Annotated in this window: 112 protein-coding genes, 1 tRNA gene and 4 pseudogenes (2 of these 117 only partly in view); 59 read left to right on the top strand and 58 right to left on the bottom strand. The window is 62.3% G+C overall.

What is annotated here, in order from left to right; genetic code table 11:
• Positions 1 to 234, bottom strand: a pseudogene (locus tag NKJ09_RS32525) (helix-turn-helix domain-containing protein); it reaches 1102 nt to the left of the window's first position.
• A gap of 175 nt (positions 235 to 409) precedes the next feature.
• Here NKJ09_RS32525 and NKJ09_RS21565 point away from each other — a divergent pair.
• Entirely contained in the window at positions 410 to 1210 is an 801-nt protein-coding gene (locus NKJ09_RS21565; protein ID WP_352483545.1) for an SDR family NAD(P)-dependent oxidoreductase, read from the top strand.
• Positions 1211 to 1352: 142 nt separating this feature from the next.
• Here NKJ09_RS21565 and NKJ09_RS21560 read toward each other — a convergent pair whose 3' ends face one another.
• The 4 genes from NKJ09_RS21560 to NKJ09_RS21545 are packed head-to-tail and all read right to left on the bottom strand — an operon-like array spanning position 1353 to position 3759.
• Positions 1353 to 1778: a DUF1178 family protein gene (locus NKJ09_RS21560; protein WP_352483544.1), complete on the bottom strand. Its 426-nt coding sequence runs from the start codon at positions 1776 to 1778 to the stop codon at positions 1353 to 1355.
• On the bottom strand, positions 1775 to 2641 hold the full coding sequence (locus NKJ09_RS21555) for a carbon-nitrogen hydrolase family protein (protein WP_352483543.1): 867 nt from the start codon (positions 2639 to 2641) through the stop codon (positions 1775 to 1777). Before NKJ09_RS21555 ends, NKJ09_RS21560 begins: the two co-directional genes overlap by 4 nt.
• Before the next feature lie 10 nt (positions 2642 to 2651).
• The gene (grxC, locus tag NKJ09_RS21550) at positions 2652 to 2921 is read right to left on the bottom strand and encodes a glutaredoxin 3 (RefSeq protein ID WP_023721036.1); all 270 of its coding nucleotides are present in this window, start codon (positions 2919 to 2921) and stop codon (positions 2652 to 2654) included.
• Positions 2922 to 2958: 37 nt separating this feature from the next.
• A complete protein-coding gene (locus NKJ09_RS21545; RefSeq protein ID WP_352483542.1) occupies positions 2959 to 3759 on the bottom strand; it encodes a ComF family protein in 801 nt (266 codons plus the stop codon).
• Positions 3760 to 3813: 54 nt separating this feature from the next.
• Here NKJ09_RS21545 and NKJ09_RS21540 point away from each other — a divergent pair, with 54 nt between their 5' ends.
• A complete protein-coding gene (locus NKJ09_RS21540; protein ID WP_023721038.1) occupies positions 3814 to 4686 on the top strand; it encodes a methyltransferase domain-containing protein in 873 nt (290 codons plus the stop codon).
• A 51-nt stretch (positions 4687 to 4737) separates the two neighbouring features.
• Here the strand turns inward: NKJ09_RS21540 and NKJ09_RS21535 are convergent, their stop codons facing one another.
• From NKJ09_RS21535 to argJ, 5 genes are all read right to left on the bottom strand, one after another.
• On the bottom strand, positions 4738 to 4917 hold the full coding sequence (locus NKJ09_RS21535) for a Flp family type IVb pilin (protein ID WP_023721039.1): 180 nt from the start codon (positions 4915 to 4917) through the stop codon (positions 4738 to 4740).
• Positions 4918 to 5123: 206 nt separating this feature from the next.
• Positions 5124 to 5429 (bottom strand): hypothetical protein, encoded by a 306-nt coding sequence (locus NKJ09_RS21530; RefSeq protein WP_023721040.1) that lies wholly within the window; start codon positions 5427 to 5429, stop codon positions 5124 to 5126.
• 127 nt (positions 5430 to 5556) lie between these two features.
• Positions 5557 to 5979, bottom strand: a complete 423-nt coding sequence (locus NKJ09_RS21525; RefSeq protein ID WP_352483541.1) for a (deoxy)nucleoside triphosphate pyrophosphohydrolase — start codon at positions 5977 to 5979, stop codon at positions 5557 to 5559.
• Positions 5976 to 6755, bottom strand: a complete 780-nt coding sequence (locus tag NKJ09_RS21520) for a GNAT family N-acetyltransferase (protein WP_352495599.1) — start codon at positions 6753 to 6755, stop codon at positions 5976 to 5978. The genes NKJ09_RS21525 and NKJ09_RS21520 overlap by 4 nt, the downstream gene beginning before the upstream one ends.
• Positions 6755 to 7996, bottom strand: coding sequence for a bifunctional glutamate N-acetyltransferase/amino-acid acetyltransferase ArgJ (gene argJ, locus NKJ09_RS21515; protein WP_352495600.1), 1242 nt, complete (start codon positions 7994 to 7996; stop codon positions 6755 to 6757). Before argJ ends, NKJ09_RS21520 begins: the two co-directional genes overlap by 1 nt.
• A 180-nt stretch (positions 7997 to 8176) precedes the next feature.
• On the opposite strand from argJ, the gene NKJ09_RS21510 reads away from it, so the two are divergent.
• Positions 8177 to 9403 carry a caspase family protein gene (locus NKJ09_RS21510; RefSeq protein WP_352495601.1) on the top strand — a complete coding sequence of 409 codons (1227 nt, stop codon included), beginning with the start codon at positions 8177 to 8179 and terminating at the stop codon, positions 9401 to 9403.
• Between the two features lie 3 nt (positions 9404 to 9406).
• Here the strand turns inward: NKJ09_RS21510 and NKJ09_RS21505 are convergent, their stop codons facing one another.
• Positions 9407 to 9643 carry a putative antibiotic biosynthesis monooxygenase gene (locus NKJ09_RS21505; RefSeq protein WP_352483537.1) on the bottom strand — a complete coding sequence of 79 codons (237 nt, stop codon included), beginning with the start codon at positions 9641 to 9643 and terminating at the stop codon, positions 9407 to 9409.
• 111 nt (positions 9644 to 9754) lie between these two features.
• On the opposite strand from NKJ09_RS21505, the gene NKJ09_RS21500 reads away from it, so the two are divergent.
• Complete coding sequence (locus NKJ09_RS21500; protein WP_352483567.1) at positions 9755 to 10411, top strand: TetR/AcrR family transcriptional regulator; 657 nt, start codon at positions 9755 to 9757, stop codon at positions 10409 to 10411.
• A gap of 43 nt (positions 10412 to 10454) precedes the next feature.
• Here the strand turns inward: NKJ09_RS21500 and NKJ09_RS21495 are convergent, their stop codons facing one another.
• On the bottom strand, positions 10455 to 11372 hold the full coding sequence (locus tag NKJ09_RS21495; RefSeq protein ID WP_352495602.1) for a peptidylprolyl isomerase: 918 nt from the start codon (positions 11370 to 11372) through the stop codon (positions 10455 to 10457).
• A gap of 253 nt (positions 11373 to 11625) precedes the next feature.
• On the opposite strand from NKJ09_RS21495, the gene secA reads away from it, so the two are divergent.
• Positions 11626 to 14358 (top strand): preprotein translocase subunit SecA, encoded by a 2733-nt coding sequence (gene secA, locus NKJ09_RS21490; protein WP_023721048.1) that lies wholly within the window; start codon positions 11626 to 11628, stop codon positions 14356 to 14358.
• 280 nt (positions 14359 to 14638) lie between these two features.
• Here secA and NKJ09_RS21485 read toward each other — a convergent pair whose 3' ends face one another.
• Together NKJ09_RS21485 and NKJ09_RS21480 are read right to left on the bottom strand one after the other, a co-directional pair.
• Positions 14639 to 15589: a 2-hydroxyacid dehydrogenase gene (locus NKJ09_RS21485; protein ID WP_156948167.1), complete on the bottom strand. Its 951-nt coding sequence runs from the start codon at positions 15587 to 15589 to the stop codon at positions 14639 to 14641.
• Between the two features lie 440 nt (positions 15590 to 16029).
• Positions 16030 to 16227, bottom strand: a complete 198-nt coding sequence (locus NKJ09_RS21480; protein WP_023721050.1) for a hypothetical protein — start codon at positions 16225 to 16227, stop codon at positions 16030 to 16032.
• A gap of 258 nt (positions 16228 to 16485) precedes the next feature.
• Between NKJ09_RS21480 and NKJ09_RS21475 the strand changes: the two genes are divergently transcribed.
• The 3 genes from NKJ09_RS21475 (at position 16486) to NKJ09_RS21465 (ending at position 19989) form a co-directional block, all read left to right on the top strand.
• The gene (locus tag NKJ09_RS21475; protein WP_352483566.1) at positions 16486 to 17886 is read left to right on the top strand and encodes a lipopolysaccharide biosynthesis protein; all 1401 of its coding nucleotides are present in this window, start codon (positions 16486 to 16488) and stop codon (positions 17884 to 17886) included.
• Positions 17886 to 19166 carry a GNAT family N-acetyltransferase gene (locus NKJ09_RS21470; RefSeq protein WP_023721052.1) on the top strand — a complete coding sequence of 427 codons (1281 nt, stop codon included), beginning with the start codon at positions 17886 to 17888 and terminating at the stop codon, positions 19164 to 19166. The genes NKJ09_RS21475 and NKJ09_RS21470 overlap by 1 nt, the downstream gene beginning before the upstream one ends.
• 214 nt (positions 19167 to 19380) lie before the next feature.
• Positions 19381 to 19989: a hypothetical protein gene (locus tag NKJ09_RS21465; RefSeq protein WP_023721053.1), complete on the top strand. Its 609-nt coding sequence runs from the start codon at positions 19381 to 19383 to the stop codon at positions 19987 to 19989.
• 221 nt (positions 19990 to 20210) lie between these two features.
• Here NKJ09_RS21465 and NKJ09_RS21460 read toward each other — a convergent pair whose 3' ends face one another.
• Together NKJ09_RS21460 and NKJ09_RS21455 are read right to left on the bottom strand one after the other, a co-directional pair.
• Positions 20211 to 20948 carry an SDR family NAD(P)-dependent oxidoreductase gene (locus NKJ09_RS21460; RefSeq protein WP_352495603.1) on the bottom strand — a complete coding sequence of 246 codons (738 nt, stop codon included), beginning with the start codon at positions 20946 to 20948 and terminating at the stop codon, positions 20211 to 20213.
• 154 nt (positions 20949 to 21102) lie between these two features.
• Positions 21103 to 21918 carry an antibiotic biosynthesis monooxygenase gene (locus NKJ09_RS21455; protein WP_352495604.1) on the bottom strand — a complete coding sequence of 272 codons (816 nt, stop codon included), beginning with the start codon at positions 21916 to 21918 and terminating at the stop codon, positions 21103 to 21105.
• Between the two features lie 147 nt (positions 21919 to 22065).
• Between NKJ09_RS21455 and NKJ09_RS21450 the strand changes: the two genes are divergently transcribed.
• The 4 genes from NKJ09_RS21450 to NKJ09_RS21435 all read left to right on the top strand — a co-directional run bounded on the left by NKJ09_RS21450 (position 22066) and on the right by NKJ09_RS21435 (position 24368).
• Positions 22066 to 22497 carry a winged helix-turn-helix transcriptional regulator gene (locus NKJ09_RS21450; protein WP_023721056.1) on the top strand — a complete coding sequence of 144 codons (432 nt, stop codon included), beginning with the start codon at positions 22066 to 22068 and terminating at the stop codon, positions 22495 to 22497.
• A gap of 136 nt (positions 22498 to 22633) precedes the next feature.
• A complete protein-coding gene (locus tag NKJ09_RS21445; protein WP_352483534.1) occupies positions 22634 to 23233 on the top strand; it encodes a hypothetical protein in 600 nt (199 codons plus the stop codon).
• A complete protein-coding gene (locus tag NKJ09_RS21440; RefSeq protein WP_023721058.1) occupies positions 23230 to 23823 on the top strand; it encodes a hypothetical protein in 594 nt (197 codons plus the stop codon). Before NKJ09_RS21445 ends, NKJ09_RS21440 begins: the two co-directional genes overlap by 4 nt.
• Positions 23823 to 24368 carry a hypothetical protein gene (locus NKJ09_RS21435; RefSeq protein WP_023721059.1) on the top strand — a complete coding sequence of 182 codons (546 nt, stop codon included), beginning with the start codon at positions 23823 to 23825 and terminating at the stop codon, positions 24366 to 24368. Before NKJ09_RS21440 ends, NKJ09_RS21435 begins: the two co-directional genes overlap by 1 nt.
• Here the strand turns inward: NKJ09_RS21435 and NKJ09_RS21430 are convergent.
• A complete protein-coding gene (locus NKJ09_RS21430) occupies positions 24361 to 25620 on the bottom strand; it encodes a hypothetical protein (RefSeq protein ID WP_352483533.1) in 1260 nt (419 codons plus the stop codon). The two genes, NKJ09_RS21435 and NKJ09_RS21430, sit on opposite strands and share 8 nt — an antisense overlap.
• 529 nt (positions 25621 to 26149) lie before the next feature.
• Here NKJ09_RS21430 and NKJ09_RS21425 point away from each other — a divergent pair.
• Positions 26150 to 27574, top strand: a complete 1425-nt coding sequence (locus tag NKJ09_RS21425) for a tyrosine-type recombinase/integrase (protein WP_352763473.1) — start codon at positions 26150 to 26152, stop codon at positions 27572 to 27574.
• Positions 27575 to 27946: 372 nt separating this feature from the next.
• Here NKJ09_RS21425 and NKJ09_RS21420 read toward each other — a convergent pair whose 3' ends face one another.
• The 3 genes from NKJ09_RS21420 to NKJ09_RS21410 form a co-directional block, all read right to left on the bottom strand.
• Entirely contained in the window at positions 27947 to 28660 is a 714-nt protein-coding gene (locus tag NKJ09_RS21420; RefSeq protein ID WP_352634314.1) for a HoxN/HupN/NixA family nickel/cobalt transporter, read from the bottom strand.
• 21 nt (positions 28661 to 28681) lie between these two features.
• Complete coding sequence (locus tag NKJ09_RS21415; protein WP_352763471.1) at positions 28682 to 29326, bottom strand: DUF1007 family protein; 645 nt, start codon at positions 29324 to 29326, stop codon at positions 28682 to 28684.
• A gap of 112 nt (positions 29327 to 29438) precedes the next feature.
• On the bottom strand, positions 29439 to 30326 hold the full coding sequence (locus NKJ09_RS21410; RefSeq protein ID WP_352763469.1) for a class I SAM-dependent methyltransferase: 888 nt from the start codon (positions 30324 to 30326) through the stop codon (positions 29439 to 29441).
• A gap of 146 nt (positions 30327 to 30472) precedes the next feature.
• Between NKJ09_RS21410 and NKJ09_RS21405 the strand changes: the two genes are divergently transcribed.
• On the top strand, positions 30473 to 31060 hold the full coding sequence (locus NKJ09_RS21405; RefSeq protein WP_352763466.1) for a TetR/AcrR family transcriptional regulator: 588 nt from the start codon (positions 30473 to 30475) through the stop codon (positions 31058 to 31060).
• On the opposite strand, the gene NKJ09_RS21400 is transcribed toward NKJ09_RS21405, so the two are convergent.
• From NKJ09_RS21400 to NKJ09_RS21385, 4 genes and pseudogenes are all read right to left on the bottom strand, one after another.
• The gene (locus tag NKJ09_RS21400) at positions 31061 to 31585 is read right to left on the bottom strand and encodes a hypothetical protein (protein WP_352763464.1); all 525 of its coding nucleotides are present in this window, start codon (positions 31583 to 31585) and stop codon (positions 31061 to 31063) included.
• Between the two features lie 144 nt (positions 31586 to 31729).
• Positions 31730 to 32946: pseudogene (locus NKJ09_RS21395) on the bottom strand (MFS transporter).
• 102 nt (positions 32947 to 33048) lie between these two features.
• Positions 33049 to 34464: a chromate efflux transporter gene (chrA, locus tag NKJ09_RS21390; RefSeq protein ID WP_352763463.1), complete on the bottom strand. Its 1416-nt coding sequence runs from the start codon at positions 34462 to 34464 to the stop codon at positions 33049 to 33051.
• A gap of 15 nt (positions 34465 to 34479) precedes the next feature.
• On the bottom strand, positions 34480 to 35457 hold the full coding sequence (locus NKJ09_RS21385; protein WP_352763461.1) for a chromate resistance protein ChrB domain-containing protein: 978 nt from the start codon (positions 35455 to 35457) through the stop codon (positions 34480 to 34482).
• Between the two features lie 104 nt (positions 35458 to 35561).
• Between NKJ09_RS21385 and NKJ09_RS21380 the strand changes: the two genes are divergently transcribed.
• From NKJ09_RS21380 to NKJ09_RS21365, 4 genes are all read left to right on the top strand, one after another.
• Positions 35562 to 36536, top strand: coding sequence for a Fe-Mn family superoxide dismutase (locus NKJ09_RS21380; RefSeq protein WP_352763459.1), 975 nt, complete (start codon positions 35562 to 35564; stop codon positions 36534 to 36536).
• Positions 36533 to 37003, top strand: coding sequence for a chromate resistance protein ChrB domain-containing protein (locus NKJ09_RS21375; protein ID WP_352763456.1), 471 nt, complete (start codon positions 36533 to 36535; stop codon positions 37001 to 37003). The genes NKJ09_RS21380 and NKJ09_RS21375 overlap by 4 nt, the downstream gene beginning before the upstream one ends.
• 39 nt (positions 37004 to 37042) lie before the next feature.
• Complete coding sequence (locus NKJ09_RS21370; RefSeq protein WP_352763454.1) at positions 37043 to 37930, top strand: DUF1259 domain-containing protein; 888 nt, start codon at positions 37043 to 37045, stop codon at positions 37928 to 37930.
• Between the two features lie 298 nt (positions 37931 to 38228).
• Entirely contained in the window at positions 38229 to 39002 is a 774-nt protein-coding gene (locus NKJ09_RS21365) for a sulfite exporter TauE/SafE family protein (protein WP_352763453.1), read from the top strand.
• Between the two features lie 107 nt (positions 39003 to 39109).
• Here the strand turns inward: NKJ09_RS21365 and NKJ09_RS21360 are convergent, their stop codons facing one another.
• From NKJ09_RS21360 to NKJ09_RS21350, 3 genes are read right to left on the bottom strand one after another with little or no spacing between them, the layout of a single operon-like run.
• On the bottom strand, positions 39110 to 39544 hold the full coding sequence (locus tag NKJ09_RS21360) for a YqaA family protein (protein WP_352763450.1): 435 nt from the start codon (positions 39542 to 39544) through the stop codon (positions 39110 to 39112).
• 24 nt (positions 39545 to 39568) lie between these two features.
• Positions 39569 to 40906: a cation diffusion facilitator family transporter gene (locus NKJ09_RS21355; protein ID WP_352763447.1), complete on the bottom strand. Its 1338-nt coding sequence runs from the start codon at positions 40904 to 40906 to the stop codon at positions 39569 to 39571.
• 8 nt (positions 40907 to 40914) lie between these two features.
• The gene (locus tag NKJ09_RS21350; protein ID WP_352664930.1) at positions 40915 to 41196 is read right to left on the bottom strand and encodes a metal-sensing transcriptional repressor; all 282 of its coding nucleotides are present in this window, start codon (positions 41194 to 41196) and stop codon (positions 40915 to 40917) included.
• Positions 41197 to 41300: 104 nt separating this feature from the next.
• Here NKJ09_RS21350 and NKJ09_RS21345 point away from each other — a divergent pair, with 104 nt between their 5' ends.
• The 3 genes from NKJ09_RS21345 to NKJ09_RS21335 are packed head-to-tail and all read left to right on the top strand — an operon-like array spanning position 41301 to position 43148.
• Positions 41301 to 41684, top strand: a complete 384-nt coding sequence (locus NKJ09_RS21345) for a hypothetical protein (protein WP_352664932.1) — start codon at positions 41301 to 41303, stop codon at positions 41682 to 41684.
• 48 nt (positions 41685 to 41732) lie between these two features.
• Positions 41733 to 42467, top strand: coding sequence for a HupE/UreJ family protein (locus NKJ09_RS21340; protein WP_352763444.1), 735 nt, complete (start codon positions 41733 to 41735; stop codon positions 42465 to 42467).
• A gap of 33 nt (positions 42468 to 42500) precedes the next feature.
• The gene (locus tag NKJ09_RS21335) at positions 42501 to 43148 is read left to right on the top strand and encodes a transmembrane anchor protein (protein ID WP_352763443.1); all 648 of its coding nucleotides are present in this window, start codon (positions 42501 to 42503) and stop codon (positions 43146 to 43148) included.
• A gap of 157 nt (positions 43149 to 43305) precedes the next feature.
• On the opposite strand, the gene NKJ09_RS21330 is transcribed toward NKJ09_RS21335, so the two are convergent.
• The 6 genes from NKJ09_RS21330 to NKJ09_RS21305 form a co-directional block, all read right to left on the bottom strand.
• A complete protein-coding gene (locus NKJ09_RS21330) occupies positions 43306 to 44322 on the bottom strand; it encodes an ABC transporter ATP-binding protein (protein WP_023708300.1) in 1017 nt (338 codons plus the stop codon).
• Positions 44319 to 45314, bottom strand: coding sequence for an ABC transporter ATP-binding protein (locus NKJ09_RS21325; RefSeq protein ID WP_352445366.1), 996 nt, complete (start codon positions 45312 to 45314; stop codon positions 44319 to 44321). Before NKJ09_RS21325 ends, NKJ09_RS21330 begins: the two co-directional genes overlap by 4 nt.
• A complete protein-coding gene (locus NKJ09_RS21320; RefSeq protein ID WP_031196315.1) occupies positions 45307 to 46215 on the bottom strand; it encodes an ABC transporter permease in 909 nt (302 codons plus the stop codon). The genes NKJ09_RS21325 and NKJ09_RS21320 overlap by 8 nt, the downstream gene beginning before the upstream one ends.
• Positions 46206 to 47141, bottom strand: coding sequence for an ABC transporter permease (locus NKJ09_RS21315; RefSeq protein ID WP_352722844.1), 936 nt, complete (start codon positions 47139 to 47141; stop codon positions 46206 to 46208). Before NKJ09_RS21315 ends, NKJ09_RS21320 begins: the two co-directional genes overlap by 10 nt.
• A 12-nt stretch (positions 47142 to 47153) precedes the next feature.
• Positions 47154 to 48731 carry a nickel ABC transporter substrate-binding protein gene (locus NKJ09_RS21310; RefSeq protein WP_352763441.1) on the bottom strand — a complete coding sequence of 526 codons (1578 nt, stop codon included), beginning with the start codon at positions 48729 to 48731 and terminating at the stop codon, positions 47154 to 47156.
• Between the two features lie 153 nt (positions 48732 to 48884).
• Positions 48885 to 50075: an amidohydrolase family protein gene (locus NKJ09_RS21305; RefSeq protein ID WP_352763440.1), complete on the bottom strand. Its 1191-nt coding sequence runs from the start codon at positions 50073 to 50075 to the stop codon at positions 48885 to 48887.
• A gap of 169 nt (positions 50076 to 50244) precedes the next feature.
• On the opposite strand from NKJ09_RS21305, the gene NKJ09_RS21300 reads away from it, so the two are divergent.
• Positions 50245 to 50925: a GntR family transcriptional regulator gene (locus tag NKJ09_RS21300; protein ID WP_352763438.1), complete on the top strand. Its 681-nt coding sequence runs from the start codon at positions 50245 to 50247 to the stop codon at positions 50923 to 50925.
• 39 nt (positions 50926 to 50964) lie between these two features.
• Complete coding sequence (locus tag NKJ09_RS21295) at positions 50965 to 51654, top strand: flavin reductase family protein (protein WP_352763436.1); 690 nt, start codon at positions 50965 to 50967, stop codon at positions 51652 to 51654.
• A gap of 141 nt (positions 51655 to 51795) precedes the next feature.
• Here the strand turns inward: NKJ09_RS21295 and NKJ09_RS21290 are convergent, their stop codons facing one another.
• Both NKJ09_RS21290 and NKJ09_RS21285 read right to left on the bottom strand, forming a co-directional pair.
• A complete protein-coding gene (locus tag NKJ09_RS21290) occupies positions 51796 to 52866 on the bottom strand; it encodes an NAD/NADP octopine/nopaline dehydrogenase family protein (RefSeq protein WP_352763434.1) in 1071 nt (356 codons plus the stop codon).
• A complete protein-coding gene (locus NKJ09_RS21285; RefSeq protein ID WP_352763487.1) occupies positions 52857 to 53255 on the bottom strand; it encodes a hypothetical protein in 399 nt (132 codons plus the stop codon). The genes NKJ09_RS21290 and NKJ09_RS21285 overlap by 10 nt, the downstream gene beginning before the upstream one ends.
• Here NKJ09_RS21285 and NKJ09_RS21280 point away from each other — a divergent pair.
• The 8 genes from NKJ09_RS21280 (at position 53178) to NKJ09_RS21245 (ending at position 59730) form a co-directional block, all read left to right on the top strand.
• Complete coding sequence (locus NKJ09_RS21280) at positions 53178 to 54080, top strand: LysR family transcriptional regulator (RefSeq protein WP_352763485.1); 903 nt, start codon at positions 53178 to 53180, stop codon at positions 54078 to 54080. The two genes, NKJ09_RS21285 and NKJ09_RS21280, sit on opposite strands and share 78 nt — an antisense overlap.
• A complete protein-coding gene (locus NKJ09_RS21275; protein ID WP_352763431.1) occupies positions 54077 to 55546 on the top strand; it encodes an NAD(P)-binding domain-containing protein in 1470 nt (489 codons plus the stop codon). Before NKJ09_RS21280 ends, NKJ09_RS21275 begins: the two co-directional genes overlap by 4 nt.
• Positions 55543 to 56025: a CMD domain-containing protein gene (locus NKJ09_RS21270; protein WP_352763429.1), complete on the top strand. Its 483-nt coding sequence runs from the start codon at positions 55543 to 55545 to the stop codon at positions 56023 to 56025. Before NKJ09_RS21275 ends, NKJ09_RS21270 begins: the two co-directional genes overlap by 4 nt.
• Positions 56022 to 56585 (top strand): peroxidase-related enzyme, encoded by a 564-nt coding sequence (locus tag NKJ09_RS21265; RefSeq protein WP_352763426.1) that lies wholly within the window; start codon positions 56022 to 56024, stop codon positions 56583 to 56585. The genes NKJ09_RS21270 and NKJ09_RS21265 overlap by 4 nt, the downstream gene beginning before the upstream one ends.
• 57 nt (positions 56586 to 56642) lie before the next feature.
• Positions 56643 to 57383: an amino acid ABC transporter ATP-binding protein gene (locus NKJ09_RS21260; protein WP_352763424.1), complete on the top strand. Its 741-nt coding sequence runs from the start codon at positions 56643 to 56645 to the stop codon at positions 57381 to 57383.
• Positions 57384 to 57407: 24 nt separating this feature from the next.
• Positions 57408 to 58235, top strand: coding sequence for a transporter substrate-binding domain-containing protein (locus tag NKJ09_RS21255; RefSeq protein ID WP_352663538.1), 828 nt, complete (start codon positions 57408 to 57410; stop codon positions 58233 to 58235).
• A gap of 67 nt (positions 58236 to 58302) precedes the next feature.
• Positions 58303 to 59019, top strand: coding sequence for an amino acid ABC transporter permease (locus NKJ09_RS21250; RefSeq protein ID WP_352499137.1), 717 nt, complete (start codon positions 58303 to 58305; stop codon positions 59017 to 59019).
• Between the two features lie 18 nt (positions 59020 to 59037).
• Positions 59038 to 59730, top strand: a complete 693-nt coding sequence (locus NKJ09_RS21245) for an amino acid ABC transporter permease (protein WP_352763421.1) — start codon at positions 59038 to 59040, stop codon at positions 59728 to 59730.
• 213 nt (positions 59731 to 59943) lie between these two features.
• On the opposite strand, the gene NKJ09_RS21240 is transcribed toward NKJ09_RS21245, so the two are convergent.
• The 3 genes and pseudogenes from NKJ09_RS21240 to NKJ09_RS21230 all read right to left on the bottom strand — a co-directional run bounded on the left by NKJ09_RS21240 (position 59944) and on the right by NKJ09_RS21230 (position 63121).
• Positions 59944 to 60028, bottom strand: a tRNA-Leu gene (locus NKJ09_RS21240).
• Positions 60029 to 60368: 340 nt separating this feature from the next.
• A complete protein-coding gene (locus NKJ09_RS21235) occupies positions 60369 to 60902 on the bottom strand; it encodes a CPBP family glutamic-type intramembrane protease (protein WP_352495605.1) in 534 nt (177 codons plus the stop codon).
• A 358-nt stretch (positions 60903 to 61260) separates the two neighbouring features.
• Positions 61261 to 63121, bottom strand: a pseudogene (locus NKJ09_RS21230) (ABC transporter ATP-binding protein).
• 370 nt (positions 63122 to 63491) lie between these two features.
• Here NKJ09_RS21230 and NKJ09_RS21225 point away from each other — a divergent pair.
• Complete coding sequence (locus NKJ09_RS21225) at positions 63492 to 64079, top strand: YqaA family protein (protein WP_352483530.1); 588 nt, start codon at positions 63492 to 63494, stop codon at positions 64077 to 64079.
• A gap of 29 nt (positions 64080 to 64108) precedes the next feature.
• Positions 64109 to 64627, top strand: coding sequence for a disulfide bond formation protein B (locus NKJ09_RS21220; RefSeq protein WP_352495606.1), 519 nt, complete (start codon positions 64109 to 64111; stop codon positions 64625 to 64627).
• A gap of 230 nt (positions 64628 to 64857) precedes the next feature.
• On the opposite strand, the gene NKJ09_RS21215 is transcribed toward NKJ09_RS21220, so the two are convergent.
• Positions 64858 to 65415: an HNH endonuclease gene (locus NKJ09_RS21215; protein ID WP_023677956.1), complete on the bottom strand. Its 558-nt coding sequence runs from the start codon at positions 65413 to 65415 to the stop codon at positions 64858 to 64860.
• A 129-nt stretch (positions 65416 to 65544) separates the two neighbouring features.
• The gene (locus tag NKJ09_RS21210) at positions 65545 to 66186 is read right to left on the bottom strand and encodes a DNA-3-methyladenine glycosylase family protein (RefSeq protein ID WP_352495607.1); all 642 of its coding nucleotides are present in this window, start codon (positions 66184 to 66186) and stop codon (positions 65545 to 65547) included.
• 122 nt (positions 66187 to 66308) lie between these two features.
• Here NKJ09_RS21210 and gluQRS point away from each other — a divergent pair, with 122 nt between their 5' ends.
• Complete coding sequence (gluQRS, locus tag NKJ09_RS21205) at positions 66309 to 67184, top strand: tRNA glutamyl-Q(34) synthetase GluQRS (RefSeq protein WP_352495608.1); 876 nt, start codon at positions 66309 to 66311, stop codon at positions 67182 to 67184.
• Between the two features lie 145 nt (positions 67185 to 67329).
• Positions 67330 to 68220: a DMT family transporter gene (locus NKJ09_RS21200; RefSeq protein ID WP_023721067.1), complete on the top strand. Its 891-nt coding sequence runs from the start codon at positions 67330 to 67332 to the stop codon at positions 68218 to 68220.
• On the opposite strand, the gene NKJ09_RS21195 is transcribed toward NKJ09_RS21200, so the two are convergent.
• Positions 68187 to 69041 (bottom strand): YihY/virulence factor BrkB family protein, encoded by an 855-nt coding sequence (locus NKJ09_RS21195; RefSeq protein ID WP_031194564.1) that lies wholly within the window; start codon positions 69039 to 69041, stop codon positions 68187 to 68189. The two genes, NKJ09_RS21200 and NKJ09_RS21195, sit on opposite strands and share 34 nt — an antisense overlap.
• Positions 69042 to 69098: 57 nt before the next feature.
• Here NKJ09_RS21195 and NKJ09_RS21190 point away from each other — a divergent pair, with 57 nt between their 5' ends.
• The 7 genes from NKJ09_RS21190 to NKJ09_RS21160 all read left to right on the top strand — a co-directional run bounded on the left by NKJ09_RS21190 (position 69099) and on the right by NKJ09_RS21160 (position 74521).
• Entirely contained in the window at positions 69099 to 69965 is an 867-nt protein-coding gene (locus NKJ09_RS21190) for an SDR family oxidoreductase (protein WP_352483565.1), read from the top strand.
• Positions 69966 to 69988: 23 nt separating this feature from the next.
• A complete protein-coding gene (locus NKJ09_RS21185; RefSeq protein WP_023677950.1) occupies positions 69989 to 70180 on the top strand; it encodes a twin transmembrane helix small protein in 192 nt (63 codons plus the stop codon).
• Positions 70181 to 70209: 29 nt separating this feature from the next.
• Complete coding sequence (locus NKJ09_RS21180) at positions 70210 to 70791, top strand: cob(I)yrinic acid a,c-diamide adenosyltransferase (RefSeq protein WP_023721070.1); 582 nt, start codon at positions 70210 to 70212, stop codon at positions 70789 to 70791.
• Positions 70792 to 70816: 25 nt separating this feature from the next.
• Positions 70817 to 71620, top strand: a complete 804-nt coding sequence (locus tag NKJ09_RS21175) for a rhomboid family intramembrane serine protease (RefSeq protein WP_023721071.1) — start codon at positions 70817 to 70819, stop codon at positions 71618 to 71620.
• A gap of 207 nt (positions 71621 to 71827) precedes the next feature.
• Positions 71828 to 72577 carry an electron transfer flavoprotein subunit beta/FixA family protein gene (locus NKJ09_RS21170; RefSeq protein ID WP_023677947.1) on the top strand — a complete coding sequence of 250 codons (750 nt, stop codon included), beginning with the start codon at positions 71828 to 71830 and terminating at the stop codon, positions 72575 to 72577.
• A gap of 21 nt (positions 72578 to 72598) precedes the next feature.
• Entirely contained in the window at positions 72599 to 73528 is a 930-nt protein-coding gene (locus NKJ09_RS21165) for an electron transfer flavoprotein subunit alpha/FixB family protein (RefSeq protein ID WP_023721072.1), read from the top strand.
• Positions 73529 to 73642: 114 nt separating this feature from the next.
• A complete protein-coding gene (locus NKJ09_RS21160; RefSeq protein ID WP_023721073.1) occupies positions 73643 to 74521 on the top strand; it encodes a 3-hydroxybutyryl-CoA dehydrogenase in 879 nt (292 codons plus the stop codon).
• Positions 74522 to 74530: 9 nt separating this feature from the next.
• Here the strand turns inward: NKJ09_RS21160 and NKJ09_RS21155 are convergent, their stop codons facing one another.
• Together NKJ09_RS21155 and NKJ09_RS21150 are read right to left on the bottom strand one after the other, a co-directional pair.
• A complete protein-coding gene (locus tag NKJ09_RS21155; RefSeq protein WP_352495609.1) occupies positions 74531 to 75169 on the bottom strand; it encodes an NrsF family protein in 639 nt (212 codons plus the stop codon).
• Between the two features lies 1 nt (position 75170).
• On the bottom strand, positions 75171 to 75713 hold the full coding sequence (locus NKJ09_RS21150; protein WP_352483526.1) for a sigma-70 family RNA polymerase sigma factor: 543 nt from the start codon (positions 75711 to 75713) through the stop codon (positions 75171 to 75173).
• A 202-nt stretch (positions 75714 to 75915) separates the two neighbouring features.
• Between NKJ09_RS21150 and NKJ09_RS21145 the strand changes: the two genes are divergently transcribed.
• The 3 genes from NKJ09_RS21145 to NKJ09_RS21135 all read left to right on the top strand — a co-directional run bounded on the left by NKJ09_RS21145 (position 75916) and on the right by NKJ09_RS21135 (position 79755).
• A complete protein-coding gene (locus NKJ09_RS21145; RefSeq protein ID WP_352483525.1) occupies positions 75916 to 76923 on the top strand; it encodes an iron ABC transporter substrate-binding protein in 1008 nt (335 codons plus the stop codon).
• 169 nt (positions 76924 to 77092) lie between these two features.
• The gene (locus tag NKJ09_RS21140; protein ID WP_352483524.1) at positions 77093 to 78676 is read left to right on the top strand and encodes an ABC transporter permease; all 1584 of its coding nucleotides are present in this window, start codon (positions 77093 to 77095) and stop codon (positions 78674 to 78676) included.
• Positions 78673 to 79755 (top strand): ABC transporter ATP-binding protein, encoded by a 1083-nt coding sequence (locus tag NKJ09_RS21135; protein WP_023721080.1) that lies wholly within the window; start codon positions 78673 to 78675, stop codon positions 79753 to 79755. Before NKJ09_RS21140 ends, NKJ09_RS21135 begins: the two co-directional genes overlap by 4 nt.
• 22 nt (positions 79756 to 79777) lie before the next feature.
• On the opposite strand, the gene ugpC is transcribed toward NKJ09_RS21135, so the two are convergent.
• The 4 genes from ugpC to ugpB all read right to left on the bottom strand — a co-directional run bounded on the left by ugpC (position 79778) and on the right by ugpB (position 84090).
• The gene (ugpC, locus tag NKJ09_RS21130) at positions 79778 to 80845 is read right to left on the bottom strand and encodes a sn-glycerol-3-phosphate ABC transporter ATP-binding protein UgpC (RefSeq protein WP_352483523.1); all 1068 of its coding nucleotides are present in this window, start codon (positions 80843 to 80845) and stop codon (positions 79778 to 79780) included.
• A 7-nt stretch (positions 80846 to 80852) separates the two neighbouring features.
• Positions 80853 to 81701 (bottom strand): sn-glycerol-3-phosphate ABC transporter permease UgpE, encoded by an 849-nt coding sequence (ugpE, locus tag NKJ09_RS21125; RefSeq protein ID WP_352483522.1) that lies wholly within the window; start codon positions 81699 to 81701, stop codon positions 80853 to 80855.
• An 8-nt stretch (positions 81702 to 81709) separates the two neighbouring features.
• Positions 81710 to 82594 (bottom strand): sn-glycerol-3-phosphate ABC transporter permease UgpA, encoded by an 885-nt coding sequence (gene ugpA, locus NKJ09_RS21120; protein ID WP_352483564.1) that lies wholly within the window; start codon positions 82592 to 82594, stop codon positions 81710 to 81712.
• A gap of 185 nt (positions 82595 to 82779) precedes the next feature.
• Positions 82780 to 84090, bottom strand: a complete 1311-nt coding sequence (ugpB, locus tag NKJ09_RS21115) for a sn-glycerol-3-phosphate ABC transporter substrate-binding protein UgpB (protein ID WP_352495610.1) — start codon at positions 84088 to 84090, stop codon at positions 82780 to 82782.
• 293 nt (positions 84091 to 84383) lie between these two features.
• Between ugpB and NKJ09_RS21110 the strand changes: the two genes are divergently transcribed.
• Complete coding sequence (locus NKJ09_RS21110) at positions 84384 to 86816, top strand: bifunctional diguanylate cyclase/phosphodiesterase (RefSeq protein ID WP_352495611.1); 2433 nt, start codon at positions 84384 to 84386, stop codon at positions 86814 to 86816.
• Between the two features lie 2 nt (positions 86817 to 86818).
• Here NKJ09_RS21110 and tlpA read toward each other — a convergent pair.
• A pseudogene (gene tlpA, locus NKJ09_RS21105) lies at positions 86819 to 87465 on the bottom strand (thiol:disulfide interchange protein TlpA).
• Positions 87466 to 87500: 35 nt separating this feature from the next.
• On the opposite strand from tlpA, the gene argH reads away from it, so the two are divergent.
• From argH to lysA, 3 genes are all read left to right on the top strand, one after another.
• On the top strand, positions 87501 to 88901 hold the full coding sequence (gene argH / locus NKJ09_RS21100; RefSeq protein ID WP_352495613.1) for an argininosuccinate lyase: 1401 nt from the start codon (positions 87501 to 87503) through the stop codon (positions 88899 to 88901).
• A 70-nt stretch (positions 88902 to 88971) separates the two neighbouring features.
• Complete coding sequence (locus tag NKJ09_RS21095) at positions 88972 to 89178, top strand: hypothetical protein (RefSeq protein ID WP_352495614.1); 207 nt, start codon at positions 88972 to 88974, stop codon at positions 89176 to 89178.
• Positions 89179 to 89194: 16 nt separating this feature from the next.
• A complete protein-coding gene (gene lysA, locus NKJ09_RS21090) occupies positions 89195 to 90463 on the top strand; it encodes a diaminopimelate decarboxylase (RefSeq protein ID WP_352495615.1) in 1269 nt (422 codons plus the stop codon).
• A 16-nt stretch (positions 90464 to 90479) separates the two neighbouring features.
• Here lysA and NKJ09_RS21085 read toward each other — a convergent pair whose 3' ends face one another.
• The gene (locus NKJ09_RS21085) at positions 90480 to 90782 is read right to left on the bottom strand and encodes an ArsR/SmtB family transcription factor (protein WP_352483516.1); all 303 of its coding nucleotides are present in this window, start codon (positions 90780 to 90782) and stop codon (positions 90480 to 90482) included.
• Positions 90783 to 90844: 62 nt separating this feature from the next.
• Here NKJ09_RS21085 and NKJ09_RS21080 point away from each other — a divergent pair, with 62 nt between their 5' ends.
• Together NKJ09_RS21080 and NKJ09_RS21075 are read left to right on the top strand one after the other, a co-directional pair.
• A complete protein-coding gene (locus NKJ09_RS21080) occupies positions 90845 to 91786 on the top strand; it encodes a threonine/serine dehydratase (protein ID WP_352495616.1) in 942 nt (313 codons plus the stop codon).
• Between the two features lie 212 nt (positions 91787 to 91998).
• A complete protein-coding gene (locus tag NKJ09_RS21075; protein ID WP_352495617.1) occupies positions 91999 to 94611 on the top strand; it encodes a TIGR02302 family protein in 2613 nt (870 codons plus the stop codon).
• 78 nt (positions 94612 to 94689) lie between these two features.
• Here the strand turns inward: NKJ09_RS21075 and NKJ09_RS21070 are convergent, their stop codons facing one another.
• Positions 94690 to 95547 carry a LysR substrate-binding domain-containing protein gene (locus NKJ09_RS21070; RefSeq protein WP_023721091.1) on the bottom strand — a complete coding sequence of 286 codons (858 nt, stop codon included), beginning with the start codon at positions 95545 to 95547 and terminating at the stop codon, positions 94690 to 94692.
• Positions 95548 to 95769: 222 nt separating this feature from the next.
• Between NKJ09_RS21070 and NKJ09_RS21065 the strand changes: the two genes are divergently transcribed.
• Complete coding sequence (locus NKJ09_RS21065) at positions 95770 to 96720, top strand: DMT family transporter (RefSeq protein WP_352483513.1); 951 nt, start codon at positions 95770 to 95772, stop codon at positions 96718 to 96720.
• Positions 96721 to 96738: 18 nt separating this feature from the next.
• Here the strand turns inward: NKJ09_RS21065 and NKJ09_RS21060 are convergent, their stop codons facing one another.
• From NKJ09_RS21060 to NKJ09_RS21050, 3 genes are all read right to left on the bottom strand, one after another.
• Positions 96739 to 97110, bottom strand: a complete 372-nt coding sequence (locus tag NKJ09_RS21060; RefSeq protein WP_023721093.1) for a response regulator — start codon at positions 97108 to 97110, stop codon at positions 96739 to 96741.
• Positions 97111 to 97409: 299 nt separating this feature from the next.
• Positions 97410 to 97952 carry a hypoxanthine phosphoribosyltransferase gene (hpt, locus tag NKJ09_RS21055; RefSeq protein ID WP_023721145.1) on the bottom strand — a complete coding sequence of 181 codons (543 nt, stop codon included), beginning with the start codon at positions 97950 to 97952 and terminating at the stop codon, positions 97410 to 97412.
• Positions 97953 to 98131: 179 nt separating this feature from the next.
• On the bottom strand, positions 98132 to 98464 hold the full coding sequence (locus tag NKJ09_RS21050) for a hypothetical protein (protein ID WP_352515877.1): 333 nt from the start codon (positions 98462 to 98464) through the stop codon (positions 98132 to 98134).
• Between the two features lie 193 nt (positions 98465 to 98657).
• Between NKJ09_RS21050 and ftsE the strand changes: the two genes are divergently transcribed.
• From ftsE to NKJ09_RS21035, 3 genes are all read left to right on the top strand, one after another.
• The gene (gene ftsE, locus NKJ09_RS21045; RefSeq protein WP_023677923.1) at positions 98658 to 99317 is read left to right on the top strand and encodes a cell division ATP-binding protein FtsE; all 660 of its coding nucleotides are present in this window, start codon (positions 98658 to 98660) and stop codon (positions 99315 to 99317) included.
• Positions 99310 to 100293 (top strand): cell division protein FtsX, encoded by a 984-nt coding sequence (locus NKJ09_RS21040; protein ID WP_352495619.1) that lies wholly within the window; start codon positions 99310 to 99312, stop codon positions 100291 to 100293. Before ftsE ends, NKJ09_RS21040 begins: the two co-directional genes overlap by 8 nt.
• A gap of 88 nt (positions 100294 to 100381) precedes the next feature.
• Positions 100382 to 101146, top strand: a complete 765-nt coding sequence (locus NKJ09_RS21035; protein ID WP_352495620.1) for a YdcF family protein — start codon at positions 100382 to 100384, stop codon at positions 101144 to 101146.
• 16 nt (positions 101147 to 101162) lie between these two features.
• Here NKJ09_RS21035 and NKJ09_RS21030 read toward each other — a convergent pair whose 3' ends face one another.
• On the bottom strand, positions 101163 to 101783 hold the full coding sequence (locus NKJ09_RS21030) for a pyridoxamine 5'-phosphate oxidase family protein (RefSeq protein WP_352515876.1): 621 nt from the start codon (positions 101781 to 101783) through the stop codon (positions 101163 to 101165).
• Positions 101784 to 101916: 133 nt separating this feature from the next.
• Here NKJ09_RS21030 and NKJ09_RS21025 point away from each other — a divergent pair, with 133 nt between their 5' ends.
• Complete coding sequence (locus NKJ09_RS21025; protein ID WP_352495621.1) at positions 101917 to 102825, top strand: LysR family transcriptional regulator; 909 nt, start codon at positions 101917 to 101919, stop codon at positions 102823 to 102825.
• A 108-nt stretch (positions 102826 to 102933) separates the two neighbouring features.
• Positions 102934 to 103734, top strand: a complete 801-nt coding sequence (locus NKJ09_RS21020) for a lysophospholipid acyltransferase family protein (protein ID WP_023721099.1) — start codon at positions 102934 to 102936, stop codon at positions 103732 to 103734.
• 27 nt (positions 103735 to 103761) lie between these two features.
• Here NKJ09_RS21020 and NKJ09_RS21015 read toward each other — a convergent pair whose 3' ends face one another.
• Complete coding sequence (locus tag NKJ09_RS21015) at positions 103762 to 104382, bottom strand: LysE family translocator (RefSeq protein ID WP_352495622.1); 621 nt, start codon at positions 104380 to 104382, stop codon at positions 103762 to 103764.
• A gap of 76 nt (positions 104383 to 104458) precedes the next feature.
• Positions 104459 to 105406: an aldo/keto reductase gene (locus tag NKJ09_RS21010; RefSeq protein WP_352495623.1), complete on the bottom strand. Its 948-nt coding sequence runs from the start codon at positions 105404 to 105406 to the stop codon at positions 104459 to 104461.
• Positions 105407 to 105725: 319 nt separating this feature from the next.
• Between NKJ09_RS21010 and NKJ09_RS21005 the strand changes: the two genes are divergently transcribed.
• Positions 105726 to 106706, top strand: coding sequence for a quinone oxidoreductase family protein (locus NKJ09_RS21005; RefSeq protein ID WP_352495624.1), 981 nt, complete (start codon positions 105726 to 105728; stop codon positions 106704 to 106706).
• A gap of 45 nt (positions 106707 to 106751) precedes the next feature.
• Here the strand turns inward: NKJ09_RS21005 and NKJ09_RS21000 are convergent, their stop codons facing one another.
• A complete protein-coding gene (locus tag NKJ09_RS21000; RefSeq protein WP_352483506.1) occupies positions 106752 to 107285 on the bottom strand; it encodes a gamma-glutamylcyclotransferase in 534 nt (177 codons plus the stop codon).
• 114 nt (positions 107286 to 107399) lie between these two features.
• Between NKJ09_RS21000 and NKJ09_RS20995 the strand changes: the two genes are divergently transcribed.
• The gene (locus NKJ09_RS20995) at positions 107400 to 108401 is read left to right on the top strand and encodes a DUF2125 domain-containing protein (protein ID WP_352495625.1); all 1002 of its coding nucleotides are present in this window, start codon (positions 107400 to 107402) and stop codon (positions 108399 to 108401) included.
• Between the two features lie 130 nt (positions 108402 to 108531).
• On the opposite strand, the gene NKJ09_RS20990 is transcribed toward NKJ09_RS20995, so the two are convergent.
• Positions 108532 to 109165, bottom strand: the 3' portion of a protein-coding gene (locus tag NKJ09_RS20990) for a prephenate/arogenate dehydrogenase family protein (RefSeq protein WP_352483504.1). Its footprint extends 302 nt past the window's final position; the window shows 634 of its 936 coding nt (coding positions 303-936); its start codon lies beyond the right edge, outside the window — the gene reads right to left on this strand; its stop codon occupies positions 108532 to 108534.

Genomic DNA, 109165 nt, shown 5'->3' with positions numbered 1-109165 from the left:
GATCTCGGCCTCGGCGACGATACACCTCGCGCGGGCCACGGCCTCCCTCGGGCTGAATGCGTGCGCCGCCCTCTTGAGAAGAACCTTCGCCCTATTCAGGTCGCCAAGCTGCGCCATCGCGATACCGCGCAACGCAAGGGCCGGCGCATCGTCGCGCAGCGCAACCCGTTTCAAGGCGCCGAGCGGATCGCCCGCCGCGAGCGCATGCGCCGCGGCCGTGATCAGCGAGTCCATCGGAATCCCGTCACACTTGTCACTCCCATGGCTTCGACATCCGGCGCTAAGTCCATCTCACCAACCAGTCGTATCGAGAATGGCGACTGTAGCCAACCTGAGTTGCGGCGCGCCTGAGTTGCGGCGCGATTGTGCACTGAGCTCGAACACAACGATAAGCACTAGGAGAGACGCAATGAAGATCGAAGGCACAACTATCCTGGTGACTGGAGCCAATCGGGGCATCGGTCGGGCACTGGTCGAGGAAGCCCTGAGCAGAGGCGTAAAGCGCGTCTATGCCGCAACCCGCCAAGCCATGGCTCACCCGGACCGGCGTGTGACGTCCCTGACCATGGATGTAACGAACGCTGCGCAGATCCGGGAGGCCGTCGAGAAAATCGATGCTCTCGATATCCTCATCAACAATGCCGGCGTATCGCCCTTCGACGACCTCAGCGACCGTCGCGTGCTCGAACAACAGCTCGCCGTAAACCTCTTCGGCGCGTATGACGTGACCCAGGCTCTGCTGCCGTTGCTGGCCCGGTCGCGGGGAGCCATCGTCAACATTCTGTCGCTGGCCTCTATTGCTGCCGTGCCGTTCAGTCCGGCTTACTCGATCTCGAAGGCGGCCTCGTTCTCACTGTCACAGTCGTTGCGCACCCTCTTGGCCGGACGGGGTGTCAGCGTCCACAGGGTCCTTCCCGGCCCCGTGGACACGGACATGACACGGGGCCTGGACATCCCGAAGGCCTCTCCGGAGTCTGTTGCGCGAGCGATCCTGGACGGCGTGGAGAACGGCGAGGAGGAAATCTTCCCCGATCCCATGTCGGAATCCGTGGCGGAGGGTTGGCGCAGCAGTGCGGTCAAGGCGCTTGAACGCCAGTTTGCAGGCTATGCGGAAGCAAGCCCGTCAAGTGAAGCAAGCCCGTCAAGCAGTGGGCACGAAAGAAGCAGCGAAACGACTACCCGAGAAGCCCATCCTTGCTGCTCGGCATGAAACTGCAGACGCCTGTGCAGGGGGCGGCAGCACCGCCGCCCTCGACGCCGGCGGTCGGCTGTCGCTGGCGACGGCGCCGACCTTCACGGTCATGGCGCGGCCTGGCGGAGATGCCTCGTTATGTCCCGGGCAAGTTGACGGATCAGTTGCGGTCGTCCGGGAAGCTGGGAATAGGCAAGAACTCGACGCCGTCGTCGGCGAGGCTCTTGGCCTCCTCCAGCGTCGCCTCGCCATAGATGCCGCGCGGATCGCTCTCGCCGAAATGGATTTTGCGCGCTTCCTCGGCAAACTTGTCGCCGACATAATCGGCGTTCTCGCGCACCTTCTCGGCCATGGCCTTCAATTGCGCCAGCGCCTGCTTCTGGGCCTCGCCCATGGCGAGCGCGATCTTTTCCTGGTTGCGCCCGGTCGAGACCGCGGGCGCCATCAGCGCCTTGTCGACCTTACGCGAGCCGCAGGCCGGGCAATCGACGAAACCGCGCTTCTTCTGTGTGTCGAAATCGTCGTTGCTGCGGAACCATGCCTCGAATTCGTGCTCGTGCTCGCAGGTCAGGGAAAAGCGGATCAAGAGGCGGCACCCCTGAGCGGCAGCGCGTCCACCGGACCGGCGTTGACGGCAAAATCGCGTGCGTTCTTGAGGTTCGGTATCTTCTTGCGCGCTGCGACCGACTGCGCCGGGTCGATTTCGGCGACGATCACCGCCGGCTCGTCATGCGCTGCTTCGGCGATGATGCGGCCCCAGGGATCGACGATCAGCGAATGGCCATAGGTTTCGCGACCGTCTTCGTGCACTCCGCCTTGCGCGGCGGCGACGACATAGGCGCCGTTCTCGATGGCGCGCGCCCTGAGCAGCACATGCCAATGCGCTTCGCCGGTCTGGCGGGTGAAGGCGGCGGGCACCGCAAGCAGATCGGCGCCGGCCAGCGCCTCGGCGCGGAACAGCTGCGGGAAGCGCAGATCGTAGCAGACGGCAAAGCCCAGCTTCGCGCCATCGATTTCGGTGACGACAGCCTCCGTGCCCGGCTCATAAGCGGCGGATTCGCGCCAGCTCTCGCCATTGTCGAGATCGACGTCGAACATGTGGATCTTGTCATAGGTGGCAATCGTGGCGCCGTCAGGCCCGAACAGAAGTGCGCGGTTGGCGAGCTTGCCGTCGGCGCGCAGAATGGCGGTCGAGCCGATATGCAGGAAGATGCCGAGTTCGTTGGCCAGCTTCCGCGACGTCGAGACGATGATGTCTTTGTCTTCGGAGGTGAACGAAGCGGCCCGGGCTTGGCTGTCGCGGATCAGCGCGCCGGTCATTTCCGGGGTCTGGATGTAGCTCGCGCCCAGGCCTGCCGCCTCGCGCACCAGCCGTTCCAGATCGACCGCATTGCGCTCCGGGCTGGTTCCCGAACGCATCTGGATCGCCGCCGCCTTGAAACCAGTCATCGTCATGTCCTTACCTGGCCGAGCCGTTGGCGAGCAATCTGTCCAGCCGTCCTTCCGCCTCCAATTCGTGGAGATCGTCGGAGCCGCCGACATGCGTGTCGCCGATGAATATCTGCGGAAAGGTGGAACGGCCGTGAGCCCGGGAGATCATCTCCTGGCGCAGCTCCGGCGAGAAGGAGGCGTCGTGCTCGGTGTAGGCGACACCCTTCCTGTCGAGCAGCCGCTTGGCCGCAGTGCAATAGCCGCACATCATCCGCGTGTAGATCGTCACATCGACCATCGGTCAGCAACCCTGCCTCGTTCCGCTGTCATATAGGCTATATAGGCGCCGATTCGTCGGCCCGAAAGTCCCCCGGCAGCACGCGCGCGAAGGTCAGTACGTCGACTGCGCCGGCACCGCCCTTTTTTAACGCCCTGGCGACCGCACGGACCGTGGCGCCGGTGGTGTAGACATCGTCGATCAACAGCACCCGGCGGCCGGCGATTTCGATCTCCGCTTCATCAGGCACTGTGAATGCGGCGCGCACATTTTCCTCGCGTTCCCGCCGCTCCAGCCCGACCTGCTGGCGCGTGAGTTTGACGCGCTTGATGGCTGATGGCGCGAAAGGCCGATCGCCGAGCTGCGCCACCGCCCGCGCCAGTTCCGCCGACTGGTTGAACTGCCGCCTGAAGAAGCGCCGCCAGTGCAGCGGCACCGGCACGACCACCTCGGCCTCGGCGATGAGCTCGGCACCGGCGCGAAGCATCCAGCGCGCCATCCACGGCGCCAGATCGGTGCGGTCCTGGTATTTCAGCCCTTGCACCATCTGGCGGGCAACGCCGGAATAGGCAACCGCCGCCCGCGCGCGCTCGAATGGCGGCGGGTCGGCTATCGCCTCCGCCGACAGGAACCCCTCACCCATATTGTGGGTGAACGGCGTGCCCATCACCGGGCACCATGGCCGTTCCAGCAGCCTGAGTTTCGGCCAGCAGGCGCCGCACAACACGCCGGGTTGCGAGACATGGCGGCGGCAGCCGGCGCAGACCGGCGGGAACAACAGGCGCGCCGGCCAGCCCAATGCCTTGCGGGCAATGCTCTTGATCGCAATACGCTTGATCTCCGGCATGGGATCGGCCACGTGGTTGGTCCTCCGCATCACTATATCAGAGAGCGAAGCACAAGGACCTGCCCATTGCAGCTTGTAATCGACACCTCGCTCTGGCTGGCGCACAAGCGTCGGGCACTGGCCCGCCCTATCGCCGGGGCGGATTTCCTCATGCGGCGGGCGGCCGAGGATCTTGCCGACCGGCTCGGCGCCGTCGAACGCAAGTTCGGCAAGGCGGCCTCATTGTTTTGCCAGACGCCGGCAGCAGCAGAGGTGCTCGCAGAAAGCGGCAAGGTAGCGGAAAACGTGCGCGTCGAGGCCGACGCCGCTTTCCTCGACGGCCGGCCAGGAGTGGTGGCGCCGTTGGAAACCGTGCCATTCGAGCCGGAAAGCCTCGATCTTGCTGTCTCGCTGCTGTCGCTGCAGGCGATGAACGACATTCCCGGCATGCTGGTGCAGATCCGCCGGGCGCTAAAGCCGGACGGGCTTTTCCTCGGCGCCTTCGCCGGCATAGGCACGCTCTCCGAACTGCGCGAAAGCCTGCTTGCCGCCGAGACCGAGCTCTACGGCGGCGCCAGCCCGCGTGTGATCCCGTTCACCGATGTCCGCGACGCCGGCGTGCTGCTGCAGCGCGCCGGCTTGGCGCTGCCGGTTGCCGACGTCGAGACGATTACGGTGCGCTACGATTCCCTCTTTGGCCTGGTCGCCGACCTGCGCGCAATGGGCGAGACCAGCGCGCTTGTCGACCGCAGCAGACGGCCGGGCACCCGAGCGCTGTTCGCGCGCGCCGCCGAAATCTATGCGGAGCGGTTTTCGGACGCCGATGGCCGCGTCAGGGCGAGTTTCTCGGTGGTCTGGATGTCAGGCTGGGCGCCCGATGCCTCTCAGCAAAAACCGCTGAAGCCGGGCTCCGCAAAAATATCGCTGAAGACGATCCTGGAAAACCCCGGCGGCCCCTGAGCATATCCCTGCGCAAAAGCTAGGCGTAGCCCTGCGCAACAGCCGAGCGAATCACTGCGCAAATGCGTTGGCAAGCCTGCTGCTGTTGTCGCTGAACAGCCACTCGATCGCACCGGCAGCCTGGCCGATGCCTGTGACAATGGCAAGCGACAGCACGGCCACGATCAAACCATATTCGATAGCCGTCGCACCCCTCTCGTCTTCTAAAAATCGTTGCAGCAAGATTTTCATGGGCGCCCATCCCTCTTGCCGGAACCTAGCGCCGACCCGTTAAGAAAGGTTAACGTGACAGGCTTAACGCGCGGTGAAACAGCTGCATTCCAATGCATGTCGCGCAAAAGTGTGCAGCGGTTTTGCGATAACGACATGCATCGAAACATAAGCGCGTCGCACGAGGCCGGTCGAACGCGACGCGCTTCAGATATCTGTTGAGGACGTCAGCAGTCACCGCTGCTTCTGCCATCGGCCCGAATGACGCAAACCGAACTGGGCAGCGGCTGCAGCACGCTCTTGCGCAGCGTATAGCTGTCGCGCTGGCCGATCGAGCCGGTGCTCATTGTATCAAGCCCATCGCGGGCAAACTGCGATCGGGTCCGGCTGTCGAGGTAGGGTGTCGCGATCAAGGCCAGAGCCACCGCGGCCGAGCCGAACAAAAGGGCGATGCGCAATATTCCCATGCCAGCATTGGCGGCGCCAGGAAGGCGATCGGGCCAAGGCAAGTCCCAGTCCTTGTCGAAGCTCATGCAAATCGCTCCCCAGCGGTGGAATCGGCGTAACCGCTTTGCGTCAATTTTTCACGGCCAGATAAATCTTTCATTAACGCTGCTGATATCGCTTCGCGGAGCTGCCCGGTTTACGGGAGATCGGCCGTTACAGCAGATCGATGAGGAACTGGATCAGCGGGGCATCGGCCGGCGGCATTGGAAAATCGCGCATCTGGCGCGGCCGCACCCATTTCAGCACCTGCCGTTCCTTCGGCTGGGCAATGCCGCGGAAGCGACGGCAGACGAACAGCGGCATCAGCAGGTGAAAATCATCGTAGGAATGGCTGGCAAAGGTGAGTGGTGCCAGGCAAGGGATATCGGTCTCGATGCCGATCTCCTCATACAGTTCGCGGATCAGGCATTGTTCCGGCGTTTCGCCGGGCTCGACCTTGCCGCCCGGAAACTCCCATAGGCCGGCGAGTTGCTTGCCTTCGGGCCGCTGCGCCAAAAGCACGCGCCCGTCGGCATCGACTAGCGCGCAGGCCGCAACCAGGAGCAGGCGCTTGCCGACCGTGTCTGAGCCGCTCATGCGCCTTGTGGCCGGCGATAGTGATAGCGATAGACTTCGTCGAATCCGAGCAAACGGTAAAGCGCCAGCGCCGGCGCGTTGTCCGCCTCGACTTGCAGCCAGGCTTCCCGCGCCCCGCGCAGTCGCGCCCATTTCAGCGCCGATCGGATGAGGTGGCGGCCATGGCCCTGGTTGCGCACCGATCTGTCGGTGGCGATCTCGAACAGCCCGGCAAGGTCGCCGTCATGCACGCAGATCAACGTTGCCAGCGGCTCGCTGCCGTTCTCCAGCGCAAACAGCCCGGCCTCCGGCTGGATGGCGCCAATGATCTCCGACAGGCCGGGCCGCAGCGACACATCCGAGCCGCTCACCTTGAGCGCCGCGCCGATGAAACGGCTGATGTCCTTCAACGGAATCTGGTCCATGGCGTCGTCGAGCATAGCGTCCGCCAGCGGCAGCCGCATGACCAGCGACTCCGCGAATGTGCTCCAGCCCTCGCTGTCGAGGTACTTTGAGAGATCCGGCCCCGACAGCGGCGAGATGCGAAAGGTCAGCGGCCTGCCATAGGCGTCGAAGCGACGGCTGGCGCGGCCGATGCGCTCGGCAATGTGCTGAATGTCGCCCGGATCGAGCGGATTGACCGAATTCAGCCGCTTGGCCGGGTGGCCAGCCGTCAGCCGCACGACCCAGGTGCCATCATAATGGACGGCGGCCGCCGGCCAGGCGCGAAAGCCGGCCGCCTCGTAGCGGCGCACGATCGCCAACACGCTTGCCGGATGTCTGGAGGCCAATGTCATCAGCTCCGATAATCGCCATTGATGGCGACATATTCCTTGGTGAGATCGCAGGTCCACACCGTCGCCTTGCCGCGGCCGATGCCGATATCGGCGCGGATGCGGATCTCGTCGCGCTTCATATACGCCGAAGTCGCCGCTTCGGAATAGGCGGCGTCGCGCTCGCCCTGATATGCCAGGCGGTTGTCGCCGAACCAGATCGACAGAAGGTCGCGGTCGGCCGGTTCGCCGGCCTTGCCGACGGCCATGACGACACGGCCCCAATTGGCGTCCTCGCCGGCGACTGCCGTCTTGACCAGCGGCGAATTGGCGATCGACAGCGCAATGCGCTTGGCCGAGCGGGCCGATTTGGCCCCGGTGACGGTGACCTCGACCTGCTTGCGGGCGCCCTCGCCGTCGCGCACCACCTGCAGCGCCAGCGATTTCAGCACCTTGCCGAGGGCACGGCGGAACGCGCCGAGGCGCGCATCCTTGGGGTCGGAAATTGCCGGCGCGCCACGCCTGGCGGCAGCACCTGTGGCGAACATCAGCAGCGTGTCGCTGGTCGAGGTGTCGCTGTCGACGGTGACCGCGTTGAAGGTCTTGGCCGTGCCGCGCGACAACAGATCCTGCAGCACCGGTGCTGCGATCGGCGCATCGGTGGCGATGAAGGAAAGCATCGTCGCCATGTCGGGCGCGATCATCCCCGCGCCCTTGGCGATGCCGTTGATGGTGACGTCGGCATTGCCGAGCTTGACCGTCGCGGTCGCCAGTTTGGGATAGGTGTCGGTGGTCATGATTGCCTTGGCGGCTTCGGTCCATAATTCCGGCTTGCCGTCCTTGATCAGCCCGGCCAGCAGGTGGCTGAACTTACCAGTATCGAGCGGTTCGCCGATGACGCCGGTCGAGGCCAGGAACACCTCGCCCGCTGTGCAGCCGGCCGCCTTCGCCGCCGTCTCGCCCGTGAGTGCGGTCGAAGCGCGGCCCTTCTGGCCGGTAAAGGCATTGGCATTGCCGGAATTGACGACCAGAACGCGCGCCTTGCCCGCCGTGAGGTTTTGCCGGCAGAAGTCGACCGGCGCCGAGGGGCATTTCGACCTGGTGAACACCCCGGCGACGGTGGTGCCGGCGTCGAACACCATGGCCAGCAGATCGGTACGGTTCTTGTATTTTATGCCGGCCTCGGCGGTGGCGATGCGCACGCCCTCGATGGTCGGCATCTTGGCATATTTCTTCGGCGCGAGCGGCGAAACCTGTGCGGACATGGAAGACCCCGGGCGGGAAAATCGCGAAAGGAACGCCGGTTTGCCCGATAGCGCGCGTCGGCGCAAGCCGTTTTCACAGCCGTTACGGGTGCCGGACGCCTGACACTGCCTCATGCCGCAAGCAGGGCTGTTGCAAATTTGTTGGCATCGCTGCGGCCGATAGCGCTATGATCCTGCCCTATGGGCAGGCTTGTGGTCTTGGCACTGGCGTTTCTGGGCTTTCTGCTGCTGCGCGCGGATGCGCAGACGGCGCGGCGCGTGGCGCTTGTGGTCGGCAACGGCAGCTACGCCGAAGCCGGCACGCTGGCCAATCCCGTCAACGATGCGCTCGACATTGCCGACAAGCTGCGCGCTATCGGTTTCGAGGTGATCGAAGGCAACGATCTCGGCAAGCGCGAGCTCGAACGCAAGATCGGCGAATTCTCCGATGCGCTGCAGGGCGCCGGTGCCGGGCTGTTCTACTATGCCGGCCACGGCCTGCAGGTCGACGGGCGCAACTTCATCGTGCCGGTCGACGCCAGGCTGGACATGCCGGTCAAGCTCCAGCTCGAGGCCGTGCCGATCGACGAGGTCCTCGACATCATGGAGCAGCAGACCAAGGTCAGCCTGGTCTTCCTCGATGCCTGCCGCAACAACCCGTTTGCGCGAAGTCTCAGCCGCAGCGCCACGACGCGCTCGGCGACGGCTCTCGCCGGCCTCGCCCAGTTCCAGTCGACACGCGGTTCATTCATTGCCTTCTCGACGGCGCCCGGCGCTGTGGCAATGGACGGGACGGGGCGCAACTCGCCCTTTGCGGCGGCACTTTTGCGGCATATGGCGGAGCCCGGACAGAGCATCAACGACATGATGATCGCGGTGCGCCGCGATGTCGTTTCCGCAACGCGCGAGGCGCAGCGTCCCTGGGAGCAGGGATCGCTGCTCGAGCGTTTCGAATTTGTGCCGGGCGGAGACAGTGCCCAGCAACCGAAACCGGCCGTCACCCCGGCGCCCGCGTCTGAGGTCGCAGCGCTCGAACGCTCCGTCGGCGACAAGGGCGCCATCGAGCAGTTTCTGCGCCACGACTATCTGGCGCCTGATGCCAAGGCGATGCGCGAGACCGTCAAGCGGCTTTACGGTGCGTCGGCCACCATCTACGGCACGCGCTACGACAGCGAGGCCATCGTCAAGGTCAAGACCGACTGGTTCGCGCAATGGGCGTCGTGGTCGTTCGGTCTCGAGCCCGGCAGCCTTGAGGTGACGCCGCACGGCAAGGACCGCGCCGATGCGGTTTTCGCCATGACCTACGATTATGTGCCGAAGGACCACTCGGCGCAGCGGCTGACCGGCAAGGCACGGGTCATGCTGGAACTCGTGCTGGCCGACGGCGAGTGGCGCGTTGCGTCGGAAACGTCGCAGGCGCTGGAATGAACATCACCGGACCGCTGGGTTAATGAACCCGCGAAACGCCCGCTGCACGCCCGGAATCAGTCCCCAGATCATGATCGAGACCATCAGCGGCGCGATGACCAGTGTACGCTGCCAGATTTGCCACTCCTTGGTCAGCGGAAAAACCATGTACAAAATGGCAGTGATCAGCGGGTAGACGCCGAGCAGCACCAGCAGGGCGAAGCGCAAGCGCGAAAAACGCGTGGCGACAGTCGAGGTCATTGCTGTTCTCCTTATCGTTACGGAACGTTCCGTTACATATGAAACGGATCGTTTCGTTTCGTCAAGGGGCTGTGTATGATGGCTGCTGAGATCATCGGCAAGGAAGACGAGATGGGCGAAACCACCGATCCCGGGCGCAAATCAGCCGGCGCACGGCGCAGCCCCGAAAGCGCCGATGCCATTCTCGATGCCGCCGAAGCGGTACTGGTCGAAGCCGGCTATTCCGGCTTCTCCATCGAGGCGGTGGCGCGGCGGGCGCGCGCCGGAAAACCGACGATCTATCGCTGGTGGCCAAGCAAGGCCGCTCTGCTGCTCGACGTCTACCAGCGGCAAAAGCGTGTCGACAATCCCGACACCGGGAACCTTGAGCAGGACCTCGTCGGCTTCCTGAAGAGCTTGTTTGCGCACTGGCGCGACACATCGTCGGGCAGCGTGTTCAGATCGCTGATTGCCGAGGCGCAGTCGGACGAAAAAGCGGCCGCCGCCCTTGCCGAATACGCGAGAGGCCGTCGTGTCCACACCGGCCAGATGGTCGAACGCGCCAAGGCAAGGGGAGAGGTGGCAGCCGATGTCGATGCCACTGTCGTCGCCGACCTGATCGCCTCGTACGCCTGGACGCATCTTCTGACGAACCGCCTCGACGAGGACGAAGCGACGCTGCACAGGGCGGTCGGCTATGTCTTGAAAGGCATCGTCGCTGGCGATGCCGGCGATGCCACGGCGGTCCGGCGGCGGCGTCGACGCATCATCGTTCGCCCTACCAAATAGAAGCGACAGGGCGGCAGCGCGCCCTGTCGTAGCTCAATCTGGCCTATTTCGCGCTTTCCAGTGCGTCGACCGTCTTCTTCAGGTTGGCATCGGGGATGTCGACCTTGGCGTTGGCGCGCAGCGACTTGACCAGCGCGAAATACTTGTCGCGGATGACCGCCTGGCGGGCCTGGTCCTTGACCTCGTCGAAGGCCGGCGGCTGCTTGGTGCGCTTGTCCTCGACCTTGATGACGTGCCAGCCGAACTGCGACTGTACCGGCTGCTCGGTGTATTTGCCGACCGCCAGCGCAAACGCCGCCTTGTCGAATTCCGGCACCATCTGGCCAGGCCCGAACCAGCCGAGATCGCCGCCGCTGGTCTTGCCGCTCGGATCGCTGGTGTGCTCGTTGGCAAGCTTCTGGAAATCGGCACCGCCGTCGAGCTGCTTGATGATGGCGTCCGCCTCTTCCTTCGTCTTCACGAGGATGTGACGGGCGTGCACCTCGTTGGTGGGCGGCGTGTTGGCGATTTCCTGGTCGTAGCGGGCGCGGACCTCGGCATCGGTAACTTTGTCGACGACGCCCTTCTCGACCATTTCGCCATGCAGCGCGCGCTGCTGCAGGAATGCCATGCGGCGCTGGAAGTCGGGATCCTTGTCGAGGCCGGTGGTCACCGCCTGGGCCGCCATCACGCGGATTTCGATCGCCGCCGACAGCGCCGCGGCGCGGCGCTGCTCGGGCGGAAGCTGCGCGAACTGCTGCGACAGCTCGCCCTCGGCAAGCCCAAGGTCTGCCTCGGTCAGCGTCTGGCCGTTGATGGTGGCGACCACGGCGTTCGGATCGACCGGCTTGGCCGCCGGGGCGGGTGCCGCCGGCTGGGCAGGGGCGGCTTCCTGCGCCATCAACGGCGACAGCGAGAGGGCCGACAGCCCGAATGCCAGACCAAGGCTGGCGAGCGACGCGCGGCGGAACAATACAGACATTACGATTATCTCCAAAGCGGGGTAGCTAGAGCGGAATGGCTTCCAGACCAGCAGGATTGTGGCGGAATTTGGCGCGGTCGACAGGGCGAGCGCGGCGTTGACATCGAATGAGCCCCCTCTTATCTGTCCAACGACTTTGCGTCCAGAACCGTTTTCCGGGCGCTTTTTGCGTTTGTCCGCGTTCACGCGGATTTGATGGGGGCCGGCCGGCGCCCGTCGCAATGACTTGGAATGCTATCGAAAGGGCCATTGGATGGTCAGTCTCGGCGGTCTCGCCCGTAAGGTTTTCGGCTCCTCCAACGATCGTCGGGTCAAATCGACCCGGCCGCGCGTCGAGGCGATCAATGCCATGGAAAACGAGATGCGGGCGCTTTCCGACGCCGAGCTTCAGGCCCGCACCGACAAATTCCGCCAGGACATCGCCAACGGCGCCAGCCTCGACGACCTTCTGGTGCCGGCCTTCGCTACCGTGCGCGAGGCCGCCCGCCGCGTGCTCGGCATGCGGCCGTTCGACGTGCAGCTGATCGGCGGCATGGTGCTGCACAATGGCGGCATCGCCGAGATGCGCACCGGCGAAGGCAAGACGCTGGTGGCGACGCTGCCGGTCTACCTTAACGCGCTCGCCGGCAATGGCGTCCATGTCGTCACCGTCAACGATTACCTGGCCACGCGCGACTCCGAATGGATGGGCCGCGTCTACAAATTCCTCGGCCTCAAGGTCGGCGTCATCGTCCACGGCCTGTCCGACGAGGAGCGCCGCGTCGCCTACGCCGCCGACGTCACCTACGCCACAAACAACGAGCTCGGCTTCGACTATCTGCGCGACAACATGAAATACGAGCGCGCCCAGATGGTGCAGCGCGGTCACAGCTACGCCATCGTCGACGAAGTCGATTCCATCCTGGTCGACGAAGCCCGCACGCCGCTGATCATTTCCGGTCCGCTCGAGGACCGTTCGGAAATGTACAACACCATCGACACCTTCATCATCCAGCTGCAGCCGCAGGACTACGAGATCGACGAGAAGCAGAAGACCTCGATCTTCACCGAAGAAGGCACCGAGAAGCTGGAGAACATGCTGCGCGATGCCGGCCTGCTCAAGGGCGAGTCGCTCTACGACGTCGAGAATGTCGCCATCGTCCATCACGTCAACAACGCGCTGAAGGCGCACCGGCTGTTCCAGAGGGACAAGGACTATATTGTCCGCAACGGCGAGATCGTCATCATCGACGAGTTCACCGGCCGCATGATGCCCGGCCGCCGCTATTCGGAAGGCCTGCACCAGGCGCTCGAGGCCAAGGAGCATGTGGCGATCCAGCCGGAGAACCAGACGCTCGCCTCGGTCACCTTTCAGAACTATTTCCGCCTCTACAAGAAGCTGGCCGGCATGACCGGCACGGCGCTGACCGAGGCCGAGGAATTCGCCAACATCTACAATCTCGACGTCACCGAGATCCCGACCAACCTGCCGGTCATCCGCATTGACGAGGACGACGAGGTCTACCGGACGGTAGAGGAGAAATACAAGGCGATCGTCAAGGAGATCAAGGAAGCCCGCGCCAAGGGCCAGCCGACGCTGGTCGGCACGACTTCCATCGAGAAGTCGGAGCAACTGGCTGAACGCCTGCGCAAGGAAGGTTTCAAGGATTTCGAGGTGCTGAACGCCCGCCACCACGAGCGCGAGGCGGCGATCGTCGCCCAGGCGGGCAAACCGGGCGCCATCACCATCGCCACCAACATGGCCGGCCGCGGCACCGACATCCAGCTCGGCGGCAATGCCGACATGCGCATTGCCGAGGAGCTTGGCGACATGCCGGCCGGCCCCGAGCGCGAGGCCAGGGAAAAGGACATCCGCGACGACATCGCCCGGCTGAAGGAAAAGGCACTCGCCGCCGGCGGTCTTTATGTGCTCGCCACCGAACGCCATGAATCGCGCCGCATCGACAACCAGTTGCGCGGCCGCTCGGGCCGCCAAGGCGATCCCGGCCGCTCGAAATTCTTCCTGTCGCTGCAGGACGACCTGATGCGCATCTTCGGCTCCGAGCGCATGGACGGCATGCTGCAGAAACTCGGCCTCAAGGAAGACGAGGCAATCATCCATCCGTGGATCAACAAGGCGCTGGAAAAGGCGCAGAAGAAGGTCGAGGCGCGCAACTTCGACATCCGCAAGAACCTGTTGAAATATGACGACGTCTCGAACGACCAGCGCAAGGTGGTGTTCGAGCAGCGCATCGAGCTGATGGACGGCGAAGGCTTGTCCGAGACCATCACCGAGATGCGCGAAGGCGTCATCGAGGAGATCGTCGCCAAGAACATTCCCGAAAACGCCTATGCCGAGCAGTGGAACGTCGCCGGGCTCAAGGCCGAGATCGCCGAATTCCTCAATCTCGATCTGCCGGTCGAGGACTGGGTCAAAGAAGAAGGCATTGCCGAGGACGACATCCGCGAGCGCGTCAGCCAGGCTGCCGAAGCCGCCGCCAAGGAGCGCGCCGAGCGCTTCGGCCCCGACGTGATGACCTATGTCGAGCGCTCCGTGGTGCTGCAGACGCTCGACCATCTGTGGCGCGAGCACATCGTCAATCTCGACCATCTGCGCTCGGTCGTCGGCTTCCGCGGCTATGCCCAGCGCGATCCGCTGCAGGAGTACAAGGGCGAGGCGTTCGAGCTGTTCCAGGCGATGCTGGGCAATCTGCGCCAGGCCGTCACCGCGCAATTGATGCGCGTCGAGCTGGTCCGCCAGGCGGCGGACGCGCCGCCGCCCGAGGCCCCTGACATGTTCGGCAGCCATATCGACGGCAGCACCGGCGAAGACGATTTCGACGGCGGCGAGACGGCCGTGCTGGTCCGCCAGGAAAGCAACGCCATCGTCGCCCCCGAAGACCGCGACCCGAAGAACCCGGCAACCTGGGGCAAGGTCGGCCGCAACGAGGCCTGCCCGTGCGGGTCGGGCAAGAAGTACAAGCACTGTCATGGGGCGTTTGCGTAAGGCTGCGCTTTCCTTCTCCCCGTGATGGGGAGAAGGTGCCCTAAGGCGGGGCGGCACGGACGTCTGCGACTAGCCAATCTCCCCACCTGAGGGGGAGATGGCCGGCAGGCCAGAGGGGGGCGGTGTCCCGCCGACACCAAAATACGCATTTCGAATTTTCTGTATCTCGACCGGCGGTGGTGTTTGAGTTTGAAATCTAATAGCCGGGTGACGCACGCGCTGATGTCCGCGCTTCATGAAGATCGGAACCTGCTAAAGTGGGTAAAGACACTACTTTGATTCAATAACCCCGTTCGAGGTCGATCTTGTTGGACAGAGGCTCTCCTCTGGCGACTTGACCGCAGAGATCGGCGGCCTGGTCGATTCCAGAATCCACCCAGAAGCTCGCGACATGAGGTGTGACGGTCACCTTGGGATGAGTCCACAACGGCGATGAAGCCTCCAGCGGTTCACGCTCAAACACGTCAAGACAAGCACCAGAAAGCTGACCTTCGTCGAGAGCGCGGATCAGGTCGGCTTCGTTGACATGCGCGCCCCTGCCGACATTCACAAGGTAGGCACCTCGCTTCATTTTTCCAAAGGCACTCAAGTTCAGTATCCCACGAGTCTCACCAGTCAGGGGAAGTGAACAGATAACGTAGTCCCGACTTGTGAGTGCGCCCGCAAGCTGGGCACGGCCAAAGTAACTGTGTATGCCAGGAAGCGTCTTTTGATGACGAGACCAGACTGCTGTGTCGTAGCCAAAGTCCGCAAACAGCTTTGCGGCCCAGCCACCGATCCGGCCCGCACCAAGCACAACTATTCTTGTCTCGGAGATCTTCCGCGGCGCGATCGGATTCCACAACTTGCGGGCTTGTAGACTCATGTAATCCGCAACATGCCGTTGCTGGCAGAGAACGCGAAGGACGATGTACTGCACCACTTCCGAAGCCTGCTCACGCGTTGCGAGCCTGATGAGCGGAACACTCTTGGGAAAGCTCTGAAGATCAATACCCTCGACACCGGCTCCCAAATAGACGACGGCGCTTAGCCCCGTCATGGCATCAAAAAAGCCAGGACTGGCGCCCTTGTCGATCAGCACAATGTCTATGTCACTTTTGTTCCCGGCGTCTGGCCAAAGCCTGAACTCCAGCTGCGGCACACGGGTTTTCAGCTCAGCAGCCCACACTTGTGCATCAATGTAGTCAGGATACTCATTGACCATCAGAACGGTAATGGGCTCGCCTAACACTTCGCCCCTCCCAGATTCAGGTAATCAGGCATCCACCGGATTACCGTTCTGTTGAGACTGAGGTTTGCGCAAACTGGCACCAGTTGCAAGATCAGACCCCGGCAAAAATGGCGTTGGTGATCCGCCAAAGCCGTGATGTCTGCCCGCTGCCGGCCGAGGATGTCGATTTCGCTTTCTTCAAGGCATAGTTCTCCCCTTGTTTTGCTGAAACGCATGACAACCGGGCCGGTCACGCCGGTGATGGATGGGGCGATGGCCGGAGTTCCGCGATCAGCCGCAGGATGTCGGTGAAGAGTTGCCTCGGGATAGCGACCTCCGCATCTGGAAGGCGACATAACGCCCATGGCTGATAACCTCGGCAACGATCTTGATGAGCTTCTTTGTGAGCTGGTAAGTGGTGCCAGAACATCCTTCCTGGCCTTTAGGTCCGGTTGGCATTCTTAGTTCTCCGCATGGCTAAAGACGACAGCGCCGTTGTCCTTACGAACTTCAACGGACACGATTCCATCGTCACCCTTTCGGGTTTGGAACATGGAGGTTGCATGATCTTTCGCGGTCTTCTCGTCGTCGAAGATCACCTTGTCGACGATGCCCTGCCTTCCATACCAAATGACAGTGTAGACCATTGTTGCTGCCATGCGTTCCGCTAAGCATATAGGCGTTTTCGCATATGGGGCAAACGAGATAGGCGTTTCCGCGTATTTCAAACTGAGACACTAAAGAGCAGGGTGAAGGGTTGCGCGAATGATGAATATGAAGCAGCGCGCCGCCCCTCATCCGCCTGCCGGCACCTTCTCCCCGTGAACGGGGCGAAGGAACACCCACCCAACCGTTTCTTAATGTGTTTTCGCTACACGCATAGCCAGAAAAGAAGCGGAAAACGGAGTGTGATCGGGGTGCGCTTTTCCGCGGCGACGACAGCCGGGCGGTTCCTGCCGCAGCGCTTTGCGCTGCGCATAAGGCCGCTGCTTGGCCTGATCGATGCCGTGCTGTTCAGCGCCGGCGAGCGCGGCGAAGCCGGCCGCATGTCGCTGATCGCCTTTTCGGTCCGCATCGTCAGCGCCGTCATCGCCTTCGTCAGCCAGGTCTTGATGGCGCGCTGGATGGGCTCGTTCGAATACGGCATTTTCGTCCTCGTCTGGGTAACGATGGTCATCGTCGGCAACCTCGCCTGCCTTGGCTTCCACACCTCGGTCATCCGCTTCATTCCCGAATATCGCGAGCGCGGCATGCTGGCCGAATTGCGCGGCATCGTGCAGGCCAGCCGGCTGTTCGTGCTGGTTGCCTCGACGGTGATCGCCGGTCTCGGCGCGCTCGGCGTCTGGCTGCTGTCGTCCTATATCGAAAACTATTACGTCATGCCGTTCATCCTCGGCATCATCTGCCTGCCGATGATCGCCATGTCCGACCTTCTGCAAGGGCTGGCGCGGGCCAATTCCTGGGCGCTGTTTGCGCTGTCGCCGACATTTCTGGTGCGGCCGCTGCTGATTCTGGCGTTCATGGCGCTGATGCTGCTGGCGGGCTACGCGCCCGATGCCAAAACGGCGATCTTTGCCGCAATCGCCGCCACCTACGCCACCACGCTCGGCCAGCTCATCGGCGTCACCTCGCGGATGGACAGACGGATCCCGGCCGGGCCGATGAAGCTGCATTTCGGCCAATGGTTCATCGTCTCGCTGCCGATCTTCCTGGTCGAGAGCTTCTTCTTCCTGCTCACCAATGCCGACGTGCTGATGGTCGGCGCCTATCTCGAACCCAACGACGTCGCCGTCTATTTCGCCACCGTCAAGACGCTGGCGCTGGTGCATTTCGTCTATTTCGCTGTCAAGGCCGGCGTTGCCCAGCGCTATGCGCAGTTCACCCATGGCGAGCCGCACAAGCTCGCCGCCTTCGCCCGCGAAACCGTGTCGTGGACGTTCTGGCCGTCGCTGGCGATGGCGCTGCTGGTGCTGGCCCTGGGCGAGCCGATGCTGACCTTGTTCGGCCCGGAATTTGCCGCCGGCTATCCGCTGCTGTTCCTTTTGGTGTTCGGCGTCGTCGCCCGGGCCGCCGTCGGCCCTTGCGAAAGCCTGCTCACCATGAGCGGCAACCAGAACATCTGCGCCGCCGTCTACGCCATGACGCTGGCCTTCAACATCGCGCTCAGCGTCGTGCTGATCCCGCTCTTCGGTCTGTGGGGCGCAGCGATGGCCACCGTCTTCGCCATGATCTTCGAGGCCGGCGCGCTGTCCTTCACGGTCTGGCGCAAGCTCGGCATCGCCATGGTCATTTTCGTGCCCGCCAAAGGAGCCGCCTGATGGCTGCCGTCCCCTTGCTCGAGGAAACCAGCGGCGGCCCGGCCGGCGCCATGGTGTCCGGCCTTGCCGGGCTTGCGCGCGAAGCCGATCCCGCCCATGTCGAGATCCTCGCCAACAACCGGCCCGAGCGCAAGCTTGCCATCTATCCGGCCTCCGCCGGCTTCGACCTGGTCGAGGAGCTCGACTATCTCTGCACCCGCACGATCGAGCCGAACGTCTTCTTCAATCCGCGCTTCCTGGCTCCGGCCATGCCGAGGCTCGAGGACCGCGAGGTGCGGCTGGCGGTCATCCGCGACGGCGACCAGTATCGCAACCGGCTGCGCCTGCTGGTGCCGTTCTCGGTCGAGCGGCCGATGGTGCCGCTCGGGATTCCCGTCATGCGCACCTGGTCGAGCCCGTTCGGCCCGATCGGCACGCCGCTGGTCGATCGCGACGATCCGATCGGCGTCATCGAGGATTTCTTCTCGATGCTGTCCAGGCCGCATCTCAAGCTGCCGAAGGTCTTCGTGCTGCCCGACATAAGGCTGGATGGTCCGGTGGCGAGCCTGCTCGCCAGCGTCGCCGAGACGCGCGGCCTGACGCTGGTCACCACCGGCAAGGCCGACCGCCCGGTGCTCGAAAGCGAGCTCGACGGCGAGGCGTATCTGAAGGCTTCGCTGCGCGCCCACCATTATCGCGAGTTTCGCCGCCTGAAGCGCCGCCTCGCCGACCTCGGCCGGCTGGAGCATGTCGTGGCGCGCGGGCCCGACGAGATCCGCCACGCCATCGAAAATTTCCTGACATTGGAGGCCGCCGGCTGGAAAGGCCGCGAGCGCACCGCCATGGCCATCGACCGCTACCGCGCCGCCTTCGCCCGCGAGGCGGTGCACCGGCTGGCCGAGCAGGATCTTTGCCGCATCCATTCGCTGACGCTCGACGGCCGCACCATCGCCTGCCTGGTCGTCTTCGTCGAGGCCGGCGTCGCCTATACCTGGAAGACCGCCTATGACGAGACGCTCGCCGCCTATTCGCCGGGCACGCTGCTGATGATCGAGGTGACCAGGCAGCATCTCGACGACCCCAACATCATGATGACCGATTCCTGCGCGGTGCCCGACCACCCCGTGATGAGCCGGCTGTGGAGCGAACGCAAGCCGATGGGCACGCTGGTGATCGGGCTGACGCCGGACGCCGACCGCCCCGCCCGCCAGGCGGCCTCGCAGCTTCACCTCTACCGCGAGACCCGCAACATGGCGCGCCTGCTGCGCAACCGGATGAGAAGCCTGCTGCGGCGACGGTAGCGCATCGGGTCCAAAGGGGGACCCGGCCCAGCCGACCGTCTCCGCACCATCGACCTGCTCCGGCCTAGGTCGTCAGGGTTAATTCTCCCGATCAGCGGAAAGGATTAGCATCGACGCAGTCCCAACAGGGATGAGGCGATCAATTACGGCCGCGCGTCCAGCATCACTGCCGCCTCGGTCCTGCACGGCCAGAAGAAAAATCTGGGAGGAATGCATGACGAAAACAACTCACCTCAGGCGTCTCGGTATCCTCACATTGGCAGGTCTCGTCGGCGCGTGTCTGAACGCCGCCGCTCCTCGGGCCGCCGAACCCGACAAGGCCGAGATCGATGCCCTGCGTAAATCGCTGTCCAGGTATGAAGACTACAAGGTTGCCATTCGCGAGCTTTATCTGTCGACGGTTGGATGCGTCTTCTACAGCGGCGAAAAGGTAGAGGGAGCGATGGACTACCCGAAGGGCGCGATGGGCATCCATTTCGTCAACGTCACGACTGTCGGCCCGACCGCGGATCCGACGCGCCCCAATGTGCTGATCTATGAGCCGGTCGGCGGCGAATTGCGCCTGGTCGGTGTGGAATGGCTCGTGCCCTTGACGCCGGACACCAAGGAGCCGCCGAAGCTCTTCGGCCAGACATTCATGGGGCCTATGGAGGGGCATTATCCGCTCATCCCGAAGGAGTTCCACCACTACGACCTTCACGCCTGGCTGTTCAAGGAGAACCCGCTCGGAATGTTCAGCCCGACGAACCCGGACGTGAAATGCGACAATTATGCGTTTCCGATGCCGGAGCAGCCGACCAAGATGGTGCCGGGGCCGATGTGATAGCGGCTCGGGCTGCGATCCGCAGCTTGCCAGGAAGGGCTGCCGGATCTCAGACGTTATCCCAGAGGACGCTCCTGGGATAACGCCCAAGTAACCTCTCGAGGTTTCCCGGAAGAAAATGGTGCCCTCAGCCCGGATCGAACCGGCGACGCATCGGCAGCCTAGGGCAATTTCGCCATAGCGCATTCGCTGCGGGGCCGTTGGGCTCGCAGCGCGGTCGCCTATGACTTGGCGGGCATGGCTTGGACGAAAGCCGCCATCTGGCGTTCGAGCGCCTTGAACGCGCTGCCGCGCCAACTCTCGGCCATTGATGCCGATTTTGGATCGGGGAAAATTTCCTCCTCCCCTCGCGCCATGCCGTCCAGGATACCTTTCGCGACGCTCTCCGCGGAGCTCTTCGGTATGTCGGCGTCTCTGCTCATGTCGGTGTCTATGGGACCAGACAGGACCGCATGAACGCTCACGCCACGAGCGCCGGCGAGAGCACGTAGCGATTGCGTCATGGAGAACGCGGCGGCCTTCGACAGCGAGTAGGACGGAATAATCGGGAAGGGAACGAGGGCCGCTTCCGACAGGATGTTGACCACGGCGCCGCGCGAACGCGTGAGCAGCGGCAGCAATGCGTGGGTTACGCCGTGCACGCCGAGCAGGTTGACGGCGAGGTGTCGCTCGAGCGCAGCACGATCGCCGAGGTCGTCGTAGAGCCCGATGCCAGCATTGTTGATGAGGATATCGAGGGACCCGATCCGCTCGACAGCCGCCCCAATCTGCGCCGTATCGGTCACGTCCAGGATCAGCGGCGTGATACGCTGATCCGCGTGGGCGAGCGGTTTGCGCGCGCCAGCATAGACGCGCTTGGCACCCCGCCTCAATATTTCCTCGACCAGCGCCTTGCCGAGGCCGCGGTTGGCCCCGGTTACCAGAACGGCCTTGTCTGTGACTTCCATCGATTTTGGCACGGCGATCTCTCCTCCTACTTGCATGAATGCAAGCCATTCGTTCTTGCATCATGCAAGTAGGTTATAGGTTTCTGTTCCATGCTTGGATGCCGTCCCCCTTTGCGTTGCTCCAGGGCAGCCGGCACCGGCACCGTCGCCGGGCGAACCCTTGCAATCAGGACCCGACTTCCAATGTCGTGTAGGAGATCGGCGATGGGCGCTCCAGGAAGGCGCCGGTTATGGCCGAGACGAAATTCTTCGCGTCCGCCGAGCGTAGAAAAGCGTCGCGCTCCTGCTTCGATATCCAGCGCTCGACGCAGATCGTAACATGGGGCTCCGCCTCCGAGCGAAAGACGCTGTAGTCGATGCATCCGCTTTGCCTGCGGGCCGCCCCTGCTACGTCCCGCAGGGCATTCCGCACCTTGCTCTCGATGCCGGGCTTCGCCGCTGCCGTCGTCATGACGATCATCTCGGCGCCATCGCTCGCTGTCTTGCGCTCGAGGCCGATGTTCTCGTTTTGCGGCACGACCGTTGGATTGGCGTTCTCTTCGCCCTTGTTGGGCTGCCCCTTGCCCGTCGAAATCAGGTCGCGAAGACTCGCGACATAGAAGCGCCAGGAGTCATGGCAGACGTCGTAGCATTCTTCACTCGGCTTCAGCCCGACATGGGTGAAGCGCAGCTCGGTACCCTTGTCGGTCGGCGCGATCTCGAAGACCACGTCCGTGCCGGTCCACTCGGTCGCATCCTTGACGAAGTTGAAGTAGTTCTGGACGACGTGCCAGACGACCTTCTTGCCGGGCACAAGCTCCGTAACCTTGAAGGTGCCGCGGTGGATATCCTTGAAGTGATAGTAGAATATCGCACCGAGCTTGTTGGTATCGCCGTCGATGTCTTCGGACCACCAGGCGCGCGGATTGACAACCGCCGCAAAAACCTCTTCCGGGCTTTGCTCAACGACAAATGACGTCGTGTAATCTTCATCCTTTTTCATGACATATCTCCTGTCTGGATCCGACGGTTGATGGGCACCCAAGTCTCGGGCGATGAAGTGAGCGACGCTCTCTCGAGCTCCATCGCTTGCATCATGCAAGCACAATGCATACTTGCATGATGCAAGTCAACAGGGTATGTTCACGCCATGCTTGGTCGTCTTTATGAAAAACAGAACTGCTCGGCCTCACGCGCCCTGGAGCTGGTCGGCGAGCGCTGGAGCCTGTTGATCCTGCGCGACGCGATGTTCGGCGGCTACACGCGCTTTTCGCAATTCCAGAAGAGCCTGGGGATTGCCACCAACATCCTGGCCAAGCGCCTCGAGGATTTCGTCGAGGCCGGCCTGATGGACCGTCGTCCGGGTGCCGCCGGCGAGCAGGCCGAATACGTCCTGACCCGAAAGGGGCTGGAATTCAAAACGGTCATCATCGCGCTGACCGAGTGGGGCGACAAATGGGTGCGGCCCGGACCCATCTTCTACTGCGACCAATCCGACGGCAGGCCCGTCGAGGTGCAATTGCGCCGCGCCGACAATGGCAAGCGGGCCGATTTCGCCGACGTCGTGGCGGCCCTCCGCTAGGCACGGCGGCGGGTCCGGCCCGCAGCACGATCCAAGACGAAGCTGTTTCGAATTGTGCCATAAATGTTACCGCATAGCTCACCTCTCCAGGTTGCATCTGTGGCTCGGGTCTGGTGGATAGTCCGCGGGAGGAAACATGTCCGTCGGACAGCGATCGACTTTGCGGCAGCGTCTTTTTGCGTTTCTCGTCGCCGGCCTTGGTGGCCTCGCGGCGGCCGCCGCGTCATTCGCAATGACGGTGTATGAAGCATCCAACTCGCGGCCAACTCCAACGGTCGCAGCCGGCGAGCCCATCGACACCGGGCGCTGGGTTATTACGTTTCGCGGTGCCCGAACCGGCTCGGTTCCGCCGACGGTAACCGAGCCGTCCCAGCCGAAGACCTTTTTGATGGTCGAATTCGACCTCGACAACCGCTCGGCGGCGACCAGCAACGCCTTCGCGTCCATGTTTGACATCGACCCGCCGATCACGGACGTGCAGGCGCCGGCCTTCTATCTTGCACGCGACAAATGGATCGCAAGCGGCGTCCATCCCGGCATACCGGAACACATGATCGCCGCCTGGGAGTGGCCGAAGGCGCAGCCGCTGCCGCAGGATCTGCGTCTCGTGGTGGGCAGCCAGATCTACAAGCGGCGTGACAATCTCTACGGCGGCTCGGGCTGGTTCGATCGCGATCCGGTCGCGATCGTGGCATTGCCGGTAAAGACCGAAATGGTCGTCGGGCCGGGGCAATGAGAACAGGTCTCAAGGAAACCGGCGCAATCATCTTCGCGGCGGCGATCCTCTACGCAATGCAGCGGACTACCCCGCTCTACAGCAACATCACCTCGCCCGTCTCGATTGCTGGCGAGCAGGGTAAGCGCACCGACGCACGCGCCTTCGCGCTGGCCGTCGGCGACGTGCATCTCGCGCGTACCGTAAGGATCGAGCGCTTTGGCCAGACCCGGACCTACACCACTTCCGGGGTCTGGGTCCTGGTCGAGGCCGCCGCCGAAGCAAAACGCGAGAGCCTGACCCTGACCTCCGCCGAATGGCTCGGCCCGAGCGGGTTGCGCTATTCTCTCAGCCAGCGCATTTCCACCATGCCGGCAATGCTGCCGGCAGAGCGGCTGGAGCCGGGACTGCCAAAGCCCGTGCTCATGGCTTTCGAAGTCCCGGAAAACGAACTTGCGGGCGGAACCGTGCTGGTCGCGCCATCGGCATTCACACCGCTGGGTGAAGAGGTCCGGGTGGCAATCACCGAACTTGCGGTGGGCGACATCCCTGGCGCCGTGACGATCCGCCGGAGCGATGGCCCGATGCCTTGGACGCTGGAGACCGAGTGATGGCGGAGGCCATTTCCCGTGCCGAGAGACGCCGCTACTGGCTGAGCCTTGCTGGGCTGGGCTTCGCTCTGCCGGTTGCAGTGCTGGTGCATTCCTGGGAAAGCCTGGAGGCATGGCGATCCGGTAGCGACCGCGACCCGATCGCGGTCGACAGGGGTGAGTCGCAGCGCTACGCCGGGGCCGAATGGCGGCTGACAACGCTGTCGCGCCTGCCCGGCGGCTCGGCAGATGAAGCCGTCGTGCTGGCCGAATTCGAGGCGAGGATCGAGGATCCTGGTCTCCTTGCAGAAAGCCCCTGCGCCGTTGTGCTCACAGACGCCGAAGGCCGCCGCTGGCTGCCTGCCTTCCTGACCCGGCCCGTCGTGCGCAAGATGCAGCCCGAGGCAGCCGACAAGCCCCGCTGCGGCGGGCTGGCCTTCCAGGGCGCCGGCACGCACGGCACGGCGCGCATGGCCGAGACTTTCGTCATTCCGGCGACGGCAAGCGGCCTTGCGCTGTCGGTCACGCTGGCGAACGCCAGGCCGCGCCATCTGCTCTTCAGGTAGCGACCCTCAGCGGCTGCCGTTGCGCCGCCACCGCAAATTCAAGCACCGCCGCCAGCAGCGCGATCCTCAAGGCGTCGAGCACTATGCCGCCGTCAAGATCGCTCGGACTGCCGATGAACACGCTGGCGAAGCTGAAGACGACCTGCCATGTATCGAGGTCTGGCGCGCCGAGCGTCCGCGTCGCGCCAAACCACAGCCAGGCGCAAAGCCAGCCGATCAGCCGGTAGGCGACGACGAAGGTGAGCAGCGTCGCGAGTCCTGCGCCGAGCGTGAGCTTGAGACAGGCCCAAATCGGCGCATAGCGCGAGCGGTAGCCGCCGAGGAAATGCGTGATGAAGTCGCTCAACCATTTGCGCCAGGTGGACCCGCGCGACGGCGGCGGCGCGGCCGCTGCCGAAGCGGCCGTCAGCTCGTAGCCGTTGATGATCGCCGCCATGACCAGCCAGACCATTGGCAGAAGCGCATAGAAGAACAGGCTTTGCGCCTGTTCCAGGATGCCGGGCTGCCTGAACTCGACCGGCGTGAAGCCTTCGGCAGCGTGAGCGGCGATCGACAGGACAAGCGATCCTGCGCCCATGCTGAGTTCGCTGCGCAACGCACTAGCCCCGATCCAGGTGATGAACTCGTCCTTCCAGATATCGAGCGCATAGAGCCCGATAAAAATCCAGCTTGCATCCGCCGCCACGACGAGCAGCCGCCAGTAAGGCCTGCGCGCGCCTTTGTTCATGCGCTTCGCGAACCAGCGGACCAACCAGCAGCCGACAATCGACGCAATGAGGCCGCTGGAGCGCAGCAGGCCGAATATGTCGGCGCTTTCTCCCAGCGGAATGCGTTCGAGCGCCAGCCGCGAATATTCTCGCACACTGTCGCCGAGGAATCCCCATGCGGCGTAATAGGCGAAGAAGGGCAAGATGGCGGCCGCGGTCACCGCCAGCAAGTGGTCGGCGGGCTGGGACGTTTTCTCCTGTTTCGCACCGCTTGCCGACATTTGGCGAAGCGAGGCGAGTGCCGGCAGTCCCGGACGCAGGGCGACGAACATCGCCACGATGACCAGAAGCTTCGTCAGCACCACCAGCGAAAGCACAACCATCCCGCCGAGGGGATTGACGAGGCCCACCGTGACTGCCGCGTTGAGCAGGAGGTCGCGCGCTACATAGCCGATGGCGCCGAGAAGCAGCAGTTGCGGCCAGAAGCGGGCAATAAGACCCACGGTAAGGGAAAGAGGCCTGACAATATCGTCGGTCGTTGTCATGCCATGTGCATAGCCGAGCAAGACCGGCGCCTCAATCCACGGAATGTCCGGTTCGGCTATACCAGCTGACCGCGGAGTTGGCGGCGCATCCCTCGTGATGGCGGGGACCGCAGCACGCCCGATTGCGGTGGTGAGGAACGCCCAATTGCGCTTGGGTCTAGTCCGCGCACCGTTCAGCGGAAGCTTGGGCAGCTTGCGGCAACAGGCAAGACGCAACCATTCGATGCCGTCGAGGGCGTCGTGGACGATCCCACCGACGCCCTTGGGTTTAATAAGAAGTGGCGTGGGAATTTAAGAAATGGTGCCCCTAGCCGGGATCGAACCAGCACTCCTTGCGGAACTCGATTTTGAGAGGCCGGATATGCCCTATCCTAAGTTTATCCGGCGGTATCCAATTGTACGATAACCGATTGTAGACACTAGCTTTTTCGGCTCGTCCAATCATCCATACCTAACCGGATATACGCCACGGTTTGATTTCTGGCTGCACCTATTCTGCACCTGAAATCGACTTCAACGGAGGTTAGGCATGCCCAAAATCAAGCTCAACAAGACAATCGTCGATGCCGCGATGGCTGACCAGGAACCCTACGAACTTCGCGACACAGTCATACCTGGGTTTTTGCTGAAGGTCACCCCAACCGGACGCAAGGTATTCATGGTGGCCTACGTCGCATCCAATGGGCAGCGGCGCAAGCCGGCGATCGGGCGCTTTGGCGAAATCACCGTGGAACAGGCTCGAACGATTGCCCAGAACTGGCTCGCCGACGTCCGCAAGGGCAAGGACCCGAGCGCCGAACGCTCCGCCATGCGAAAGGCACCGACAGTCAAGGAACTCTTCGACCGGTTTATCGACGACTACTCGGAAAGCCGAAACAAGCCCTCGACCGTCAAATCCAACCGGGGCTATGGGAAGCTCTACATCGTCCCGCACCTCGGCCAGATAAAGGTGCCCGACGTTACGCGGGCCGACATCGCTAACCTCATGAAGAAAATGTCGAGGGCCCCGACAAACGCGAACCGCGTCCTCGCGGCCGTCCGAAAGATGTTCAACATGGCCGAGGTCTGGGGAATGCGGCCCGACGGGTCGAACCCATGCCGACATGTTCCCAAGTTCCCGGAACGGGGAAAGACAAGGCTGATCACCGATACGGAACTGAAGCTCCTCTACGCCTACCTCGACAAGGCCGAAACCGAGGGCCTGGAGCATCCCTTCATCCTCCTCGCAGTCCGGCTCCAATTTGAGTTCGCCGCGCGCATGTCGGAGATCCGGCAACTCGAATGGGCTTGGGTCGATCTCGACAACCGGCGCATCGAATGGCCGGATAGCAAGACCGGCGTTATGTCCAAGCCGATGAGCGCGGAGGCGGCCCGGCTGTTCGGGACGGCCCCACGCTTCGAGGCCTCGCCCTTCGTCTGCCCATCAATCTTCGATCCAAACCTCCCGATGTCGAAGCACACCTACTATCACGGCTGGAAGCGCATCCTTGAGCGGGCCGGCCTGCCGCACATCGGCACGCACGGCATCCGACACCGCTCGGCAACCGACATCGCCAACTCCGGCGTGCCGGTGAAGGTCGGCATGGCGCTCACCGCGCATAAGACTGTCACCATGTTCATGCGCTACGTCCACACCGAGGATGACCCAATAAGGGCGGCCGCCGAGGCCGTGGCGCAGAGGCGTCTGACCCTGATCGGTGGCGCGCCAGCAGTCCCAGCCCCAACGCTCATTCCCGAGCCAATTATCGCGCCCCCCACCATCGCCCCCGAGCCCGCTGAAGCGCTGACCCAGGCGGCAGATCAGAAGCCGCTCGGTCTTGTCGACGGCAAATACTCCTCACGCACCAAGCTCGGAAATTACAGGCCGTTCCGCCATCGTAACGGCCAGAACCGGGCAGTGCCTCCCGGAACCAGGCGCGCAGACGGTGAGCAGGAGTCCTCCCGTTTCGAATAAGCCAACACAGCAACGCTGGCCGGCGCCGGACATCCTCTGTCGCGCGCAATTCGTGGATGCGCAGGGTCGATCTGGTTCGTCGATACCGAAGCGGCGGCTCGCTATCTCGCTTTGGAGGCCCACACTCTGGAATGCTATCGATCGCTGAGCGGCGGCCCGTCCTTCCATAAGTTGGGCAAATATGTCCGCTACGCGATCGACGACCTCGACGCCTGAGCAGCCAGTTGCTGGCGGGTGACGACTTTCTCCCCGCGGCGCCGCGCATCCCCGCACAGCGTTGACACTCTCCGCCACCCACGGAGGACAGAAATCGCTACAGCGGAGTTCGACAGGGTGCAGCGCTCCTGCACCGACAGTCGTGTCTTCGTCAAATCATCGAAGCAAGATTTCGTGGATCGCGAGGGCGATCAGGGCAGCGCCAGCCAAGCCCTCGATAGAGCGGGTGATCGCTTCGAACAGACGCGACCTGCCTTCGACAAACCACACTAGGCGTTCGCGCAGTAGGATCGAGAGAATTGCGACGGCTGACAGCGTGATCGCCACGCCAATCATCATCGTGCCGGCGAACAGGATGCCGGCCGCCGGCACGCCGCGCGCGATAGCAAACGTCATGACGAACAGCGTGAGCGGACAGGGAATCAGTCCGGCCATGACTCCGACGGCTTCGCCTTCATGCTTGTGATGATGCCCATGGCTGAGTGCCCGCCACAGCATCCATAGGCCGATCAACCCAAGCAGTCCGCGGCTGATGTCTTCCAGCAGAGGAGCGCGGCCAACACTCCCTAGGGCGATTGAGACAAGCGGCAAGGAAAGGACCGCAATCAGAACCGCTGTTGTCACATGGGTGATCGATAGGGTTGTCGATACGAGGAGGCCTCGAGAAACCTTTGCGTCCGAACCCGCCAGATACGTGGCCAGGACCGCCTTGCTATGGCCCGGCGTCAGCGCGTGCGCCGCACCGAACAGAATGCCCATGGGCAGAAAGGCCGTGAAGGCCAGCCAATCGCCGCCGGCCGAAAGCAGTTTGATCTGCTCGGCAAGCGCCAGGTAGATCGTGCGCTGGAACTCGACCAGCATCTGGAACATGGCCATCGAACCGGCTCCGCTTCAGCCGCAGGTCAGTTCGAGGCGTGTCGCGAAAATCTTGCCGAGATCAGTCCCCGTCGGGTCACTGAAGAACGCGTCTGTCAGGCTCTTCTGGTTCTGCGCGAAGGCCGTGTCCGGATCTGGACGCACGACCGCGCGTGAGCAGCCTTCAGGCAGGCCAGCCACAGCAATCTTGTCGTCGTCGGTAAAATCGATCGCCGTGTAGAAGGTCGGATCGTATACGCCGATGCTGACTTTTCCAGCTAGGGCCAAAGGGTCCTTCGGCTGCGTTTCGAACTGGACGACGAGTTGATCTTTTTCATAGCTGACGCTGAAATTCGGCGGTGGCGCCATTGTCACGTCCTTGCCGTTCAAGGTCACCATCTGAAAGTAATTATACTCGGCCAACGATGCATGGACGGTGAGAGCGACTTCATCGAGTTCCTTGGCATCAAGGACAAGGTCGGAATTCTTGTCGAATTCCATCAGCACAGTGCTGGAAAAGAGGTCGTCGAAACGCCAGAGATGCCGAAGCGATTTGACCGTGTGGTCTGAACCAACGGTCAGGTCCAGCATCGCTTCGGCAAACACATGCGGATGGGCGTTCGCCGCCGCGGCGGAAGCGAGCAACAGCGCCGCGCCTGATACTATGCCCGTCAGCTGCATTTTTCGCTCACATTTCGCTCGTCGATTCCGGATCAGGTACACCTGCCATTGCAAGCAGGCCGAAATGGGACATACCAGAACAGATCGTCGTGCAGCTAGCGTCTGAGCATGATCACCGCGACGCCTGGCCTGGTTGGTCCTTGTTCGTCGTCGCGCGAATGTAATTCAGGTTCTTGGTTCCGACGGCGCCGATATCGCTGACCTGGAATCCGCTCTCGGTCAACAGCGAGGCGACCGACTGCATATCGACATGACCATGCTTGTGGAGCCTGGGCAATCCAGACTTGCGCACCGGCCTGCCGAAATCGATGAGCAACAGCCTGCCTGCTGGCTTCAGGACGCGTGCCGCCTCGCGGATGAAGGCCGATCGAACCGGCTTCGACAGGTGATGCAGCATCAGCGTGCCGACGACGATGTCGAATTGCGCGTCCTTGAAGGGAAGCTCCTGCGCCGTCCCGTTGACGAAAGTCAGATCGAGAGCGGACCGCTCGGCCTTGGCGCGCGCCCGCTCGATCATTTCGGCCGACGCATCGACGCCGGTGACGCTTCCGTCCGAACCGACCAGCCGCTTCGCGGCAATGGCAAGGGTTCCAGTGCCGCAGGCGACATCGAGCATCGCTTCGCCGGGCTGGAGCTTTGCCGGGCGAAGCATGAGCTCGCGAAAGCGGCCCTCGCGGCCGAAGGTCAGAGCGCGCGCAAGCAAATCATAAGCCGCCGCCCGGTGCAGGACGATGCCGATGCCCCTGTCGCTCGCGCCGTGCGCACCATTGCCAACGAGCCCCCTGTGACGCAAGCTGCCCCACAGCGCCAATCCCGCGATCACCGCAAGGACGAGACCGTGGAATGCCGCCGTCCAGGCGCCGGCCTGAATATAGCCCATGCCCAATTTGGCGAGGACGAGGAAGCCGGCGACCAGCGACAGCTTGGCAAGCAGGGCCAACGCAATCACCCTCTTGCGCGAATGCGGTCCGTTACCGGAGTGATGATCAGATGAGTGCATGTCTGGCCACCTTCTGCTTCATTGCGGCGTGCCCAAACCCGATTTGAGCTCCTGGACTTGGCGTATCATAATGGACACAATGTCTGGAAATGCTGTTGCCGGACATTGGACCGCCGAATGTCCCAAACCGGGCACTGCAGAGAGCCATGGCCATGAAAATCGAACGTGCGGGCGAGCGGAACACGATCGATCGACGCGTCGCGCGGACGCGCGGCCTGCTGCAGGACGCGCTCATCGCCCTGATCCCGGAGCAGGGATATGCTGCCATCACCGTCGATGACATTTGCCAGAGGGCCAATGTTGGCAGGTCGACCTTCTATACCCACTATCCCGACAAGGATGCTCTGCGCAGCGCGACCATCGAGGCGCATCTGCGGTCGATCGGCCGCAGGCGCGAGGCGGCAAGTCAAGAAACAGATAGCCGTCTGTTCGAGTTCAGCCTGCCCATGTTCGAGCACGCACATGACTTCCGACCGCTTCACCACGCATTGCTTGCAAGCAGCGGCGATACGATCCACGACGAATTGCGTGAGCGTATCCGGCGAGCCGTCCGGGACGAACTAATCGAGAAACGGATCGGCGATCACGGCATGCCTGCCGAATTCGCCATTCAGTTCATCGCCGGCGCATTTCTTGCGGTCCTCGCCTGGTGGGTCACCACCGACATGAACCTTTCACCGGCACAGGCAGACGACCTGTTCCAGAGAATGGCGGGAAAAGGCATCGGCGCCTGACTAGTCGTCGGCTATCGAGCTTGCAATGATCTCCGATCGCCCCATGTCGACCGGCGATGTCAAATGGACAAGCTGTTTTCGATTGCCTGCAATCAATATGTAAAGTTTGGAGACCTGATCTCCATTCCGGTCCTCGCTGATTTTTTCGGCGTCCGTCCGGGCGAAGAAGCGTTGCTCGAATGTCGCGCGGTCGATGTCGAACAGCCTGACTGAACAGGTCTGCACGGCCTTGCCTTCCAAGGTTGCCTTGGTCACCGCGATTATGGTTCCGGCAGGTAGATCGTTGCCAGTCACCGCCCACCCTTGAAAGGCCTCCACGTCATCGATTGGAGCAAGCGCTGCGTCACCGGATAGCGGTGTCCATCCACGCGTCTTCGCCACAGCGGCGGTTCGCTCGAAGTCGGGGCCATGGACAAGACAGGTTTGGTGAAAAGCTTCTAGCCCCAGATCGACATTGTCGGCATACACCGGCGTCGATATCAGGCAGACGCCTGCGAACGCAAAAGCGAAGAGAGCTTTCGACATATCAGTCACACCTCTCGCTGAAGAGCGAGCACCGGTACGAATAGATGGAGCCATTGGTACGCTGGTCAAGCGGTCGCCAAGGCCTCGACCTGCAGAATGACGTGGCGCGTGCCGCTCATGTTGGCTCGGGCATGCTGCGGGCTGCTACGGCCCATCTCGTCGTTCCTCCGGCGGACGAACCTTGCGGAACATTGCAAGCAGAAGGATGTCGTAGACAATCTTCAAGGCGCCGGCGATGAGCAACGGCCAACCGAAGCCGGACATTGCGAGCAGCGAGCCGGCAAGCATCGGGCTGACGGCTGCCGCGAGGCTGCGCGGGACAGCGGTGACACTCGCGGCTGCCGCCCGCTCACCAGGCGATACCACAGCCAGGACGTAAGAGGTGCGGGTCGGCACATCCATCTGCGACAAAGCGCTCCTGATCAGCAGAAGCACGATAACGGGACCGAGGCTCGGCATGAAGGGGATGAGCAAAAGGCAAAGACTGGATGGCAGGTGTGTGAACACCATCGTGTTCACCAGCCCGATCCGTTTAGAGATTTGCACGGCCACCAGATACGACCCAGCCGAAAGGATACCCGTCAAAAAGAAGATTGCGCCCGTCGCAGCGAGCGATAGCCCGAACCGTTGGAAAAGCCAAAGAGCCATCAACGACTGGACCACGAAACCGCCCGCAAAAGCGTCAAGGCTGAAAAGTGCAGCGAGCGTGAGGACGATGGTTCGAGATTTGCGTAGCGGTTCCGCCGGTACCGCACTCGCATCGAGCGGCTCATCCGGCAGTTTCCGATAAAGGAGCAGCGCTCCGAGTCCCAGAAAGGCATAAAGCAGGAAGGCGATCTGGAGAGCTTGCTTGATGTCCAGGCCGACAACCTGGCGGAGAATGTCGGGGGCTCCGGCCGCAAGAGCACCGACCGCCCCTACAAGCGAGCCGACAAGGCTGTAGCGCGCAAAGAGCGCGGTGCGGTCGCGGTCCGTCACACTATGGGCAAGTTGCGCATGCTCCAGCGGCAGAAACACACTGACGTCGCCCGAGGATGGGTTCAACGTTCCCACGAATGCGACAAGGAGCAGCGGCCAGAAATCCTGAACCAACGCGAAGGCGCTCCCCGTAACGACCATCAGGACGGCAGCTGCGATCAGCAGGGAGCGGCGAGAGAGTGTGCGACAAACCCGACGGTCAAAGTGAGCGCCGCTGAACCAGCGAGCGTCGCTGTGGCGAGAACCCCGATCTTGAAAGGGCTGAAACCAAGAGTGGCCAAATAGGCGGGAAGCAGAAGACTGACGAGTCCGTCGCCGAATGCCCTCAATCCCCTGGACGTCAACAGAAGGGCAGCTGCCGGCCTGGCACCGGCAGGCAGCAGCGAAAACCTCTGTTTGACCGCTGGTTGGCGCGAAGCATTCGTCGGCGTCTGGGCTGTCACGGGATGCCTCCTGCCGCAGAGTGGTTGCGCCTATGGCACTGCTTAAATCGATCCCGTGGCAACGCCATAAAGCACGCCCAGGACAGAGCATGTCGCGAGCACGGGGATCATACCGATCTTGAAACGAAACACAGCCAGCAGCGCACCGACTGTCAGCACCAGCGACGGCAGGTTGACGGAGCTGAATACTGGCACATCAACCGTCGTGCCCAGCCAGCTGACCTCACGCAGTTCGCGGAACAGCACATGAAGCGCGAACCATATCGCCAGGTTCAGGATCACACCGACCACCGCCGCCGTGATGGCAGACAGCGCTGCCGACAGGGCCTTGTTGCTGCGCATCGTCTCCATGAACGGCGCGCCGAGGAATATCCACAGGAAGCACGGAACGAAGGTTACCCACGTCGTCAGCAGACCGCCGAGTGTTCCGGCGACCAGCGGGCTGAGCATTCCTGGCGCCCGGTACGCGCCCATGAAACCGACGAACTGGGTGACCATGATCAGCGGACCGGGCGTGGTCTCGGCCATGCCGAGGCCGTCCAGCATTTCTCCTGGCTTGAGCCACCCGTAGTGCTCGACACCTTGCTGAGCGACATAGGCGAGCACTGCATAGGCGCCGCCGAAGGTGACCATCGCCATTTTCGAGAAGAAGATCGCGATGTCGGTGAAGACATTGCCTTGCCCAAGAAACACCAGAAGTGCCAGGACCGGCACGAACCACAGCAGCAGACATACCGCTGCGATCTTCAGCGACCAGCTGACGGATGGCCGGGTATGCACAGGCACCCCTTCGCCAAGCGCCGTATCAGCGTCGGCAACCTGCTTGCCGCCGACTTTGCCATGTCCGTTGCCCGACTGGAATGCAGCCCACCCTGCCCGTCCCCCGACGTAACCGATCACACCCGCAGCCAGGATGACCAGCGGGAATGGCGCGTGGAAGAAGAACAGAGCAATGAAGGCCGCCGCCGCAAGCCCGATCATGGCATTGTTCTTGAGCGCCCGTCTGCCGATCCGCAACACCGCTTCGAGCACGATGGCAAGGACCGCCGCCTTCAAGCCGAAGAAGAGGGCCTGAACTGCGCCGACATTGCCCAAGATTGCATAGATCCAGCTCAACGCCATGATGGCGATCGCACCAGGCAGCACGAACAGGATACCGGCGACGAGGCCGCCTCTGGTCTTGTGCATGAGCCAGCCGATGTAGATGGCAAGCTGTTGTGCCTCCGGTCCGGGCAGCAGCGTGCAGTAATTGAGCGCATGCAGGAACCTGGTCTCGCCGATCCAGCGTTTTTCCTCGACGATGATGCGGTGCATCATGGCGATCTGACCGGCCGGACCGCCGAAGCTGAGAGCGGCCACACGCGCCCACACCCGCGTGGCCTCAGCGAACGAAATGCCATGACCGGGCGTGTCGTCTGGTCGGTTCGGTGCTGTCACGGTGCTCTCTGCATTGGCCATGGTTAGTTCCTCGGATCAGCCGCGCTTCGAGCGGAAATATCGATAGAGGTTGTCGAATACCGAAGCGCCCTCGGCGATCCGTTGCTCGTCACGGGCATTCGCCATGGCGATCCCGGCTATCAGGCTGGCGATGCCGGTAGTTTCCTCGCGATTGAACTTGGCGTCCTTGAGATCAATATCGTGGACGACCTCGGCGATCGCCTGCAAAGCCGCATCCGTAATGCCGGCGCGGGCCAGCAGCACCTCGAAGCTGCAGCGGTCACCCTCATGGGTGATTTCGCCCTCGAACATGTCGAAGCGCAATTCGCCCTCCTTTGGCACGTATCCCTTGCCAGCGACGAAGCGGATTGTTGCATCGGCATCGATGAAGCGACGGATCAGCCAGCTGCAGGCGATGCGGTCGACATGCACGTCCCGGCGCGTGACCCAGGTCCGGCCCTGGAGTTCACCCGGCTCGGCCGCCTTCTTCGGTTCCTTGGTCATGGCGTTGTCCTCTATAAGCTGTGCCTCGAGCTCGGCGATCAGTCCCTCGACAGCAAGGCGCCCGCTGGCGCCGAAAAAATCGATCGTCACGACGTCGGCGAGCCGCTTGCGCAAGCGGCCGAGTTGCGGACGCGCTTCCGCATGTTTTTCCGATGTCGCGTCGGTCTTGATCGCTGCGGCCAGATCGCGCGCTTCCTTGACGATGTCCGCATAGTCGGCGTCACGGGCTGCGTCGAAGAGCCCGCGGACCTGGGTGTCGGACAAACCATCGACGAGGCGCGCCTCGCACATCATCGCCTCGCCGCCGCCAGCGACGATCTCCTTGAGAAGCCATTCGAAATCCTCCTGCATCTCGGCATTGGCCGGCAGCGCGTAAACGGTGCTTTTGACTGCGACTGCGCCGATGCCTTGCAAGCGTCGCCAGATCTTCACCCGGAAGTAGGCGGGCTTGCTTGGCAGCTGATGGATCAGGAGCAGCCAGCGCTGCTCCTGTGATTGCCCCTCACTCATAAGTGAACCGTATCACGGACAAAGCTAAATGCAACACTTGTATCATTTTTCATTCGGGCATAGCGTTCGCCTCCTCACGGATAGCCGTGCCGAGGGGGAAACCGATGCCACACCAAATCATGCCGTTGCCGTTCAAGCCGCCTCGCCTCGTCGGCCTCTCCGAGAGGCTGTTGGCAAGTCACTACGAAAACAACTATGGCGGTGCCGTTCGTCGCCTCAACGCCATCGAACAGCGGCTCGACGGGCTCGACTGGAGCGCGGCGCCAGTTTTCGATATCAACGGTCTGAAACGCGAAGAACTGGTCGCTGCCAATTCAGCGGTCCTGCACGAAATCTATTTCGACGGACTCGGTGGCAGCGGCGATGCTGGAGGCGATCTCGCTGCGGCTCTGGAGCGAGACTTTGGCAGCGTGGCCTCCTGGCGCGCCAAGTTCATGGCCTGTGCCAAGGCGCAGGCAGGAGGCTCGGGATGGACCCTGCTGACCTGGTCGGAGCGGCGCGACCGACTGACGATCCAATGGGCGGCGGACCACACCAACTGTCTTGCCGGCGGCATGCCGATCCTTGCGCTCGACATGTACGAACATGCCTACCACATGGATTTCGGCACCAAGGCCGGCGCCTATGTCGATGCCTTTATGAAGAACATCCATTGGGAACGGGTCGCTGCCCGCCACCGGCGAGCCGTCGCGAAGCGTGATCCTTCAACAGGATCAGCATCGGACGACGCGGTTCCAGCGATCGCGCCAGAGGAACTGCGTGCGCGTCTCGATCGAGGAGAAGATCTCGTGGTGCTCGACGTCTGCCTCGCCGAGGATCTGGCAAAACGCAGCGATATGCTGCCGGGGGCCAAGCTGCGAGCACCCGAGAAGATCGCCGATTGGGCGGGCGAACTGCCCAAAGACAGACCGGTCGTCGTCTATTGCGTCTATGGCTTCCAGGTCAGCGGCGACGCTGTCGCCGAACTGCGTCGCCGCGGCGTCGATGCAAGTGCGCTTTCAGGCGGCATTGCCGCCTGGCATGCGATCGGCGCGCCAACCGTCCCTCTGGTAATAAGCGAAGAAAGGATTGTGCCATGAAATGGGTAACTCGCGAACGTCCGGTGATCGACCGCATCGCCTGCCCCTGGCTGATTGCGCGCTTTATCGACAAGGAACCTGAGTTCCTCTTCGTGCCGCCCGATCAGGTGATCCGCGTTGCCCAGGAAACGGGTGCCACGCCTTACGACGTGCCCGGCGTCGAATTCACGCATGTTGGCGACGGCTGCAGTTTCGACACCTTTGTTTCCAAACATGGGCTCGAGCGCGACCCGGCAATCGTGACCATCGCGGCGATCGTGCGCGGCGCCGACACGGACCGGCACGATCTCACGCCGCAATCGGCGGGGCTGCTGGCGATCTCCATGGGTCTGCGCGACCTGACGCCCGACGACCACGAGGTGCTGAAGCACGGCTTCGTCATCTACGACGCGCTCTACGCGTGGGCTTCGGGCCGCAAGGCGGAAACGCATACCTGGCCACCCGCCATCAAGCCGGCGGCCGCATGACGAATTGGGCAATGGGGGCAGATCACAAGGAGAAACCCCATGCATGCAAAACTCGTAACCGGAGCAATGCTGATCGCGATGTCGGCGCTGCTCCAACCGGCATCGGCGGCACCCGATTGGCAAACAATCGCTAAGGCGCTCGGCAAATCCGGAACCGAGACGCCTGATGGCGTCTACCGGGTCGGGCTGCCACGAACGGACCTGAAGGTTTCGCTCGATGGCATATCCCTGAAACCCGGATTTGCGCTTGGAGGCTGGATCGCCTTCGAACCCATGGGAGATCGGGCCATGGTCATGGGCGACATCGTTCTGACGCAGGACGAGGTGAACCCGGTCATGAAGAAGCTTGAAGACGGTGGAATCGAGATCACTGCGGTGCACAACCACTTGCTGCGCGCGGAGCCGATGACGCTCTACATGCACGTCCTCGGCCAAGGCGACCCGGTTACGCTCGCAACAGCGCTTCATGCCGGATTGGCGATGAGCAAAACGCCGATGGGAGGCGGCGCCCAGCCGCAAGCCGCTGCGCAGATCGAGTTCGACACGGCCAGTGTCGACCAAACCATGGGTTATAAGGGTAAGGCCAATGGCGCGGTCTACCAGTTCACGATCCCGCGCGCTAAGCCGGTCGAGGAAAATGGAATGGAAGTGCCGGCGGCCATGGGATCGGCAATAGCGATTAACTTCCAATCGACAGGTGGCGGCAAGGCGGCGATCACGGGGGATTTTGTGCTGACGGCAAAGGAGGTCAATCCGGTTATCAACGCCATGCAGGACAACGGCATCGAGATCACCGCACTGCATAGCCACATGCTCGATGAGAAGCCGCGGCTCTTCTTCATGCATTTCTGGGCGAACGACGATGTGCAGAAGCTGGCGAAAGGTCTGCGCACAGCCCTCGACAAGGTCGCCGTCAAGAAGAGCTAGATTGGACGTCCGCGCGCGTCCAACGGCCAGCAAACAGCCTTGGCGGATGTTGCCCTTACGGTCGAAGCCGGCGAAGTTCTGGGTTTTATTGGGCCGAAAAGCGTTGACAAGAGCACGCTGCTCGAAGCGATCGCCGGCCTTTTCCTGCCGCCTGGGGAATGGTTCGCTGGCACGGAAGTCTCTCTGCCACCAGCTTTGCGCCGGAGATCGCCTTTCCAGCGCACACGAGCGGCGGGCCGGGTTGTTGTGAACCGATACGTCCTCCGGAACGATCGAAGGCCCGCTTCGTTCTGACCGGATGGACTGGATTAGACTAAGCCTCCTGGCGTTGGCGGGGTTCCTCACCTGGACACTGAACACCCTCTCGGCCGGAGGCGGGGGTCTGTTGCTGATCCCCGCCGTGACTTTCATCACAGGCAGCGCGGCGGTTGCGCCGGTCATCACCTTGACAGAGCTCATCGGCAATCCCGTCCGCGCCCTGGCCTTTCGGCGCGACATCGATTGGAGCCTGGTCCGTTGGTACCTGCCCGGCGCCGTCGCCGGTGCCGCGGCGGGCTCCTGGCTCTTCGCCAATAGTCGGGCGGAATGGCTCCAGATACTCATAGGGATCTATCTGGTAAGTGCCGTCTGGGAATTTCGCGGCGGCGCGCGCGAGCGGAGCTACCGAGCCCGCCGCTGGTGGTTTCTCCCGGCCGGCCTGATCGTCGCGCTGTTGTCGGCGCTGATGGGCACGGTGGGACCCGTCCTGAATTCGCTTTATCTGAACTACGGTTCGGAGAAGGAGACGTTGGTCGCCACGAAATCCGTGAACTCGTTTGTGACCGATGTCGTCAAGGTCGCGGTATTCACCGGACTCGGCGCGCTCGGCGGTCAGGCGGCCATATACGGCGTAGCCGCGGGTTTGGGCGCCGCGCTTGCCAATCTGCTGGCCAAGCCCTGGCTCGAACGCCTGAGCGCACGGCAGTTCCGCGGCCTTGTGGTCGCGCTCATGGCTGTCAGCGGAGCGCTGATGATCTGGAACCAGCACAGCTTCGTTGTGCAGGCCTGGCGCGCGGCCACAGGAGTGTCTTAACAATGTCGACGTTGGCGTGAGCGCTGCGGCGTAACTTGGTCGTCCGGTCGCGCGTGCGCGCAGCCCTCGACAAGGTCGCTGTCTCAGCTTGGAGAAGATTCGCGACGTCAGATGACGCTCAGCGACACGGCGGCAAGAACAAGATAACGGCCGACCTTGGCGGCAGTGACCAACAAAAGGAAAACCCGAAAAGGCTCGCGCAGGACGCCCGCGACGACGGTTAGCGGATCACCGACAACCGGCAGCCAACTCAGCAGGAGCGACCACTTTCCGTAGCGGCGATACCAGACTTGCGCGCGCTCCAGTTGTGCTTGGTTCATCGGAAACCAGCGTTGGCTCCGGAAGCGCTCGATACCTCGCCCGAGCAGCCAGTTGATCACCGATCCAAGCACGTTGCCGACGCTCGCGACGGCGATGAGCAACCAAGGCGAGTAATCCGCAAGCAGCAGCCCGACCAGCACTGCTTCCGATTGCATCGGCAGGATCGTAGCGGCGAGCAAGGCCGCCAGGAACAGACTGGCATAGGCCGCGAGGTCCGTCATTGAACCGCATATCCGCCAGTCGACCTAATGATGGTGACCTTCGGGTTCGACCATCTTGAACGGCAGCACCTGCTCGCGACCATTCGCGGCCAGGATCAACCTCGCCTGGAACTCATGCGGCTCGGCCGGAGCAACCGTGCTCTCAAGCCGATGATGGTTGTCAGCGACGGGTTCGAGGCGAAGCGTCTCCGGCCCGCCGGGCCGGTCGATGATCACCGTTGCTGTCAAATCATCTGCGTGGCGATCGATGGTCAGCCGCATCCGCTCGCCGGCCGCTGTGTCGACGATTTCCAACCTCCCTTCAGCCAGATCGCAGGCGACCTTGAAGGGCTCCGGCGCATGATGGTGAGCATGAGAAGCTTCCGCGCCTATGGCGGCCAGCCCGGCTGGGCTCACCAGGCGGACATTGGCTTCCGCCAACGCCGGCAAGTGGGCGAACAGCTCCTCCTTGAGGGCTTCGGTTACACCCAGCACGTCCTTGGCCGTTGCCTTATCGGCGACACTGATGGCGACGTCGGCATGCAGACGATGTCCGATCCAGCGTGCCTGCACGCATTCAACGCGCCCGATGCCCGACACGTGTTCGGCGGCATGATGGATTTCGTCGATGATGCCGGGCTCAACACCGTCGAGCATGCGGGTCAACACGGCTTTTGACGACTGCCAGACGATGGCGAAGATCGCCACGGTGATCAGCAGCCCGACGATCGGATCGGCAAGCGGAAAGCCCAGCCAGACGCCGATAGCGCCCAGCACGACCGCCAGACTGGTAAAGCCGTCGGTGCGGGCATGGTAGCCGTCCGCGATCAGCGCAGCGCTGTTGATCTCTCGCCCGACGCGGATACGGAATACGGCGACCGCTTCATTGCCGATGAAGCCTATGAGGCCGGCGATGGCGACCCAGCCAAGAAACGTGATGGGACGCGGATTGATCAGGCGATCGATCGCCTCATAGCCGGCGACGATGGCACTGAAGAGGATGATGAGAACGATGACGATCCCAGCCAGATCCTCGACCCGGCCCAGCCCGTAGGTGAACGTCTTGCTCGGTTTGCGGCGGGCCAGCACGAACGCGATCCACAGCGGAATGGCAGTGGCCGCGTCGCCGACATTGTGGATCGTATCGGCCAGCAGCGCCACGCTGCCGGAGAGGAACACAACCACGAGCTGAAGCGCTGCCGTGATGGCCAGAACGACGAATGACCATTTGATCGCCCAGATGCCGCGCGTCGTCGTGGCGATCGTCGGATCTATGACACCGTGGGTGTGGCCATGGCCGTCATCACCGTGATCATGTCCGTGCCCCCCCATGCCATGCGTCATCGGGCCGAACCCGAACCAATCGCGAACTTTGTCCATCATGGCGCTTCTCACAGGTACTTGGTGATGTCCTTGAACTCGTCGATCGAGCGGCGCTGCTCGCGCGCCAACGGCCCGACAACGTCTTCAAGGCAATGGTTGAGATGATCCTGGATCAGGGTCTTCTTGGCCTGCGAGATGGCCTTCTCGACAGCATGAAGTTGCTGGGCGAGGTCGAGGCAGGGCCGGCCCGCTTCGATCATGTCGATGACGCCCTTGAGATGTCCGTCGGCCCTTTTCAGGCGTTTGACGATATCGGGATGGGTTTCGTGGATGTGGGGTTGGCCGCTCATGCGACGGATACTATCCTCCAGGAGGGGATATGCAAGTCTCAAAGAGGCCTCGATTCTGATGTAGCAAAACCATTCGTTAGGATTCTAGAGAATAATCGCCGTTCATGCCAAATCGGATCCACCGCACAGTTTTTTGTCTGGTCATTGCATTAGCGATGATGTTTGGCGTGCTCCGTCCTTTCGGCTATTCGACCTCACACGATCCGATCGCGATTGCCATCGCGGTTGAACGTCACGGCGGAGCCGCCGCGCAGATCGAAGATCATGGCCACGCACACGATGATGGCGTTTCGGGCGAGCAGAGCTCTGACCATTTTCAAGGGCACAATGCGGCAGACCACTCGCACGAGACGGCGAGTACGCCCTCCGACTTCGCACCGACGGTTCCACAGGTCGAGCGCGGCTGGCTGAATTATCCGCCGATTTTCGTCGATCCGGGCACGACATTTCCGCTCGAGCGACCGCCGAGACCATTCCTCGCCGCATGATCGCGGTCGCTCACGCGACCACCCTCAACGACGAAGATTGGAAATTCAATGCAAGGACCCTTCGACCGGGGCCGGCCACGCGCGCGGCGCACGTGTTGGCGACCCGCTCTGCCCCTGCTTATCGCTCTCCTGACCCTGCCGCTGCTCGCCGGAGCAGCCTTTGCCCATGCCGTTGCCGCCGGCGACAAGGGCTACATCCAGGAAATCTCGGGCATCAACGTGCTGCCCTTCATCTATCTCGGCGCCAAGCACATGGTGACCGGATACGACCACATCCTGTTCCTTTTCGGCGTGATCTTCTTCCTCTACCGGATGAAGCATATCGGCGTGTATGTCAGCCTGTTTGCGCTCGGCCACTCCACAACCATGCTGCTCGGCGTCTATTTCAACGTCGGCATCAACAGCTACATCATCGACGCGATCATCGGCCTGTCCGTGGTCTACAAGGCGCTCGACAATATGGGCGCTTTCCAGAGATGGCTCGGTTTCCAGCCGAACACCAAGGTCGCGACGCTGGTCTTCGGATTCTTTCACGGTTTCGGCCTCTCGACGAAGATCATCGAATACAACATCTCGCCCGACGGGCTAGTGCCCAATCTTCTTGCCTTCAACGTCGGCGTTGAGATTGGCCAGCTTCTGGCGCTCGCTGCCATCCTTATTGTCATGGGCTACTGGCGCCGGACCGACAGTTTCTGGCGCCACGCATACACCGCCAACACCATCATGATGACCGCCGGATTTGTGCTGATCGGCTATCAGCTCACCGGCTGGGTCGTATCCTGAACCTCCAAGTAAAGAAAAAAAAGGAATTCTCCTATGTACAATACCGACATCCCGACCCGCGCTGAACTGCCGACATCCATGCAGCTTCTTCGCTCTACCCTGATCGCCATTCTGGCGGCAGCGGCCATCCTTGTGACCATCGTGCTGCCGGCCGAATACGCCATCGACCCCACCGGCGTTGGGCGAGCGCTCAAGCTCACCGAGATGGGCGAGATCAAGACACAACTGGCCGAAGAGGCCGAGCAGGACCGCCTTCGCGAACTGCAAAACGGCACTCCGACCGCAGTGCCAGCCCGAGATCAGCAGTCGAGTCTTCTGGAGCGCGTCTTCGCTGAACTGGTGATTGGTTCCGCCTCTGCCCAGGAACTCCGGACGGACGAAATGTCGGTCACCCTGAAGCCCGGCGAAGGAGCTGAGATCAAGCTCGTCATGGCCAAGGGCGCACAGGCAAAATACTCTTGGACGGCCAATGGCGCGGCGGTGAACTTCGACACCCATGGTGACGGCGGCGGCGAAAACATTTCATACGAGAAGGGACGCGGGGCTGCAGAGGACGAGGGCGTACTTGAGGCAGCGTTTGACGGTAATCACGGTTGGTTCTGGCGTAACCGCACCGATGCCGACGTCACCGTGACGCTGAAGACGAACGGTGCCTACACCGACATCAAACGGATGATGTGAACGATACGTCAATCTTATCCGGCGCCGTTTGGCGCCGGACTGGCGCGCTGTTCATTGCCACGACCTCACTGTTTGGCGCACCACCGTCCCGTGAGCATTCGTGTCGGGTGGGCGGCGGCGTGGTGAATTGGTGCGCCGCTAGGCTGTCTCAACGTGATCATGCCGCATTGGCTGTTGGCGAAATCAGCGCCGAACGTTTGCCGCGATGGAGATCCTTGGCAAACACGCAAGCCGAACTGTGCCCAGGAGATAGCTTCAAGGCCGGTGGCATCTGTTGTTTGCATTCTTCGACCACCAAGGGGCAGCGAGTCCGGAACCTGCAGCCGGATGGTGGATTCGTAGGGCTCGGCACCTCCCCGATCATGACCGGAACCCTGCGCTGCTTTTCAGCGATCGGATCCACCTCCGGTGTCGAGGCCAGCAACATCTGCGAATAGGGATGGCCAGGGTGATCGTAGAGTTCCTGCGATGGCCCGTGCTCCACGATCTTGCCGAGGTACATCACGTAGACGCGCGATGCAGCCTGCCTGACCAACGCAAGGTCGTGGGCAATGAACAGGCACGCCACCCCCAAATCTTTCTGCAGGTGCAGGAAAAGGTTCATCACCTGGGCTCGGATGGACAGATCCAGTGCGCTAACTGGTTCATCGCAGATCAGCACTCTTGGATTCACGGCAAGGGATCGGGCAATCGCAACGCGCTGGCGCTGCCCTCCGGACAGTTCCCGCGTGTGCCGATCCTTCAAAGCGTCCGCCAGTCCGACCTGATCCAGGAGCGCCTTGGTACGATGGTTGCGGTCGGATTGTGATTTCAACCCGCTGATCAGCAATGCTTCATCGATCGTCTCACCGACCGTCTGTCTGTCGTTCAGGGACGAATATGGATCCTGAAACACGTATTGAAGCGCCCTGCGGCTTTCGCGCAGTGCTGCACCGGAGAGTGTGGTGAGGTCCACTCCATCAAGCAGGACTCGTCCCGCACTTGCCTTTTCGAGCCCCACAATGGTGCGGCCGAGCGTCGACTTTCCGCAACCGGACTCGCCTACCAGACCGACGATCTCGCCCGGATAGAGCTCGATCGAGACGTCGTCGACGGCATGGATGAACTTGCCTCGCTGAACGCTTTTGAAGCGCGTCTGCAGATTTTCGACTTTCAGAACAGGACCGTGCGTCATGCTGCTGCCTTCCTTTGGTTGACAACCGCGCAGGCCACGACAACAGCGCTGTCGGCCGACCGCGCAAGTGGAGGGCGGCTTGCGGTGCATGCGGGAATTGCGAGCTCGCAGCGCGGGGCAAAGGCACAGCCTTTGAATGGCGCGCCCAGCGTTGGCGGTATCCCGGGAAGACCGCGAAACTCCGAACCGATCGGGTCTTCCCGCCGCGGGATCGCGTTGATCAGCCCTCTCGTGTACGGATGGCGTGGGGTCACGAGGACCTTGTCCACGGGACCTCGTTCGGCGGCCCGAGCCGCATACATGACAACGATGTTGTCGGCCGCTCCGGCGACTACCCCCATATCGTGAGTAATCAGCACCATGGCCATGTTGAGCCGCCGCTGCAGGTCCTTGAGCAGTCGCAGGATTTGAGCCTGGACCGTCACATCGAGAGCGGTCGTAGGCTCGTCCGCGATCAGAAGTTTCGGCTCGCCGGCCAGCGCAATGGCAATTACGATGCGTTGCCTGAGACCACCCGACAGTTCGTGGGGGAATTGACGAAGTCGCGCTGCTGGATCCGAGATGCCGACCAGCTTGATGAGTTCCAACGCCCGCTCCTCCGCCGCGCGCGGGGTCATCTTGAGATGGAGTTCCGCCATCTCGGCGATCTGCCTTCCAACACGGCGGACGGGGTTCAGCGCGCTCATCGGATCCTGGAAAATGAATCCGATCGACTTGCCTCGTATCTTACGGATCTCGGATTCCGGCAAGCCGATCAATTCACGCCCGTCGAAGCGCACCGATCCCGACAAGTTCGTCGTCACGCCGGTCGGCATTAGCCCGAGCGGCGCGAAGTTCATTACAGTCTTGCCGCTACCGCTTTCGCCGACGATGGCAAGGCATTCTCCCTGCCGGACGGTGTAGCTGACGCCATCGACGGGACGTACCGCGGCCTTTGCGGTGAGGAGATCGACCGTCAGATTGCTGACTTTCAAAAGGAGTTCGTCATGCATCGGAATTCTCCTTGGCCCAGCCGGCGATCTCAATTCTGCGCAAGGCGAGCGTCCGCCTCGAAAGCGGCTTGGGAATGCGATTAAGTGCTATGGATTCGCCGAGGATGTTGAAACCGATCACCGCAGCAGTCAGGGCTAGGCCGGGCAGGATAACCTGGCGCGGATCGGACTCGAGATACGGTAAAGCATCAACAAGCATCTGTCCCCATTCTGGCGTGGGCGGCTGAATGCCCAGACCAAGGAAGCTGAGCGTTGCGACAGCCAAAGCGGCTGTCCCGGCATCCGCCGTCGCATAGACCATCACCGCGCCGATGGTGCCGGGCAGCAAATGGCCGAAGTAAATGCGACATGGGCTGGCGCCCAGCACACGCAGGGCCTCGATATGCGGCTTGCTCATGATGCTGACGGCCACGGCCCGGCTGATACGACCGCTCATCGGCCACCATGCCAGTGACAGAGCCAGTACCATGGTCCAGTAGCCCGGCCCGACGATCCCGATCACGGCAAGGGCAGTGATCAGGCTTGGGATGGACAGGCCGACATCGACGATGCGCATCAGCAGGTCGTCTACCCAACCGCGGTGATAGCCCGCGATGGTCCCCATGGCGACACCGATCGTCATTGCAATGATGAGGACCGAGCCAACGCTGACCAATGACGTATTCGCAGCGATGATCAGGCGGCTGAGCGTGTCGCGCCCAAGATGGTCGGTGCCGAGCCAATGTGGGGCAGTTGGTCCCTGGCCGGTCTCCAGCAAGTTCTGTGCGCTGGGATCTTGTGGGGCGAGCCATGGCGCGAAGCTGCCCAGGGCGACGAAAAGGCCGATCACGATCAAGGCCACGCGGGGCATCTTGTTCAACCGGGCAAGTGCAGGCTTGAATCTATTCATGGTCAGCTCCATTGGCGCCGGATACGGGGATCGGTCATCAGAACTGCGAGATCTACGATCAGATTCACCACGATGAAGAAGGCGAGGAAGATCAACAGGCAGGCCTGCACGACCATGAAGTCCCGGAACTTCACGCCTTGGAGAAAGTAGTCGCCCACGCCCTGCCAGGCGAACAGCGGTTCAACGATGATAGCCGTTGCGGTCATCAGGCCGACCTGGGTTCCCAGTGCATTGATGAACACAGGTATGATGTTTGGCAGCGCGTCCCGGAACAGGATGGCGGTCCGTCCCAGACCTTTGCTTTTGGCCGTCAACACGAAGGGGCTGGCCATAGCCTCTTCCAGTCCCACACGAACGACACGGCTGAGCACGGCGGCGGGCAGCACCGCGACAGTGACCCATGGCAGCACCCAACTTTCCGGACCGCCGAAGCCGAAGGATGGAAAGAGCTGAAAGGTGACGGAGAATCCATAGATCATCAGCGCACCGACGAAGAATGTCGGTGTCGATGCGCCGAGAAGAGCCAAACCGCGCGAAACGCGGTCCGGCAGTGCGTAGGGCCAGAAGGCACCCAGGAATCCGAGAGCCAGGCCGAGCAGGGTCGCAACCACGCCGCTGCCACCGATAAGGGTACCGGTGACCAACATGCGCTTTGGCAAGTCCGCACTGACTTCCTGGCCCGTTCTGTAGGAGATGCCAAAATCTCCTCGGACTGCATCGCCAAGCCAACCCGCGTAGCGCATCAGCAGCGGCTTATGCAGTCCGATCTCTTCGGCAACCTTTTCGACATAACCCGGTGTTGCGACTGCTCCTCTGAGTTCAGCGATGAGAACAGCGACATTTCCCGGAGCCGAAACAACCAGGGTAAAGCAAACCAGAGACGCCATGAACAGCAGTACGAGGGAGTGCTTCAGCCTCTTGCTGATGAAGTGGATCAAAGCGCCCTCCCTCTACTCGGCCAGCACGATATTTTCGTATGGCATGTCGTATTCGGTGACCGGGCTGGTGAAGCCCTGGACCCGCTTGGAGTGCGCCCAGATGCTGGGAACGTAAACCAACGGCGCTATCGCGTCGTTGTCACGCAGCCAGTCGTAAACCTTTTGGATCGATGGCTCTATCTGATCACCAGTTGCTGCCGTCGCCGCGTTGATCAGCGGGTCCAGGTTGGCCGGATCGGTGAACAGCTTGCCTTCGACATCGTTGTTGAAGGTCGAGAGGCACAAGGCCACCACCGTGCCGAACGGATCGTAAGGAGCCCCATAGGTCAAGAAGAAGCCGAGATCGTATTTCCGTTCGAGCATGTCGGTGTGCTTGGAAGCGTGGTCGACAGAGCGGACGATCAAATCGATGCCGATTTCCTTCATCTCGGATTGTATGACTTCGGCCACGACGCGAGAGCCGGGAACGGCGTCGGGACTGACGACAATCTCAAGCGTCAGTGGCGTGCCGTCCTTGGAACGCACGGGCCCACCCGTCCAACCCGCCTTCTCTAGGAGCGCTGATGCCGCCGCAACGTCGCGAACTGGGGCATCATGCTGGGTGCCAGCAAATGGCAATGCATCGGAGAACAGGTTGCCCGCCGGTCGGGCAAAGCCTTGGTAGAGCGCCTGGGAAATCGCCGCGCGATCGATCCCTATGCTGATGGCCTTGCGCACTTGCGGATCCTTAAGCGCTTCGGTGCGATCGGGATTGAAAGCCATCACCAGTGTGACGTTGCCGGGATCGATGACCACGTTGAGCCCTGCGGCCTCGAGTTGCTTTGCCTCAACGGGGGTCAGCGGCGCGATCCAAAACCCGCCGACGAGATCGATCTCGCCAGCGCGCAGGGCTGCAACCCGCGCGCGCGGATCAGGGATGACCTTGGCTTCGAGACGTTGATAAGTCGGCTTGTCGCCCCAGTAGCCGTCGTAGCGCTCGAAAACACTTTGTGTATCGTCAGCGCTAATTTGACGCCAAGGCCCGGTGCCGACGGGTTCGACAAATTTGCCATTCGCATCGACCGATTTGGGGCTAAGGAACCTCGGCGGCCGCGTGTATGAAAGCTCCTGCATGAGCGCCAGCGGCGGCTCCTTGAAATGAAGGGCCACTTGGTGGTCATCGACCACCTCCAGTGATTGAAAATACTTGGAGCAGTTCATCCAGCTGAACTGATCGAGTCCCAGCCAGCGCTCAAGATTCCACTTGCAGCTGGCTGCATCGAACGCTGTCCCGTCCTGGAAAGTGACCCCCTTGCGCAATGTAAGGTGCAGTGTCTTGCCGCCGTCTTCGATCTTCCAGTCGGTCGCAAGGCAAGGCTCGATCTGGCCGCCCTTGCCGTACCGCACCAGCGGATCGAACATCAGGTCCTGAATGGCCCAGATCGCGTAGTGGCTCTGCGGATCGAGATTGCCCGCAGGCTTGGCGATAGCCACTCGCAATGTGCCCGCCGCCCCTTCGGCAAAGGCAAACTTGGTGAAGGTAGCATCGGTTATGGCGAACCCTAACGCGCCTGACCCGATCTGCAGAAATGTACGCCTGTTGAATGACATTGGTTGCTCCTCTCGTTGCTTATTGTTCCCTGGGGCCTAGGTTGCCTCGAAAGGGACGGGGCCTTTTTTGTATAGACATATTACATTATCGTATACAATCTAATTTAGACATCGTATCCCTTTGATATAAGATTTTGTGCTCACTGGCGCAGGTCAGGTCTGCACCGCAACCCCGGCTCGCGCGGCGATCTTGCCGCGCTTGACGACCAACGCGCGCGGCCGGTGGGACACGACCGCATCGGCGAGTGTCTCGCCTTCCACCAAAACCATGTCCCCCCAGCAGCCGGGCATGAGTCCGTACCTTTCCAGCGCAAGAACTCCAGCACCGCCGCGCGTGCAGACGTCGAGGGCCCATTCGAGTTCATCGTCGCGGCGAAAATTGTTGCGCAAGCCGACAAACATGGCGCGTTCCAGCATGTCACCACTGCCGTAAGGTCCCCAGATGTCACGGATGCCGTCATTTCCGGCGCCGACGACCACTCCAGCAGAGCGCAATTTGGCGACCGGAGGCGACGGCTGCGATGCCGGCCCGGTGGTAAGAATATGGATCGAAAGCTCCGCCAACTCGTCGATTAGTCGGCCGACATAGTGGGCATCGTGCATGCCGAGACAGAAGGCATGGCTGACTGCCACCCTTCCCTGCATGCCGAGTGCACGGGTGCGTTCGATGATGAGCTCGAGCGAAAAGGCGCCAAGCTCTCCCGCTTCGTGCAAATGGATATCTATGGGCCGGCCAAAGCGTTGAGCGAGGTCGAAAATTGCATCGAGGTGCCCTTTGGGATCGCGATCAACCCCAGCAGGGTCCAGCCCGCCGACCACCTCGGCGCCCATTTCCAACGCCCGTCGCATAAGTTCGACAGTGCCAGGCCGGATCATCATACCGCTTTGAGGAAAGGCGACGATCTCAATATCGACGAGGTCTCGTAGCTCGTCACGAGTGCGCATGACGCCCTCTACACCGGCAAGGCCGTGCACGGTGTCGATATCGACGTGACTACGAATATGGGTGGTGCCTTGCGCCACTGAGGCAAGCGCCTGTCGACGAGACTGGCGGACCGGATCGATACCCAAGCGGATCTTGGCTTCACGCTCGGTGTCGATCTTGTCTATCAAGCGAGGGCCGACTTCATTTCGATACCACGCCATTCCGATCATCGATTTATCGAGGTGGGTGTGCGCTTCCACCAAGCCCGGAACGACGATGCGACCTCCGCCGTCCTCCACCAGCCCGCCCAAAGGTAAAAGCTCCGGCTCGACGCGGGTAATGCGGCCATTTTCAATAAGAATATCGACATTGGCGCCAGCCATCGGGCGCACATTTCTAATCAACAAATTGGTTGTCATGCGGGCGCTCCTCCCAGAGGCAGCCTATCGTCTGCGGCACGGCGACGGCCGCCTGCAGCTCCGTGTACGCAACTACCGCATAATTGTATACCTATTTCAAGATAAATCGTATCCCATATTGACAAAAATATGTCTTGATCGATAAGTTGCGGGAGCTTAGGGGGATGCGATGACCAAATCGAGTCGAGCCGAAAATGTCTACTTGTCGCTGCGTCGCGCCATCATTGAGCAGGCGCTTCGCCCCGGTATGAAATTGCCCGAAGACGCGATCGGCGAGCAGTTCGGCGTTAGCCGGACCAGCGTACGAAACGCGCTTGTCCGACTGAGTGCCGAAGGCCTGGTGGAGGTGAGAAATAATCGCGGAGCCTGCGTCGCCGAACCGACGCTCGAGGAAGCGTTAGATATATTTTCCCTACGACGCTGCCTGGAGCGCGAGGTAGTGGACCGGCTTTCGCGAAAGATCACACCCGCTCAATTTGCGGCACTTGAGGCCCACGTCAAACTTGAAAGGGACGCAGTAAACACGAGCGGACCATTATCGATACGGCTGGCGGGCGAATTCCACATTCTGCTGGCCGAACTCACGGGATCGAAGCCGCTGACCCGTTATGTCAGCGAGATTGTATCGCGCTGTTCGCTGATCCTAGCCTTGTACAGCCGTCCGCACTCCGATCAGTGCGGCGTCGACGAACACGTCGAAATCATTCAGGCGCTGCGCCAACACAACCCCGAGCGCGCCATGCATGCGATGGAACACCATCTCGAGGCACTCGAGGCTCGGGCGCAAATCAGCGATCAAACTGAGCCCGACGTTCGCTCCATCCTGAGCACATACGCTCAGGCAGGGTAACCAACTCTCAAGCAGCTTGGCAAAATTCAGGAGGATATAATGCTCAACCCCCAGCCCGAGCCGGTGGGGCAGCGGAGCCACGTGAGCATCGACTTCGCCCGCATCTCGGCACGCGAACGCTACAAGCTGCTGATCGGGGCAGTGGTGCCTCGGCCAATCGCTCTGGTGACCACACGACACCCCGACGGGACTGTCAATGCTGCGCCCTACAGCTTCTTCAATTGCCTCTCGGCCGATCCCCCAATCCTAGCCCTGGGTGTGGAGAACCATAATGACATGTCCTTCAAGGATACGACGCTCAACATCCGACTGACTGAGGAATTCACAGTCAACATCGTGGACCATGCGCTGGTTGACGCCATGAACGTCTGTGCCGTCCCATTTCCTTCCCACATTGACGAACTGGCCGAGGCCGGGCTGACGCCTGCGCCCGGTGAGACGGTCCAATGCCCCTACATTTTCGAAGCGCCTATAGCCTTCGAATGCCGCCGACATTTGACGCTTGGCCTGGGTAAGTCGCGCGAGATTGTCCTTGGTCAAGTTATGCGGATGCACATTCGTGAGGATCTTGTTGACCAAGAGCGTTTCTATATCGATCAACTCGCGCTAGACGCCGTCGGCAGAATGGGTGGACACGGTTATTCGACCACCCGCCACCAGTTTGACCTGCCAACGATGTCGCATGAGCAATGGTTGGCAATGAGGCCTATGCCACCCAACACCGATTGATAGGGCCCTGATCGCGCAACGCGCTCGTCGCTTCAATCATCCTTCCTGATCGGGCCGAGACGCTGCTTGCGGCCAAGGACTCTGCCGATGCCGGGCTGGCAGAATATTCACTGCAGCTGGGCTACAGCGCACTGGAAGCTGTTAAAACCCCTTGCGGCAAAGGGTTTCAAGATCCGACTTTGTCATTTCCTCGATGCCGAGCGCAGGAAGAATATCATTATCTCCCTTGAGATTCCGGCCATAAGCCGCCGACAAGATGGAAATGCCGGATTCATGGAGTGTCGCCGGATTTCCGCTGATCTTCCCCAGAACGGCAGTCGGTAGCAGGCCGAACGGAACATCTTCGAGAATATAGCGGCTCTCGATAGTTGTCGGGCCAAACCCGCCACGGCCTTGGCTGTCCATCGCCTGGTTCATTTCCGAAACAGTGCTCATGGGGACGTGGAACGACAATGAAAAATGTTCCTGGACGGTACGAACCGCGATACCGAAATGGGCAGCTATGGCCAATCGTTCGGCATCCAGAGCTTCGATAAAGCGACCAACGGCAGGAGTGACGTTTCCCCCCTGGCTCCATTGCTCGGCCTTCTCCATGCGTGTGAGATTGAGAAGGGCAATTCCCAGATGGTTCTGCGGATTGAGGTTGCTGAGCGCAATTGCCAGCAGACCATCGCGCTTGACGAAACGATCGCCGAACAAGGCCGTGCAAAGCTTGTACCCTTGGTCGAGCGCATCGAAAGGCAGCGTCGCAACATCAAGCTTCTGGCGAATGGAAGTGACATGGACTTCGGTTGGTCCAAGCTGGCGACCGGTCAGCAGTGTTGTGCCCCAAACGACGATCGGCAACCTGACCTTGCGTTCGGCCAACCGCTTGGAGAGATACAGCGCCCCGAACGAACTGTGCGAACTGGCGATGACCGGAATACCATCTTTCAGATGAGGGACGGCGGCATCCATCACCATCTTGTGGCCGTAAGCTGGAAGCGCGATCACCACCACGTCCGCGCTGGCGACGGCATCCTTACAATCCTTGGCGATGCGCACCGGTACCGCCGCCGCGATATCCCCCGTCGCTTTCAATAATTCGCCGGTAGCCAGCGCCCTGGTTCGCTGTCCCGATGGTGACCAGAGCGTTGGCGAATGCCCCGATTCCGCCAAATAGGCGGCGAGGCCATAAGCAATCGCTCCAGCGCCCAGAATACTCACGCGCATAATATTCCTCCTGTCGTGGGTTTTGTAGTTCGCGAATCCTTGCCGTCGTGACCTGAACGTTTTTCATCAGGAGATTCGCAGGTTGGAGCCGCGTCTGCCGTCCTCGTCGCCCCTTCGATCGGGATTCCAGCCCTGAAGCCGGCAAATAACCCAAAGCCGCAATGAACATTAGTTTCCGCTTGACATATATCGAAAATGAATGAGACGATGTCAATCATACGGATTTCACATGTAGGAATAATATGGAAACTCGGGACCTTCAGACCTTCCTTGCGGTTGCTGCCAGCGGCAGCATCACCAAGGCGGCTGACATGCTCGGGCGTTCCCAACCTTCGGTGACACGCACCATTCAGGAGCTCGAGGCCGAACTTGGCTTCGAATTGCTGCATCGGATCGGCCGACGGGTGCAGTTGTCCGAGGAAGGTGTGGCATTCGAAGAAGAAGCGCGGCGCTTGCTGATGTCTTTCACCGAACTTGCAGCGCGGGCGAAGATGATCGCCGCCGGCCGGGGGCGGATCCTGCAGATTGTCACAACCTCGGCGATTGGCACCGGCTTGATCCCGACGGCCCTGGCCGAGCTCCAAGGTGCCGAGCTTCCTCACGAGACGCATCTCGGACAGTTTCTTCCCTCGATCGTCGCGCAGGAAGTGCGCAGCGGACGTGCCGAGATCGGTTTTTCAAGCCTGCCGCTCGATACGCCCGGTCTGGATGTCCTGCGGCTCTATTCGGCACCGGATGTTGCGGCCGTGCGGGAGGACGATCCGCTTGCTGAACTTGATGTCATACCGCTTTCCGCCTTTGCCGGTCGCCGCGTCGCCACGTTGCTCAACCCGCTGCGTTTTCAGTTGCATGTCTCCAAGGCATTGGCGGCCAGGGGCATCGACACCGGGCCAGTGATCCGGACGAATACTGCGTATGGCGCGTTGCAGCTTGTGCGCCGGACCGGCGTTGCCGCTGTCATCGATCCCCTCACCGCCTATGGCGTGGCCTTGCCTGGGGTCGCCATCCGCCCGATCGACGCGACCGTTCTTTTTTATTGGGGCGTTGTGGCTGCCGAAAGACGCCCCCTTCGTCCGGTCGCGCAGGCGTTGATGGATGCGGTCGAGGCGGTGGCTGAACGCTCGATCGTCGGCTTCAAGAAACTCGATCCGACCCTGGCTGGCCAATTGGTAGCCGATCCTGCATCCGGCACAAATCACGGAACGGGAATATGAAGCATACCCCCAGCGCACCAATGTCGACAGGTCTTGCCGCGCTCGAAGCACAGCTTGCGCAGGATCTCGACTTTCTCGAACTGCCCGCCAAACCATGGGTTCCCGCGCGGTCGCACGATGGCATGCCTGTCCGTGACGTCGTGGTGATTGGCGCCGGCATGTGCGGGCTTGCGGCCACGGCAAAGCTGGTACTGACCGGGATTACCAACATCGTCGCCTATGATGCGGCTCCGGCCGGGCTCGAAGGGCCATGGGTGACGTTTGCCCGCATGCAAACGCTCCGGTCGCCGAAGACGCTGCACGGGCCGTCGCTCGGCCTGCCGCAGCTGACGTTCCGCGCCTGGTTCACAGCGCAATGGGGCGTTGAGGCCTGGCGGTTGCTGGACAAAATTCCCAAGAGCCAGTGGATGGATTACCTGATCTGGTACCGCAAGGTTCTTGCTCTGCCAGTGCGCAACAGCGTGCGCATGACGGCCGTCGCACCGGTCGGTGATCTGATTGCGATTGATGTCGAGGGCGCGGAAACCGGTCGGGTTCTCACCCGCCATCTCGTTCTGGCCACAGGCCGGTCTGGTCTCGGCGGTTTTGCCGTGCCCCATTTCCTCGAGGGCATCGATCGCGCGTATTGGGCCCATTCTGCCGACGACATCGATTTCGACGCGCTGAAAGGTAAGCGCGTGGCTGTCATCGGCGCCGGTGCCTCGTCCATGGACAATGCCGCAACCGCACTCGAGGCGGGCGCCGGCTCAGTCGACATGTTGATCCGGCGCAAGGAGATGCCGCGCATCAACAAGCTGACCGGCATCGGCAGTCCGGGTGTTGTGCTCGGGATGCATCAATTGCCCGATACCTGGAAATGGAAGTTCTTCGACTACACCGCCTCAACCCAGACGCCGCCGCCGCGTTCATCGACGCTTCGCGTTTCTCGCCACCCCAATGCCCGGTTCTTTCTCGACTGCGGCATCGTCGCGGTCTCGGAAGATGCGGGAGGCCTGCTGATCGAAACCACGCAGGGGCGGATGCGCTACGACTTCCTGATCGCGGCAACCGGCTTTTCAAACGACTTCAACGGCCGCCCGGAATTTGCAGCAATCGCGCCACATATCCGCACCTGGTCGGATGGCCGATATAAGCCGGATATGGGACTGCCGCGTGCAGGCATGTCGGACGCGCCGGATCTTGGTCCCGCCTTCGAATTTCGCGAACGCGTTCCCGGTTCCTGCCCGATGCTGTCGCATATCCACTGCTTCAACGACGCCGCCATGCTGACCCACGGCAAGGTCTCCGGCGATATCCCAGCCGTCAGCGCCGGTGCCGACCGTCTGGTCCGCGGCATCGCCGCATCGCTGTTTGCCGAAGATGTCGAAACCCACTTCGCCAATCTGATCGCCTACGATACGCCCGAACTTCTGGGCGACGAGTGGGTCGATTCAACACCCTTGTTGCACAAGGAGGCCGCACTGTGATCGACGCAATGGACAAGGCAGCGGGTCTTTCACCGGACGATGCCCTTTTCGCTGCACGGCGGTTTCGGCCCGAATTCGTGCGAGGGGCCGAGGAATGTCGCCTCTCGGTGCTGCACCCGGCAAACGATCAGGGGCTGGCGCCGAATTTGCGGGTCGCTCTGGCCCGGCGCATGGCGGCCCTCAACGCCGATCCCGTCCTGATGGCCGAATATGATGTGCAACTGGCTCAGCTTGGTCCCACGGAGCAGCTTCTGGCCTTGGCCCGGGGGGAAACGGATTTGAATGAACCCCTGGCGACCATCGCCCGACATGTTGACCTGATCACCCTGACGCCGAAAAAGGCGGAGGCGAGCCACATTGCCCTGCTCGCCCAAGCCGGATTGAACAATCCCCAGATCGTCGCGCTCTCCGAATTGATTGCCTTCATCAACTTCCAGACCCGGGTCGCGACCGGTTTGCGATTGATGAGGTCGGCATGATTTCCTCGGTGCGCCTGAAGCCGCTGAATTGGCATCCCTATATCGCACCGGTCGAGCTATCGGAGGCAACGCCAGAACAGCTCGAAGCGATGAAGGTTACGCCATCGGCCAAGAAAGTTTCGGAATATGTGCGCACCCTTGTGCATGATCCCGAGAGTTATCTTGCCCGCACGGTGTTGTTCAACGCGATCATGTACGTCGAGGGCGGGCTTGCCCGTCCCGACCGCGAGCTTGGCGCATTGGGTGCCTCGATCGTCAATGGCTGCAAATTCTGTGCCGTCGTTCACGCCCGCAGGCATGCAGAACTGACCAAGAGCGATGAAGTGGTCACGGCGCTGTATCTCGACAAACCTGAAAAGCTTGGGTCGCGCGATGCGGCAATCTACAACTTTGCCCGCCGCCTGTCGGCGGCGCCGTCGGAAGCGACCGCAGACGATATCGCCGCGCTGCGATCAGTCGGCATGGACGACCGCGAGATCATCGACCTGATCCACGCCATATCGATCTTCGGCTGGGCAAACCGGCTGATGCACGTTCTGGGCCATGCGGAGAGCGGGTGATGACGTCGCATACCGTCAAAGCAGTCCGTCTCACACTTTCCGAAGGGCCAACCAGCAATGCTTGAACTCAAAGATGTAAAGCTGTCTTACGGAAGCACGCAGGTCCTGAACGGCGTCAATCTCTCGGTAAAGCGGGGTGACGTGGTGTCGATCATCGGCCCCAGCGGCACCGGCAAGACCACGTTGCTGAAATGCATCAACTACCTTGCCAAGCCGTCCTCAGGAACCATCGCGTTCGATCAGATTCGGATGGATTACCAGCGTGCCGACAAGGCCGCTGTCCAGGCGATCCGGTTGCGAACGGCGATGGTCTTTCAGCAATTCAACGTCTTCAAGAACATGACGGTCCTGCAGAACGTGATGGATCCCCTGGTCGTCGTGCAGCGCAAGTCCCCAGATGAGGCGCGGGAGATCGCCTTGCGGGAGCTCGAGCGGGTCGGCCTCGCCCCGAAGCGAGATAGCTATCCCTCCCAACTGTCGGGCGGCCAACTCCAGCGCACCGGCATCGCGCGCGCCTTGGCGGTTCGCCCCGACGTGATACTCTTCGATGAGCCTACGTCATCGCTGGATCCCGAGCTCGTCGGTGAAGTTCTAAAGGTGATCAAGGATGTCACCTCGTCAGGGATCACTTCGCTGCTTGTGACCCACGAGATGCAATTCGCAAAGAACATCTCCAACCGGATCGTCTTCATGGATCGTGGCGTGGTTGCCGCCGATGGCAGCCCGGCTGAAATCTTCGATGCACCTTCCAGCCCGCGACTTGCTCAATTCCTGCAGTCGGAACTCGCTTTTCAATAGCTCAACAAGAAGGGAACCTAAGAAATGTCTGCAATCACATCCAGTTTGTCCCGCCGCGCTGCCTTGGCTGTTGCCGGCGGCATCGCAATCGCCCTTGCAACCTTGGGGATCAGTCACGGCGAAACGGTCCGGACGATCAAGATCGCGACATCTGCCGAATCCAAGCCGCTGGCATGGGGCGCGATCGGCGTCGAGCCGCAAGGCTATGAGCCCGATCTCCTGAGGGCGATCAACGCAAAGCTGCCGCAATACAAGTTCGAGATGGAAGGTGTCTCGGATATCGCGCAGGAAACTGGCCTCGCCACGGGCAAGTACGACATCGCGGTGGGTGGCTACTACAAGTCCCCCGAGCGCGCCAAGCAGTTCCTCATTCCGGAAAATCCCATGGGCGCCAGCCTGATGAAGATTTACAGCAAGAAAGACAGCGGCATCAAGGAAATGAAAGACCTGGTCGGCAAGAGGATCGTTCCGACCACTGCCGGCGGTGGAACCTACAAGTTCATCATGAATTGGCAGAAAGAAAACCCGCAATACAAGCTCGATGTTACGGCGTCGAGTGCCGGTATCCCCTACCCGAACCGGCTTGACGAAGTTCAGAATGGCAAGTTCGACGCTCTCGTCCTGCCGTCGAATCTCGGTGAGCAGACCGTCATCGAGCAAAAGAAACTCGATATCGTGGCGTCCGAACCAGTGTTCAGCAACAACACCTACATGCTGATACACAGATCTGACGAGAACAAGGTTCTGGCCGACGATGTGAACAAGGTTCTCAAGGAATTGAAAGACGACGGCACGATCGAAAAGCTCTCGCAGAAGTGGTTCGGCGAGGGCATCGTCCAGTACATGAAATAGCACGGCCGTCGACGACCATATTCGCTAGTCAGCGGCAAGGCTGAATTGCAAGAAGGAGCGTTTCAAAGTGGATGTATCTGCTATGATTCCCGAGTTGCTCTCGGCACTGCCGCTGACGCTCGCCATCACGTTTACAGCCCTCATTTCCGGGTTCTGCCTGGCTCTCATCGCGACAACCCTCCGGGTCCGCAGAGTGCCAGTCATCAGTCACCTGGTGGACCTCTACGTGTCCTATGCCCGCAGTGTTCCTGTCGTACTGCAGTTGTTCGTCGCGTTTTATGGGCTTCCGCTGTTGGTGATCCTATTCGGCGCCAAAGATTTTATTTCGGCGACGATGGCTGCCATGGTGGGGTTGAGCCTCTACCACGGCGGCTATCTGTCGGAAGTCATGCGGCCTGCATACCTGGCCGTCGATCGCGGCCAGCACGATGCGGCCGACAGCCTTGGATATACGTTCCGACAGAAAATTACTCGCGTCGTGGGTCCTCAGGCGGTGCACTTCGCTTTGCCGGGCTATGGGAACTCCATCATCTACCTGATCCATAACGTTGCGCTGGTCATGTACATCGGGGCGGCCGACGTCATGGCGACCGCGCATCTGATCATGGAGCGCGACTACAACCAGTTCCAGTTCGAAACCTACCTCGTCCTGGCGGTCATCTATTCGCTGATGTGCCTGGTCGCATGGCTCATCGTGCGCTTCTTCGAGCTTCGATCACCGATGCAAGCGCCTGAGGCGACGACAACAACTCCGATCAAGAACGAGCTCCTCGCGAGCGTCTGACGTAAGGGTAATCCGACCATGTTTGATACCGATATTTTGCTCCAGGACACGCAGGAAATTCTGAGTGCCGTACCCGTGACGATTGGAATGGCGCTCATGATTTTCGTCCTGTCGACGATAGTCGGCAGCATATTCGCGCTTATCGAATACAGACGGGTGCCGGTGCTGCGAGAGCTCATCATGACTTACAAGATCGTCTTCAAGGGCGTTCCGATGGTCATCGTGATTTTCCTCGCCTATTTCGGTCTGCCGCCCGCATTCCAGTTCCTGTTCTCATTGCTCGGGATCAACTTCAACGCCCACGAAACCCCCAATTGGGTCATCCTTGTCGTTGCGATTACCGGCTGCGTCGCCGCGTTCCAATCGGAGATTATCAAGGGAGCCCTGAATGCCTTCGACACCGGTCAGTCGGATGCCGCCCATTCGCTCGGCTATACGGACGGCCAACTGTTCCGACGGATCCTATTTCCCCAAGTGGTCCTCACTGCAATTCCCGACCTGACGACTTCGATGATGGTCATCATGAAGGCGCTTTCTCTCGGATTCGCCATCGAGGTTGTTGATATCTTCGCCCAGTCCCAGTTGACTGCCGCGCTGAACTACTACTACCTCGAAGCCTTCGTGATTGCCGTCGTGATCTACATGGTGATTGCCTACATCGTCACACAGATTGCCGACAGGCTGGAGCGGGCGCTCAGGGTGCGAACTTGAGGGCAAGCATGTGGGATAGGATGGCCAAGCTTCAGATATCGAGCCGCACCTGGGAAGTAATTCTTTTGGGCATGACGAGCTTGAGGAGAAGCCCATATAGCCGATGTATGTACCGGTGAGTTTAAACTCCGCCTGCGCGTTTTAGATCCGCATTAGGAATGGAGCCAAGGCAGCCAGCCTCCGCCACAACCTTGACAACGAGATTTGAGAAGATGGTGCGGGTGGTCGGGCTCGAACCGACACTCCTTTCGGAACTGGATTTTGAATCCAGCGCGTCTACCAGTTTCACCACACCCGCAAAGCACTAACTTGTTGATCTCTCAACGCTCTCATGCTGCACCTAGGTAAAAGCCGAAAGAGCGAGAATTGAGAAGCGGCGTACTCCTAACCTATTGAAACACATCGGTATTGCGCTATGCGCGGGAGGTAGACGCTACCTGATTTTGAGTCGAGCGCGTCTACCAATTCCGCCATAGGGGCTCAGGCCGGGCGGCCTGGATGGGCGCGGACTATACGGTTGGAGGCCTGTTCGTCAACTGGCCAATTCCCGAGACCCTATCTAGCCCAAGCCCAGGCTTTCGATTTCGTCGATCGGAGGCTTCGGTCCATAGTGGGCATCTCAGCCCGTTTGAACCCTTCTACCTCAACAGCGGCCACAGAATGCCGATGAATGTTGACACCCCATCCATGAGCCAATGCGCCGTCGCCAGCGGCAGGATGCGGCGCACGCGCAGGTACACGAGGGTGATGAATGTCGAATGGGCGATAGGCGCCAAGAGCCGGTAGAGCATGAAGTGTGGGTCGAACGTCAGCGGCATCACGGCGTGCTGAAACGACCAGGAAAACGCTACGACGGCAACGGCAAATCCCGTGCTTCCCGACAAGACTTGGAAACGCGGCAGAAGATAGCCGTTATAGGTGGTCTGCTCCGTAATGCCCCAGACCAACGGAAAGATCAGCACCCCGTAAAGCGCAGGCAAGAGCGGCAAAGGTCCGTATATTTGCAGTGCATCAGGGTTGCCGTAGACCAACAGGCTGCTGGCGATGATCCCACCGTAGATGAAAACGAGGCTCGGGAGGATGAGCGCGACGCCCAACAACAGATCGCGCCCCAAGCGTTTGCGATCGAAGCTGATAAAATCGAGCAGCGTGATGCCCTCGCGCCCGTGCAAGCCACCACAGGAGACCAAGGCAGCCCGCGTCGATCAAACTGCCGTATGCCGGCAGCCAAGCCCCTGCGTCGCGCCAGGGCGTTGCCGAACCGTGCGCTGCATAAATGGCCGCAACCAGGCCCTGCGCGGCAACAGCGAACGCCGAGCGCGCGAACAACATCAAGGCGGGGCCGGACCATGTCAGCACGCCGGCAGATCGCCGCTCGAGAATGGCAGCACGGGAGTTCGGGACTGTGGCTTCGCTCATGATCGGCTTCCGAACGCTACGGTGGAAACGAGTTCAGCCAATTCCGGTTTCTGGAGTGAAAGCAGAATGTGTCGAGCCGGCCATGAGCAAAACATCATCACCGAGGGCGGCTCACATCTCCTCGATGGCGTCGGCAATGTAGCCGCCGGTCTGACGCTTCCACAGTCGGGCATAGAGCCCGTCGCGTTCCAACAGCGCCGATGGTTTTTCCCTCCTCGACGATGCGGCCTTTGTCGAGGACGACGATCCGGTCCATCCTGGCAATGGTCGACAGGCGATGGGCGATGGCGATCACGGTCTTGCCCTCCATCAGAACCGCGAGCTTGGACTGGACCGCCGCCTCGGCTTCGCTGTCCAGTGCGGACGTCGCCTCATCGAGAACCAGGATTGGCGCATCCTTGAGCAACACCCGGGCGATCGCGACGCGTTGGCGCTGGCCGCCGGAAAGCTTCACGCCGCGATCGCCGACGAAAGCGTCGTAGCCGGTGCGGCCTTCAGCATCTCTGAGATCGGCGATGAAGCCGTCGGCCTCGGCCAGCATCGCGGCGTGCTCCAACGCCTCCGGCGGGGCATCGGGCCGGCCGTAGCGGATGTTGTCGCCGACGGAGCGATGCAGCAGCGAGACGTCCTGGGTGACGACGCCGATGCTCTCCCGAAGGCTGGCCTGGGTCACGCTGCGGAGATCCTGTCCATCGATCAGGATCGCGCCGCCCTTCAGCTCGAAGAACCTTAGGAGCAGGCTGACAAGGGTCGACTTGCCGGCCCCGGAGAGGCCGACGAGCCCGACCTTCTCGCCTGCGCGCACGGCGAGCGACAGGTCTTCGATCACCCTTTGGCCCTCGCGGTATTCGAACTGGATGTTCTTGAACTCGACTTCGCCGGCCGTGACGTCGAGCGGGTTGGCGTTCGGCGCGTCTTTTGTAGTCGGCGGCGTCGTCACGACCGGCATTGCGTCGCGGATGGTGCCCACCGCCTGGAAAATCTGCTGGCCCATCTGCAGGAAGGCACGGGAGTTGGCATTGAGCCGCTGAACGATGGCGATCGATGCGGCGAACTGGCCAATCGTGACAAAGCCGGCGACAAATCCCCAGAGCCCTATGGCAACGTTGGTGAGAAAGAGCGCAACATTGAGCAGGACGACGCCCACGTCGGTCGTCAGATAGATGCGCCTTTCGCGCTGCTGGGTCTCGATGGCGTTTTCCATGACGGTGCGCATTGCGCCCGCCTCGCTGTCTTCCGCCGCAAACAGCTTGACCATCTGGATGTTGCTGTAGAGGTCGGTCATGGCGCCGACAACAAGGCTGCGCCCCCGCGTCGAGCGGCGCGAGCGTTCGGAATATTGGGGCACCGCCACCACCGCAATGGCGATGTTGGCGGCGATCCAGACGAACACCGGAAGCGCCAGCGGCCAGGATACCGCGCCAAGCAGAACGAGCGAACCGACGAGCTGCACCAGAAATAGCGGTATTCTGTAAAAGGCCACGACGATCTGCTGCTGCACCGCGGATGCGACTTGCGAAATGCGCGACGCAACCTGACCTGCGAAGAGATCGTGGAAGAAGGCAAGGTCCTGGCGTTCCACCGCCTTGTGGCCCTGCCATTGCATCGCCGCCGGCATGCATACGGCCACGGTCTGCGAGTTCAGCGCATTGCCCAGGAAGATGAGCAACGGCAGCACGGGGAAAACCAGCACGCCGAGCACGACCAGCGTCGGCCAGTCCTCGTGCAGGAAAACCGCCGCGCCCTTCGCGCTCACCCCGTCGACGACGAACGAGGCCCCCCAGATCGTCGCAAGGTTGATCCCCTCGATCGCCATCATCAAGACGGTAATGGCCGCAAGAGTGCCGCGGAACATCCTCGCGAAATGCAGGAGCAGCGCAAACGGCCCGCTCGCTGGCAGCGGCCCGGGTGGAATATCCAGCGGACGGATGAGCGTCTCAAAGGGGCGGTAAATGAAATCGGAGAACGTCATGGCGGCGCAAAGGGCGGATGGAAAGACAGGATGTGACAAAAATCGCCGTATTTAAACACGGATCGTGTTCGACGGGAAAACCCACGATTTATTAGATATTGCCTTGACGCACTTCAGGCGGGCAGGTGCTCGATGCCATGGCCTGGTCGTCAACTGGCCAAATCCCGACATCTGGGCTCGCTCAAGCCTCAGCCTTTCGATTTCGTGAAGCAGCTGCCATTGTGCAGCGCGGAAAATCTTTCTAGACAGGCGGCGCATGTCATTGAAGCGCACCTTGTCCGACGAGATTGATACGGCGCGCTTCCAAGTCTTGTTTGTACATGTCGTGACCCAAGACCACTACCGGTTTGGGCGTGCATTAGGAGTGCCGATGCTTCGCGGACTTTACGACTGGACCTTGTCGCTGGCGGCCAGCAAATCGGCCGAATGGTGGCTGGCCTTCATCGCCTTCGTCGAGAGCTCGGTGTTCCTGGTGCCGGCCGACGTGCTCTATCTGCCGATGGCGCTTTCGCGGCCGGATCGCGCCTATCGTTACGCGCTGGTCGCCACCGTCGCCTCGGTGCTGGGCGGCATCGCCGGCTGGTTCATCGGGCACTACGCCTATGACGCGGTGGCGCGGCCGATCCTCGAATTTTACGGCAAATATGACGAGTTCGAGGCGATGCGCGTCTCGTCGGGTGTTGGCTTCATCATCCTGATGCTGGTCACCTCCGGCCTCGCCCATCTGCCGCCGATCAAGGTGGTGACAATCCTGTCCGGCGTCATCGGCGTTCCTTTGCTGCTGTTCATCGTGCTGGCAATCGTTGCGCGCGGAGCTCGCTTCCTGTTTCTCGCCTGGCTCTTGCGCCGCTATGGCGAGCCGATCCGCCACTTCATCGAAAAGCGCCTTGGCCACATTGCGGGCGCCGGCGCCGCTGCCCTGATTTTGCTCTATATCGTCGTCAAATACGCCGTCTGAACGGCATCGAACCGAATGGACTGAGTCCGATGACAGCGACCGTGAATGCCGATACCGGACGCCAGCGGCTGCGCACCGCCCTGTTCCTCGCCGTCGCCATGGCCGCCACAGTCGGCTCGGCGCTGGCCTTCCAGTATGTTGGCGGCTACATCCCTTGCAAGCTCTGCCTCGAGCAGCGCACCCCTTACTATGCCGGCGTGCCCTTGATGCTGCTGGCGGTGCTTGCGTCGGCCCTTAAGGCGCCCGCCTGGATAAGCCGTGGCCTGCTGGCCATTGGCGGCCTGCTGATGCTCTACGGCCTCTATCTCAGCGTTTATCACTCCGGCGTCGAATGGGCGTGGTGGCCGGGCCCGACCGATTGCACCGCAGCCGCCGGACCGGTGGACACCGGCGGCAAGGGCGTGCTCGACGCGCTCGACAAATTCGTCCCGCCCTCCTGCGACAAGGCGGCGCTCCGCATCCTCGGCCTGTCCTTGGCCGGCTGGAACGCCATCGCCAGCTTTGTCCTGGCAGTCGTAGCCTTCCGCAGCGCCTTTGCCCGCGATTGAGCGGTTCACCCTTGCGCCGACGCGAGATTATTCAAGAATTCGGCAGGCTGAGTCGTATCAAGTGATTATCGAGAACCGGAGCGGAGCGTACTAAAGTACGTGAGCACCGGCCTACGCCAGCCGTAGCCTTAACTACCACACCACGACCGCTCATAAATGCTTCGGCCGGCGAAGGCCGGAAGCGCAGAAAATCGCTTCAGACGGCCAGCCTCCCGAATTATCGGATGATCTCAAGGCTCCAGTTCGACATCCCAGTACAGATAATCCATCCAGCTTTCGTGCAGATGGTTGGGCGGGAACAGCCGGCCGTTATTATGCAAATCATGCACCGTCGGCTGGTAGGGCTTCTGCAGCGGCCACATCTTGGCGTGGGCCGGCATCATGCCGCCCTTCCTCAGATTGCAGGGCGAGCAGGCAGCGACGACATTCTCCCAGGTCGTGGCGCCGCCGCGATGGCGCGGAATGACATGGTCGAACGTCAGATCGTCCGGCGTGCCGCAATATTGGCACTGGAAACGGTCGCGCAGGAAGACGTTGAACCGGGTAAACGCCGGATGCCTCGACGGCTTCACGTAGGCCTTCAGGCTGACGACACTCGGCAGCTTCATCGAAAAGGTCGGCGAAGAGACGGCGTGTTCGTATTCGGCGACGATGTTCACCCTCTCGAGGAACACCGCCTTGATGGCATCCTGCCAGGACCAGAGCGACAGGGGGTAATAGCTGAGCGGACGGTAATCCGCATTCAGCACCAGCGCTGGAAGCCCATCCGGAGATACGGCAACCGTCACGTCGTTGACCTCCTTCACCCTAGAACCGGTCGACGCGGATACTGTAAGCCCGACATGACAGGGATGTGAAGCGGATTGTCGATCATGCCGGGTCTCAAAAACGCATGATTTCAATGCTTTTTTGCGGATTCAGGCCGGAGGCGCGGCATCCCTGCCCTTCAATTCGCGATAATAAGCCCAGAAAAGCCGCGATGCGACACCGCGCCACGGGCGCCATGATTCGGCAAGCTGGATCAGCATTTTCTCCGGCGGACGCGGGTCGATGCCGAGCGCATGGCCGACCGCGCTCTGCAAAGCAACGTCGCGCGCCGGAAAGATATCTGGGTGTCCGGCGGCAAACAAAAGGTAGACTTCAGCCGTCCACGGGCCGATGCCTGGCACCTTGGTCATGGCTGCGATCGCCTCCGTCGCATCGAGCTGGCAGAGGTGATCGAGGTCGAGCCCGTCGGCCACCGCCTGGGCGACGGCAATCAGGCCGCGCTGCTTGGGCCGCGACAGCCCGACCTCGCGGAAGACCGCCTCATCGGCGGCTAGTATCGCCTGTGGCGTCAGCGGATCGAGCAGTTTCGTCAGCCGGCCGAAGATCGCATCGGCGCTCGCGCGGGACACTTGTTGCGAAACGACGATCGAGGCAAGGCTTCTGAAGCCCGGCTCCGACAGCCTGAGCGGCACCTCGCCGGCCATGCCGCGCACCTTGTCCAGGCGCGGATCGAGCAGGCACAGCGCGTCCAGCCCTTGCGCAATGTCGTCGAGACTGGCGATGCGTTGCATGTCTGCTTGTTCCAAAATCAAAAGTGCCGCACGCTCCGTTGCGCGCCCCTCTGGACGCGCGACGCTGCCGGCGCAAAGTAGCAATTGGCGAAACTGCCGCACAACCCGATTGCCGCCGGACAATGACACTGCTGACATTCCGCTTCGCGCCGAGCCCGAATGGCGAATTGCATCTCGGCCACGCCTATTCGGCGCTGCTCAACCAGAAAATGGCCAAGGCGGCGGGCGGACGCCTGCTGCTGCGCATCGAGGACATCGACACGACACGCTGCACGCCGGAATTCGAGGCGGGCATTTTTCGCGACCTGAAATGGCTGGGGCTTGGCTGGGAGGAACCGGTGCGCCGCCAGTCCGAGCACTTTGCCGAATATCGGGCTATGCTCGAGCGGCTGATCGAGGAAGAGCTTGTCTATCCAGCCTTCATGAGCAGAAGTGAGATCCGCGCCTTCATCACCGACAGCGAAAAGCGCGGCCGCGACTGGCCTCGCGACCCGGACGGCGTGCCGCTCTATCCCGCCGCCGACAAGGCGCTGCCGGCGAGCGAGCGTAAGCGGCGCATCGTCGAAGGTGCACCATTTGCCTGGCGGCTAGACGTCGATGCGGCAATGGCGCGGGTCGGCAGGGACCTGACATGGGCCGAATACACGGACGAGACGCTCTCCGAGGCGCGTCGTGTCGAAGCCCATCCGCAGGATTGGGGCGACGTGGTCGTGGCGCGCCGCGAAATCCCGACCAGCTATCACCTCGCGGTCACCATGGACGACGCGCTGCAGGGCGTCAGCCATGTCGTGCGCGGCCAGGACCTTTATTCCGCGACCAGCGTGCAGCGGCTGCTTCAGCAACTGCTTGGCCTGCCGCAGCCGGCCTATTTTCACCATCGCCTGATCCTCGGCCCGGATGGACGAAAACTGTCGAAGAGTCTTGGCGATACCGGCCTTGCCGCCCAGCGTAAGGCGGGCGCCTCGCCCGACGATGTCAGGCGGCTGGTCGGTCTTTAGACCGGTGAGCCGACGGCCATCAACGGCGCTCCTTCAATTCAAATGACTCTATGGATCAACCGTTTGGTTTTGCTTGCCGGCCCGAACGGCATTAAGCAATCGCCGCAGTCGATCCCTCACCCGAATTCACCGCGGCCTCCAGAAAATGCACAGCCTCAAGCGGTTCATCCCCGCCTCTTTCGTCGTCCTGTGGGCGACCGGCTTCATCGGCGCGCGCTATGCCATGCCGTGGGCGGAGCCTTTTACTTTCCTGGCTGCGCGCTTTGTCCTGGCCGCAATCTTGCTTGTCGCGTTGATGGCCGCGCTTGGTTCGAGCCGCGCCACCCGCGACGAGGCGCTGCACGCGGCCGGCGCCGGCATCCTGATGCATGGGGTCTATCTCGGCGGCGTGTTCTGGGCCATCCACCGGGGCATGCCCGCAGGGCTTTCAGCCCTGATCGTCGGCCTGCAGCCGCTGATCACGGCAGTGCTCGCCGGCCGGCTTCTGGGCGAGGCCATCCTGCCGCGTCACTGGGCCGGTCTCGGCCTCGGGTTGATCGGCGTGGTAATCGTGCTCTGGCCGAAGCTCGGCGCGCTCGGCGGCGGCGTGACCGCCGAAACATTGGGCGCCTCGCTGGTCTCCGTACTCGGCATGAGCGCCGGCACGATCTGGCAGAAGCGTTTCGCCTCCGGCGGCGATCTGGTGGCTGCCACGTTCTGGCAATATGTCGGCGGCGCATCGGTGATGGCTCTGGCCTCGCTCGCCTTCGAGACCCGAACGGTGATCGTCAACGGCGAACTGATCTTCGCCACGGCCTGGCTCGTGCTGGTGCTGTCGATCGGTGCCATCTTCCTGTTGATGGTAATGATCCGCGACGGCGAGATGTCGAAGGTCGCCTCGCTGTTTTACCTCGTGCCGGCCGTCACCGCGGTCATCGCCTGGACATTGTTCGGCGAGCAGCTGAGCCCACTCCAGATCGCCGGCATGGCCATCGCGACGCTCGGCGTCGGGCTGGCGACGGCTCAGCCACCGACGCGGGCGCGCGCCTCCAAATAGCGGCTGATCGCGGCGTTGAGCTCGCCGCCGAGGATGAAGATCGCCGAGACGATGTAGAGGAAGACAACGGCGATCATGATCGAGGCGAGGCCGGCATAGGTCGTCACATAGGACGAGAAATGGTCGAGATAGGCGGCGAAGATGGTCGACCCGATGAGCCAGCCGACCAGCGTGAAGATAATGCCAGGCACGATCGAAACGAACCGGCGCTTGCCGGCCGGCAACCAGAAATGCACGGCGAACAGGCCGCCGATGATGACGACCGAGGCGATGACGTAACGCCAGAGGGTGATCGTGCCCATATAGGGTTTTATCCATTCAAGATGAGATTCGGCCAGCCGCGCCAGCAATGGCGCAAAGACCAGCAGCACGCTGATCGCCAAAAACCCGGCCGTCGCGATCAGCACGAAGATGATGCTCTGCACCCGCCGGTAGATGATGCCGCGCGTTTCTGAGACACGATAGGCGCGGTTGAGCGAGGTGCGCAGCGCCTCGATGCCGTTCGAGGCGAAGTATCCGGCAAGCACGATACCGTAGGTCAACAGGTCGCTGCGCCTGACGGTAAGCACGTTGAGCACTTCGCGCGCGATCGGTTTGGCGATCTGCTCGGGCCATGTGTCGAACACAAGGTGCACGGCGGTGTCGGCGAAAGCCTGCGCGCCGAAAAAACTCGCCAGCGTCGTGGCGAAGATCAGGAAAGGAAAAAGCGCCATCAGCGCGGTGATCGCCAGATGGCTGGCCATTGCCCAGCCGTCGTCGGTGTTGAAATGGCCGAGCGCGTCGTAGAGCACGCGTTTGAGGGCTACGATCTTCCGCAACAAGAACCGCGTTCCCTTCGATTGTCCCGACGCCGCGAATATGGGAAGGGTTTGCGGCAAATGACAACCCTCGGTCAAACCACCATTCCTCCCGAAGAAGAGTTGCGCACCATCATTGTCACCGGTGCCTCTTCCGGAATAGGCGCCTATTGCGCCCATGCTCTTAAGAAGGAAGGCTGGCGGGTGTTCGCAACGGCCCGAAAGCCGGAAGATATCGCTACGCTCGAGGCCGACGGCATCGAGGCCTTTTATCTGGACTACACCGAGCCCGGATCGATCGAGGCGCTGGTGGCGTCGGTGCTGGAGCGGACCGGCGGCCGGCTCGATGCCCTTTTCAACAACGGCGCCTACGGGCAGCCCGGTGCCGTCGAGGACCTGGCGGTCGAAGCTTTGCGGCAGCAGTTCGAGGCCAATGTCTTTGGCTGGCACGATCTCACTCGCCGTGTCGTACCGGTGATGCGCCGCCAGGGCCATGGTCGTCTCGTTCATTGCTCATCGATCCTCGGCCTCGCGCCGCTGCCTTTCCGTGGCGCTTACTCGGCATCGAAGCACGCCGTCGAGGGGCTGATGCTGTCCCTTTATCAAGAACTCCTCGGCAGCGGCATCCATGTTTCGCTGATCGAGCCGGGGGCGGTGAAATCGAAGATCGCCAGCAACAGCCTCCCCTGGTTCCTTGCGAACATCGATCACGAGAACTCAGTCCATCGCCTCGCCTATGCTGTGCAACTCAAACGGCTGCGGGCCGGCGGCAGCACATCGCGGCTGAAGCCCGGGCCAGAGGTGGTTTATGCCGCCTTGCGCCATGCGCTTCTGTCGCGGCGCCCGCGCCCGCATTATGTGGTAACTGTGCCGGCCAGGATCGGCGCGATCCTTAAACGCATCCTGCCGTCTTCGGTACTCTATCGTCTGCTCGCCAAACGCGCCTGAACGCAATCCAACTGGAACACACCATGGCAACTGTCTTCAACATCCTCGCTGTTCTCGTCATGGTCGCCGTGGTGATCGTGCTGATCCGCGGCCTCATCAACATGATGCGCGGCGGCTCCAGCATGACCTCCAACAAGCTGATGCAGACGCGCGTGCTGTTGCAGTTCGTGGCCTTGGTGCTGATAATGCTGGCGGTGTATTTCACCCGTAAGTGACGCACCGGCCGGCAGCCGGGAGGTAACCCGTGGTCAAGCTCAACAAGATCTACACCCGCACCGGCGACGATGGCACCACCGGCCTCGGTTCTGGTGAGCGGCGGCTGAAATCCGACCTTCGCATCGACGCCTACGGCACGGTCGACGAGGCAAATGCCTGCATCGGCATGGCTCGCATCCATACAGCGGCGGTAAATCCGGCGATCGATGCGATGCTCGGCCGCATCCAGAACGATCTTTTCGATCTCGGCGCCGATCTGGCAGTCCCCGATAATGGCAAGCCGCTCGACTACGAGCCGCTGCGCATCATCGCCTCGCAGACCGAGCGCATCGAACAGGACATCGACCTCCTCAACAAGGACCTTGAGCCGCTCAAATCCTTCGTGCTCAACGGCGGTACGCCGGCAGCGGCTGCCCTTCACCTCGCCCGCACGGTGGCCCGCCGCGCCGAGCGCATCATGGTGGCGCTGTCACAAGATCCAGACGAGCACGTCAACCGCGAGGCGATAAGATACATCAACCGTGTCTCGGACTTTCTGTTCGTCGCCGCACGCGCGGTCAATGACAATGGAAATGCCGACGTGCTATGGGTTCCCGGCAAGAACCGCTGAATCCGCCGGAAGCGGGAGAGGCCCGATGTTCATCCCGCTTTACGACACCAACCGGCTGCGGCACATCAAGCTGCAATATGTGACGATCAGCCTGATCGCGCTCAATGTGTTGATCTATTTTGTAACAACACTTGGCGGCGAGGACTTCGCCAACGCCGCGGTATTGGGCCTCGGCTTCATCCCGTCGGTTGTGCATGACAGCGTCGAGCTCGCTCCGCAATTTGTCGTCATTCCGGAGAGCCTGAGCTATCTGACCTATTCCTTCCTGCACGCGGATATCTTCCACCTCGGCGGCAACATGCTGTTCCTGTGGGTGTTCGGCGACAATGTCGAGGATGCGCTCGGCCATGTCCGCTATCTCGTCTTCTACCTGCTTTGCGCCATTGCCGGCGCTTTCTTCCAGGGCTTGGTGGCCTGGGATTCGCAAGTGCCGCTGATCGGCGCGTCGGGCGCCATCGCCGGTGTCGTCGCCGCCTATCTGATCCTTTATCCGCGGGTGAAGGTATGGGTGCTGGTCTTCGCCCGCATCCCGTTGCGCATCCCGGCCTTCATCCCGCTCATCCTGTGGATTCTGTTCCAGATCTTCATGTTTGCCCAGGGTGGCGAGGACCAGGTCTCCTGGGCCTGCCACATCGGCGGCATCATCGCCGGAGCCGTGCTGGTGCTTGTCTTGCGCAGCCGCGGCGTGCCGCTACTCGCCGGCGCCGACGAGGAGCCAGCCGTAGTCGCCGGGCCGGCGCCCATTGCCGTGGAGCCGCCGGCAAGCGATCTGCCGCCCGCCCAGCCGGCGCCGCGCTGGGGCCGGGGAAGCGTTTCCGGGCCGGACTGAACCGATTTGAATGCTTTGCCGAGGATCCGAGTGCGCCCGGGATATTGACGGGCGGGGTCGCCGCAACTACGGAAGCGCCACCCTACTGGCGTGGCGAGACCAGAATTCCGTCCGGAATGTCGGCTTTCGACAACTCTGAAGAGGTGCACGCTGCTATAGCGCGCCCGACGAGCGTGAAGAGACTATCGTGAAAGAGGTGACAGGCAAATGAAGATCCTTGTGCCCGTGAAGCGGGTTGTGGATGCAAACGTCAAGGTCCGGGTGAAGGCGGACGGTTCGGCGGTGGAACTCGCCAACGTCAAGATGGCGATGAACCCGTTCGACGAGATCGCGGTGGAAGAGGCGATCCGGCTGAAGGAAGCGGGCAAGGCCGAAGAGATCATCGTCGTGTCGATCGGGCCGCAACAGGCACAGGAGACCTTGCGCACGGCGCTCGCCATGGGCGCCGACCGCGCCATCCTGGTCAAGACCGACGAGCAGACTGAGCCGCTGGGCGTCGCCAAGGTGCTGAAGGGGGTCGTAGAGGCAGAACAGCCCGGCCTGGTCATTCTCGGCAAGCAGGCGATCGACGATGATTCCAACCAGACCGGCCAGATGCTGGCTGCACTTCTCGGGTGGGCGCAGGGCACCTTCGCCTCCAAGATCGTGCTCGACGGTGACAAGGCCACGGTGACGCGCGAGGTCGATGGCGGCCTGCAGACGCTGGAACTGAAGATGCCGGCAATCGTCACGGCCGATTTGCGGCTGAACCAGCCACGCTACGCGTCGCTGCCCAACATCATGAAGGCCAAGAAGAAGCCGCTCGACGAGAAGAGCCCTGCCGACTACGGCGCCGACGTCAAGCCGCGGCTGAAAGTGATCAAGACCGAGGAGCCGGGCGGCCGCAAGGCGGGCGTTAAGGTCAAGAGCGTCGCCGAACTGGTAGACAAGCTGAAAAACGAAGCCGGCGTGCTGTAAGGCCAGGAAGGGACAACAAAAATGACAATTCTTCTGATTGCCGAACACGACAACGCGACGCTTTCCGACCAGACCGCGAAGGCGCTTTCCGCGGCGCTGCAGATCGGTTCGGACGTGCATGTGCTGGTTGCCGGCAAGGGCGCCAAGCCGGCAGCGGACGCCGCCGCCAAGCTCAAGGGCGTCACCAAGGTGCTGCTCGCCGACGCCGACGAACTGACCGAGCGTCTCGCCGAACCGCTGGCGGCGCTCGTCATTTCGCTTGCTGAGCCATACGACACGATCATTGCGCCGGCGACCTCGTCGGGCAAGAACGTCTCGCCGCGCGTCGCGGCCCTGCTCGATGTCGCCCAGATATCGGAAATCATCGAAGTCGTGTCGCCCGACATCTTCAAGCGGCCGATCTATGCCGGCAACGCCATCCAGACCGTGCAGTCGAGCGACGCCAAGAAGGTCATCACCGTGCGCACTGCTTCCTTTCAGGCAGCACCCGAGGGCGGTTCCGCGCCGGTCGAGACGGTTCAGGCGGCAGCCAATCCCGGCCTGTCGAGCTTTGTCGAGAACAAGCTGTCCGAGACCGACCGCCCGGAGCTGACCTCGGCCAGGATCATCATTTCGGGCGGCCGTGCGCTGGGCTCCTCCGAGAAGTTCCAGGAGGTCATCCTGCCGGTCGCAGACAAGCTCGGTGCGGCTGTCGGCGCATCTCGCGCCGCGGTCGATGCCGGCTATGCGCCGAACGACTGGCAGGTCGGCCAGACCGGCAAGGTGGTGGCGCCCGATCTTTATATTGCCGTCGGCATCTCCGGCGCCATCCAGCACCTTGCCGGCATGAAGGATTCAAAGGTCATCGTCGCCATCAACAAGGACGAGGAAGCGCCGATCTTCCAGGTCGCCGACTACGGCCTCGTCGGCGACCTCTTCGTCATTCTGCCGGAACTGCAAAAGGCGCTTTGACGCCCTCTGCCAAAGCGTATTAAATTCTGCGGGGTGGGGTAGACGAAGTCGCCCCGCCCTTTTAGTTTGCACTGCACAAAAAGCAGGCCGCAAAGGCCTTGACGGGATCGGGTAATGAGCAAGATCGAGACGATCGGCATCATCGGCGCGGGCCAGATGGGTGGCGGCATCGCCCATGTATCGGCGCTGGCGGGCTACAAGGTGCTGGTTTACGACATTTCGCCCGACCGCATCGAAAAGGGCATTGCTACGGTCAGCGGCAACATGGCCCGTCAGGTCGGCTCCGGCAAACTTGAGGAAAAGCTGCGCAACGAGGCGATGGCGCGCATTTCCGCGGCGCCGGCCATGGCCGACCTTGCGGGCGCCGATCTGGTGATCGAAGCGGCGACCGAAGACGAGACAGTCAAACGCAAGATCTATGCTCAGCTCTGCCCGCAGCTCAACCCCGAGGCCATCCTGGCGACGAACACCTCGTCGATCTCGATCACCCGGCTGGCTTCGCAGACCGACCGCCCGGAACGCTTCATCGGCATACATTTCATGAACCCGGTTCCGGTGATGAAGCTGGTCGAGCTGGTGCGCGGCATCGCCACCGAGGACCAGACCTTCGAGGCAGCAAAAACCTATGTGAAGCAGCTCGACAAGACGATCACCGTCTCGGAGGATTTCCCGGCCTTCATCGTCAACCGCATCCTGCTGCCGATGATCAACGAGGCGATCTACACGCTCTATGAAGGTGTCGGCTCGGTCGACGCCATCGATACCGCCATGAAGCTCGGCGCCAACCATCCGATGGGGCCGCTGCAGCTTGCCGACTTCATCGGGCTGGATACCTGCTTGTCGATCATGCAGGTGCTGCATGACGGCCTGTCGGATTCGAAATACCGCCCCTGCCCGCTGCTGGTCAAATATGTCGAGGCCGGTTGGCTCGGCCGCAAGACCGGGCGCGGCTTCTACGACTATCGCGGCGAGCATCCCGTTCCGACGCGCTGATCGCCACCGCTACCAGCGCACGAAAAGCCGTCCGCCGACCGCCCCGAGCGCGGCAAGGCCGGCGATCGCGATCGTATACCAGGTGCCGACGAAAAGCGGCGAATCGTCGAAGCAATGCGCTGCATAGAAGGTCGCCGCCAGCCCGCCGGCAAGCAGGCCCGCGGTCGCACCGGCAAGCACCGGCCTTGTTGGCGCGCCATGGCGCAGCACCGCGAGAAAGACGGCAAGCGGGCCGATGCCGATCAACGGAATGAAGGTCAGGCAGATGACCATGTTCGTGCCGACCAGGCGCGTGCCCCAGTCGGACACAGGCACGACGAGGAGTTCGAGAATCACGGCCATAATCACCAGCAGCGGCGCGGCGATCATCCAGCTCGCCGCCCGCCCTGTCGATGCACCGGGCGTCGACAGCGCGCGGACGAGGGCAAAGGCGCTGACGGCTAGAGCAATCGTGAAGACGAATTTGGACAGGAACCGCATCGTGTGCATGGCAAATGCGATGTCGGGACGTGGGCCGATCGTCAGCCAGAAAACCGCGGCCGCGATCACGATGGCCGCGCCGGTTGCAAGCAACCAGGCGGCGCCCAGCGGCAGCGCCTTGCTGCGGACATCGGCATCGAGCGCCTTGATAAGATCTTCGGTCCTCATGCTATTCCCGCCCCGCCCCGAACCGTTTGGCAATGGCGGCAAGCCCGCGGTGTAGTGACACCCGCACAGCCGTCTCGCTGATGCCGAATTTCGCCGCCGTCTCGCCGATCGAACGGCCTTCGACCGACACGGCCGAGACGACCGAACGCTGCGCCGGCGACAGGCAGTCGAGTGCCCGGTTGACGTCGCGCTCGCTGATCGTCTCCGATTCCGGCTCGGCAAAGGTCTCGGCGATTTCGTCGATCTCGATCTCGATCCGCCGGCCGCGCCGCCGGAACGCATCGATCAGCTTGAAGCGGGCTATTGCATAAACCCAAGGCAGCACCGGCGCATCATGGCGCCAGGTATGTCGTTTCACATGAATGGCCAGCAAGGTTTCCTGCACGACGTCCTCGGGATCGACCCCGCCCTGCACGATCTTGCGCCGGGCAAAGCCACGAACGAGGGCGGCGATCCGGTGCAGAAAGTCGGCATAGGCCCTTTCGTCTCCGGCGATTGCGGCCCGCAGCAGCCGGGAAAGCTCGGCTTCGTCCTTGCCGCTCACAAGAGTTCACTCCCCGATATTCGCGTCTCGGCGCTGGTTTGTTACGTGGCCGGCGAAATAATGTCCAAGGCAAATTAGCTGGGCATCACGAAAGTTTGCTCCTTTTGAGCGATTGAGCGGGCCAGCAATGTTGACTGCGCTAGTCATGTATTGATAGGTGCAGCATACCAAGCCAAAGACCATCGAAATCGAGGACGATGCCATGAAATATGCTCTTTCCGCCCTTGCCGGTGCGACAGCACTTGCAATCAGCCTGATCGCCGGCCCGGCGTTAGCCGAGGACGAGGGCATCGTCGTCTACAACGCCCAGCACGAAAACCTGACCAAGGCCTGGGCGGAAGGATTCACCAAGGAAACCGGCATCAAGGTCACCGTCCGGAACGGCGGCGACAGCGATTTCTCCAATCAGATCGTTGCTGAGGGGTCCTCTTCGCCAGCTGATGTGTTCCTGACGGAAAACTCACCGGCCATGGTGCTGGTCGAGACAGCCGGCCTGTTCGCGCCGGTCAACGCCGAGACGCTGGCCCAGGTTCCGCAGGAGTACCAGCCGGCGAGCGGCAAATGGGTCGGCGTTGCCGCGCGCAGCACCGTCTTTGCCTACAACAAGACCAAGCTGACCGCCGACCAGCTGCCCAAATCGCTGCTCGATCTCGCCGATCCGAGCTGGAAGGGCCGTTGGGCCGCTTCGCCCTCCGGCGCCGATTTCCAGGCGATCGTCAGCGCCTTGCTGCAGCTCAAGGGTGAGACTGCCACCGCCGACTGGCTGAAGGCGATGAAAGAGAATTTTACCGCCTACAAGGGCAACAGCACGGTGATGAAGGCGGTCAATGCCGGCGAGGTCGAAGGCGGCGTGATCTATCACTACTACTACTACGGCGATCAGGCCAAGACCGGCGAGAACAGCAAGAATGTCGAGTTGCACTATTTCAAGCACGAGGACCCCGGCGCTTTCGTCTCGGTTTCCGGCGGCGGTGTGCTGGCCTCGAGCAAGCACCCGAAGGAAGCCCAGGCTTTCCTGAAATGGGTCACCGGCAAGGGCGGCCAGGACGTGCTGAAAACCGGCGATTCGTTCGAATACGCAGTCGGCAAGGGCGCCGAGTCCAATCCGAAGCTGGTGCCGCTGGCCGATCTGCAGGCGCCGAAAGTCGACCCGACGGCGCTGAACTCGAAAAAGGTGACCGACCTGATGACGGCGGCCGGCTTGCTTTAGCCGGCGTTCGTCCTAAAAGGGCAACCGACTGCGCTCCTGTGGGAATTCGCTTTCCGCGGGAGCGCTCTGTTTTCAAAATGGCATTTGCCCATGACCACAAGCTGCTCGCCACATTGTCGGCCGCCGATCGTTTCCGCCTCCGGGCGGACCCGGCGCAACGTCTGATCTGATGCAGTCTGCGATCGATCTCGCACCTTCAGGCTTGCCGGCCGACACCACGGCCGTGCGGGCACGTCGTTGGTCGGTCTCATGGATTGCGTTGGCTGCCGTCTTTGTCTCGCTTTTCGCGCTGCTGCCGCTTGCCTTCATCGTCTGGGTGGCGGTGCAGACCGGCTGGGAAACGGTGGCGGCGCTGGTGTTCAGGCCGCGCGTCGGCGAGCTTCTGGTCAACACCAGCCTGCTGGTGGTGCTGGCGGTGCCGATCTCGATCGTGCTGTCGGTGGCGCTGGCTTGGCTGACGGAGCGCAGCGATCTGCCGGGTGCCCGCTTATGGGCCTGGCTGTCGGTGGCGCCGCTCGCCATTCCCGCCTTCGTCCACAGTTACGCCTGGATCACCATGGTGCCCAGACTGCACGGCCTGTGGGCCGGCGTGCTTGTGTCCGTCATCGCCTATTTCCCCTTCCTTTATCTGCCGGTGGCGGCGGCATTGCGCCGGCTCGATCCCGCTCTCGAAGATGCAGCGGCAGCCCTTGGTCTCGGCCCGTGGCGCGTGTTCAGGCGTGTCGTGCTGCCGCAGCTCCGGCTCGCCATTTGCGGTGGCTCCCTGCTGGTCGGCCTGCATCTCCTGGCCGAATACGGGCTCTACGTGTTCATCCGCTTCGATACATTCACCACCGCGATCGTCGACCAGTTTCAGTCGACCTTCAACGGTCCCGCCGCCAACATGCTGGCCGGCGTGCTGGTGACCTGCTGCTTCGTGCTGCTCGGGCTGGAGGTGCTGGTGCGCGGCGAGGAGCGCTATGCCCGCGTCGGCTCGGGTGCTGCGCGCCACCAGCAGCGCACGAGCCTTGGGCGCGCCACCATTCCTTGCCTGCTGCTGCCCGCTGTTACCACGCTGCTGGCGCTCGGGGTGCCGTTCGTCACTATCGGTCGCTGGCTCATGGCCGGCGGCGCCGATATCTGGCGGCTCGACGAGATCGGCCTGGCGCTTGGTCAGACACTGTTCCTGGCGATTGCAGGCGCGCTGCTCGCCACCGTCGCGGCAATGCCGATGGCGTGGATTTCGATCCGCGCGCCGGGAAGGCTGCAACGCGTCCTGGAGGGCTGCAACTATATCGTCGGCGCGTTGCCCGGGGTTGTCATCGCCCTGGCGCTGGTCACCATCGCCGTGCGTATCGCCATGCCGCTCTACCAGACCCTGTTCACCATCCTGGTCGCCTATGCGCTGATGTTCCTGCCGCGCGCTCTGATTAGCCTCAGGGCGTCGATCGCACAGGCGCCGGTCGAGCTCGAACGCGCCGCCTCCAGCCTCGGCCGGTCGCCGCTCAAGGCGCTGTGGTCGACGACCATCCGCCTGTCGGCGCCGGGTGCCGCGGCCGGCATGGCATTGGTCGCGCTCGGCATCATGAACGAGTTGACCGCAACCCAGATGCTGGCGCCCAACGGCACCCGCACGCTGGCCATGGCGTTCTGGTCCTATAGCGGCGAGATCGACTATGCGTCGGCGGCGCCTTATGCCTTGATCATGGTGGCGATGTCGCTGCCTTTGACCTGGCTGCTCTACGTCCAGTCGAAGCGGATGGCCGGGCGATGAGCTTTCTCGAGCTGAGCGGCATCCACAAGCACTACGGCCCCGTGGCAGCACTTGCCGGCGTCGACCTCAGCGTGGCCAGCGGCAGCCGTACGGCGATCGTCGGGCCATCCGGTTGTGGCAAGACCACCTTGCTGCGGCTGATCGCCGGCTTCGAGGCGCCCGACCAGGGCCGCATCGTGCTCGATGGCGAGGTGCTGGCCGATGGCGACACGGCCGTGCCGGCGCATCGCCGCGGCATCGGGCTGGTGGCGCAGGACGGCGCTCTGTTCCCGCATCTGAGCATCGCCGCCAATATCGGGTTCGGCATGGGCCGTCACGAGGAAAAGCGGAGCGAGCGCATCGCCGAGCTCGCCTATGTCGTCGGGCTGGACAAAGGGATCCTGAAGCGCCGCCCGCACGAACTCTCCGGCGGCCAGCAGCAGCGCGTCGCGCTCGCCCGCGCCATGGCCATGAAGCCGCGGCTGATGCTGCTCGACGAGCCGTTCTCGGCGCTCGACACCGGCTTGCGCGCCTCAATGCGCAAGGCCGTGGCCGAGCTCCTCGAAACGGCCGGCATCACCACCATCCTGGTCACCCATGATCAGGCCGAGGCGCTGTCATTCGCCAGCCAGGTCGCGGTGATGCGCGACGGCAAATTCTCGCAGGTCGGCACGCCGCGCGAGCTCTATTTCAAGCCGAAGGACCGGATGATCGCCGAGTTCCTCGGTGACGCCATCGTCCTGCCGGCCAGGATCGCCGATGGCGTTGCCACCTCGCCGCTCGGCCGCATTGCCGTCGACAGCACGGAGCGGCGCGACGTCGCGCGCATCATGCTACGGCCGGAGCAGGTGCTGCTGAAACGGACATCGCGTGAAGGCATGTCCGGCACGCCGGACATGCTGTTCGGCGAGGTGACGGAATCCGAATTCGCCGGCTCGATGTGCACGATCGCGGTGCGTCTCTTGAACAGCCCCGATCCGCCCGATGCCGCCGCCATCGGCAACACGCCGTTGATCCTGCGCAAGCCGGGAATGGACGCGCCGGCGATCGGCGAGATCGTCCGGCTGACCGTGTCGGGCAAGGCGCATGTGTTTGCCTGAACGGTTTTGCGCAAGGCCGACCTCAATCGACCCGTTTACCGGCATGATCGAACCAGTGCAGCTTTTCAGACCTGGCCACGACGCGCAATTGGTCGCCTGGCTTGGCGCTGGCGCGGCCTGAGACGCGCACGACGATACGGCTGCCGGCTGCCGCGCAGTGGAGAAAGCTTTCGGCACCGACCGGCTCGACTGCTTCCACTGTCGCCGGCAACGCGAGCGCGCCGGCCGGCGCCTCTGCCGTGAAGGTGATATCGGCATCCTCCGGACGAAAGCCGAGTGTCACCGCCTTGCTTTGTCCAGGCGCCGAGCCAATCACCGTCCCGTCCGTCAGTACCGAGCCTGGAGAGGCCCCCGTGAGGGCCAGCAGATTCATCGGCGGCGCGCCGATGAAGGAAGCAACGAAGATCGAGGCCGGCTTCTCGTACACGTCGAGCGGCGCGCCGATCTGCTCGACCAGGCCGGCGTTCATGACGACAAGGATGTCGGCCAGCGTCATCGCCTCAAGTTGGTCGTGGGTGACATAAACCGAGGTGACGCCAAGCGAGCGCTGCAAATTCTTGATCTCGACGCGCATCTGCCCGCGCAATTTCGCATCGAGGTTGGACAGCGGTTCGTCGAACAGGAAGACTTTCGGGTTGCGCACGATGGCGCGGCCCATGGCGACACGCTGGCGCTGACCGCCGGAAAGCTCGCGCGGGCGCCGGTCGAGCAGCCCCGAAAGCCCCAGGACCTTGGCAGTCGAGCGCACCCTGCTGTCTATCTCGTCCTTCGGCGTGCCGCGGTTGCGCAGACCATAGGCCATGTTGTCGTAGACCTTCATATGCGGATAGAGCGCGTAGTTCTGGAACACCATGGCGATGTCGCGCTCGGTCGGGCCAATGGCGTTGACCACCTTGCCGTCGATGGCGACTGTACCGACCGAAATCGTCTCGAGCCCGGCGATCATCCTCAGCAGCGTGGACTTGCCGCAGCCGGACGGGCCGACCAGCACGCAAAGCTCCTTGTCGGGAATGGCGATGGAAACGCCCTTCACGGCCTCGACGCCGCCGGGATAGATCTTCTTGACATCCTTCAGATCGACGGTCGCCATCGGCTTCTCACTTTTCGGATTCGACCAGGCCGCGCACGAACCAGCGTTGCATCAGCACCACGACCAGGATCGGCGGCACGATGGCCAGCATCGCGGTGACCATGACCAGGTGCCATTGGGTGTCGGCATCGGCGAAGGAAACCATCTTTCGCAGCGCGATGACGATGGTGTTCATGTCGTTGCTGTTGGTGACGAGCAGCGGCCAAAGATACTGCGTCCAGCCGTAGATGAAGAGGATCACGAACAGCGCGGCGATGTTTGTCCGCGACAGCGGTACCAGAATATCGAAAAAGAAGCGCCATGGACCGGCACCGTCGACACGCGCCGCCTCGACCAGTTCGCCCGGGATGGTCATGAAGAACTGGCGAAACAGCAGCGTTGCGGTGGCCGAGGCGATCAGCGGGATGATCAGGCCGGCATAGGTGTCGATCATGCCGAGATCGACCATCACCTTGTAGGTCGGCAGAATGCGCACCTCGACCGGAAGCATCAAGGTGATGAAGATCAGCCAGAAGAAGGTCATGCGCAGCGGAAAGCGGAAGAACACGATCGCGTAGGCCGACAGGATCGAGATGAAGATCTTTCCCACCGCGACGCCGAGCGCCATGATCGTGGTGTTGAGGAGCAGTCTGCCCACGCTGACACCGCCGATACGACCGATGCCGCCGAACAGCGCCTCGCTGTAATTGTTCCATAGCTGGTCGCCGGGCAACAGCGGCAGCGGCGGCCTGAGGATCGTTTGCAGCGTGTGCGTCGAGGCAACGAAGGTGTAGTAGATCGGAAAAGCCACGATCAATATGCCAAGGATAAGCACGGCATGGGCGATGACGGTGCGGAGCGGAGATTGGCCGATCATCGCTGCCCTCAGCCGTAATGGACTTTGCGTTCCACATAGCGGAACTGGATGGCTGTGAGCGCGATGACGATGGCCATCAGGATGACCGACTGCGCCGCCGAGTCACCCAGGATCAGATTGACGAAGCCGTCATTGTAGACCTTGTAGACCAGCGTCTCGGTCGTCTTGCCCGGGCCGCCGCCGGTGACGGCATGAACGATGCCGAACGTGTCGAACAGGGCATAGACGGTGTTGACGACCAGCAGGAAAAAGGTTGTCGGCGCAAGCAGCGGGAAGACGATGGTCCAGAAGCGCTTGGTCTCGCCGGCGCCATCCATGGCCGCCGCCTCGATCAGCGTTTTCGGCACCGCCTGCAGGCCGGCGACGAAGAACAGGAAATTGTAACTGATCTGCTTCCAGGCAGCCGCCGACACCAGCAGGATCATGGCGTGGGTGCCGTTGAGCAGCGGGTCCCATGCGATGCCGAGGCTTCTCAGCAAATAGGCCAACGAGCCGATCGAAGGATTGAACAAGAAAAGCCACAGCATGCCGGCAATCGCCGGCGCGACGGCATAAGGCCATATCAACAGTGTGCGGTAGAGGCCTTTGCCGCGCACGGCCTTCTCGGCCATGACCGCGAGCAGCAGGGCCACAACCATGGCAACGATCGCGGTCGCAAGCGAGAACACCACGGTGACCTTGATCGAGTTGAGGTAGGCCGGATCGGCCAGCACCTTCCGGAAATTGGCAAACCAGACAAACCTGCTCTTCAGCCCGAACGGGTCTTGCCTGAGCATCGACTGGTAAAGCGCCTGACCGGCCGGCCAGTAGAAGAAAACCAGGGTGATGGCGAGTTGTGGCGCCACCAGCAGGTACGGCAGGATCTTGTTGGGAAATACGACGCGTGGAGACAAGCTGATTTCCCTCGCTATCCAGGTATCGCCCACGCGAGCTCGCGTGGGCGATATTCCAACCGACTAATGCATGTCGCCCAAAAGTGCGCAGCGGTTTTGAGATAACGACATGCATAAGAACAAGAGCTTAAAGCGCGTCGCATGTGGCCATTCAAACGCGACGCGCTTTAACCGAGATAATCTCGTCAGTTCTCCAGCGCTTCCTTGATCGCGGCGTTGCCGCGTGTGACCGCATTGTCGAGCGCCTGCTGGGCGGTTTGCTGGCCGGCCAGCAGCTTCTCCAACTCCTCATTCTGAATATCACGCACCTGCGGCAGATTCGGCAGGCGCACGCCCTTCGAGTTGTCGGTCGGCGCCTTGCCCGTCATCTGCAGGATGGGTGTCTCGCGGCCGGGGTTTTTGTCATAGAAGCCTGATTTCTTGGTCGCCTCATACGCGGCGAGCGTCACAGGCAGGTATCCCGACTTCTGGTGCAGATATTCCTGCACATCGGTCTTGGACAGATAGGCAAAGAAGGCGGCAACACCCTTATATTCCTCGTCCGACTTGTTGCCGAACACCCACAGGCTGGCACCGCCCGGCGTGGTGTTCTGTGGTGCGCCCTTGGCGTCGCTATCGTAGGGAAGCTGGCCGATGCCATAGTTCATGCCGGACTTGACGATATCGCCGAGGCCGCCCGACGATTCGGTGAAGATGCCGCATTCGCCGGCGAGGAATATCTGCTTGGCTTCGGAGGTGCGCCCGCCATACTTGAACGTGCCGTCCTTGGCCAGGTCCGCGAGTGCCTGGAAGTGGTTGACGAAAATCGGCGCATTGATCTTGAGTTCGACATCGCCGCCGGCCAGGCCGTTCTGCCGAGTGGCCCAAGGCACGTCATTCCACGCCGCGAAATTCTCCAGATGGATCCAGGTCAGCCAGGTCGAGGTATAGCCGCAAGGGGCGGCGCCGCTCGTCTTGATCTTCCTGGCAGCTTCCCACACCTCGTTCCAGGTCTGGGGCGGGCTGTTCACGTCGAGGCCCGCCTTCTGGAAAATGTCCTTGTTGTAGTAGAGGATCGGCGACGAGGAGTTGTAAGGGAACGACAGCATGGTGCCGTCCGGCTTCGAATAATAGCCGACGATGCCGGGCAGATACTGGCTCTTGTCAAAGGTCATCCCGGCACTGGTCAGCACATCGGCCGCCGGCTTGATCGCACCCTCGGCCGCCATCATCACGCCGGTGCCGACGTCGAACACCTGGAGGATATCGGGCGCCTGGCCGGCGCGGAAAGCGGCGATGCCGGCATTCAGCGTCTCCGGATAGGTGCCCTTGAACACCGGAACGAGCTCATAGTCGCTCTGGCTGGCGTTGAAATCCTTGGAGATCTTGGCGACGACCTCGGCGTTGGCGCCGGTCATGGCGTGCCACCAGCTGATCTGCGTGACGGCGAAGGCGGAGGTGGTGGAAAGCAGGGTCAAGGTGGCGGCAACACCGGCCGCGAAGCCGAAGAACTTCATGTTTCATCTCCCGTTTGTCATTGGCGAAAGGGGCACTCTCGCAAAGCCAATATGTGGCGCTGATGACAATCGGACAACGGTTTTGTTGCGGGTCAATGAACATCGCTTCCGGCTAAAGTGCGCTCGCTACCGAAAGCGTCGCCAGGAACTACATCACCGCCTTCTCGGCGGAGCGCATCGGTTTTCCCCCGAAAAGGCCCGCCTCATGGCCCGCGGGTTAACCATTCGTTAAAATCTCCAAGAGCTAATCAGTCACACCTCCCCTGTTATTTGGCAGACCGAGTGAACCCAGGATGCTGACGGTCTATAATTGTATTGTAAGTCAGCACGACCTGAGACTGGTCGCACTTGCCGCCCTCGTCTGCGGCATTTCTTGCTTCTCTGCAGTAAATCTCCTTAAGCACGTCGGCCGATCGACCAACCGAAACCGGCTTGTCTGGCTAATGATCGCCGCAACTTCGACCGGGTTCGGCATATGGGCGACGCATTTCATCGCCATGACTGCGTTTACGCCGGGAATACCAAACGCATACAATCCGGGATTATCCGCCTTTTCGCTTGCCGCCGCCGTCATCCTGACCGCGCTTGGGATGTGGGTTGCCACCTTGCGCCGCGGCATCGACCATTTCCTCGTCGGCGGTGCCATTCTCGGTGGTGCCATCGCGACGATGCACTACATCGGCATGGCGGCGTTCGAGGTCGAGGGCCGGATCGTATGGAACCTGCTCCTTGTCGCGATATCGCTTCTGGCCGGCGGGACGCTCGCGGCAATGGCGCTCCTTGTCGTCTTGCGCCGCCCGTCCGCGCTCGCAACACTTGGTGGCGCCGCGCTTTTGACGCTGGCGATTTGCAGCTTGCATTTCATCGCGATGGGCGCGGTGTCGATCATTCCGGATTCCTCGATTGAAATATCCGAACATTCCATCGAGCCCATTTCCCAGGCCTTTGCCGCAGCGGTCGCCAGCCTGGTAATCCTTGTGCTGTCAGGCGCCGCGCTGTGGATCGACCTGCGCTTTCGCCGGCAGAGGCTCGAGGCCGATCGCATGCACGATCTCGCCAATGCCGCGGTCGAAGGGCTGATCGTTTGCGATGGCACACGCATAGTCAGCGCCAATGACAGCATGGCGAAACTGACGGGCACGGCGACAGCCACCCTGAACACGATGCAACTCGGCGAGCTGTTCGATGGACAGAGCGCAGCCGATGTATCCGGCTTCGGCGAACAGGCACAAGAAACGAAATTGAGGGGCAGCGACGGCACGAGAATTCCTGTCGAGCTGATCGCCAGGAAGATCGCCTACTGCGGCAGGCCTCATACGGTGCTTGCCGTTCGCGACATCCGTGAGCGCAAGAAGGCGGAAGAAGAGATCCTCCGTCTCGCGCATTTCGATCCACTTACCGGGCTTGCCAATCGGCGGAGCTTTTCTTCCCGGCTCGAAGCAGAAATCGCTTCGATGGAGCGTGGCAGCAAGGATGGATATCTGGCGCTCCTGCTGCTTGACCTCGACCGATTCAAGCAAGTCAACGACCTCTACGGCCACAGCGCCGGTGACGCCATGCTGCAGAAGCTGGCGCACTGCATTTCCGGCATTCCGCGCCACGGACAGATGCTCGCGCGTCTCGGCGGCGACGAGTTTGCCGTCTTAGCTCCGAACCTCCCCGACCCCCTGGCCGCAGGCCTCATAGCCGAGGACTTGCTGGCGGCGATCCGGGAGGAAAACAGGGTTTCAGTCGGCTCCGGCCTTGTTTCGGCCAGCATCGGCATCGCCTTCTTTCCGCTGGATGCCGAAGATCAGGCCGGCCTGATCGGCCATGCCGACACGGCACTCCATCGCGCCAAGACCGAGGGCAGGGACACGTATCGTTTTTTCGAGATAGCCATGGGCACCGCGGCCCGCGACAAGCGCGTGATGGAGCATGAACTGCGCCAGGCGATCGCCCGCAAGGAGTTCCACCTCGTCTACCAGCCGCAGAAGGAAATCCGCAGCGGCAAGATGATCGGCTTCGAAGCCCTGGTCCGTTGGCAGCATCCGGAGCGGGGCGACATTTCCCCGGCCGTTTTCATCCCCGTGGCCGAGGACAGTGGCGCCATCGCGCAGATCGGCGACTGGGTGCTGACGACGGCTTGTAACGATGCTGTTCGCTGGACGAATCCGCTGATGGTCGCCGTCAACGTCTCCGCCGTGCAGCTTCACAATCCGAACTTCAGCCGCAAGGTGCACGACGCACTGTCGAGATCCGGCCTCGCACCCGGCAGGCTCGAACTGGAGATCACCGAAACGGCCCTGGTGAAGGACATGCCCCGCGCATTGGCAACCTTGAGGCAGGTCAAGGCGCTTGGCGTGCATGTGGCGATGGACGATTTTGGCACCGGCTATTCTTCGCTGTCCAACCTTAGCGCCTTTCCCTTCGACAAGATCAAGATCGACGGGTCGTTCATCAAATCGGTCGACAAGAACGGCCAGTTCGCGGCGATCGTCCGCGCCGTGCTGGGGCTTGGACGCGGTCTCGGCCTGCCGGTCCTGGCGGAGGGCATCGAGACGCCGGGCGAATTGCAGTTCCTTGACGCCGAGGCTTGCGAGATCGGGCAAGGCTATTACCTCGGCAAACCGGCTCCGATCGAGACATTCGGCGAGTTGACGGGCGTCACGGCTCCGGCAGTCCGCACCGCCAGCCGGCGCGGCGCAAGCATCGCCGTGCTCAAGCCGCGCCTGCGCACGGTCTGAGCCTATCCCGGCTGAAGCGCTGCCTCGACCAGACGCTTGGCATCCGGCCCCGACCATTCGGCCGGGCCGGCATGGTGACCGGCAGACCGAGCGCCAGGCCGCGCGTCTTGACATCGTTGAACAGTGCCATGGTGGCATCGCGATAATAGCCGAGCGCCTTGACGCCGGTGTCCTCGAGGAACTTCTTCGGCTTGGTATCGTCGCCGGCATCGACGTTGACTGCAACAACCTGAAACGCGTCGCTGCCCATCTCCTTCTGCAGTGCATCGAGCGCCGGCATTTCGGCGCGGCAAGGTGCGCACCATGTTGCCCACAGATTGAGCAGCACCGTCTTGCCGGCATGATCGGCGATCGTCGTCGGCTTGCCGTCGGGGCCGTTGAAGGCGAGGCTTTTCAGCGATTGCGGCGGATCCGCCGGCAAAAGCGCGGCGACTTGACCGGCAGCGGCCGCGGCGATCTTCTTGGCATGGTCGGTCTTGGCGGCGCAGGCCACGTCATCCTTGCCGCCGCCGGCGGCCACTTGCGCGGGCGCGTTGTTGCCAGAACCGCTTTCCCTGACATATACCGCGACCGCGCCGGCCAGCACGCCCGCAACCAAAGCGGCGAGGATGAGACGCAAAGCCGGGAAAAATCTATTGCCGTCTGCCATTTTGCAAAAACTGCTCCGGAGCACGGGTTATAGCGATGAGCGACAAGAAGGCCAGCAACCAGATGTGGGGCGGACGTTTTGCCTCGGGTCCGGCCGCAATCATGGAAGCGATCAACGCGTCGATCTCGTTCGACCGCAAACTCTATGCCCAGGACATTCGCGGCTCGATCGCCCATAGCGAGATGCTGGCGCAAACGGGCATTATTTCGGCGGCCGATCAAGAAAAAATCAGTCACGGGCTGAACACGATCCTGGCAGAGATCGGGGCCGGCACATTCGAGTTCTCGACCAGGCTGGAAGACATCCACATGAATGTCGAGGCCCGCCTCGCCGATTTGATCGGCCCTGCCGCCGGCCGCCTGCACACTGCCCGCTCGCGCAACGACCAGGTGGCGGTCGACCTCAGGCTCTGGGTCAAAGACGAGTGCTTTCGTGTCGCCGAGGCGCTGAAAGGCCTGATCACAGCGTTCCTCGCCCGGGCCGAGGAGCATGCGGCAACGGTGATGCCGGGCTTCACCCACATGCAAGCGGCGCAGCCGGTGACCTTCGGCCACCACTGCATGGCCTATGTCGAGATGTTTGCGCGCGACCTGTCGCGCGTCCGCGATGCGATCGAACGGATGGACGAAAGCCCGCTCGGTGCGGCCGCCCTTGCCGGCACCAGCTTTCCGATCGACCGGCACCAGACGGCAACGGCGCTTGGTTTTCGCGAACCGATGCGCAATTCGCTCGACAGCGTTTCGGACCGCGATTTCGCGCTGGAATTCTTGGGGCTGGCGGCGATCTGCGCGACACATCTGTCGCGGCTGGCCGAAGAGATCATCATCTGGTCGACCCCGCAATTCGGTTTCGTCAGGCTGTCGGATAGCTTCTCGACGGGTTCGTCGATCATGCCGCAGAAGAAGAACCCCGACGCCGCCGAACTGGTGCGCGGCAAGACCGGCCGTGTCACCGGCCATCTGGTCGGCCTGCTGACGGTAATGAAGGGCATGCCGCTGACCTATGGCAAGGACATGCAGGAAGACAAGGAATCCGTCTTCGACGCGGCAGAGACGCTCGACCTGATGCTGGCGGCGATGACCGGCATGGTGCGCGACATGACGGTGAACACTGCCGCGATGAAAAAGGCGGCCGGCGCCGGCTATTCGACTGCGACCGACCTCGCCGACTGGCTGGTACGCACGCTCGGCCTGCCGTTCCGCGAGGCGCACCATATCACTGGCCGGGCGGTGGCGCTGGCCGAGGACAAGAAGGTCGGGCTCGACAGGCTTTCGCTGCAGGATTTGCAGTCCATTCACCTCGGTATCAGCGCCGACGTGTTTTCGGTTCTGGCCGTGCAGAATTCTGTAAAGAGCCGCACAAGCTTCGGCGGCACCGCGCCGTCCGAGGTGCGCAAGCAGATCCGCTACTGGAAAAAGCGGCTCGCCAAGGCGTAAGACGCGGGGTGCAATGGCCGCAAAACTCGGCTAGAAGCGCTGCGGGCAACAGTTTCGGACGGATGACGCGATGACCGGAAGCAGGATTTTGGTGACGCTGACGCTGCTAGCGGCGATGGCGACCGTTGCGGCCTGCGGCAGGAAGGCTGCGCTCGATACGCCCTACGCGGCAGCCGTGCAGGCGCGCAAGGACGCCGAGAAGGCCAAGCAATCTTTGCCGCCGGAGCCGGAAAAACCTGTCGAGGACAAGAAATTCATCCTCGACCCGCTGCTCTGATTTTCGGACCGATCTCGTGAACCATTTCGACTACCGCGACGGCGTACTGCATGCCGAGGACGTGGCAATATCAGATATCGCCGCCAGTGTTGGCACGCCGTTTTATTGCTATTCGACGGCGACGCTGACCAGGCATTTTCGCGTCTTTGCCGAAGCTTTTGCCGGGCTCGACGCCCTCGTCTGCTATGCCATGAAGGCGAATTCCAACCAAGCTGTGTTGAAGGTGCTGACAAGGCTCGGCGCCGGCGCCGACGTTGTCTCGGAAGGCGAACTGCGCCGCGCTTTGGCCGCCGGCATTCCGGCAAGCAAGATCCTGTTTTCAGGCGTCGGCAAGACCGCGCGCGAAATGGATTTTGCGCTCTCGGCCGGCATTCTCTGTTTCAACGTCGAATCCGAACCGGAGCTGGAGCTGCTGTCGGCCCGCGCCACCGCGCTGGGCAAGATCGCGCCGATCTCGCTGCGCATCAACCCGGATGTCGACGCCAGGACGCACAAGAAGATTTCGACTGGGAAGGCCGAGAACAAGTTCGGCATTCCCTGGCAGCAGGCGCGGAAGGTTTATGCCCGCGCGGCTGAGTTGCCGGGCATCAAGATCACCGGCATAGATACCCATATCGGCAGCCAGATCACCGAATTGCAGCCCTTCGACGACGCCTTCGCGCTGCTGGTGGAACTGGTCGGCGCGTTGCGTGCCGACGGGCATGCCATTGAGCATATCGATGTCGGTGGTGGCCTCGGCATTCCCTACCGCGTCGACAACAACCCGCCGCCTTTGCCCGAAGCCTATGCCCAGATCGTCAGGAAGCATGTCGCCAAGCTCGGGCTGAAAGTGATGTTCGAGCCGGGCCGGCTGATCGTCGGCAATGCCGGTATCCTGGTCTCGGAGGTCATCTTCGTGAAAGAGGGCGACGCCAAGAACTTCCTCGTCGTCGACGCCGCGATGAACGATCTGATCCGGCCGACCCTTTACGACGCCTTCCACGACATCAGGCCGGTGGTGCAGCAGCCGGTCGCAGCACCGCGCATGAGGGTCGACGTCGTCGGCCCGGTCTGCGAGACCGGCGACTATCTCGGGCTCGACCGTGACCTGCCCAGGCTGAAAGCCGGCGACCTGATCGCTGTCGCCACCGCCGGCGCCTATGGCGCCGTCCAGGCCGGCACCTACAACACCAGGCCGCTGGTGCCGGAAGTGCTGGTCGACGGCGACCGCTTCCACATCGTGCGCCCGCGCCAGACCTATGACGAATTGATCGGGCTGGATTCGGTGCCTGATTGGTTGACCTGAGAGATACCTTGCAGCGCTACAGCCGGTGCTGGATGAGCGCCCTGGCCTCGGCGATCCTGTCCTCGTTCCGGCGATAGAATATCCACTGCTTGATACGCTTGCTGCGCAAAAGCCCTGCCTGGGTGAGCACGCGCATATGCTCGCTGAGCGTCGCCTGCGTGATCCCCAGCTTTTCCGCGATCAGCAGCGCGCAGACCCCGTCCTCGACCAGATCACCGTCCGCCTGCGGCGGAAAATGCGCGCGCGGGTCCTTGAGCCAATCGAGGATCTGCAGTCTGCGCTCGCTGGCAATCGCTTTGAAGACGTCGACCTCTTGCATTTAGGCACTTTGCCAAGTTACTAAGTAATGTCAACTCTGAATGTCAACTCTGGGAGTGAAGCATGCTGCATGGCCACACGATCACCCGCGAGCGCATTGCGGCGATGGAACCCCGCATCCGGCCCTTCGTGCGCCACACGCCGGTGCTGCGCGTCGACATGGCCGATTTCGGCCGCCCGCCTCTGCCTGTCGACCTGAAGCTCGAATGCCTGCAGCATTCCGGCTCGTTCAAGGCGCGTGGCGCGTTCACCAATCTCCTCGAACGGCCGGTTCCCGCAGTTGGCGTCGTCGCCGCATCGGGCGGCAACCACGGCGCCGCGGTCGCCTATGCCGCCATGCGGCTCGGCCATAAGGCGACCATCTTTGTTCCCGAAGTGAGCCCGCCGGCCAAGCTGGACCGCATCCGCGGCTACGGCGCCGAGCTGATCGTCGGCGGCGCCCGTTATGCCGAGGCGCTGGCCGCCAGCGAGAGCTTCGCCGAAAAATCCGGCGCGCTGCAGATCCACGCCTTCAACCAGGAGGAGACGCTGGTCGGGCAAGGCACGCTGGGCCTCGAGATCGAGGCCGACCTGCCGAAGCTCGACACGCTGCTGGTCGCTGTCGGCGGCGGCGGCTTGATCGGCGGCATCGCCGCCTGGTTTTCCGGCCGCATCAGGATCATTGCCGTTGAGCCGGAGGGTGCGCCGACGCTACACCGCGCTTTCGAGGCTGGCCGGCCTGTCGATGCCCCGACCGAGGGCATCGCCGCCGATTCGCTCGCGCCGAAGCGTGTCGGCGAAATGATGTTTCCTATCGCCGAGGCGTTCGTCGAGCGCTCGATCCTCGTCGGCGACGACGACATTATCGCCGCCCAGGCGGCGCTGTGGGACCGGGTGCGAATCATCTCCGAGCCGGGCGGTGCGGCGGCCTTCGCGGCGCTCCTGTCCGGCCGCTACAGGCCGGCTGTGGGCGAGCGCGTTGCCGTTCTGGTCTGCGGCGCAAACGCCAATCCAGCGAAATTTTGACAATATCCGGGGCATTATTGTTCACGTTTTGGGGAACCGCCTCGCCTTCGCCGTGTTTGTTGGTATCCTTAGGGCGACGTGCAGCCGCCTGAATGCACGACGTATGCGCTAAGATTTTGGGTCTTCGCATCGTGCTTCCCGAAAATCGACTTTTCGGGCCCATGCGATAGACTCGTGAGGTCCGGGCTATCCCGCCCGGCCAGGAAGGGCCGATGACGCAACGACCCGTCTTTACCAGCGATCGCAGCCTGGCCGGGCGCCTTGCCTTGAGCCGGCTGGCGACGCAGGTCTCGATAATCGTCGAGCGCGGCTGGCCGTTGCTGCTGCCGCTGATCATCGTCGCCAGCCTGTTTCTCAGTATCTCGTGGCTCGGTCTGTTCCCGCTTTTGCCCGATTTAGCGCGATTCGGTCTCATCACGGCATTCGGCGTCGCAGCGCTTGCCGCACTCTATCCATTGCGTTTCTTCCGCACGCCATCCAGTGCCGAGGTCGACCGCCGCATCGAGGCGGCCAACCGGTTGCTGCACAGCCCGGTGCAGGTCCAGACCGATCGCCCGAGCGGCAAGGAAAGCATTTTTTCGCGAGCCCTGTGGCGCGAGCATCAGCGGCGCATGGCGGACCGGCTGGGCGAGCTTGGCGGCGACGTGCCGCGCACGCGCGTCCCCGAGCATGACCCGTGGGCGTTGCGCGCCGTTGCGGCGCTTTTGTTGGTCACCGCCTTTGCCTTCTCCTTCGGGCCGTCGGGCGGCAAGCTGAGTGACGGGTTTGTTGCCCGTGCCGCGCGCGACGTCGTGCCGCCGCGCATTGATGCCTGGGTGACGCCACCGGCCTATACCGGCAGGCCACCAGTATTCCTCAACGCCCCTGTCCTTGCCAACAATGCCAATCAAGCGGCGCCGACCTTCACCGTTCCGGAGGGCAGCGACGTGTCGCTGCGCGTCACGGGCGGTTCGGGCGAGGAAACGCTGAGCTACGCCGACGCCGGCGGCAACACCCGCGCCATCGATCCGACCGGGCCGCAAGCCAAGCCAGAGGCAAATACTGCAACGCCTTCCACCGTGCGCCAGTTCAGCGGCAAGTTGACGGCCGACGGCATGCTGACGCTGCAATCCGGCGACGGCGAGCTCGGCCGCTGGGCCTTCGCCATAATCCCCGACAAGCCGCCGCAGATCCGCTTTGTCGGTGAGCCGAAACGCGCCGTCAACGGCGCCTTCGAGCTCAACTACCAGATCGACGACGACTATGGCGCGGCCTCCGCCAAGGCGGTTTTCGCATTGGCCGATCCGCAGGTGCCCAACGCGCATCCGCTCTATGGCCCGCCGGATATGCCGCTGACGTTGCCGCGCCGCGGCGGCAAGGCCAATGCCGCCAAAACGACGAAGGATCTGACCGACCATGTCTGGGCCGGTGGCAACGTCAAGCTGTCGCTTGTCGCCACCGACGGCGCCGGACACACGGCGACCAGCGAAACCAAGACGCTGGTGATGCCGGAGCGGCCATTCTCCAACCCCTTGGCGCGGGCCGTGGTCGAGCAGCGCCGCATGCTGGCGCTCGACGCCTATGCCAAGGACCGCGTCCTCGACCTGATGGATGCGATCACGCTCAGGCCCGAAGACACGTTCGACAATATGGCGCACTACCTCGCCATCATGAGCGCCCGCACCCGGCTGAAGATGGCCGACAGCGACGACCAGTTGCGCGACGAGGTCGCTTACCTCTGGGAGATCGCGCTCGGCATCGAGGAAGGCAATCTGTCGGCGGCCGAGAAGCGGCTGCGCCAGGCGCAGCAGGCGCTGCAGGATGCGATCAAGAACGGCGCCAGCGACCAAGAGATCGAGAAGGCGATGAAGGAACTGCGCGAGGCGATGAACCAGTTCCTGCAGGAATTCGCGGCGCGGGCGCAGCAGAATCCGAATGCGCCACAGATGCAGCAAAACGGCCAGGAACTGCGCCAGAGCGACATCGACCGCATGATGGACCAAATCGAGAACCTGGCGAAATCCGGCAATCGCGACCAGGCGCAGCAATTGCTGTCGGAGCTGCAGGACATGATGAACAATCTGCAGGCAGGCCGCCAGCAGCAAGGCGGCCAGCAGGATAGCGAGATGCGCCAGCAGATGGACAAGCTGGGCGAGATCATGCGGCGCCAGCAGGAGATGATGAACGACACATTCCGTATGGACCAGATGCAGCGCGGCCAGCAACAGCGCGGGCAGAACCGCGACGAGCAACTCGGCGAGAACGGTGAGCAAGGCCCGATGGGCGAAGGGGGCAAGCCCAGCCCGGGCGACGACCGCGATCCGCTCGGCCGGCCGAAGCCGATGACGCCGCAGGAATTTGCCGATGCGCTGAAGCAATTGCAGGAAGGCCAGGGCAAGCTGCAGAGCGAGCTCGATCAATTGAGGAAGGGCCTCGAAGGCATGGGCCTCGACCCCAATGAGGGGTTTGGCGAAGCCGGCAAATCCATGGGCAATGCCGAACAGGCGCTCGGCGAGGGCGAGGGCGACCAAGCCGTCGGCCACCAGGGCCGCGCATTGGAAGCCTTGCGCAGGGGCGCCAAGGATATGATGAAGCAATTGCAAGCGATGCAAGGCGACCAGGGCGGCAACGGGCAGGGCGGACGCCAGCAGAATGCCGACCGTGACCCGCTCGGGCGGCCCCGCACCAGCGAGGGTCCCGATGACGGAAGTTCGGTGAGAGTGCCTGACGAGATCGACGTGCAGCGCGCCCGCCAGATCCTCGAGGCAATCCGCAAGCGGCTCGGCAACGCGCTCAGCCCCGATATCGAGCGCAGCTATCTGGAGCGGTTGCTGGAGCTGAAGTAAGGCTGCACTCTACATTTTTGGAAGATCGCCGTGCGCGGTCCTCCGTGGTGGCAGCTATCGCCGGACCGAGCGACGTGTTTAACGGTTGGTGAACGCCTCGCGGATCGCCTCTTCCATGCCGTCGATCGCCTCGCCGGAAGCGTTCGGATTGCGCCGCAGCACTACGTTCGAGGAATCGATGTCGCCGAAGCCGTCGGCGGCCGTAAGTTCGCGGCAGCCGGCCGGAATGTTGCTGCGCGAGATCGGCGCAATCGCCAGCCCGGAGGTGACGGCGAGCCGCAGGCCGCCATTGGTATCGCTGGTGTAGGCGACACGATAGGCGAGACCGCGCTGTTCCAGCGACTTTATCGCGAAATCCTTGCACCAGCCGGCGCGGTTGTAGAGCGCGATCGGCACCGGCCGGTCCTCATGCATGTGATGCAGCTCCGACGTCACCCATACGGTCGGATCATGCATCAGCACCTCACCGCCCGAGAGATCCTGCCATTCGAACACCACCGCCAGATCGAGCTCGCCGGCGGCGAGCGCCGCGATCTGCGCACCGGAATGCGCGTAGCGGACGGTGATGTCGACCTGAGGATGGCGCTTGGCAAAGGCACCGAGCGCGCGCGACAGGATCGCGTGGCCATATTCCTCCGGGATACCGATGCGCACCGGCCCGCCAAGCGGCGCCGCGACCATCGATGCCGCCGTCTCGTCGAGCAGCGAAACGATGCGCCTGGCGTTGGCGATGAGCTCGCCGCCGCGCCGCGTCAGCGCCACACCACGCGAGCCGCGCTCGAACAGGCTGTCGCCGACCATGCTTTCGAGCTTCTTCATCTGCATCGAGACCGCCGACTGGGTGCGGCCGGCCCGCTCCGCCGCCTTGGTGAAATTGCCGGTGTCGGCGACCGCGACGAAGGTGCGCAAGAGGTCGCTGTCGAGATTGGGTCGCATGTGCCCGCCATAAGAAAATCTGATTGCTGGCATCATTCCAATTCGTTTGCAACATGTCAAACGGCGGACGATAGTCGCCTCACCCATTGGATATGCGGCCGCGAAATCGGCCGCGGACCAATCAAAAGTCCTCACTCGTACCCGCTGCCCGAAACGGTGGCGGGTTCTTTTTACCCGGATGCAGGCCTGCTTCCGGCCGGCGCGCAGGAGACCGGAGCGCCCATGCAGAATCGGCTTGTGCTCGGCATCCTCAGCCTCTGTCTCGGCGTGTTGGTCTTTTCACTGCAGGACCCGCTGGTCAAGGCGGTGTCGAGCCGCTATCCCGTCACCGAGGTGATGGCGATCCGCTCGATCGTCGCCCTGCCGATCCTGGTTTTCCTCGTCCACGCCGACGTCGGATTGCAGGCGATCCAGTCGAAGCGGTTCGGCATGTTGACGATGCGCGCCTTCATCCAGTTCACCTCCTACACGGCCTACTATCTGGCAATCGCCGCCCTGCCGCTGGCCGACGCGGTGGCGCTCTATTTCATGGCGCCACTGTTCATCATGGCGCTGGCCGGCCCGTATCTCGGCGAACGCGTGTCCTGGCAGGCGCTCGCCACCGTCCTGGTCGGCATGCTCGGCGTGCTGGTGATGGCGCGCCCGGGTGCCGGCGTGTTCGACTGGGCGGCGCTGCTGTCGCTAGGCTCGGCTCTGCTCTACGGTTTTTCGCAACTGATGGCACGCAAGATCGGCGACACCGAATCCTCGACCGTTATGGCGTTTTACCAGAACGGCGCCTATCTGGCCGGTGCTGCCCTGGTGGCGGGGCTGTTTTGGCTGGCAGACATCGATCATGCCGTGCATCCGAGCCTCGAATTCCTAGTCCGGCCATGGGTCTGGCCGACGACGTCGGATCTGCTGAAGATGGGGGCATGCGGCTTCGTTGCCTCGGCCGGCATGATCCTGTTGTCGCAGGCCTACCGGTTGGCGCCCGCCAACAGCGTCGCCACCTTCGAATACACCGGTATCATCTGGTCGCCGCTATGGGGTTTTCTGTTCTTTGCCGAAGTGCCGCGACCGGCGACGGCGGCCGGCGCAGCCCTCATCATCGGCGCCGGCCTGTTTGCGCTCAATGCCAGCCGGCGCCGGAGCGGCGCGCCAGCCATCGCTGCGACCTGCGACCCTGCGTGAAGGGGTCGGCCTTGGGCTTTAGGCGAAACAGGCGAGCGCCTGTTCGACGCGGGCGCGAATTTCAGCCAGCGTGAACGGCTTTTGCACGACATCGAGAATAACGCCGTCCAATTCCTCGGCGCGCTCGCGCTGATCGGCAAAGCCGGTCATCAGCATGATCTTCATCGCCGGGAACAGCGCCGCTGCCGCCTTGGCCATCTCGATGCCGTCCATCTCCGGCATGCGGATGTCGGACAGCACAAGGTCGTAGCCCCCTTGCGCCGCCCGGATCAGAGAAAGACCGTGCGCGCCGTCGGCGGCAATAGTGACATTATGCCCGGCGCGTTCGAGCGCACGGGCGGCGAGGGTGCGGACGGATTCATCGTCCTCAACGATCAAGAGCTTTGCCATGGGCAGGATATTTGGCGAGGAAAAGTTGATGTTTCCTGAAGGCGCTGAGTGTCGATGAGGCCTTTTCAGAATTCGCTCCGGCGAGTCAGATGGCGTGGTTTTCGAGAACCGGAGGGGAGCGGACGTTCGAGTCCGGGAGCTTCGCGCTTGATCCCGAACTCGGTTTCGATTTCGGAAAGCATCATGCGCAAAATCAAAAGTGCTACAGCGTCCTTTGCGCGTCCAAAGGACGCGCTGCGCTGCAGGAAGCGCAGAACACTGCGTCAGGTGTCCGCCGGAGTAGAATTATCAAAAAGGCCTCAAGCGTCGCCCTTGACCATGCCGACGAACGGCAATTCGCGAAACGCGTGGGCGACGTCCATGCCATAACCGACGACGAAATAATCGGGGCAGTCGAAGCCGACATAGTCGGCGTTGAGCGTGGTCTGGCGGCGCATGCGCTTGTCGAGCAGCACGGCGATGGCACAGCTCCTCGCGCCGCGCGACAGCATGAGGTCGCGGGTGAAGCTCAGCGTCTTGCCGGATTCGAGAATGTCGTCGATGAGAAGCACATCGCGGCCGGCGACCTCGTTGTCGATGTCGCGCAGCACCCTCACCTCACCGCTGGTTGTCCCGGCGCCATAGCTCGAGATGAAGATGAACTCGACCTCCGGCGACAGGCCGACATCGTGCATGGCACGGATAAGATCGGCGGCGAAGATGAATGATCCCTTCAGCACCGAGATTACCAGAAGGTCGTGGTAGTCGTGCCCGGCGATCTCCTTGGCAAGTTCCAGATTCCGCCGCGCGATGGCGGACGCCGAAAACAGGACTTCGATGTCCTTGCCGCGCACAACTGGCATTGGCCGCCTTTCCAGAAATGATCGCCTTGTAGGCGAAGCTGACCGAAAACGGTCTTCAACCCGTTTCTAGGCATGTCGAGCCGTCTGGCAAGGCCAAATCTTTGGCAGGGCGCCCGCGAACCGTCCCCTGCGCGTCGCAAATCGTTTATCTGGTGACCTGTTGATTTTCTGGCGCCGTTCTAACGAACCAGCGCATGGCCGCCCGAAATCCAGAAGGCGGCCAAGGCGGCACCGACGCCGGCGATCCAGAAGATCGGCCCACCGTGCACCCATAACGGCCGTTCGACGGCGGTTTCCGGCTTGCGCAACATGTCCATGCCTTCGATCGAAGGGGCGGAAATCGTGCGCGCAGGCGGCGGCGCAAAGTCTGGACGCGTAAAATGGCGGGGCAGCACCTCATAATCGGCATCGATGACGTCGGCGGTCACGCCGCGCATGATGCGTTCCGGCTCGGCGGCCGCATCGGTCATGATTTCGCCGGAAACCGGGCGCGCGGTTCGATCCTCAGCCATCGTGGCCCAACACTACGGCACCTGTTCGCTGTTCGTTTCTTTGGGTAAACGGAAATGGTTAACGCTTCCCCACCGGAACCCCTGTGACTCGTTTGAAAAGCCCCCAAATTAACCGTCGGTTAACCATGCCGGCCGATGGTCTTTCCACAGAAAGGGCTGGCATCTTGCCGCCGAGAATTTCAGGTCGTCGAAAGTGATCCGCTTCGAAAATGTCGGCCTCCGCTATGGCATGGGTCCGGAGATCCTCCGCGACATCTCCTTGCACATTCCGGAGCGCTCCTTTCAGTTCCTGAGCGGACCTTCAGGCGCCGGCAAGACGACGTTGCTGCGGCTTTTGTTCATGTCGCTGAAGCCGACGCGCGGCCTGATCACCATCTTCGGCAAGGACCGCTCGCGCATCTCGCGCACCGAATTGCCGCATCTGAGGCGCCGCATCGGGGTGGTGTTCCAGGATTTTCGCCTGCTCGACCATATGACCACCTACGAGAACGTGGCATTGCCGCTGCGCGTGCGCGGCCGCGAGGAGGCGACCTACCGCACCGACGTCACCGAGCTGCTGAAATGGGTCGGCCTCGGCGAACGCATGCATGTGCTGCCGCCGGTGCTGTCTGGCGGCGAGAAGCAGCGCGCCGCGATCGCCCGTGCGTTGATCGAGCAGCCCGAGATCCTGCTCGCCGATGAGCCGACCGGCAATGTCGATCCACCGCTGGCACGACGCTTGCTGCGGCTGTTCATCGAGCTCAACCGGCTGGGCACTGCCGTGGTGATCGCCACGCACGACCTCGGCCTGATGGAACAGGTCGACGCACGGCGCATGATCCTGGCCGGCGGAAGGCTGGACATCTATGACTGAGCTCTCCGTCGAACACTTCGAGGGTCACGACGCCGCGGCGGCCAAGCCCCGCGTCCAGCGCAAGATGGCGCCGATCGTGCCGGCGCAGAACATCGCCGGCCGGGCGCTGGTGCTGGTCATCGCCATCATGACCTTTCTGTCCTGCCTGACGTTTGGCGCAGTCACGCTGGTGCGTGACACCGCCTCGGTCTGGGAGAACCAGATCTCGCGCGAGGCGACCATCCAGATCAAGCCGGTCGACGGCCTCGACATGGAGGCCGCACTTGCGCTGGCCTCGCAGATCGCCGGCGAATTCCCCGGCGTGAAAAGCGCCAGGATCGTCGACCGCGAAGCGACGGCCCGGCTGCTCGAGCCTTGGTTGGGCTCGGGCCTGAACATCGATGAGCTGCCGGTGCCGCGTCTGATCATCATCACCATCGACGAGAACAGTCCGCCCGATTTCGCCGCACTGCGCGCGGCGATCACGCCGAAGCTGCCGAGCGCCTCGCTCGACGATCATCGCACCTGGGTCGACCGGCTGGTTGCCATGGCCCGCACCACGGTAACGATCGGTATCGCAGTGCTGGCGCTGATGCTGTCGGCGACGGTGCTGACCGTGGTGTTCGCGACACGCGGCGCCATGGCCGGCAACGGCCACATCATCGAGGTGCTGCATTTCGTCGGCGCCGAGGCGCGCTTCATCGCGCGCGAATTCCGCCGGCATTTTCTGGTCACCGGCATGAAGGGCGCCGCGGCAGGCGGCGCCGCGGCAATACTCGTCTTCATCGTCTTCTCCTGGTGGTCGTCACGCAATATGGCGACGCCGCAGGCCGACCAGGCGACCGCCCTGTTCGGCAATTTCGCCATCGGCTCCGCAGGCTATCTCGGGGTCGCTGTCATGGTGCTGGTGATCGGCGCGCTGACCGCGGCAACCTCCCATTTCACCGTGGTTACCTATCTCAGCGACATCGACATTCGCCAGCCGGACGCCGGCTAAAGGAAAGATCGATCACGGATGAAAACGCATCGTCACGAAAATTGCATTTTTTTCCTACCAAAGGCCGTATTTCGGGATTAACCATTTCATGATGGACGTTCGGGACTCGACCGATACCGCTGGGTGCATGCCAGTGCTGGTTGCGCGTCCGCATGAATTCGCCGGGCCTGATGAATTTGCCAAGCCGGATCAATTCGCCACACACGGGCGGCTGCTGGCAGCCCGCTCCTTGCGACTTTCGGCCCTCGTTCTGCTCGCCCTTGTGGCGCTGTTTGTCGCCGGCTTCGGCTGGTTCGCCAACACCGTCAGCCGTCTGACGACGCCCGCCAATCCGGCAAGGGCCGACGCTATCATCGTGCTGACCGGCGGTCAGTCGCGCCTCGACGCCGCGATGGGCCTGCTTGCGTCCGGCAAGGGCGAGCGGCTTCTGATCAGCGGCGTCCATCCTTCCGCCAGCCGCCGCCAGCTTCAAGCCGCGACCGGCGGCGACAAGAGGCTGTTTTCCTGCTGCGTAGACATCGACCGCGCCGCGCTCGACACGATCGGCAATGCCGAGGAAAGCGCCAAATGGGTCGAGGACCATGCCTACGGCACGGTCATCCTCGTCACCAACAATTATCACATGCCGCGCAGCCTGCTGGAAATGGGCCGGCTGCTACGCGGCGCCAGGCTTGAACCCTATCCGGTGGTCAACACCAACCTCGGGAATGGCGGCTGGCTGACCAAGCCGGAAGCGCTGCGCGTGCTGTTCACCGAATACAGCAAATACCTGCTGGCGCTGGCGCGTGGCATCATGCCGGTGAAGCAACCGCCCAACAGCGTCACGCTGGCCGACGCCGCGGGCGGAAACTGAACGGCACCGGCAGTTTTTATTCCCTGGCTGTTGCACCCGAGCGCAAGCGCGCGATCTCCTGCTCAAGCCGTTCTATACGCCTGTCGCGTTCGGCCAGAGCCGCCGCCACATCGGCCGCTTCGAAACGCTGCGGGATGTGCTGTGAGCAATTGGAATCCCAGGCAGAAACGGTAAACAGGATGACCTGTTCGGGTCGCGCTTTGTAGTCTTGCGGCATCAGCTTTGCCATCAGTTCGGCATCGCCCTCGACGACCTGCGCTGTGCCCCAGATCTTGATGCGCTGCCGGTGGGCATAATCGATGAGGAACAGGAAAGCCTGTGGGTTGTCGCTGAGATTGCCTTGGGTGATGAACTGCCTGTTGCCGGAAAAATCGGCAAAGCCGATCGTCCGTTCGTCGAGCACCTTGAGGAAACCGGCAGGCCCGCCGCGATGCTGGATGTAAGGCTGCCCGTCAGCATTGGCGGTCGACAGGAAGACGCTGGTCTGCGCCTCGATGAAGGCGGCGAGATCGGGCGTGATTGCCGCCTGCCAGCCACCACGCTCCTCAACACGGGCATAGGCCTGGCGCGAGCCCTTGCGGGCTTGGATCGCCTTCACCGTCGGTGTGAAGGCAACATCGCTGGTGTGAGCGTTCATGAAGACCCTCCTCAACTTCCGAGCTGCGCTGCATTACTCACCAAAAGTAGATACTTCCATCTTCGAGAAGCAGATGCCATATCTGCGATGCGTCCTTCCATTCTTCGGAAGGGTCAATTTTTTCGGGAAAGTTATGGATCGCCTCCACTCCATGTCGCTTTTCGTTGCCGCGGTGGAGACAGGCAGCCTTTCGGCTGCCGGGCGTCGCTTCGGCATTCCGCTGACGACGGTCAGCCGCAAGGTTTCGGACCTGGAAAGGCACCTGAAGACACGGCTGTTCAACCGCTCGGCGCGGCAGCTGTCGCTGACCGATGCCGGCCACGCCTATCTCGCCGCCTGTCGTCGCATTCTCGACGAGGTCGGCGAGGCCGGGCGAATAGCCGCCGGCGAGTACAGCGCCCCGACCGGCGAACTGATCGTCACCGCGCCGATCGTCTTCGGCCGCCTGCATGTGCTGCCGGTCGTCACCGCCTTTCTCGCCGCCTACCCCGACGTGAGTGTGCGGCTGACACTCGCCGACCGGATAACCCAGTTGGTCGAAGAGCACATCGATCTCGCCATCCGCATCGGCGCCCTTGCCGATTCGAGCCTGGTCGCCGTCCGCCTGGGTTCGATCCGCCGCGTCGTTTGCGCGAGCCCGGCCTATCTCGCCGAGCACGGCACGCCGAAAACGCCGCAAGAGCTTGCAGCACACAGTGCGATCACCTTCGAAGGGCTCAACGCCTCCGCCTGGAGTTTCGCCACCGGCAAGGCCGAATTCACCGTACCGGTCCGCTCCAGGTTACGGGTCAACACCGCTGAGGCGGCAATCGATGCGGCGATTGCTGGCGTCGGCGTGACGAGGCTGCTTTCCTACCAGATCGCCGCCGCGGTTCGGTCGGGTACGCTGCGCCCCGTGCTGCAGGAGTTCGAGCCCGAGCCATGGCCGGTGAGCCTCGTCCACGCCGGCCAAGGGCTGCTGCCGGTGAAGCTGCGCGCGTTCCTCGACTTCGCCGCCCCACGCCTGAAGCAGCGCCTGCTGCAGGCGGCGTGGCAGGCGTGACGAAGGACGGCCTACCGCAAAACCGGGCCGATCGCCCGCCTCGCACCGTTTCCTTTTTGCCGGCGCTTGGTGTAACCAACGCACACCTCCTCACCGGGCACTTGCTGTATGCTCTATTTCCGCTCGCTGGCGTTCAATCTCGCCTTTTACCTCAATCTGATCGTCCAGATGATCCTCTGGACCCCGTATTATTTCCTGTCGCCGCGCCACCGCGCCTGGTTCGTGCCGAAATTCTGGTCGCGCACCAGCATGTGGCTCTACGACAAGATCGCCGGCACCAGAAGCGAGATCACCGGCCAGGAGAACCTGCCTGAAGGCTCCTTCATCCTGGCGCCGAAGCACCAGTCCTTCTGGGACACGATCGCTTTCCTGCCGTTCCTCGACGATCCCGTTTACATATTGAAGCGGGAGCTGACCTGGATCCCGTTCTTCGGCTGGTACATCTTGAAGATGCGGATGATTCCGGTCGACCGCGGCAGCCGCTCGAAGGCATTGAAGATGGTGATCGCCGCGACCAAACAGGAATTGGCGCGCAATCCCCGCCAGCTCATCATCTATCCCGAGGGCACGCGCCGGGCGCCGGGCGACGAGCCGGTCTACAAATACGGCATCGTCGAACTCTACGCGCAACTTGGCATTCCGGTGGTGCCGGTCGCTCACGTCGCCGGCCTCTATTGGCCGCGCCGCAAATTCCTGCGCTATCCCGGCACGATCAAGGCGCGCTTCCTGTCGCCGATCCCGCCCGGCCTCGGCAAGGACGAATTCATGCAACGGCTGATCGGCGAGACGGAGGCCGCCTGCGACCAGCTCCTCGTCGAGGCGTCGCAAACGCCGAACCCGCCGCCGATGCCGCCGACTGCGGTGAAAAGGCTTGGTGAGCTGGACGCGAAACCTGAATTGAAAGGCTGAGGCAACGGCCTCAGATGCCACAAGGGCTCACGGCAGGGCAGCCAGGGCGGCTGTTGCAACCAGCGTCACGGCAAACACCAGATTGATGATCCGCGAAGCCAGCGGTTTGCGCAGCAAACGTGCAAAGGCTGCGCCGGCGAGAAGCCACAAGAGATGAATGGCAACGATCATCAAGGTGAGAACCCCCAGCTTGGCTGAAATACCGAGACCGCCGGCGCCGGAAGACGCGCCGGCGAACACGGCGGCAATCGCCACATAGGCTTTCGGGTTGGCAACAGCCAGAAGAAACCCGCCAAGGAAAGTGGGAAGCGCCGCTCCACGGACGCGTGCCGTCAGTGGCGGCGCCGTCGCTATCTTGAACGCCAGGTAAAGGATGTAGGCTGCCGAGGCGACCGCCAGCAGCGCCGCGAGCGTCGGCAACGCGGCGAGAACGGCCATGATGCCCGTCGCCACCACCACGAGCACGAGGATCGTGCCAACAACGATCCCCGAGGCATAGCGGAGCGAATCCCGCAGGCCGAACGCGGCGCCGACCGCGGTGACGCTTATCGTCGCCGGCCCCGGGCTGCCCATGACGATGGCCGATGCCAGCACAAGCGCCAGCAATTGCTGCCATAGCTGCTGATCGAGAAGAACCTGTCCGGCCATGCGGCGTCCCTGCATCCTGTGACGATGTAGGACGGTAGGCAAGGCAGCGGTGCGGGTCTTGAACGATCGTGCGCGGCTATGCGCTGGCCTTGTCGAGCTCGGCGATATCGTCCGGACTGAGCTGCAACGACGCCGCACGCACCAGGCTGTCGAGCTGGCCGAGCGTCGTCGCGCTGGCGATCGGAGCGGTGACGCCGGGGCGCGCCATGACCCAGGCCAGCGCCGCTTCCGCCGGCTTGGCCGAATGTCTGGCCGACACGGCGTCGAGCGCTGAGAGAATGCGCATGCCACGCGCGTTGAGATACCCTTTCACACCGCCGCCGCGCGGGCTTTTGCCGAGATCGGCTTCGCTGCGGTACTTGCCGCTCAAAAACCCTTTGGCGAGGCTGAAATAGGTGATGACGCCGATGTCCTCGGCCACGCACAGATCACGCAGCGGACCATCGAAGAACGAGCGGTCGTAGAGGTTGTATTCCGGCTGCAGCACCTCGTAGCGCGGCAGGCCGCGCAGGCTTGCTGCGTCGAATGCGGCGCGCAATTGGGCGGCGTCGAGGTTGGAAGCGCCGGCATAGCGGATTTTGCCCTTGTCGAGCAGTTTCTGGTAAGCACCGAGCGTTTCCTCATACGGGGTCGCAGGGTCGGGCCAGTGCGACAGATAGAGATCGACGGTATCGACCTGCAGCCGCTTCAGCGAGGCATCAATGGCCTTTTCGATATAGGCGGCGGACAGATCCCTTTTGCCCTGCCCCATGTCCGAACCGACCTTGGTGATGACGACAACCCTGTCGCGGTTGCCGCGGCTCTTCATCCATTTGCCGATGATGGTTTCGGATTCGCCGCCCTGGTGGCCGGCAATCCAGCGCGAATAGGAATCGGCCGTGTCGATGGCGTTGAGACCGGCGTCGACAAAGCGGTCGAGCAAGTCGAACGAGGTTTTCTCATCGGCGGTCCAGCCGAACACATTGCCGCCCAGAACCAATGGCGCGATGGATAGGTCGGTGCGACCGAGACGACGTTTCTGCAAGGCTGATCTCCATGGTGATTCATGCTGAGGCGGGTGGGAGCCGCCGACCGGGCTAACCTATGTCGCGCCATGGCAACGTCAAACGCATAGCCTCTTTTCCAACCCGCTGGCGCTTCACAAAACCGCGACCCGCCGCGCCGTGTCCGGCTTCCAAACCAGCCCCTCTGAGGAAATTGGCAAGTTTAGCACATAGATTGTCAAATCTGCCAATTCTGGCCTTTGCCGGCCGGCCATAAGTTCCGCGGCGCCGACGCAAATTTCGGCACGGTCTGGCCAAGCCCAGACTGTTTGCCCCGGATCGTTTGTTATGGAGACCGGCATGAAAGCAATTGTATTTGACGCCATCGGCTCGCCGCGCGACGTGCTCTACGTTGACGACCTGCCGATGCCGCGGATCGGCGATGGCGAGGTGCTGGTCAGGATGGTCTCGGCCTCGATCAATCCGGGCGACTTCCTGTTTATCCAGAACCTCTATCCCGAACCGAAGAAGCCGCATTTTCCCCAGCAGATCGCGGGAAACCATGGCGCCGGCATCGTCGAAGCCGTTGGCGCGAACGTTTTGCTGGAACCGGGCACGCTCGTCGCGTTCAGCTATTATGGCAGTTGGGCCGAGTACGCGGCCATTCCCGCCGAATGGCTGATCCCGTTGCCTGCCGGCTATCCGGTCGAACGCGCCGGGCAGATGGTGAACCCCATTACCGCGTGGGATCTGATGGTGGATTCCCGTGTGCGGCCTGGCCAGTGGCTGGCTGTCACGGCCGGCTATTCGTCGATTTCGACAATGGTGATGCAGTTCGCCCAACGACGCGGCATCAACGTCATCGCTCTGGTGCGGCGCTCGCACCAAAGCTTCGATCTGAAGACGCTTGGCGTCGCCGCCATTCTTGACCTTTCGGACTTGAAGGCAGGTATCCGGGAAGCTGTGATGGATATCACCGGTGGCGCCGGATTGAACGGGATTATCGACAATGTCGGCGGACCTGTCAGCGGCGAATTGATCCGCACCCTGGCGCTCGGCGGGCAGATGGTGATCAATGGCGGCATGAGTGCCGAGCGCTTCGAACTTCACAATTTCGATGTGTTGCTGAGCGGCGTCGAGATCAGGGCGAATATCTATCGCTACTTCTTTTCGCCGCCGGTCGAAGCCGAACGACCTGTGCTACGCGAGATCATCGACATCTTCGGCCAGCCCGGCTTCCACGTTCCTGTCGGCGGTCTCCGCCCGTTGACCGAGTTCAAGCTCGCCGTGGCAAACAGCCTGGATCGCGCCGATCTTGGCAAACAGATTTTCAGGATGTAGCCCGGACCACGACGCCGCAAGCATCATGGTCAACGACCAAAGAAGCTACGTCGCGACCCGTCTTGTCACCTCTTCCAGCCAGCGATCGCTTATACCCAGTGCTTCGAGGTGCTCCAGCGTGCTGAGCACGTAATCCTCATTCCTCCCCGACTGGCCGACGGCGCCGCGAACGACGGCTGCTGCCTCGGCGGCGTCGAGCGCACCGGCATATTGCTCATGGCTGCGGTCCACGACATAGGCGATGGCTTCGACCGTCTCGCCCCCATCCGTTTCACGCTTGTCGAGGCGAACGCTGAGCACACGCTCGAGATAGACGTTGGTGACCAGCTCGCGTTCGCGCAGATAGGTGATGACCTCGTTGCGCAGCTCGCCTGGAACCCGGAACGCCAGCCCGATGCAGGAGCCGCCGCGGTCGAGGCCGAGCACCAGGCCCGGCCGTTCGCGCGAGCCGCGATGCACGAAAGAATAGACGCAGAGCGAACGGCGATAGCCATGCAGGCGGGCACGCCGCGTCTCGACATGTGCGAATCCCGGCCGCCAGATCAGTGAGCCGTAGCCAAAAACCCAAAAATCGCCCATATCGCCAAGCCTGATTGTGACGAACCACCCCACCGGTGGTGTTTCAGTCCGTCTACCTGTTGTTGCCGAAAGCGACAGCCCGCCCGTGTCACCCGCGTTAACGAAAGCCGCAGCATGACGTCAAGTGACGAGCGCCCGCCGCCCAGCCAACGTCGCCGCCTGTTGTGGCTTGCCGCTTTCATCCTCGTGCTGTTCGGCATCTACAGCGCCGGCTGGTTCTACCTGGCGGATCTGGTCGAGAGCGCAACCGAAAAGGCGGTCGCCGATCTCGACGACAACGGCATCAAGGCCGACTGCGCCAATCTTGCGGTCAGCGGCTATCCCTTCACCTTCACCCTTTCCTGCGACAGTCTGGCTTACGAGGACGACAGCCGCAACGTCGCTGCATCGACAGGCAAAATCAACGCCGCCACGCAGATCACGCGGCTTCTGTCGCCTGCCGCCGAGTTCAGGGGGCCGCTCAGGACCTCTGTTCCCGGCATGACGCCGCTGTGGATCGACTGGGATGATCTGCGGGCCGACATGAAGCTGTCCTGGCCGCTGCCGGGGCGCCTCTCGCTGCAGGCAGAAGGCCTGTCCGGCCAGACCGATCCGGCGGACGACACCGATCCTGTCTCGCTGTTCAGCGCCGGAACCGCCACCGGACAATTGCGCCCAAACGGCCAGGACATCGACTATGCCGGCAATTTCACCGATCTCGAAATCGACGCAGAGGCCATCGGCGGGCGCGTCTTGCCGCCACTCGACGGCAGCGGCGACGTGACATTGAAGAACGGTGTGACGCTGATCAAGGCAAATCCGAAGAGCCTGCGCGGCCAGGCGGTCGAAATCCGCGAGCTCGATCTGTCGTCCGGAACTGCGCGCATCACCGTTTCCGGACCGCTGTCGGTCGACAATGATGGTCTCATAAATGCCGACCTGATGATCAAGCTCAATGATCCGAAGGCCGTGGCGGCAATCCTCGCCACCGCCATCCCCGAGCAGAAGAAAGAAATCCAGACCGGCTTCGCCGGACTGGCGCTGCTCGGCAACGCACCGTCGATGCCGCTGAAGATCGTCAAGGGCAAGGCCTCGCTCGGCTTCATCCCGCTCGGCAAGATCAAGCCGCTCGACTAGAGCAATTCCAGGAAATTGTGAACGGTTTTCCGTCCGGATTGCGTCAAACAAAAAGATAGACCGGTTCGGCGTTTCCGTGAAACGATGAACCGTTCTGGGGCGGTACGGCCTGCGATCGGCTTGCCGCGGCTTATCCCTTCGGCGGGTGTTCGACTGCCTGGCGGCCGAAATCCGGTACGTCGATGTCCTGGCCGGCCTCGATAATCGAGCGGCGGACAGCGCGGGTGCGGGTGAACAGGTCGAACAGCTTTTCGCCGTCGCCCCAGCGGATCGCCCGCTGCAGCGAGGATAGATCTTCCGAGAACCGCGCCAGCATTTCGAGGATGGCGTCCTTGTTGTGCAGGCAGACGTCGCGCCACATGGTCGGGTCGGACGCCGCGAGACGGGTGAAGTCGCGAAAGCCGGAAGCCGAGTATTTGATGACCTCGGACTTGGTCACCGACTCCAAATCGTCGGCGGTACCGACGATGTTATAGGCGATGATGTGCGGCAGGTGCGAAACGATGGCCAGCGTCATGTCGTGATGCTGCGGGTCCATCGTGTCGATGTTGGAGCCGCAGCGGCGCCAGAATTCCGAGAGCTTTTCCAGCGCCACGGGATCGGTGCCGGCCAGCGGCGTGAAAATGCACCAGCGGTTCTCGAACAGTTCGGCAAAACCGGCATCCGGTCCCGATTTTTCGGTGCCGGCCAAAGGATGGCCGGGGATGAAGTGCACGCCATCAGGCACATGCGGCTGCATCTGCGCGATCACCGATGCCTTGGTC

This window comes from Mesorhizobium sp. M0189 (genome assembly GCF_040322135.1).
In the GTDB taxonomy this organism is placed as follows: Bacteria; Pseudomonadota; Alphaproteobacteria; order Rhizobiales; family Rhizobiaceae; genus Mesorhizobium.
The sequence above is the reverse complement of the archived record's forward strand: the minus strand, read 5'-3'. Positions and strand labels throughout refer to the sequence as shown.

What these genes read in the sequence shown, in the direction of transcription:
- NKJ09_RS21565 (WP_352483545.1), top strand. Translation starts at nt 410, where the DNA reads ATGAAGATCGAAGGCACAACTATCCTGGTGACTGGAGCCAATCGGGGC.
- NKJ09_RS21555 (WP_352483543.1), bottom strand. Translation starts at nt 2,641, where the DNA reads ATGACTGGTTTCAAGGCGGCGGCGATCCAGATGCGTTCGGGAACCAGC.
- grxC (WP_023721036.1), bottom strand. Translation starts at nt 2,921, where the DNA reads ATGGTCGATGTGACGATCTACACGCGGATGATGTGCGGCTATTGCACT.
- NKJ09_RS21535 (WP_023721039.1), bottom strand. Translation starts at nt 4,917, where the DNA reads ATGAAAATCTTGCTGCAACGATTTTTAGAAGACGAGAGGGGTGCGACG.
- NKJ09_RS21530 (WP_023721040.1), bottom strand. Translation starts at nt 5,429, where the DNA reads ATGAGCTTCGACAAGGACTGGGACTTGCCTTGGCCCGATCGCCTTCCT.
- NKJ09_RS21525 (WP_352483541.1), bottom strand. Translation starts at nt 5,979, where the DNA reads ATGAGCGGCTCAGACACGGTCGGCAAGCGCCTGCTCCTGGTTGCGGCC.
- NKJ09_RS21520 (WP_352495599.1), bottom strand. Translation starts at nt 6,755, where the DNA reads ATGACATTGGCCTCCAGACATCCGGCAAGCGTGTTGGCGATCGTGCGC.
- argJ (WP_352495600.1), bottom strand. Translation starts at nt 7,996, where the DNA reads ATGTCCGCACAGGTTTCGCCGCTCGCGCCGAAGAAATATGCCAAGATG.
- NKJ09_RS21510 (WP_352495601.1), top strand. Translation starts at nt 8,177, where the DNA reads ATGGGCAGGCTTGTGGTCTTGGCACTGGCGTTTCTGGGCTTTCTGCTG.
- NKJ09_RS21505 (WP_352483537.1), bottom strand. Translation starts at nt 9,643, where the DNA reads ATGACCTCGACTGTCGCCACGCGTTTTTCGCGCTTGCGCTTCGCCCTG.
- NKJ09_RS21500 (WP_352483567.1), top strand. Translation starts at nt 9,755, where the DNA reads ATGGGCGAAACCACCGATCCCGGGCGCAAATCAGCCGGCGCACGGCGC.
- NKJ09_RS21495 (WP_352495602.1), bottom strand. Translation starts at nt 11,372, where the DNA reads ATGTCTGTATTGTTCCGCCGCGCGTCGCTCGCCAGCCTTGGTCTGGCA.
- secA (WP_023721048.1), top strand. Translation starts at nt 11,626, where the DNA reads ATGGTCAGTCTCGGCGGTCTCGCCCGTAAGGTTTTCGGCTCCTCCAAC.
- NKJ09_RS21480 (WP_023721050.1), bottom strand. Translation starts at nt 16,227, where the DNA reads ATGGCAGCAACAATGGTCTACACTGTCATTTGGTATGGAAGGCAGGGC.
- NKJ09_RS21470 (WP_023721052.1), top strand. Translation starts at nt 17,886, where the DNA reads ATGGCTGCCGTCCCCTTGCTCGAGGAAACCAGCGGCGGCCCGGCCGGC.
- NKJ09_RS21465 (WP_023721053.1), top strand. Translation starts at nt 19,381, where the DNA reads ATGACGAAAACAACTCACCTCAGGCGTCTCGGTATCCTCACATTGGCA.
- NKJ09_RS21455 (WP_352495604.1), bottom strand. Translation starts at nt 21,918, where the DNA reads ATGAAAAAGGATGAAGATTACACGACGTCATTTGTCGTTGAGCAAAGC.
- NKJ09_RS21450 (WP_023721056.1), top strand. Translation starts at nt 22,066, where the DNA reads ATGCTTGGTCGTCTTTATGAAAAACAGAACTGCTCGGCCTCACGCGCC.
- NKJ09_RS21445 (WP_352483534.1), top strand. Translation starts at nt 22,634, where the DNA reads ATGTCCGTCGGACAGCGATCGACTTTGCGGCAGCGTCTTTTTGCGTTT.
- NKJ09_RS21440 (WP_023721058.1), top strand. Translation starts at nt 23,230, where the DNA reads ATGAGAACAGGTCTCAAGGAAACCGGCGCAATCATCTTCGCGGCGGCG.
- NKJ09_RS21435 (WP_023721059.1), top strand. Translation starts at nt 23,823, where the DNA reads ATGGCGGAGGCCATTTCCCGTGCCGAGAGACGCCGCTACTGGCTGAGC.
- NKJ09_RS21430 (WP_352483533.1), bottom strand. Translation starts at nt 25,620, where the DNA reads ATGACAACGACCGACGATATTGTCAGGCCTCTTTCCCTTACCGTGGGT.
- NKJ09_RS21425 (WP_352763473.1), top strand. Translation starts at nt 26,150, where the DNA reads ATGCCCAAAATCAAGCTCAACAAGACAATCGTCGATGCCGCGATGGCT.
- NKJ09_RS21420 (WP_352634314.1), bottom strand. Translation starts at nt 28,660, where the DNA reads ATGTTCCAGATGCTGGTCGAGTTCCAGCGCACGATCTACCTGGCGCTT.
- NKJ09_RS21415 (WP_352763471.1), bottom strand. Translation starts at nt 29,326, where the DNA reads ATGCAGCTGACGGGCATAGTATCAGGCGCGGCGCTGTTGCTCGCTTCC.
- NKJ09_RS21410 (WP_352763469.1), bottom strand. Translation starts at nt 30,326, where the DNA reads ATGCACTCATCTGATCATCACTCCGGTAACGGACCGCATTCGCGCAAG.
- NKJ09_RS21405 (WP_352763466.1), top strand. Translation starts at nt 30,473, where the DNA reads ATGGCCATGAAAATCGAACGTGCGGGCGAGCGGAACACGATCGATCGA.
- NKJ09_RS21400 (WP_352763464.1), bottom strand. Translation starts at nt 31,585, where the DNA reads ATGTCGAAAGCTCTCTTCGCTTTTGCGTTCGCAGGCGTCTGCCTGATA.
- chrA (WP_352763463.1), bottom strand. Translation starts at nt 34,464, where the DNA reads ATGGCCAATGCAGAGAGCACCGTGACAGCACCGAACCGACCAGACGAC.
- NKJ09_RS21385 (WP_352763461.1), bottom strand. Translation starts at nt 35,457, where the DNA reads ATGAGTGAGGGGCAATCACAGGAGCAGCGCTGGCTGCTCCTGATCCAT.
- NKJ09_RS21380 (WP_352763459.1), top strand. Translation starts at nt 35,562, where the DNA reads ATGCCACACCAAATCATGCCGTTGCCGTTCAAGCCGCCTCGCCTCGTC.
- NKJ09_RS21375 (WP_352763456.1), top strand. Translation starts at nt 36,533, where the DNA reads ATGAAATGGGTAACTCGCGAACGTCCGGTGATCGACCGCATCGCCTGC.
- NKJ09_RS21370 (WP_352763454.1), top strand. Translation starts at nt 37,043, where the DNA reads ATGCATGCAAAACTCGTAACCGGAGCAATGCTGATCGCGATGTCGGCG.
- NKJ09_RS21365 (WP_352763453.1), top strand. Translation starts at nt 38,229, where the DNA reads ATGGACTGGATTAGACTAAGCCTCCTGGCGTTGGCGGGGTTCCTCACC.
- NKJ09_RS21360 (WP_352763450.1), bottom strand. Translation starts at nt 39,544, where the DNA reads ATGACGGACCTCGCGGCCTATGCCAGTCTGTTCCTGGCGGCCTTGCTC.
- NKJ09_RS21355 (WP_352763447.1), bottom strand. Translation starts at nt 40,906, where the DNA reads ATGATGGACAAAGTTCGCGATTGGTTCGGGTTCGGCCCGATGACGCAT.
- NKJ09_RS21350 (WP_352664930.1), bottom strand. Translation starts at nt 41,196, where the DNA reads ATGAGCGGCCAACCCCACATCCACGAAACCCATCCCGATATCGTCAAA.
- NKJ09_RS21345 (WP_352664932.1), top strand. Translation starts at nt 41,301, where the DNA reads ATGCCAAATCGGATCCACCGCACAGTTTTTTGTCTGGTCATTGCATTA.
- NKJ09_RS21340 (WP_352763444.1), top strand. Translation starts at nt 41,733, where the DNA reads ATGCAAGGACCCTTCGACCGGGGCCGGCCACGCGCGCGGCGCACGTGT.
- NKJ09_RS21335 (WP_352763443.1), top strand. Translation starts at nt 42,501, where the DNA reads ATGTACAATACCGACATCCCGACCCGCGCTGAACTGCCGACATCCATG.
- NKJ09_RS21330 (WP_023708300.1), bottom strand. Translation starts at nt 44,322, where the DNA reads ATGACGCACGGTCCTGTTCTGAAAGTCGAAAATCTGCAGACGCGCTTC.
- NKJ09_RS21325 (WP_352445366.1), bottom strand. Translation starts at nt 45,314, where the DNA reads ATGCATGACGAACTCCTTTTGAAAGTCAGCAATCTGACGGTCGATCTC.
- NKJ09_RS21320 (WP_031196315.1), bottom strand. Translation starts at nt 46,215, where the DNA reads ATGGAGCTGACCATGAATAGATTCAAGCCTGCACTTGCCCGGTTGAAC.
- NKJ09_RS21310 (WP_352763441.1), bottom strand. Translation starts at nt 48,731, where the DNA reads ATGTCATTCAACAGGCGTACATTTCTGCAGATCGGGTCAGGCGCGTTA.
- NKJ09_RS21305 (WP_352763440.1), bottom strand. Translation starts at nt 50,075, where the DNA reads ATGACAACCAATTTGTTGATTAGAAATGTGCGCCCGATGGCTGGCGCC.
- NKJ09_RS21300 (WP_352763438.1), top strand. Translation starts at nt 50,245, where the DNA reads ATGACCAAATCGAGTCGAGCCGAAAATGTCTACTTGTCGCTGCGTCGC.
- NKJ09_RS21295 (WP_352763436.1), top strand. Translation starts at nt 50,965, where the DNA reads ATGCTCAACCCCCAGCCCGAGCCGGTGGGGCAGCGGAGCCACGTGAGC.
- NKJ09_RS21290 (WP_352763434.1), bottom strand. Translation starts at nt 52,866, where the DNA reads ATGCGCGTGAGTATTCTGGGCGCTGGAGCGATTGCTTATGGCCTCGCC.
- NKJ09_RS21280 (WP_352763485.1), top strand. Translation starts at nt 53,178, where the DNA reads ATGCTCGGGCGTTCCCAACCTTCGGTGACACGCACCATTCAGGAGCTC.
- NKJ09_RS21285 (WP_352763487.1), bottom strand. Translation starts at nt 53,255, where the DNA reads ATGCAGCAATTCGAAGCCAAGTTCGGCCTCGAGCTCCTGAATGGTGCG.
- NKJ09_RS21275 (WP_352763431.1), top strand. Translation starts at nt 54,077, where the DNA reads ATGAAGCATACCCCCAGCGCACCAATGTCGACAGGTCTTGCCGCGCTC.
- NKJ09_RS21265 (WP_352763426.1), top strand. Translation starts at nt 56,022, where the DNA reads ATGATTTCCTCGGTGCGCCTGAAGCCGCTGAATTGGCATCCCTATATC.
- NKJ09_RS21260 (WP_352763424.1), top strand. Translation starts at nt 56,643, where the DNA reads ATGCTTGAACTCAAAGATGTAAAGCTGTCTTACGGAAGCACGCAGGTC.
- NKJ09_RS21255 (WP_352663538.1), top strand. Translation starts at nt 57,408, where the DNA reads ATGTCTGCAATCACATCCAGTTTGTCCCGCCGCGCTGCCTTGGCTGTT.
- NKJ09_RS21245 (WP_352763421.1), top strand. Translation starts at nt 59,038, where the DNA reads ATGTTTGATACCGATATTTTGCTCCAGGACACGCAGGAAATTCTGAGT.
- NKJ09_RS21225 (WP_352483530.1), top strand. Translation starts at nt 63,492, where the DNA reads ATGCTTCGCGGACTTTACGACTGGACCTTGTCGCTGGCGGCCAGCAAA.
- NKJ09_RS21220 (WP_352495606.1), top strand. Translation starts at nt 64,109, where the DNA reads ATGACAGCGACCGTGAATGCCGATACCGGACGCCAGCGGCTGCGCACC.
- NKJ09_RS21210 (WP_352495607.1), bottom strand. Translation starts at nt 66,186, where the DNA reads ATGCAACGCATCGCCAGTCTCGACGACATTGCGCAAGGGCTGGACGCG.
- gluQRS (WP_352495608.1), top strand. Translation starts at nt 66,309, where the DNA reads ATGACACTGCTGACATTCCGCTTCGCGCCGAGCCCGAATGGCGAATTG.
- NKJ09_RS21200 (WP_023721067.1), top strand. Translation starts at nt 67,330, where the DNA reads ATGCACAGCCTCAAGCGGTTCATCCCCGCCTCTTTCGTCGTCCTGTGG.
- NKJ09_RS21190 (WP_352483565.1), top strand. Translation starts at nt 69,099, where the DNA reads ATGACAACCCTCGGTCAAACCACCATTCCTCCCGAAGAAGAGTTGCGC.
- NKJ09_RS21185 (WP_023677950.1), top strand. Translation starts at nt 69,989, where the DNA reads ATGGCAACTGTCTTCAACATCCTCGCTGTTCTCGTCATGGTCGCCGTG.
- NKJ09_RS21175 (WP_023721071.1), top strand. Translation starts at nt 70,817, where the DNA reads ATGTTCATCCCGCTTTACGACACCAACCGGCTGCGGCACATCAAGCTG.
- NKJ09_RS21170 (WP_023677947.1), top strand. Translation starts at nt 71,828, where the DNA reads ATGAAGATCCTTGTGCCCGTGAAGCGGGTTGTGGATGCAAACGTCAAG.
- NKJ09_RS21165 (WP_023721072.1), top strand. Translation starts at nt 72,599, where the DNA reads ATGACAATTCTTCTGATTGCCGAACACGACAACGCGACGCTTTCCGAC.
- NKJ09_RS21160 (WP_023721073.1), top strand. Translation starts at nt 73,643, where the DNA reads ATGAGCAAGATCGAGACGATCGGCATCATCGGCGCGGGCCAGATGGGT.
- NKJ09_RS21155 (WP_352495609.1), bottom strand. Translation starts at nt 75,169, where the DNA reads ATGAGGACCGAAGATCTTATCAAGGCGCTCGATGCCGATGTCCGCAGC.
- NKJ09_RS21145 (WP_352483525.1), top strand. Translation starts at nt 75,916, where the DNA reads ATGAAATATGCTCTTTCCGCCCTTGCCGGTGCGACAGCACTTGCAATC.
- NKJ09_RS21140 (WP_352483524.1), top strand. Translation starts at nt 77,093, where the DNA reads ATGCAGTCTGCGATCGATCTCGCACCTTCAGGCTTGCCGGCCGACACC.
- NKJ09_RS21135 (WP_023721080.1), top strand. Translation starts at nt 78,673, where the DNA reads ATGAGCTTTCTCGAGCTGAGCGGCATCCACAAGCACTACGGCCCCGTG.
- ugpC (WP_352483523.1), bottom strand. Translation starts at nt 80,845, where the DNA reads ATGGCGACCGTCGATCTGAAGGATGTCAAGAAGATCTATCCCGGCGGC.
- ugpE (WP_352483522.1), bottom strand. Translation starts at nt 81,701, where the DNA reads ATGATCGGCCAATCTCCGCTCCGCACCGTCATCGCCCATGCCGTGCTT.
- ugpB (WP_352495610.1), bottom strand. Translation starts at nt 84,090, where the DNA reads ATGAAGTTCTTCGGCTTCGCGGCCGGTGTTGCCGCCACCTTGACCCTG.
- NKJ09_RS21110 (WP_352495611.1), top strand. Translation starts at nt 84,384, where the DNA reads ATGCTGACGGTCTATAATTGTATTGTAAGTCAGCACGACCTGAGACTG.
- argH (WP_352495613.1), top strand. Translation starts at nt 87,501, where the DNA reads ATGAGCGACAAGAAGGCCAGCAACCAGATGTGGGGCGGACGTTTTGCC.
- NKJ09_RS21095 (WP_352495614.1), top strand. Translation starts at nt 88,972, where the DNA reads ATGACCGGAAGCAGGATTTTGGTGACGCTGACGCTGCTAGCGGCGATG.
- NKJ09_RS21085 (WP_352483516.1), bottom strand. Translation starts at nt 90,782, where the DNA reads ATGCAAGAGGTCGACGTCTTCAAAGCGATTGCCAGCGAGCGCAGACTG.
- NKJ09_RS21080 (WP_352495616.1), top strand. Translation starts at nt 90,845, where the DNA reads ATGCTGCATGGCCACACGATCACCCGCGAGCGCATTGCGGCGATGGAA.
- NKJ09_RS21075 (WP_352495617.1), top strand. Translation starts at nt 91,999, where the DNA reads ATGACGCAACGACCCGTCTTTACCAGCGATCGCAGCCTGGCCGGGCGC.
- NKJ09_RS21070 (WP_023721091.1), bottom strand. Translation starts at nt 95,547, where the DNA reads ATGCGACCCAATCTCGACAGCGACCTCTTGCGCACCTTCGTCGCGGTC.
- NKJ09_RS21065 (WP_352483513.1), top strand. Translation starts at nt 95,770, where the DNA reads ATGCAGAATCGGCTTGTGCTCGGCATCCTCAGCCTCTGTCTCGGCGTG.
- NKJ09_RS21060 (WP_023721093.1), bottom strand. Translation starts at nt 97,110, where the DNA reads ATGGCAAAGCTCTTGATCGTTGAGGACGATGAATCCGTCCGCACCCTC.
- hpt (WP_023721145.1), bottom strand. Translation starts at nt 97,952, where the DNA reads ATGCCAGTTGTGCGCGGCAAGGACATCGAAGTCCTGTTTTCGGCGTCC.
- NKJ09_RS21050 (WP_352515877.1), bottom strand. Translation starts at nt 98,464, where the DNA reads ATGGCTGAGGATCGAACCGCGCGCCCGGTTTCCGGCGAAATCATGACC.
- NKJ09_RS21040 (WP_352495619.1), top strand. Translation starts at nt 99,310, where the DNA reads ATGACTGAGCTCTCCGTCGAACACTTCGAGGGTCACGACGCCGCGGCG.
- NKJ09_RS21035 (WP_352495620.1), top strand. Translation starts at nt 100,382, where the DNA reads ATGATGGACGTTCGGGACTCGACCGATACCGCTGGGTGCATGCCAGTG.
- NKJ09_RS21030 (WP_352515876.1), bottom strand. Translation starts at nt 101,783, where the DNA reads ATGAACGCTCACACCAGCGATGTTGCCTTCACACCGACGGTGAAGGCG.
- NKJ09_RS21025 (WP_352495621.1), top strand. Translation starts at nt 101,917, where the DNA reads ATGGATCGCCTCCACTCCATGTCGCTTTTCGTTGCCGCGGTGGAGACA.
- NKJ09_RS21020 (WP_023721099.1), top strand. Translation starts at nt 102,934, where the DNA reads ATGCTCTATTTCCGCTCGCTGGCGTTCAATCTCGCCTTTTACCTCAAT.
- NKJ09_RS21015 (WP_352495622.1), bottom strand. Translation starts at nt 104,382, where the DNA reads ATGGCCGGACAGGTTCTTCTCGATCAGCAGCTATGGCAGCAATTGCTG.
- NKJ09_RS21005 (WP_352495624.1), top strand. Translation starts at nt 105,726, where the DNA reads ATGAAAGCAATTGTATTTGACGCCATCGGCTCGCCGCGCGACGTGCTC.
- NKJ09_RS21000 (WP_352483506.1), bottom strand. Translation starts at nt 107,285, where the DNA reads ATGGGCGATTTTTGGGTTTTTGGCTACGGCTCACTGATCTGGCGGCCG.
- NKJ09_RS20995 (WP_352495625.1), top strand. Translation starts at nt 107,400, where the DNA reads ATGACGTCAAGTGACGAGCGCCCGCCGCCCAGCCAACGTCGCCGCCTG.